This window comes from Pseudomonas sp. RIT623 (assembly GCF_004519305.1).
Lineage (GTDB): Bacteria > Pseudomonadota > Gammaproteobacteria > Pseudomonadales > Pseudomonadaceae > Aquipseudomonas.
In genome coordinates this window covers 1-114,508 of sequence record NZ_SOZA01000002.1, presented here as the reverse complement: position 1 = coordinate 114,508, position 114,508 = coordinate 1, and the positions used below count along the sequence as shown (strand labels likewise).

Below are 114,508 nucleotides of genomic sequence, written 5' to 3'. Positions count from 1 at the left end.
CGATCAATGTTCAAGAAAGCTGGCAAGACCTTGCTGGGTCTGGCTGTCGCGGCGAGCGTCATGCAAGCGCATGCTGCCGACACCAAGAAAGTCGACGTGCTGCTGGTTGGCGGCGGTATCATGAGTTCCACCCTGGCGGTCTGGCTCAACGAGCTGGAGCCGACCTGGTCGATGGAAATGGTCGAGCGCCTGGACGGCGTCGCCGAAGAAAGCTCCAACGGCTGGAACAACGCCGGTACCGGCCACTCCGCGCTGGCCGAGCTGAACTACACCCCGGAAGACAAAGACGGCAACGTCAACATCACCAAGGCCATCGAGATCAACGAGTCGTTCCAGATCTCCCGCCAGTTCTGGGCCTGGCAAGTACGCCAGGGCGTGCTGAAGAACCCGCACTCGTTCATCAACACCACCCCGCACATGAGCTTCGTCTGGGGCGATGACAACATCAAGTTCCTGAAGAAGCGCTACGACGCCCTGCAGGCCAGCCCGCTGTTCCGTCCGATGCAGTACTCCGAGGACCACGCGCAGATCGCCAAGTGGGTCCCGCTGATGATGGAAGGCCGTGACCCGAACCAGAAGCTGGCGGTCACCTGGACGCCGATCGGCACCGACGTCAACTTCGGCGAAATCACCCGCCAGTTCGTTGGCAGCCTGCAGACCAAAGAGAACTTCGACCTGAAGCTCTCCACCGAAGTGCAGGACATCACCCGCAACGAAGACGGCTCCTGGCACGTCGAGTACAAGAACCTGAAGGACGGTACCGAATCGGCCACCGACGCCAAGTTCCTGTTCATCGGTGCCGGCGGTGGCGCGCTGAAGCTGCTGCAGAAGTCGGGCATCCCGGAAGCCAAGGAATACGCCGGCTTCCCGGTTGGCGGCTCGTTCCTGGTAACCGAGAACCCGACCGTTGCCATGCAGCACATGGCCAAGGCCTACGGCATCGCCTCGACCGGCGCGCCACCCATGTCGGTTCCACACCTGGACACCCGCGTGCTGGACGGCAAGCGCGTGATCCTGTTCGGGCCATTCGCCACCTTCTCGACCAAGTTCCTGAAGAACGGCTCGTACCTGGACCTGCTGAGCAGCACCACCACCCACAACGTCTGGCCGATGGCGCGCGTGGGTATCGACCAGTACCCGCTGGTCGAGTACCTCGCCGGTCAGCTGATGCAGTCTGACGACGACCGTTTCGCCGCGCTGCAAACCTACTTCCCGAACGCCAAGAAGGAAGACTGGAAGCTGTGGCAGGCCGGTCAGCGCGTGCAGATCATCAAGCGTGACGAAGAGAAGGGCGGCGTGCTGAAGCTGGGCACCGAAGTGGTCGCGTCCCAGGACCGCACCATCGCCGGCCTGCTGGGCGCCTCGCCAGGTGCCTCGACCGCCGCGCCGATCATGCTCAACGTGCTGGAAACCGTGTTCAAGGAGAAGGTCGCCACCCCAGAGTGGCAGGCCAAGATCAAGGAGATCGTCCCAAGCTACGGTACCAAGCTGAACGCATCGGCCGCTGCCACCCAGAAAGAGTGGGACTACACCGCCGAAGTGCTGCAGCTGGAGAAGCCGCCAGTGCTCGACCAGAGCGTCAAGACTGGCGTTGCCCCGGCCGCACCGGTCGAGAGCAAGCCTGCCAACGACATGGCGCTGTAAGGCCTGAATGCTTGCCGGGCTTGCCCGGCAACATCGACCACGAGGATCGCCCCTGGCGGCCTCGTGGTTTTTTTGCGCCTGCGTATTGCATGAGCGTTGTCGGAGCCGGGTTGCTGGCGAACATCAGCATTGCCAGTGCCATCGACCGCCTTGCCTGTTCGCCAGCAAGGCTGGTTCCTACACGCCTAGCGCTGTTCGAGGATTTTTGCCAGCAGCCCAGGGAAGCGTCCGTCCAGGGCTTCTCTGCGCAGCGAGTTCATATGCGTGGTGCCGACATTGCGGGTGTGGACCAAGCCGGAATCGCGCAACACGCGAAAATGATGGGACATGCTCGACTTAGGGCGGCCGCCGTCCAGCTCGCCGCAACTGGCTTCGGCGACGCTGGCCAGGTAGCGCACGATTTGCAGGCGTAGTGGATCGCTCAGGGCGTACAGCAGGCGCTCCAGCGTCAGGTCTTCAGGGTTGGGGTGGGTATAGGCTCGCATGGCACACATGATAGCGGGGGTTTCACAAAATACCAAAGTTCGAATATGATCGAACAATCGTATCCCGTCCCCTGGAGTCTCGCCATGGCCGCATTGTTCGAACCCTACACCCTCAAAGACCTCAACCTGCGCAACCGCATCGCCATTCCACCGATGTGCCAATACATGGCCGAGGACGGCCTGATCAATGACTGGCACCAGGTGCATTACGCGGGCCTGGCCCGTGGTGGCGCCGGCCTGGTGGTGGTCGAGGCCACCGCGGTGTCGCCGGAAGGGCGCATCACCCCCGGTTGCGCCGGTATCTGGAACGATGCCCAGGCCCAGGCGTTCGTGCCGGTGGTCAAGGCAATCAAGGCCGCCGGCTCGGTGCCGGGCATCCAGATCGCCCACGCCGGGCGCAAGGCCAGCGCCAACCGCCCCTGGGAAGGTGACGACCACATCGCCGCCGACGATGCCCGCGGCTGGGACATCATTGCCCCCTCCGCCATCGCCTTCGGCGCCCACCTGCCGAAAGTGCCGAAGGCCATGACCCTGGACGATATCGCCCGGGTCAAGCAGGACTTCGTCGATGCCGCACGGCGTGCCCGCGATGCCGGTTTCCAATGGATCGAGCTGCACTTTGCCCACGGCTATCTGGGCCAGAGCTTCTTCTCCGAGCATTCCAACCAGCGCACCGATGCCTACGGCGGCAGCTTCGACAACCGCACGCGCTTCCTTTTGGAAACCCTGGCCGCCGTGCGCGAGGTATGGCCGGAGAACCTGCCGCTGACCGCTCGCTTCGGCGTGCTGGAGTATGACGGCCGTGACGAGCAGACCTTGCAGGAGTCCATCGAACTGGCCCGCCGATTCAAGGCCGGTGGCCTGGACCTGCTGAGCGTTAGCGTTGGCTTCACCATCGCCGAGACCAATATCCCGTGGGGCCCCGCGTTCATGGGGCCGATCGCCGAGCGGGTGCGCCGTGAAGCGAAGTTGCCGGTAACCTCGGCCTGGGGCTTCGGCACCCCGGAGCTGGCTGAAGGGGCGTTGCAGGCCAACCAGCTGGACCTGGTGTCGGTGGGGCGTGCGCACCTGGCTGACCCGCACTGGCCGTATGCCGCCGCCAAGGCCCTGGGCGTGGACAAGGCCTCGTGGACCTTGCCAGCACCTTATGCGCACTGGCTCGAGCGCTATCGCTGAGTAAGGCAGGGGCCGCCACGCGGCCCCCGTTTCAAAACCGGCTCAATCGATAGGCGCTGATTTGCGGGCAGTCTTCGCCATTTACCAAGCGCCCCATCCATTGCGCCGTCACTGCCGCCTGGGTCAACCCCAAATGCTGGTGCCCGAACGCCAGCAACACCTTGCCATCGGCCACCCGGTCGATCACCGGCAGCGAATCCGGCAACGAAGGCCGGAACCCCATCCACGGCGTCGCCCCCTCGGCATCCAGCTCACGCCGGAACAAACCCTTGCTCAACCTGTGCAGCTGCCACGCCCGTTGCATGCTCGGCGGCGCCGCGAGCCCGGCGAACTCCACCGTGCCGGCCAGGCGCAGGCCGTCGGCCATGGGCGTCATGATGAACTTGCGCTCCAGCGAGGTGACGGCAAACGGCAGGCGCCGCTGCTCCGCCGGTAGCATCAGGTGATAGCCGCGCTCGGTATCCAGGGGCACCCGCCGGCCGGTCAGGGTGGCGGTGAGCTTGGCCGAGTGGGCGCCAGCGCTGATCAACACCTGGCTGGCCTCGACGGGGCCCTGGTCGCTGGCAAGGCTGACGCCCTGGCCATGCACCCGGCCGCCACTGACCTCGGCGCGCAGAAAGCGTACGCCGCTGGCCCTGGCGGCGCTGAACAGTTCGCAGACCACTTGATAGGGGTCGAGGAAGTGACCGGTACGCGGGAAGAACAAGCCACCCAGGATCGACGGGCTCAACTGCGGCGCCGCTTCGCTCACTGCCTCTGCCGACCACAGGTCCACGGGTACGCCCTGTGCCTGCATGCGGGCGCGTAACGCCGCGAGGGCCTGGCGCGACTCATGGCGTTCGAACACCAGCAGCGACCCGTCTTCCTTGAGCAAGGGGCTACGGTCGATGGATGCGAGCAGCCGTTGCCAGGCGCCAAGGCTGTTTTCATTCAACGCCCGAATGCCCGCCACGCTGCGCTGGAACGGCGCCGGACGCAGGTTCAGCAGTAGCCGGGTGAACCAGGGCAGGGCGCGCGGCAGGTACTTCCAGTCCAGGCGCAGCGGGCCCATCGGGTCCAGCAGCATGGATGGCAGGCGCTTGAGGATCGACAGGTCGGCGATGGGAAACACCTGCTCGGTGGCCAGGTGCCCGGCGTTGCCATACGAAGCGCCGTGGCCCGGTGCCTGGCGATCGATCAGCAGCACCCGGCGGCCCTGGCGTGCCAGCTGCAGGGCGCAGGCGACGCCGACGATGCCGGCGCCGACCACGGCGATGTCCGTGTCAGTGGCGGTCATGGTTCAGGCTTCCCGCAGGCCATCGAGCAGCCGCCGCAGGTGCAGCGGATTGGCCTGCTGCAATGCGCCGGGCAGCAGGGTGTCGGGGAAGTCCTGGTAGCACACCGGGCGCAGGAAGCGCAGGATCGCCGCAGTGCCCACCGAGGTACCGCGGGCGTCCGAGGTGGCCGGGAACGGGCCGCCATGGACCATGGCGTCGCTGACCTCGACCCCGGTCGGCCAGCCATTGACCAGGATCCGCCCGGCCTTGCGTTCGAGGGTCGGCAGCAGGCGGCGGGCGCTGTGCAGATCGGCCTCGTCCAGGTGCAGGGTGGCGGTCAGTTGGCCTTCCAGATGTTCGGCCACCTGGCGGATTTGCTCATCGTTGTCGCATGCCAGCACCAGCGAGGCGGCGCCGAACACTTCGGCTTGCAGCGTCGGGTCGGCAAGAAACGCCTGCGCGTTGGTGACGAATAGCTGAGCCTGGCACTGGTTCGGCCCCTGCGCCGGCAGGCCGCTCGCCGCGCAGCGGGCGTTTTGGTTTTCGCTCAGTGCTGCCACGCCGTCAGCATAGGCATTGGCGATACCTGGGGTGAGCATGGTCTGCGCCGCCGCTTGGCCAACATGGGCGCTGGCGGCAACCAGGAAGCGCTCGAGGGCCGGGCCCTGTTGGGCGACCAGCAGCCCGGGATTGGTGCAGAACTGGCCGGCGCCTTGGGTCAGCGAAGTGACAAAGCCTTGCGCCAGGGCTTCACCGCGCGAGCGCAAGGCGCCATCGAACAGGAACACCGGGTTGATAGCGCTCATTTCGGCATAGACCGGAATCGGCTCTGGGCGCGCCTGGGCCGCCTGGCAAAGGGCGAGGCCACCGCTGCGTGAACCGGTGAAACCGACCGCCTTGATGCGTGGATCGGTGACCAGGCCGATGCCCACTTCATGGCCTGCGCCGTATAGCAGGGAAAACACGCCTTCGGGCAGTTCGCACTGCGCGACCGCCCGGGCCACGGCCTGGCCAACCAGCTCGCTGGTGCCGGGGTGGGCGCCGTGGGCCTTGACCACCACCGGGCAGCCGGCGGCCAGTGCCGAGGCGGTGTCGCCGCCGGCCACCGAGAAGGCCAGGGGGAAGTTGCTGGCACCGAACACCGCCACCGGGCCCAGGGCCACCTGGCGTTGGCGCAGGTCGGGGCGGGCCAGGGGCTGGCGCTCGGGCAGGGCATTGTCCACGCGCACATCCAGCCACTCACCGGCGCGTACCACCCGGGCGAAGGTGCGCAGCTGGGCGCAGGTGCGGCCACGCTCACCCAGCAGGCGGGCCTTGGGCAGGCCGGTCTCGGCGTGGGCGCGGTCGATCAGCGCATCGCCCAGGGCTTCGATCTGTTCGGCGATGGTTTCGAGAAAACCGGCGCGTTGTTCGAGGGGCGTTTCGCGGTAGGCATCGAATGCCGCCCAGGCCAGGGCGCAGGCTTGGGCCACCTGTTCGCCGCTGGCGCCGGTATAGGCGGGTTCCAGGGCCTGGTTGTTGCCCGGGTCGATGGCGCGGATCGCTTCGCGGTTGCCGGGCACGGCACGCTGGCCGATCAGCAGGTTGCCTGTCAGGGTCATGGGGCGTCCTTTGGGATTGAGTTCGGGAGAAAGCGGGCCGCTGTGCGGCCCATCGCTGGCAAGCCGGCTCCCACAGGTACTGCGCAAGGCTTGAGGCTTGTGGGCGCTGGCTTGCTGGCGATGGGGGCGAAGCAGCTCCTGGAGTCAGGCCTGGTTCTGCTCGGCCGACCAGCTGGCGTACCAGCTGCGGAACAGCGCGTACTGCTGCTCGGCATAGTTGCGCTGGGCGTCGCTGAGGGCATCGGTTTCGTTGAAGTGCAGGCGGTACTCGGTGTCGCCGTTGAGCACCATCAGGTGCTTGTAGTACAGCACCAGGTCGCAGCCTTCATCGAACGATGACAGTACCGCCAGCGCCGACTCCAGCTCACGTGCCTGACGCCGGGCCTTGGCATCGCCCTTGGCGGCGCGCTTGCTCAGGCTGACCAGTTGCAGCACCTCGCGCGGCAGGGCGTTGCCGATACCGGTGATGGCGCCGGTGGCGTTGCAGTTGACGAAACCGTGCACCACTTGCGTGTCGACGCCGACCATCAAGGTCACGGCATCATCCTGGGAGGTGATGTGTTCGGCGGCGTAGCGCAGGTCGGCGCCACCGCCGAACTCCTTGAAGCCGATCAGGTTCGGGTACTCGCGGCGCAGTTCGAAGAACAGGTCGGCGCGGGTGGCGAAGCCGTAGTAGGGGCTGTTGTAGATCACCGCCGGCAGCTTCGGCGCGGCGGCGAGGATTGCCGAGAAGTGGTGCTTCTGGGCGATCAGCGAGGCGCCGCGGGACAGCACGCGGGGGATGACCATCAGGCCGGCGGCACCAACCTTGGCGGCGTGGGCGGCATGGGATACGGCTTCGCGGGTGTTCACCGCGCCGGTGCCGACGATGGTCGGGATGCCGGCGGCCACCAGGCGCGCCACGCCTTCCTGGCGCTCGGCTTCGGTCAGCAGCGGCCAGTCGCCCATCGAGCCGCAGTACACCACCGCGCTCATGCCGGCGTCGATCAGTTCGCGGCCCTTGCGCACCAGGGCGTCGAAGTCCGGCTTGCGCTCGGCGGTGCAGGGGGTCATCAGGGCGGGCATGGTGCCGGTGAAGATGTTGTCGGTCATTGTTGTCACTCCTGGCGGTATTCAGTGGGAAATGAACGGGGTCAGATGCCCCAGGCGAAGGGATCCTGTTCGTCGATCAGCAGGCTGCTGTCGGCGGTCATGTGGGCGCGGCCGGTGATGAACGGGCGAATGCGTTCGCCGTCGCGTTCGTAGCGGCCCTGGAATTGGCTGCCGGTGATGCTGGCCTGGACCCAGGTCTGGCCTTCGGCGAGCTTGCCATCGGCGGCCAGGCACGCCAGCTTGGCGCTGGTGCCGGTGCCGCAGGGCGAGCGGTCGTAGGCCTTGCCGGGGCACATGACGAAGTTGCGGCTGTTGGCGTTGGCGTCGTCGGCGAACAGCTCGACATGGTCGATCGGGGCGCCGTCCTCGCCGCTGATGCCTTGTGCTTCGAGGGCCTTGAGCAGGGCCCAGGTGTAGTCGGTGAGGGCTTCGCGGTTGTCCAGCTCGATCCGCTGGCCGTGGTCGGAGACCAGGAAGAACCAGTTGCCGCCCCAGGCGATGTCGCCATGCACCTGGCCATGCCCAGGCACTTGCACCGCTACCTGCCGGCGGTAGCGATAGGACGGCACGTTGCCGACAGTGACGGAGCCGTCGCCATGCAAGGTGGCGCTGACCTGGCCGACCGGTGTATCGATCTTGTGCACGCCAGGCTCGATCAGGCCGAGGTGGCGCAGCGAAGCAACCAGGCCGATGGTGCCGTGACCGCACATGTTCAGGTAGCCGGCGTTGTTGAAGAAGATCACCCCGCAGGTGGCATCCGCAGACACCGCAGGGCAGTACAGCGCGCCCACCAGCACATCGTTGCCGCGCGGCTCCAGCAGGCAGGCGCGGCGCCAGTGGTCGTGCAGCTCGCGCAGTTCGTCGCGCTGCTCGGCCATGCTGTGGCCGTGCAGTGGCGGGAAGCCCTTCATCACCAGGCGGGTCGGTTCGCCGCCGGTGTGGGAGTCGATGACATGAACCTGTTTCATCAGCGTGTCCATTGTGTAGAGGGTCAGGAGGCGACAGCGGCGGGTTGCCCGTCGGCATGGGTTTCGCTGCTGGCTTCGCTTTCGTCGTCGCCATCGAGGCGCACCAGCCGCGCCGGCACGCCGGTGGCGGCGCCCCAGTAGTAGATGCCCAGGGCACTGGCAGCCACGACCACGGTATCCAGCGGGTGGCCGATCACGCCCAGGCCACCGAAGCTGCCCAGCCAGGAGAGGAAAATGGTCACGGCGTAGAAGCCGATCAGCCAGGCCGACGAGCGCACCTGCTGGCCCAGTGACAGGTGTTCGGTAGGCACGAAGCGGCGGCACAGCAGGTACAGCACGAACATCACGATCTGTAGCGCCAGCAGCCAGGACACGGTGTTCCAGCCCGACCAGTAGACGATCAGCGCGGCGATGATGAACGACAGCGGGCCGAGCACGCCCATGCCCTTGACCCGGAACGGCCGGGCCATGTCCGGGGCGCTGCGGCGCAGGGCGGCCACGGACACCGGGGCTACGGCGTAGCTCAGCACCAGCGCGGCGGAGACCACGTTGATCAGCGCCTCCCACGACGGGAACGGCAGGGTCCAGAACACCGCCAGGGCGAAGGTCAGCCACAGCGCCGGGCGCGGGATGCCGGATTGCTCGTCGATGCGGGTGAAGTACTTGAAGAAGGTGCCGGTCTGCGCCCAGCCGTAGATCACTCGCGGGGTGGCGTTCATGTAGATGTTGCCGCAGCCGCTGGGCGAGATCACCGCGTCGGCCACCACCAGGTAGGCCAGCCAGCCGACGCCCAGGGCCAGGGCGATGTCACGGTAGGGCAGGGCCAGTTCCTTGGTCACCCCGGCCCAGCCGTTGGCAATCATCTCGGTCGGCACGCTGCCGAGGAACGCCAGTTGCAGCAGGGCATAGATCGCGGTGGACAGCAGCACCGAGAGAATCAGCGCGATGGGGATGGTGCGCTGCGGGTTCTTCACCTCGCTGGCCACCGAGATGATCGGGGTCAGGCCCAGGTAGGCGAAGATGATGCCGCCGGCCGACACCGCCATCTCCACCCCGGACAGGCCGAACGGGGCGAAGCCCTGGACCTCGAAGTTCTCCGGTTTGAAGAAGGTGAACAGCACGCCGATCACCAGCAGCGGCACGATGAACTTGAACACGCTGACCAGGTTGTTGGCCTTGGCGAAGGTCTTCACGCTGCGGTAGTTGAGCACGAAGAACAGCCCGAGCAGGGCGAACTGCACCAGCCAGCCGAGCACCGTCGGGTCGCTGGAGCCGCTCTTGGTCAAGGCCGGGAACCAGGCCGCGGCGTACTGGCGCGAGGCGACCACCTCGATGGCGATCAGGCTGGAGAAGGCGATCAGGGTGATGAAGCCCATCAGGTAGCCAAGCAGCGGGCCGTGGGAGTACACCGGGTAGCGCACCACGCCGCCGGCCCGTGGCAGGGCGGCGCCGAGCTCACAGTAGACGATGCCCAGCAGCAGCACGGCGAAACCGCCGAGGAACCAGGAGAGGATGCCGGCCGGGCCGGCGATGGCCGAGACGTGGCTGGCGGCGAACAGCCAGCCCGAGCCGAAGATGGCGCCGAGGCCGATGAAGGTGAGGTCCAGCAATGACAGCTGTTTCTTGAATTTGCCTGACATGGGTGCGCCTTCTTGTAGGTTTTGGATAGGCAGGTCTGATGTCACGATGTGGCGGCATATGCCGCGTTCTTGTAGGTCATGGGGCGGCTTGCGTAGGGCATAGAGTGGACCGATCGGGGGCTCGGTTCTTGATGGTTTTCTGCAGAGTGAGTGACGAAATCAGCACAATTGGCAAAAAGCGGTGGCGGGGTGGAAGTGCCCAGAGATAGGCTGAAAGCCATAATGGACAGGGGTTTGGTGAAGTGGTGTCAGCTGCAATCACCGCCCCCTGTAGGAGCGGCCTTGTGTCGCGAAAGGGCCGCAGAGCGGCCCCGGCAATTTTGCATGAAGGCACAGATCCCGGGGCTGCTGCGCAGCCCTTTCGCGACACAAGGCCGCTCCTACAATGAGCCGACAGATGACCGACAACCCCCTGGCAACCCTCGACCAGCACCGCCCTGCCACCCTCGAGGCGCTGCTGGCCGGTGTGTCGCTGCTGCTGCCGATCCTTGACGCCATCCCCAACGCCGCAATCTTCATCAAGGACCCGGCCGCACGCTACGTGTTGGCTAACAACACTCTGGTCCAGCGCTGCGGCCTAAAACGCCTGCAACCGCTGCTGGGCAAGACCAGCGCCGAAGTGTTTCCGGCACAGCTGGGCCCCGGCTATACCGAGCAGGACCGTCGTGTGCTCAAGGAAGGGCTGGTACTTGAAGACCAGCTCGAGCTGCACCTGTACGGCAGCCGCGAGCCCGGTTGGTGCCTGACCCACAAGCGCCCGCTGTACAACCAGCTGGGCGAAATCATCGGCCTGGTCGGCATCTCGGTCGACCTGCAGTCAGCCGCCGACAGCCACCCCGCCTACCAGCGCCTGGCGGCGGTGGACGAACACATCCGTCAGCACTTCCACCAACCGATCAGCCTCGGTGAACTGACCCGCATCGCTGGCATCTCGGTGGCGCAACTGGAGCGCTATTGCAAGAAAGTGTTCCACCTCACGCCGCGGCAGATGATCCACAAGGCGCGCCTGGAGCACGCCCATCACCTGCTACACAGCGACCTGCCGATCATCGAGGTCGCCCTGCGCTGCGGCTACACCGACCACAGCGCTTTCAGCCGGCAGTTCAAGCAACTGACCGGCTTCAGCCCGCGGCAGTATCGGCAGGCGACGGCTCAGGAAGGTTGAAACAGGGCTTTTGCCTCGTCGAAACACTGCTCGGCGATTGCCGAACGGGGTTCGCTGCGGCGCAGCAGCAGGCCGATCGGGCTATGGATGCTGGCTTCCTGCACGGGGATGATGCGCATGTGCTGGCTCAATTCCTCCAGCCCGCAATCGAGCGGCATGATCGCGCAGCACACACCGGTATTGATCGCCTGGATCAGTTGGAAGGTCGAGTCGCTCTCGAGCACGGCGTTGGGTTCCAGGCCCCGGCTACGGAAGCTCAGGTCCAGCGACTGGCGGTAGTGCATGCCCTTGCTCAGCAGGCCCAGCGGCAGCTCGCCGAGGTCGTCCCAGCGTAGGGCATCGGCCTCGAACTGGAAATGCCGGGTGTCGTGCAACAGGCCCATGGTGGTGGTGCTTAGCTCGATCACCTCGAAGAAACTGGTGTTGACCTGGTCGAGGTAACAGATGCCCAGGTCGAGCTGGTTGCGGCTCAGGCCGTCGATGACCTGTTCGGAGCTCAGCGACGACAGTTGGAAGTGCAGCTCGGGGTATTTTTCACGCAGCGGCATCAGCAACGCCATCGGGTTGAAGCTGGCCAGCGGCACGGTACCCAGGCGCAGGCTGCCGACCACCTGGCCGCGGCAACTGGCGGCCTCGGCCTGCAGGCCGTCGTGGGCGGCGAGCAAGGTGCGGGCCCAGGCCAGGATGCGCTCGCCAGCTTCGGTGAAACCTTCGAAGCGCTGGCCACGCTTGACCAGCACCAGGTCGAGCTCATCCTCGAGGTTGCGCAGGCGCATGGACAGGGTCGGCTGGGTGATATGGCACAGCGCCGCGGCCTGGCCGAAGTGGCGGGTCTGGTCGAGGGCGATGAGGAACTTGAGCTGTTTGATGTCCATGGGGCGGCCTGGGTTGCGGGGTGTGATGACCTTAACCAACAGTGAAGCATCTGGCTAATCATTGATGACAAAATCGCCGGCCCGGCGCGGATTGCACCTGTCCTTGTCAGCAAGGCCAGCGTCTGCGCAGGTCATGGTGCAGGGGCGGGCTGCTCGACGACGACAGGCTCCTGTAAGCGCCGGAACCAGGTCGACAGCAGCGCCCCGGATAGGTTGTGCCACACGCTGAACAACGCACTGGGCACTGCCGCCAGTGGCGAGAAATGCGCCGCCGCCAGCGCCGCGCCCAGCCCCGAGTTCTGCATGCCCACCTCCAGCGCCAGCGACTTGCGCTGGGCCAGCGGCAAGTTGCACAACTTGCCGGTGAGGTAGCCCAACAGGAAGCCGAAGCTGTTGTGCAGGATCACCACGGCCATGATCAATAGCCCCGACTCGGCGATCTTCGCCTGGCTGGCCGCCACCACCGCGCAGACGATCATCACGATGCTCACCACCGACACCAGCGGCAGTACCTGCACCGCCAGATGCACCCGGGCGCCAAGCAGGCGCTGGGCGAGCACGCCGAGCACGATCGGCAGCATCACCAGCTGCAGGATCGACCAGAACATGTCCATGAACGAAACCGGCAGCCAGGCCGAGGCCAGCAACCAGATCAGCGCCGGGGTCAGCAGTGGCGCGAGCAGGGTGGTCACCGCGGCGATCGCCACCGCCAGCGCCAGGTCGCCGCGGGACAGCCAGACCATCACGTTGGACGCCGTGCCGCTTGGGCAGCAGCCGACCAGGATCACGCCGACGGCGATCCGCGCTGGCAGCTGGAACAACTGGCACAGCAACCAGGCCATGCCCGGCATGATCACGAAGTGCGCCACCACCCCTAGCGCCACCCGCCAGGGTTGGCGGGCGACGGCGGCGAAATCGTCGAGCTTGAGGGTCAGGCCCATGCCGAACATCACCAGGCCCAACAAGGGCACGATGGCCACCTTCAGCGCGATGAACCACTGCGGCATGACGAAGGCCAGGCAGGCGAACAGCAGCACCCACAAGGCGAAGGTATTGCCGACGAAGCGGCTGAGAGCGGCGAGGGCACGCATGGGCAGGTCCTTGTTCTATTTGTATGTAGGAGCCGGCCAGGCTCCTACGGGAAGCGCCCCAGTAATCAGACCCCCTGCGGGATCTCTTCGCCACCCAGGGCCTCGAACAGCAGCGGGAGGAACTCGGTGAAGGTCATCATCATCAGGGTGAAGCTGGCGTCGAACTGCTGTTGCGCTTCGTCGCCACCGTCCTGTTCGGCCTGCTCCTGCAGCAGCTCCTCGAACTTCAGGCGCTTGATCACCATCTTGTCGTCGAGTACGAACGACAGTTTGTCCTGCCAGGCCAGGGCCAACTGGGTGACCACCTTGCCGGTGCTCAGGTGCAGCTGGATTTCCTCGCCGGTCAGGTCCTGGCGCTTGCAGCGCACGATGCCGCCGTCTTCGGCGGTGTCACGCAGTTCGCATTCGTCGAGTACATAGAAGCCCTCGGCGGCCTGCTGCGACTTGACCCAGTCGGTCATGGTCGCGCTCGGCGCGATCTTCACCGTGGCCGGGCGCACTGGCAGCGAGCCGATCACTTCACGCAGGGTCGACAGCAGGTCTTCGGCGCGCTTGGCGCTGGCCGAGTTGACCAGGATCATGCCCAGGCGCGGGGCGATGGCGGCGAAGATCATCGAGCGGCGGATGAACGCACGCGGCAGGAATGCCTGGATGATCTCGTCCTTGATCTGGTCGCGCTCCTTCTTGTAGACCTTGCGCATCTGCTCGGTCTCGATTTCCTCGACCTTCTCCTTGACCGCATCGTTGACCACGCTGCTGGGCAGGATACGTTCTTCCTTACGGGCGGCGATCAGCATGAACTCGCCGCTGACGTGCACCAGCGGCGCGTCAGCGCCCTTGCCGAACGGTGCGACGAAACCGTAGGTGGTCAGTTCCTGGCTGGCGCAGGGGCGGGCCGGCTTGCTGGCCAGGGCGGTTTCCAGGGCTTGCGCCTCGAACGGTACTTCCTGGGTCAGGCGATAGGACAGCAGGTTCTTGAACCACATGAGGGGGGATCTCTCCTTAATACATAAGGCGGGCATTATTCTCCGAGCGGCGGTTGAAGGCCAACCCTGTCATACGGCCAGCACCTTATAGAGAGGAAGAAACACCCGGCATTGCTAGGTCTTTGAAAGGCCTGAGAATTTTTTTTAAAAAAGTTTAAAAAAGTGCTTGCCAGGGTGGCAGGCCCTCCGTAGAATGCGCGCCACACCGAGACGAAGGGTGATTAGCTCAGCCGGGAGAGCATCTGCCTTACAAGCAGAGGGTCGGCGGTTCGATCCCGTCATCACCCACCACTCGATGTATAGCGCGGCGGTAGTTCAGTCGGTTAGAATACCGGCCTGTCACGCCGGGGGTCGCGGGTTCGAGTCCCGTCCGCCGCGCCATATTTAGCTTCCAGGGCCCACTGAACACCCGGAAGCAACAGAGAAAGCGACCTTAGGGTCGCTTTTTTTGTGTCTGCTGTTTCTGCAGGCTGTCTTGGGGGCTGATGCCAAGACATCCAAGCCGGCAGCCCCCCAGACACTCTCTCTCAGGGCTTCGCGCCCAGCCGCTCTTCCTCGCGCAACGTCAGCACCTCATAGCCGGTTTCGGTCACCGCCACGGTGTGCTCCCACTGTGCCGACAAGCTGTGGTCGCGGGTGATCACCGTCCAGCCATCGCGCAGGCCACGGGTACCGCGCCCACCTTGGTTGATCATCGGCTCGATGGTGAACACCATGCCCGCTTGCAATGCCAGGCCCATGCCCCGTTGCCCGTAGTGCAGCACCTCGGGCGCTTCGTGCATCTGGGTGCCGATGCCATGCCCGCAGTATTCGCGCACCACGCTGTAGCCCGCCGCCTCGGCATGGGTCTGGATGGCATGGCCGATATCGCCCAGGGTGGCGCCAGGGCGAACCTGTTCGATGCCTTTCCATAAGGCCGCGTAGGTGGTGTCGACCAGCCGCCGGGCCTGGTCGTCGATCTGGCCGATGGCGTACATTTTCGACGAGTCGGCGATATAGCCACCCTGTTCAAGGGTGATGTCGACATTGACGATGGAGCCTTCACCCAGCACCTCGTCGGCCTTGGGCATGCCGTGGCAGACCACATGGTCCACCGAGGTGTTCAGCGCGTAGGGAAAGCCGTACTGGCCCTTGCTCGCAGGGCGTGCCTTGAGGCGCTCGATGATGAAGGCTTCGGCGCGATCGTTGATCTGCATCGTGGTCACGCCGGGGCGGATGAAACCGTCGAGGTCGGCGAACACCTGTGCCAGCAACTGGCCGGCGCGGCGCATCAGCGCCAGTTGCGCGGCGTCCTTGAGGATGACCTGGCTCATCGCAGCAATTCCTTGAGGTTGGCTTGCTCCTGGCGCAGCAGCTGGCGCAGCAGTTCCTGGTAGGTGGCTTGCGGGTGCAGCTCGGCGAGCATGCCGAGGCGGATCCAGTGTTCGGCCTGGGCGTTGATCGAGCGCGACAAGGCGGCGCTGGCCACGCGCAGGTCTTCGTGGAGGTCGTCGGCGATCTTGACGATGCCCATGGTGCTTTACCTGTTTATATGAAACGTATGCGAATCATATAGTCGTGGCGCTGTTCATGCCACCCGCTGGTGCAGCGCTCCCTGCCGTGGTGCACGCGCAGTCGCCGGGGCAGCGCGCTGCTGGCGTGGTTGCGGCGTGATCAAGAGATGGCCCGGCTTTTGCTGAATGTCCTGGATACGGGCCATCAACGTCGATGGCCCATTTCATCACGACGAAGGCGCCGTGTTGCCCTGCTTGCGATCAGCCAAGCGGGAGCAGCCGGCGCCTTTGTCGTTCGTGCAGGAGAACACCCATGAGCAGCAGCGAGGTGCGCAGTGTCTGCCCGTATTGCGGGGTCGGGTGCGGTATCGTCATGAGCGTCAGCGCCGGCAAGGTGACCAAGGTCAGCGGCGACAAACAGCACCCGAGCAATTTTGGCCGGTTGTGCACCAAGGGCCTGACTGCCCACATCCCGCTGGCCAGCGGACGCATGGCCCAGGCCTTCGTGCGCCGCGAGCGCAGCCAGGAGCCGGTGCGCAGCAGCCTCGACCAGGCCATCGCCGAGGCGGCGCGGCGGCTGCGCGAGATCATCGACAACCATGGCGCCGATGCGCTGGCGCTGTATGTCTCCGGGCAGATGTCGCTGGAAGCCCAGTACCTGGCCAACAAGCTGGCCAAGGGCTTTATCCGCACCCGCCACATCGAGTCCAACTCGCGGCTGTGCATGGCCAGCGCCGGCAGTGGCTACAAGCAATCGCTGGGTGCCGATGGGCCGCCCGGCAGCTACCAGGATTTCGAGCGGGCCGAGGTGTTCCTGGTGATCGGCGCGAACATGGCCGACTGTCATCCGATCCTGTTCCTGCGCCTGCTCGACCGGCTCAAGGCTGGGGCCAAGCTGATCGTCGTCGACCCACGGCGCACCGCCACCGCCGACAAGGCCGATCTGTTCCTGGCGCTGCGCCCGGGCACCGACCTGGCGCTGCTCAACGGCCTGTTGCACCTGCTGCATGCCAACGGCCACACCGATGCCGGGTTTATCGCCCGGCACACCGAAGGCTGGGAGGCCATGCCGGCCTTTCTCGAGGACTATACCCCCGAGCGGGTCGCCGCCATCACCGGCCTGGACCCCGCCGCGATTCGTGAGGCCGCGCGGCTGATCGGCGAGGCCGGGGCGTGGATGAGCTGCTGGACCATGGGCCTGAACCAAAGCATCCACGGCACCTGGCACAGCAACGCGCTGTGCAACCTGCACCTGGCCACTGGCGCCATCTGCCGGCCTGGCAGTGGCCCGTTCTCGCTGACCGGCCAGCCCAATGCCATGGGCGGGCGCGAGATGGGCTACATGGGCCCGGGGTTGCCCGGGCAACGCTCGGCGCTGGAGGCCGGCGACCGCGCCTTCGTCGAGCGGCAATGGCAGCTGCCGGCTGGCACCCTGCGCAGCGAGGGCGGGGAGGGCACGGTGGCGTTGTTCGAGCAGATGCAGCGTGGCGAGGTGAAGGCCTGCTGGATCATCTGCAGCAACCCGGTGGCCAGCGTCGCCAATCGCCAACAGGTGATCGACGGCCTGCGCCAGGCGCAGTTGGTGATCAGCCAGGATGCTTTCCTCGACACCGAGACCCAGCGTTACGCCGATATCCTCCTGCCGGCGGCTCTATGGGCCGAGGGCGATGGGGTGATGATCAACAGCGAGCGCAACCTGACCCTGGCGCCGCGGGCGGTCGAGCCGCCCGGCGAGAGCCTGGAGGATTGGCGGCTGATCGCCCGGGTGGCCTGTGCCATGGGCTATGCCCAGGCGTTCGACTACCCCGACGCCGAGGCGGTGTACGACGAAATCCGCCGCTTCCACAACCCGGCCAGCGGCTACGACCTGCGCGGTATCGGTTATGCCGACCTGCGCCAGGGGCCGCGGCAATGGCCGAGCGCGCCGGGGCGCGAGGACCACCGCAGCCCGTTGCGCTATGTCAGCGAGGGAACGCTGGTGTTTCCCACGCCCAGCGGCAAGGCGCAATTCTTCGCCCGGCCCTGGTTGCCACCGGCGGAGCTGCCCGACGATGCCTTCCCTTTCGTGCTCAATACCGGCCGGGTGCAGCACCAATGGCATACCCTGACCAAGACCGGCAAGGTGGCGAGCCTGAACAGGCTCGAACCTGGCCCTTTCGTCGAGATCCACCCCAGCGATGCGCTGCGCCTGGGCATTCACGACAAGGACCAGGTGGCGTTGCGTTCGCGCCGTGGCCAGGCACGGCTGCCGGCACGCCTCAGCGATCGGGTGCAGCCCGGCAACTGTTTTGCGCCGTTTCACTGGAACGACCTGTACGGCGAGGGCCTGGCGATCAATGCGCTGACCTGCGACGCGGTCGACCCGACGTCCTTGCAACCGGCCTTCAAGCACTGCGCCGTGGCCCTTGAACGGTTGTCCGGCGAACGTATCGACGCTCTCGACCTTAGCCACCCGGAGCCTGCGACCATGCCCACTGCCACCCTGTCCCGCCTGCTTGGCCTGGAGGCGTTGCCGGCACCGGTGTTGGCCGAAGACGAGCGCCACTACCTGCAAGGCTTCCTGCTTGGCCTTGACCAGGCGCAGCGCCTCGGCGTGCCCAGCCTGCCGCCCGGCGCGCCCTTGGCGCCGGCCCGGCGGCTGTTCGTCGACGGCCTGCTGGCGGGCCTGTTCTACCCGGCGCAGGCTGTGCCGGGGAGCACCGCCGAGGCCCCTCGGCATCATGTGCTGTGGGCGTCGCAGACCGGCAACGGCGAGGGCCTGGCCGAGCGCTGCGCGCAGCGTTTGCGCGAGGCGGGGTTGGCCGTGGCGCTCAGTTGCATGCAGAACATTCACCCGGCACAGCTGCAGGGCGCCGCCAGCCTGGTGCTGATTGCCAGCACCTTCGGCGATGGCGAGGCTCCGGACAGCGGCGCGGCATTCTGGCAGGCGCTGCAGCAAGAGCAGGGCGCTAGCTGCGCCGCCCTGCCGTATGCAGTGCTGGCCCTGGGCGATTCGAGCTATGAGCAGTTCTGCGGTTTCGGCCGCAAGCTCGACCAACGCCTGGCCGACCTCGGTGCCCGGCGCCTGTTGGCGCGGGTCGATTGCGAGCCTGATTGCGAAGCGGCTTTCGCCGCCTGGCTGGATGCCTTGCTGCCGGAACTGGGCGGTAGCGCGCCGGCGCCCGCCGTGGCGCCGCCGCCAACCCGCGTCGGCAAACCCCAGCCCTGGTTGGCGCCGCTGCTGGAGAACCGACTGCTCAATGGCCCGGGCTCGCGCAAGGAGACGCGGCAACTGGTGTTCGACCTGCGCGGCAGCGGCCTGAGCTACCAGCCCGGCGATGCCCTGGGGGTATGGCCGCGCAATTGCCCGGCACTGGTCGATGAACTGTTGGCGTTGATGGCGCTCGATGGCCAGGTCCAGGTTGAGCTCCAGGGCCAGGCGCCGATGGCGCTGCGCACCGCGCTGGAGCGCCACCTGGACATCACCCGGGTCAGCCGGCCGCTGCTCGAGGTGTTCGCCGAGCAGGCCGAGGGCCTGCGCCGTCTGTTGCTGCCTGAGTACAGTGCCGAGCTCAAGGACTGGCTGTGGGGCCGGCAGCTGGCCGATGTCCTGCAAGCGTTCCCCCAGCGTTTGCCCCTGGCCCGCTGGCTGGCGTTGCTCAAACCCTTGCAGCCGCGCCTGTACTCGATCAGCTCCAGCCCCTTGGCCCATCCCGACCAGGTGCACCTGACCGTCGCCACCGTGCGCTACGGGGCGCGCAAGGGCGTGTGCTCGACTTTTCTCGCCGACCGGGCGACGGCCCTGGAGGTGGCGATTTTTCCGCAACCGTCGAAGCACTTTCAGCTACCGCAGGACGATGCCACGCCGATCATCATGATTGGCCCCGGCACCGGTATCGCGCCGTTTCGTGGTTTTCTCGAGGAGCGCGAACAGCGCCGGGCGAGCGGCGGCAATTGGCTGTTCTTCGGCGAGCAGCATGGCGCCTGCGATTTCTATTACCGCGAGCAGTTGCAGGCCTGGGCAGCGAGCGGGCACCTGCGCCTGAGCACGGCGTTCTCCCGCGACCAGGCTGAGAAGGTCTACGTGCAGCAGCGCCTGCTGGCGCACGGCGCCGAGCTGTGGCAGTGGCTCGAGGCGGGGGCGGTGGTCTATGTCTGTGGCGATGCCCAGCGCATGGCCAAGGATGTGGACGCCGCCTTGCGTAAGGTAGTGGCCGAGCACGGTGGCATGGCTGCCGAGGCGGCGCAGGTTTATGTCGAGGGGCTGACGCGGGACAAGCGCTATCGGCGGGATGTGTACTGAGCGCACCAGTGTGGTGAGCGCCGCACCGGGATGGTTCGTTTTGCCGCTGCTGGACGTTACGTGGGCGCGGGCTTGCCCCGCGAAGGAAGGCCGCGGATACGCCGGCCCTGGGGTTCGCCGCTGGCACTGGCTCATTCAGTTCCAGGCAATTGGCACAGTCCCTGCTTTGATCCAGCGACAACAGCCCCCCGATCAACGGCGATCGTCCAGGGCCCCCAACTGATGAGTACAGGCAAAGGCGCCTGGAGCTTCGGCTCCAGGCGCCTTTTTGCGTTTTCCGTGAGCGAGGAACGGCTATGCAGGCAACAGCGAACGAGGCACAACGACCACGATTGGTCATCGTCGGCAATGGCATGGTCGGCCATCACTGCGTCGAGCAACTGATCGAGCGCGGCGCCCTGGCCCGCTTCGAGTTGCATGTGTTTGGCGAGGAACGCCAGCGCGCCTACGACCGGGTCCACCTGTCGGAGTACTTCACTGGCAGTTGCGCCGAGACCCTGGCCCTGTGCGCGCCAGGCTATTACCCGGACAACGGCGTGCACCTGCACCTGGGCGAAGCGGTAGTGGCGATAGACCGCCAGCGTCAGGAGCTGGTCACCGACGCAGGTCGCTACGGCTATGACCAACTGATCCTGGCCACCGGCTCCTACCCGTTCGTGCCACCTATCGAGGGCTCCAGCGGCGATGCACGGCTGGTCTACCGCACCCTCGACGACCTCGACGCGATCCGCGCCGCCGCCAGCGATGCCCGCCGTGGCGTGGTGGTCGGTGGTGGCCTGCTCGGCCTGGAGGCGGCCAACGCTCTCAAGTCTTTGGGCCTGGAAGCCCATGTGGTGGAGTTCGCCCCACGGTTGATGCCGGTGCAGCTCGACGGCGAAGGCGGCGCTGCATTGCGCGCGCGCATCGAGGCGCTGGGCGTCGGCGTGCACCTGGCCCGCGCCACCCAGTCGATCAGCGCGGGCGAGCAGTACCGCTACCGGATGAACTTCGACGGCGGCGAGCACCTGGAAACCGACCTGGTGGTGTTCTCCGCCGGTATCCGCCCGCAGGACGCCCTCGGTCGCGCCTGCGGCCTGGAGGTCGCCGCCCGCGGCGGCGTGGTGATCGACAACCACTGCCGCTCCAGCGACCCGCGGATCTTCGCCATCGGCGAATGTGCCTCGTGGAACGGCAGCGTGTTCGGCCTGGTCGCGCCGGGCTACGCCATGGCGCGCAACCTGGCGGCACTGCTGATGGGCGAGGCGGTGAACGGGTTCAGCGGCGCCGACCTGTCGACCAAGCTCAAGCTGCTGGGCGTCGATGTCGGCTCGATCGGCGACGCCCAGGGCGTCACGCCGGGCGCGCGCAGCTACCGCTTCATCGACGAGGCCAGTGCCTCGTACCGGCGGCTGGTGGTGGATGCCAGCGGCAAGCAAGTGCTCGGCGCCGTGCTGGTGGGTGACAACAGCTACTACGACACCTTGCTGCAATACGCCCAGAACGGCATCAGGCTGCCGGTCGATCCGGCTACCTTGATCCTGCCCCAAGGCGGCGGCGCGCCCGCCCTGGGTGCCGACGCCTTGCCTGCCGCCGCGACCCTCTGCTCATGCCACAACGTCAGCAAGGGCGCGGTGTGCGCCGCCATCGACGGCGGCTGCGCCGACCTCGCCGCGGTCAAGGCCAGCACCAAGGCCGCCAGCGGTTGCGGTGGTTGCGCGGCACTGCTCAAGCAGGTGGTCGAGCACGAGCTGAGCGCCCGCGGCGTGAGCGTGGACAAAAGCCTGTGCGAGCACTTCGCCTACACCCGCCAGGAGCTCTACGCCCTGGTGCGGGTCGAAGGCATCCGCACCTTCGGCGACCTGCTCGCCCGCCACGGCCAGGGCCATGTCGGCTGCGACATCTGCAAGCCGGCAGTGGGCAATATCCTCGCCTCGTGCTGGAACCAGCCGATCATGGACCCGGCGCTGGTGCCGTTGCAGGACACCAACGACACCTTCATGGCCAACATGCAGAAGAACGGCACCTACTCGGTGGTGCCGCGCATTCCCGGTGGCGAGATCACACCGGACAAGCTGATCGTGATCGGCCAGGTGGCGAAAAAATACGACCTCTACACCAAGATCACCGGCGGCCAGCGTATCGACCTGTTCGGCGCGCAGTTGCACGAGCTGCCGCTGATCTGGGGCGAACTGATCGCCGCAGGCTTTGAAACCGGGCACGCCTACGGCAAGTCGACGCGCACGGTGAAGTCCTGCGTCGGCAGCACCTGGTGCCGCTACGGCGTGCAAGACAGCGTGGCCATGGCCCTGCGCCTGGAGGACCGCTACAAGGGCTTGCGCTCGCCGCACAAGCTCAAGTTCGCGGTGTCCGGCTGCACCCGCGAATGCGCCGAGGCGCAGAGCAAGGACATCGGCGTGATCGCCACCGACAAGGGCTGGAACCTCTACGTGTGCGGCAATGGCGGCATGCGCCCGCGCCACGCCGAGCTGTTCGCCACCGACCTGGACGACGAGACCCTGGTACGGCTGATCGACCGCGTGCTGATGTTCTACATCCGCACCGCCGACAAGCTGCAGCGCACCTCGGTGTGGCGGGAAAACCTCGAGGGTGGCCTGGACTACCTCAAGCAGGTGGTGATCGATGACAGCCTGGGCCTGGCGAGCGAGCTCGAGGCGCAGATGCAGCATGTGGTCGAGCAGTACCAGTGTGAATGGGCCAATGCCTTGAGCGACCCGGAAAAACTCAAGCGCTTCCGTACCTTCGTCAATGACCAGCGCGCCGACCCCGACGTGCACTTCGTCCGCGAGCGCGGCCAGCGCCGCCCGGTGGCGCCGCTGCACCTGATTCCGACCCATGAGGAGGCTGTGTGATGAACCAGAGCAACAGGGCTGTGCAATCCGAGACCACCTGGCACAGTGTGTGCGCTGCCCATGACCTGGTGGCCGATTCCGGGGTGGTGGTGTGGCATGCCGGCGAGCAGGTGGCGTTGTTCTACCTGCCGGGGCAGGGACGGGAATTGTACGCAGTCGAAAACCGTGACCCGCGATCCGGGGCGAACATTATCGGCCGCGGACTGGTGGGTAATCTGCAGGGGCATGTGGTGGTCGCGGCACCGCTATACAAGCAGCACTTTTGCCTGGCCAGCGGTCGTTGCCTGGAGCAGTCCGGGCAGGCGCTGCGGGTATGGCCAGTGCGCCTGAACGGGGGGCGCGTGGAGCTGCTGCTCGGTTGAGCGGCGGTTCATTCCTGCGCGGCGGACCTGATCTTGGCCAGGCCATTGACCAGGGCCTTGATGTCATCCGGGCTGCCACCGCGGTCAATGCGGTTCGACCACTTGGGGAAGTACAGCTTGAACAACTGGTTGCCGTCCTCGGTCAGGTTGGCCTTGGTCACTTCGAATTGTTCGTCGAGCGAGCCGTCGGCGCGGTATGGGCTCTCGGTCAACAGCGCGTTGTCCACCAGAAAACGCATCAGCACCTGGGTCATGTGCGTGGCCTGGGTGCGGTAGCTGGTGTTCTTGCTGCTGGCCAGCATGGCCGGGTAGCTGTAGCGTATGATCTTCATTTCGGCTCCTGTCAATCGATGCGGATGATACGTGACATGTCGTCAACCTCGACCACTTTCTTGCTCCCCGGGATACGCACATAGGTACCGCCGTTGGCGCGAATGGTGGCTTCCTTCGCCCGTTGCACGCCCTTGGGCGCGGTCCCGCTGGTGACCTCGATCGCACGCCACCTGCCATCCTTGGTCTTGACCACGAAATCGAGAATGCGTGATCCCTTGACCTTGCCGATCTCGATGGCGTCGTCCACCAGGCTGACGATCTTGCCGTCGGCATTGCGCAGATGGCGCTGCTTGAGCACATTCTTCTTGCCGAACATGGCCTTGAGGATCTTGTGGATCTTGGCCTCGCGCAGGTCGCCGGAAATCTTGTTGGCGATCTTGCACCAGCCCAGTGGGTCTATCCATGCCAGCGGATTCGGCGCGTACAAGTAGACGTTCAGCCCGCCCTGGAGATTGATCGGGTCAGGCTGGGTGTAACGGCCGATGTCCGGGTCATAAAAACGGAAGGTGTTGTAATGCAGACCGGTCTCGCGGTCGACGTACTGCCCGGCGAAGTGCAGGTTCTGCTGCCTGGACTGCCCAGGGTGGCGCCACTCGTCGATGAACCTGCCCCAGACCTCATGTGCGGCGCGCCAGACCGTTGTGCCTTCAGCGTCCGTGAGCTGCTCCGCCAGCCCGGCCAGATTGGTGTGGAAGTAGAACACCTCTTCGCTGCCGGGCACCCCATCGATACGGGCAACCGGCACATGACTGTCGGCATCGGCGTAAAGGTAGAGGCTTGGCTTGCCGTCCTGGACCTCCTGGAGCAGACGCACCCCTTGCCAGTGGAAGCGGGTCTGGCTGATGGCCTCTGCGTTACCCTCGCGATAGAGGGCCTTGCCGGTACGACGGCCAAGCGGGTCGTAGGCGAATTCGACCCGCTCGCGCACCGGGCCACGCTGCTGGTGGACACGGATCAAGCGCTGCTCGGCGTCGTACTCGAACCGTTGGGTCAGGTGACGGCCACTGCGTTTTTCGCTGAGGCGGCCGAACCGGTCGTAGCGGTAACGGCAGTCCTGGTGCGCATGGACGCGGTCGTGCCTGGCTGAAGTGCCAGTATCGCGGGTGTCCTGCAGGTTGCCAGCGTGATCGTAGGCGTAGGCCTCGACCAGGCCATTGGTCTGGCCAAGCTCGCGATGCCAGGCAGCGTGGATGCGTTGGGTCGGGCCGTAGGCGTAATGGGTGCTGCGCTGCCGACCAGTGCCATGGCTTGCGCCCGGATAGTCGGTGACCACCTGGGCGACCAGGTTGTCGCTGGCATCGTAGTGGTAGTCCCTGGCTAACAGGGGAAGTTCGGCGGCCGTCGCCGTGCCCAGGTACTGCGCACGCTGGATGATGCGCCCGGCATTGTCGCGGCGGGTGCGGGTCTGCAGGCGTCCCTGGGTCCGCAACACTTCTTCATGCAAGCTGTCGCGCTCGAAGTCACAGATCAGCTTGCCATCGAGGTTGAGCTGATGCAGGTGGCCACTGCCGTAGTAGAGGTGGTTGATGCGCCGGTTGTCCGGGAGGGTCAGGGTCTGCAGGTTGCCCAGTTCGTCATGGCTGTACCGCAATTCGCCTTCGGGGTGGCTTTCAGCCAACAGTTGGCCCAGGGCGTCATGGCGAAAGTTCAGTTGCTGGCGTTCACCGGCGGTGTTGCTGAAGGTGATCGACACCAGGTTGTCGGCGGCATCGTAGGCGTAGTCTGTAACACCATCGGCACTGCGCTTGCGCAGCAGGCGGCCGGCTGCATCGTGTTCGTAGTCCAGGCGCTGGGCCATGCTGTTGGCCGTCGGCGCGGTAGTGGTCAGCGGTGGCTCGACTTCGGCAGAGGGGTGGTGCCAGACCGTGCGAACCGCGTCCGTCACGCCATACTCGAAGCTGAGCCCGCTGCCGTCCAGGTTCTGTTGGGAGACCTGGCGATCGAGGGCGTCCCATTCGAAACGGTAGTGCTCATCATTCGGGTTGGTCAGTTGCTGCAATCGACCATAGGCGTCATAACTCAGCCGCACTGTCATGCCCAAGGCATCGGTACGCTGGAGCAGACGCCCGCTACCGTCGTAGTGCCAGCGTGTGACGTTGTTGCCAGGGTCGGTGTGGCTCACCACCTGCCCGGCGGCATCCCGTTGGTAGCGGTCAACGCGGCCGTCGGCGGCTTCATACTCGACCAGGTAGCCACGCCGATCATGGCGAAACTGTTCACGCTCGTCCCTGGCATTCAAGGTTTCGCACAGGTTGCCGCGGGCATCGTAGCGGTAGCGGGTCTGCTGGCCGGAGCAGTCGCGGTGGTCGAGCAACTGGCCTTGGTCGTTCCAGTGCAGATGCCGTTGCTTGCCCAAGGCATCGGTCACTTGTACCAGCCGCCCCTGGCGGTCATAGCGGTAGTGGGTTTGGTGTCCCAGCGGATCGCGTTCGCCGAGCAGGTTGCCATGGCGGTCATAGGACCTGCGCGTCGTGTGTCCGCCGCGGTCGGTGATGGCTAGCGGCAAGGCCCAGTGGTCGGTGTAGGTGATGCTTTCGATGCGCCCCAGCGGATCGCGACTGGCAATCAGCCGTCCCAATCCATCGTAGCTGTAATGCCACTCGCCGCCCTGGGGGTCGATCAGGCGCAACGGCATGCCACCTGGCAGGTCCTCCTGCCATATCCGGCCCAGCGGGTCGATGTGCCGGTAGATCTCGTGGTGAGGTCCCCAGTAGTAGTGGTTTTCGCGGCCCAGGCCATCGATCACCTGGGTCAGGCCGCGCGCCAGGTCGTACTCGAAGCGGTACTCCTGGCCGTCGCTGCCCCAGTGCCGGACCACCCGCCACTCATGCTCGGCCTGCGGCTCCAGCAGAGATGGCATGCGATAGCGGCCATCCTCAGGGTAACTGACCTGCGGTTTCTGGATGGGCACCTCGAAACGTGCCCATTGATAGTGACGCACAGCACCACTGGGCAGCGTATGACTGGCCATCAGCCCATTGTCGTCATAGCTGAACTGGCGCACCACCTGGGCTTGCGCGTCGAGCACCGCGGTCAACTGCTGGCCTGCGCTGTAGCGATAGCTGACCAGTGTTTCCCGACGCTCGACCTCGAAGCGCTCGCCAGGTTGCAGGTAAAGACGCTGGATATCGACGACGCGGCGGCTGCGGCTATCGGCGTAGCGCAACTCGATGAAGGTGCGGCCGAACGTGTCACCGAGAAACTGAAGCCGCCCCTCATCGTCGTAGAACAGCAGCAACTCGTTCAGGTTGCGGTCACCCAGCTTGACCAGCCGCGAGCGTCGCGGCTGGACGGGGTCGGTCTGGAACACCTGATAACGGCCGGCATGAATGTCCTCGACGACGGTGATGCCGGCGTCCTGATGGAAGAAGGCCAGGCCGTCGAGCATGCTGACGAAAGCACTGCCGGGCTGTAACTGCCCCAGCTCCAGGCGGTTGCCCACTTCGTCCACATAGATCCACAATTCGCCGCCTTCGGGATGGGCGACACGTTCTATGCGCACTTCATAGGGCACGCTCCAGCCCCGGCCGAACAGGCCGTCATCACGCAAGTCGGCGCTGTGATAAGTGCGTGCCCACTCGATCGGTACCAGCGCCGGCAGGTCGAAATCGACATCCTGCGCGCCCTCCTGCAGCTTGGCACCGGTGGAGGGCAGCACCGGGTTGCCGATGGTACAGGCCCTGCCAGATTTAGGCGTGCCTTTGCGGGCGATGAGCATGCCGGCCACCAGGCCGAAGACTTTCGCCAGTGCGCTCTTGCCGTCGCGGATGTCGCGCACGGTCATGGTCTTGCCGCCGATGCGCACGTTGGGCGAGAACGTCATGCCGATCGGGCCGTCGCAGGTGGTCTTGTCACCGACGCGGGCAGCGGGTTGGCCATTGATGAAGACCTTGCCCGAGCCCTGCGCGACGAACTGTTCGGGCATGGGCGGATGCTTGCTGCAGACCGCCTTGTCGTGAGGTCTGGGGTCGGTGTTCGGGTCCGCAGGCGTGGTCACCGGAGGGTTGAAGATGTCATGGATGGCCGACGCCATGCCGAGTACCGGCAATAGCAGGGTGCCGGCAGCCATGGCGTAGGCGCCGACGGTCTCCAGCACCGACGGCTCGGCCGCGGGCTCGCCAGAGCCAGCCGTGGCTGGCCCGGTACTGACACCAGCCGCCCGCGCCGCGCGCATCCCGTTGACCCGAGTATTGGGCGAACCCGTTTCGATCGTACCGTACGGTTCCGGCGCGAACATCGAGTTGCCGATCCAGTCGCTGAAGTCGGTGATGCGCTCGCCAATGCTCTTCTCGTTGCCCGTGGGCAACATGCTGGCGGCGCTAACCAAGGCGCCAGCGATCAGCGGCGTCAGCGTGGCGGCAGCGCCACCGGTACCGACCACCGCCACCACCGTGCCCGCGATGGCGGCGGCCACGGCGGCGGTGGCCGCTGCATAGATGACCGCTTCGCTCAGAGCGCTCACCAGCTCGGCCATCAACGGCGGGTGCAGGATCAGATCGCCCTGGCGGGCGGCGTGCAGGCTGTCATCCATGAGCCATCTCTGAAAGGGTGGTCAGTTCAGTCGCAAACCGGCCTTGATCGTCTCCCAATGGGCAAGGTCAGCGGGCTCCAGTGGTGTTTGCTTGCTGTAGCTCACCGCGACGAAACGGGCTTGGCCGGCAGGAGCGTAGGCCAACTGGCGCTGGTAGGAGACCACATCTGCACGCTTGAACTGCAGGCTGGTTTCCAGGCCGTGGATGTCGCGGGCCACACCGGCGCTGACCGGCTGTGGTTCGCTGATGACCGCCGCAAGGCGTTCGCGCAGTTGCGCCAGTTGCTGCTGGTAGAGGCTTTCCAGGGTCTGCCCCTCGGGTAGTGGGCTGCGCGCGATCACCAGGCTGGTGCCGCGTTCGCGAAAAGCGAGCATGTTCATGCTGGTGTCTTCGGGCGTTTCATCGCCCAGGTCCAGGATCAGGTCCTGGGTCAGGTAGGCGGCCATAGCGCTGCTCCATGCGTTGAAGCGGCACACGCTAAAGCTTCGGCACCGAGCCTGCAAGCGCGTGGCTGGCGCCGAGTGACGCAAGTCACCGAATCACCATGGCTTGCAGGCCCGGCGCGCGGATACACTGCCAGGCATGAACCTCGATACCCGCATCAAGTTCCGTCATCTGTTGTGCTTCCTGGAGATTGCCCGGCAGGGCAGCCTGGCCAGGGCCGCCGACGTGCTCGCGATCAGCCAGCCGGCAATCTCCAAGACGCTCAAGGAGCTCGAGGACCTGCTCGAGACCCGGCTGTTCGAGCGCGGCCGCCAGGGCGTATCGCTGACCGCGGCGGGGGCGCGCTTCTTGCGTTATGCCGGGCCCAGCGTGCACGCCCTGCGCGAAGGCGTTGGCAGTGTGCGCGGCGAGGCCTTGCAGCCATCTCAGGTGCGTATCGGTGTGTTGTCCACGGTCGAAGGCCTGCTGATGCCCGAGGTGCTGTGCCGCCTGCACCAGCGCCATGAAGCCTTGGTGATCGGCGTGGTCACCGGGGTCAGTGCGCAGTTGCTTGGGCAGTTGCATGTGGGCGAGCTGGAGCTGGTGGTCGGGCGCATGACTGACAGCCCGCGTATTCAGGGGTTGTCGTTCGAACACCTGTACAGCGAGTCGATGGCCCTGGTGGTGCGCCCCGGGCACCCGTTGCTGGCGCGCCAGCCAGTCGACCGGGGACTGCTGGGGCAGTACGCGCAAGTGTTGCCGCCGTCGGGGACGACCATTCGCCAGCATGCCGACAGCCTGTTCGTGCAAGGCGCGATCGGCGTGGCGGCACAACGCCTGGAGACGCTGTCGTTGGCGCTGAGCCGGCGCTATGTGCTGGGCAGCGACGCGGTGTGGGTGGCGCCGCGCGATGCGGTGCTGATCGACCTGGCGCGCGGCGAGCTGGCCGAACTTGACCTAGGGGTGTGCGAGCCGGGGGGCTCGGTGGGTATCTGTCGCAACGCTGCGGTGCCCCAGGGCCTGGCGGCGCAGTGGGTGTGCGAGGTATTGCGCGAGGTGGCGGGGGAGTATCGGCAGGGTGGATACCCTTGAAGCTGGGCGGCCTCCATGGGCTTGAACATCTCCGGGCAAACCCTGGCGAAGCCATCAATACTGGCCATTGGCTGCAAGCGCGATCATGAACAACCTTTAACCCAGGAACTTCCAGCCCACAACCCGCTCTTATGCCGGTAGCCATTGGTCGCGGCCGCCTGCTAAGCTCGCGGCTTTACCCTGATTGCCCTCATGGCGCATGAACAAGGAAATAGCATGAAACAGCATCGTTTGGCGGCTGCGGTTGCCCTGGTAGGCCTGGTCCTGGCGGGCTGCGACGCCCAGACCAGCAGCGTCGAGCTGAAGACTCCGGCACAGAAAGCCTCCTACGGTATCGGCCTGAACATGGGCAAGAGCCTGGCCCAGGAAGGCATGGACGACCTGGATTCCAAAGCCGTCGCCCAAGGCATCGAAGACGCTGTTGGCAAGAAAGAACAGCGCATCAAGGACGAGGAACTGGTCGAGGCCTTCACCGCCCTGCAGAAGCGCGCCGAAGAGCGCCTGGCCAAGGCCAGCGAAGAAGCCTCCGCGGCCGGCAAGAAATTCCTCGAGGAAAACGCCAAGAAGCCTGGCGTGGTCACCACCGCCTCGGGCCTGCAGTATGAAGTGGTCAAGAAGGCCGACGGCCCGCAGCCCAAGCCGACCGATGTGGTCACCGTCCACTACGAAGGCAAGCTCACCGACGGCAAGGTGTTCGACAGCTCCGTCGAGCGCGGCAGCCCGATCGACCTGCCGGTCAGCGGCGTGATCCCAGGTTGGGTCGAAGGCCTGCAACTGATGCATGTCGGCGAAAAATACAAGCTGTACATCCCGGCCGAGCTGGCCTACGGCGCCCAGAGCCCAAGCCCGCTGATCCCGGCCAACTCGGTGCTGGTGTTCGACCTGGAGCTGCTGGGCATCAAGGACCCGGCCAAGGCCGACGCCGAAGCCGCCCCGGCCAAGTAAGCGCCAGTCTGCTGCTGCAACGACGCCCCGTTTTGACGGGGCGTCTTCGTTTCGGCTGCTTGACGCGAACCGCCGGCGTCATTCACTGTCGCAAGCAATGCCACGGCGTAATCGCGGGTGCGCCTGTCGCAAAACGTTTGCGCCGTTGCAACGGTTGTGTAAAAAACGCCCGATCCGTCCCCGGCCCTTGCCTGGCGGGCACGACGCGGCGCCAACGCCGCCCTGTTCACAAGGTTATCCACAATAAATGTGGATAACCTGCCTGCTCCTCTGGAGGTCTCATGAGCGCACCCTGGAATTTCGCCCGCTTCCTGCCCCTGGCCGAGCGCCTGCTTAGCCGCGGGCGGTTGCCGGCCCTGTTGTTCGCCGTGGCCCGCAAAGGCCCCAAGCTCGGCCAGTTGCGTGAGGACCTGGGCCTGATGCAGGCGCTGTGCCTGGCCTGGTGGCGCGGCGAGTACCGTGCCGTCAGCCCCAAGGCACTGGTGACCATCGTCGCTGGCTTGCTGTACTTCGTCAGCCCGCTGGACGCCATTCCCGACTGGTTGCTGGGGGTCGGCCTGCTCGACGACATCGCCGTGCTGGGTTGGGTGCTCAAGACCGTGGCCGACGAGCTGGCCCGCTTCAAGGCCTGGCGCGCCAGCCAGGCGCCGGAGCGGCTGCGGGTGGTCGAGCGCCTGCCCAATAGCCCCGAAGCGTTGCGCCTGGAGCGCCCCGGCAACTGATTCACGGCATGCCCCCGAGGTTGGTAATATAATTGGCATAAGGGTTATGCCTATGGATTACATGCCGTAGTCCAACGTCAAGGGGGTTGTATGGGTATTCAGGTCATCAGCCGGGACGGTCAGCCCGAGTACGCAGTCGTTCCCTGGGAGCAGTACCAGGCGTTGCTGGCCGCCGCCGGCCAGGCACCTGGCGCAGCGCCCGCCGCACACAAGGTCGCCGCCGAACCCGCAGACGCCAGCTTGTCCGCCCTGGACCAGCTGGCGTCGTTGCGTGAGGCCAAGGGCCTGGCGCCCGAGCAACTGGCGCGCAGCGTCGGGATCAGCCCGGCCTACCTGGCGCTGATCGAGGCCGGCGAGCGCCGCCCCGATGCCGCGATCCTGCGCAGCCTGGCCTGGCACCTGGGGGTGGCGGGCTGGAGCGAGCCGTCATGAGCCAGGTCAGGATCAGCCGTCAGCAATGGCAGAGCCTGCTGACCGAGCTCGACCTGGCCCGCCGGCAACGCCACCTGCTCACCTACCGGGCGCTGCTGGAGCGCCTGCAACTGCCCAGCCCGGCCATGCAGACCCTTACCGCGGCCCTGGAATACCTGGCGCTGCTCGATGCCCGCGCCGAGCAACCGCTGCGCAGTTCGCTGGTGATCAGCCAGGGAGCCAGCCGCCTGCCACGCACGGGCTTTTTCGAGTGTGTCGAGCGCCTGGGGCGTTTCTCCGGGCCGGTGGATGGCATGGAGGCGGCGTCGTGGCATGCCTCGGAGGTGGTGCGAGTGTTCGAGTACCGTTATCCGGAAGAGGCCTGAGCGGCTCTGCCACCCACCGCGCCGCCTGGTTCGCCAGCAACGCTGGCTCCTACGGGCCCGAGGCGGGAGCAATGGCTGGGGTTCAGGCTTCGATCAGGCTCAGGCTCGAACCGCTGCTTTCCTTGGCCTGGCGCTTGGCCTGGGAGGCCAGCTCGGCCAGTTGCCCGGCATCCAGCTGGCCGCCGCTGCGCGGCGTCAGCCACACCACGCCGATCGACAATGACAGCAGGGCGAACGTCTCGCGCTGCCCCTGGCGGTTGTGGGCGATGAAGCAGCCGGCCTCCAGGTGCTCGGCGCGGTAAAAGCGCCGGCACTGGCGTGTGAACGCCTCCACCAGCATCTGCAAGCGCTCGCGCCAGTCCGCCGAGCCCAATACCAGCATGAAATCGTCCCCGCCGATATGCCCGACGAAGTCTCGCTGCGGGTCGACGCTGTCGTTCAGGCATTGCGCCAGGCTCAACAGCACCTCGTCGCCGCGGGCGTAGCCATAGATGTCGTTGAAGGGTTTGAAACTGTCGATGTCGACATAGCACACCGCCGCCTCGCGCCGTTGTTGCAGCAGGCGCGCGAGGCATTGCTGGATTGGCACGTTGCCCGGCAGCAAGGTCAACGGGTTGGCATGCCGGGCCTGCTGGATCTTCTGTTCGGTGATCAGCTTGAGCACATCGATCACACGACCCAGACCCAGGTAGCGACCGCTCTGGGTGATGATGAAGTCTTCCTCGATCCGCTGGCGGGCGCGGCTGGTGAGCAGGCGGCTGACCTGTTGCAGCGACTGCCCGCGCTCCACGGCAAGAAAGTCCTGGCTCATCAGCCGGCTGATCGGCTTGCGTGCGAACAGGTCGGTGCCGAACGGCTGTAGCAGCGCATCGGCCAGGGAATGCCGGTGAACGATGCCATACGGCTTGCCACGCTCATCCAGCACCGCCAGGGAATTGAGGTTGGCCTGCCGGCGAAAGGCTTCGAGCACCTGCTGAGTAGGTGTTTCCAGCGGCACCGCCGGCTGCTGGATAAGCAGCGCGTCGAGGTCGCCGTTGTCCTCGCCCAGGGCCACGACGCCGGCGCTTGCCTGCGGCAGCAAGGGTAGCGGGTCGCAGGGCGGGAATTCTTGCGGGCGGCCGAGCAGATAGCCCTGCGCCAGGTCCACGCCCATCTCGCCGAGCACCGCCAGCTCCTCGCCCAGCTCGATCCCTTCGGCGATCACCTGGGCCCGGGAGGCGCGGGCGATTTGCAGGATCGAACCGACGAACTCGCGCTTGAGCGGATCTTGATGGATGCCGTCGATGAAGTGGCGGTCGATCTTCACATAGTCGGGGCGTAGTTCCGACCACAGGCGCAGGCTCGAATAGCCGGCCCCCAGGTCGTCCAGGGCGATGGAAAAACCCATGTCGCGGTAGTGGTGCAGGGCGTTGAACAGCAGTTGGAAGTCTTCGGTGGGGGTCTGTTCGGTCAGCTCTATGACCACCCGGCTCGGCGGCAGGCCGACGGCCTCGAGCATTTTCAGGGTTTGCCCGGACGGGTAGTGGGGTTCGAGCAGCGACTCGGGCGAGACGTTGAGGAACAGTTTGCCGCCCAGGTTCAGTTCGCTGAAGCGCCGGCAGGCGGTTTCCCGACACAGCACCTCGAGCTCGCTCAGGCGCCCGGCCTGGCGGGCAATGGCGAACAGGTTGAGCGGCGAGTGCAGGGGGCTGTTGGACGGGCCGCGGCTCAAGGCTTCATAGCCAAGCACGCGGCGTTCGGAAAGGCAGACGATGGGCTGGAACAAGCTGTGGACGCTACGTTGAGCCAGGATGGCGCTCAATGCGCTGAGCTGTTCGTTGATGGTCATGGCCTGCTTCCTGAATGAAAAAAGGCCGGACGCTTGCACGCCCGGCCCTTCTATTTCACGACAGTCCGATGACTGTTTGATGACAGATCACATTATTTCGCCATCACTCAGTGCTTGGCCACCGAGGTGCTCAGGCTGAGGTAGTCGAGCAGGATGCGACCGGTCTCCGACAGGTAGGCGTCGTCTTCCGGCTTGGTGTCGTCCGGCTCGGCCGGCAGCGCGTCCTCGTCTTCCTTTTTCAGTTCCTTGAGCGGCTCTTCGCCCTTGGCCTTGCGGCGGATATTCTCCAGGGCCAGTTGCTTGGCCTCGATCTGGTCGTGGCGGGCACGACGCTCCTGTTCGTTGAGGCTGACGGTCTTCTCGTTCATCAGCTTCTGGGTCAGGGCCAGGCGGTCGCGGATGTAGACGAACTCGGCATCCTTGTCGCTGCGCGCGTCATGCTGCGCCTTGAGCTGAGCCAGGAACGGCTTGAACGGGTCGGAGGCCGGCTTGACCACCGGGCGAATGGTGTCCCATGGCATGGCCTCGGGCAGCGCGCTTTCGCCGATTTCCTTGGTGTCGATGATCGATGGGTAGGCGATGTCCGGCAGCACGCCCTGGTGCTGGGTGCTCTGCCCGGAAACCCGGTAGAACTTGGCCAGGGTCAGTTTCAGCTCGCCATGGTTGAGCGGCTGGATGGTCTGCACGGTGCCCTTGCCGAAGGTCTGGCCACCGATGATCAGCGCGCGGTGGTAGTCCTGCATGGCGCCGGCGAAGATCTCCGAGGCCGAGGCCGAGAGACGGTTGACCAGCAGCGCCAGCGGGCCCTTGTAGAAGGCACCGGGGTTCTCGTCCTCGAGCACGTCGACGCGGCCGTCGGCGTTGCGCACCAGCACGGTCGGGCCTTTCTCGATGAACAGACTGGTCAGTTCGGTGGCTTCCTGCAGTGAGCCACCGCCGTTGTTGCGCAGGTCGATCACCACGCCGTCGACTTTTTCCTTCTGCAGCTCGGTCAGCAGCTTCTTCACATCGCGGGTGGTGCTCTTGTAGTCCGGGTCGCCTGCGCGGTAGGCCTTGAAGTCGAGGTAGAAGGCTGGAATCTCGATGATGCCCAGCTTGTAGTCGCGACCATCCTGCTTGAGCTTGAGCACCGACTTCTTCGCCGCCTGCTCCTCGAGTTTCACCGCTTCGCGGGTGATCGAGACGATCTTGCTGGTCTGGTCGTTCGGCGCGTTGCTCGCCGGGATCACTTCAAGGCGCACCACCGAGCCTTTCGGGCCGCGAATCAGCTTGACCACTTCGTCCAGGCGCCAGCCGACCACGTCGACCATTTCCTTGTTGCCCTGGGCCACGCCGATGATCTTGTCGGCGGGGGCGACCTGCTTGGTCTTGGCGGCAGGGCCGGCCGGCACCAGACGCACGATCTTGACCTGGTCGTTGTCGCTTTGCAGCACCGCACCGATGCCTTCGAGCGACAGGCTCATGTTGATGTCGAAGTTTTCCGCGTTGTCCGGCGACAGGTAGTTGGTGTGCGGGTCGTAGGACTGGGCGAAGGTGTTGATGTAGGCTTGGAAGATGTCCTCGGCACGGGTCTGGTTCAGGCGCGCCAGCTGGTTCTTGTAGCGCTTGGTCAGGGTGTCCTGGATCTGCTTGAGGTCCTTGCCGGAGATCTTCTGGCGCAGCACCTCATCCTTGACGCGCTTGCGCCACAGTTCGTCGAGGGCGGCCTGGTCCTTCATCCACGGCGCATCCTTGCGCTCGACCAGCAGGTCTTCCTTCACCGTGAAGTCGATCTTGTCGACGCCCTTGTTCAACTCGCCGAGGGCGTAGTCCAGGCGCTGCTTCACGCGGTCCAGGTAGCGCTTGTAGATGGTGAAGCCAGGGTCGAGGTTACCGCTTTTGAGGAAATCGTCGAACTGGGTCTTCCACTTGTCGAACTCGGCGATGTCGGCGGCGGTGAAATAACTGCGCGACGGGTCGAGCAGCTTGATGTAGCTGTCGTAGATGATGGCCGAACGGGCGTCGTCCAGTGGCGGCTTGCTGTAGTGGTGACGCTTGAGCAGCTCGACGATATTGAGGCTGGCCACCACTTCGTCGCGGTCTGGCTGCAGGCTGTCCCATTTGTTGGCGGCGGCCGCATTGCCACCGAGCGTGAGGCTGCCCAGGCCGATCATCAGGGCCAGGGCGGTGCTGGGGAGGAAATGCTTCATGCTCATTCGACGTGGAGGCAATTGATCACGCATAGTAGGCCGTCTTTTCCGTTCGCCGGCTCCAGGGGAGCCGGACGCATACTGCAAAAAGCCTGGGACATGCTCGCCCAGGCTCAGTCATATGATTCAACTATGGAGGCACTGTGAAGGCATTGCAAGGCGTTGACGGACATGTGGCCTGGGTCGAGGCCGAACGCCCGGCCTGTGATGCCGGGCAGGTACGCATCCGCGTGGCCGCGGCGGGGCTGAACCGCGCCGACCTGTTGCAAATGAAGGGGCTGTACCCTCCACCGCCAGGTGCCAGCCCCTACATGGGCCTGGAATGCGCCGGGGTAATCGAGGAAGTGGGCGCCGGCGCCGACTGGCGCGTGGGCGACCGGGTGTGCGCGCTGCTGGCCAGCGGGGCCATGGCCGAGGAGGTGGTAGTCGATGCCCGTCACGTGCTGCCGGTGCCCGAAGGCCTGAGCCTGCACGAGGCGGCTGCGCTGCCTGAGGTATATGCCACGGCCTGGTTGAACATCTTCCAGCTCGGTGGCCTGAAGCCTGGCGAGAAGGTGCTGGTGCATGCTGGCGCCAGTGGCGTGGGTTCGGCGGCCATCCAGCTATGCAAGGCCTTCGCCAGCCCGGTGTGGGTCAGCGTCGGTTCGCCGGAGCGCCTGGCCTACTGCCAGGGCTTGGGCGCGGCGGGTGGCGTGGTGCGCAACGCCAACCTCGACGAGCTGGAGCAGCTTGGGCCGTTCGATGTGATCCTCGACCCGGTGGGCGCCGGTTACGGGCCGTTGAACCTCAAGGCGCTGGCCCGCGATGGGCGCTGGGTGATCATTGGCTTGATGAGCGGTCGCAAGTTCGAGCTGGACCTGGCGCTGGTGCTGGGCAAGCGCCTGCAAATCACCGGGTCGACCCTGCGCAACCGTGACGATGGCTTCAAGGCTGAGTTGCTGCGCGAGCTGCAACAGCAGGTGTGGCCGTTGTTCAGCGAAGGGCGGTTGTCGCCGCAGTTGGTCGATAGCTACCCGGTTGAATTCGCCCAGGCGGCGTATGCCGAGCTTGAGAGCAACCAGGTGTCGGGCAAGTTGGTGATGGTGATCGATTCGAGCCTGAGCTAGGCCTGTTCGCCGGCAAGCCGGCTCCTACAGGTTCGGTGTAGGAGCCGGCTTGCCGGCGAACAGCGGCATCACGACCAACTTAAAATCGGCCAGCCATTGATCTGGGCATGCTCGCGCAATACCGGATCCGGATTCACCACACGCGGATGATCCACCTTCAGCAACAACGGCAAGTCGTTGCGTGAATCGGAATAGAAACTTGCCCCCTCCAGGTTCTCCTGCTCCTGGTCCAGCCATTCCAGCAAGCGGGTGATCTTGCCCTCATGGTAAGTCAGCACGCCATGGGTCTTGCCGGTGTACACGCCGTTCACCGCCTCCAGCTCGATGGCCAGGTATTCATCCACCCCCAGCCGCGCCGCGATCGGCCCGACCAGATGGACGCCGCTCGCCGAGATGATCAGGACCCGGTCACCGCGCTGGCGGTGTTCGGCGATGCAGCGGCAGGCATCGCCATGGATGATCGGCTCGATCACATCCTCCACCCAAGGCTCGACCAGGTGTTCGACCTCTTCCAGCGTGCGCCCGGCGATGGGCTCCAGGCTGAAGGCCATGTAGTCCTCCATTCGCAGGTGGCCCTTGCCGTAGGCTTCCATCAACTCATGATCGCGCTTGAGGAAGCTCTTGCCGTCGACCCAGCCCAGTCGGGCCATCTGCTCGCTCCACAACGACGCGCAGTCGCCGTGGATGAGGGTTTCGTCCAGATCGAAAATTGCCAATGCCATGGGTTGAATCTCCTTAGGCCACTTCCCGTAGCGCCGTGGGGTCGATCGACAAGGATACCCGTTTACCGTCCGCGTGCAGATCGCTGGCGCAGCGGTTGAGCACATCCACCACCAATTCGACGTCGCGCACCCAGACACGGTAACGGATGACGTTGCCGAGCAGGCTGTGGCTGCGGATCTCGCCGTCCAGATCGCCGTTCAGGCCCAGGCTGATGGACTCCGGGCGGATCGCCAGGCGCGCGGTCACCGGGCGTTGCAGCAGGCGGCTGGCGCTGTCGGCGTCGAGCAGGTTGTAGTTGCCGATGAAACCGGCGGCGAACAGGTCCACGGGCGCGGTGTAGAGGGTTTCGGCGTCGCCGCTCTGGACGATGCGCCCCTGGTTCATCAGGACGATGCGGTCGGACATGGTCAGCGCCTCTTCCTGATCGTGGGTGACGAAGATGGTGGTCAGCCCCAGCTCGCGCTGGATCGCGCGGATCTGCTCGCGCAGGTGCTTGCGAATGCGTGCATCCAGCGCCGACAGCGGCTCGTCGAGCAGCAGCAGGCGTGGGCGGGTGACCAGCGAACGGGCCAGGGCCACGCGCTGGCACTGGCCGCCGGACAGCTGGTGCGGGTAGCGCCCGGCGAAGCTGCCCAGCTCGACCAGGTCGAGTACCTCGCGCACCCGGGCCTGGCTTTCCTCGGCCTTGACCTTCTGCATGCGCAGGCCAAAGGCGACGTTCTGCTCCACGGTCATGTTGGGGAACAACGCGTAGCTCTGGAATACCATGCCGATGCCGCGCTTTTGCGGGCTCACAGGTACCAGGTCCTGGCCGTCGAGCAGGATCCTCCCGCTGTCCACCGGGGTCAGCCCGGCGATGCAGCGCAGCAGGGTGGACTTGCCACAGCCCGAGGGGCCGAGCAGGGTGACGAACTCGCCGCGCTGGATCTGGCAGTCGATGTTCTCGAACACCGGGCTGCCGGCGTAGCTTTTTTGCAGTTGCTGCACGCTGACGAAGCTCATGTCAGGTCTTGTCCTTGTTCAAGCGGTTGGCAACCCAGGTGAGTGCCAGCACGAAGGCGAAGTAGGAGATCACCAGGGCGCTGTTGAAGTGGCCGCTGCTGTTGCGCATGTTGTTCAGGTATACCTGCAGGGTCTCGTAGCGGGTGCCCACCAGCAGGTTGGCGAACACGAACTCGCCGAACAGGAACGAGAACGACAGCAGCAGCGCTACCATCAGGCCCTTGCGCAGGTTCGGCAGCACTACCAGCAACGCTGCCTGCAGGGGGCTGGCGCCGAGCAGTTGGGCGGCGTCCATCAGGTCGCGCAGGTTGATGGCCTGCAGGTTGTTGGTGATCGCCCGGTACATGAATGGCAGGGCGATGGTGAAGTAGCAGCCGATCAGGATCCACGGCGTGCCGACCATGGCCAGCGGCCCGCTGCCGTACAGTTGCAGCAGGCCCACCGCCGATACCACCGGCGGTACCGCGAACGGCAGCAGGATCAGCACGTTCATCAGCGCGTCGAGTTTCGGGAAGTGGTAGTGCACCACGAACAACAGCGGCAGGATCAGCACCACCGACAGCACCAGCGCGCCCACGCACACCAGCAGCGACTGGCCGAAGGCGGCGAGAAAGCGCGGTTCGCTCCACAGCGCCACATACCACTTGAAGGTCAGGCCGCTGGGCAGCAGGGTCGCCGACCAGCTGGTGGCCAGCGAATAGAGCAGGGTGCCGGCCAGTGGCAGCAGCAGGATGAGGAACAGCAGGTAGACCACCGCGCGGTGGTAGAGCCCGCCGGGTTTGTTTTCAGCGCGCATGGTAGCTCCTCTTGAGCAGCCATTGATGGGCCACCGTGACCACGGTCATCAGGCCCACCAGCACCATGGCCAGGGCGCTGGCCAGGTTCGGGTCGAGGCTGATGTCACCGGCCACAAGGCCCGCGATGCGGATCGGTAGCACGTTGAAGTTACCGGTGGTCAGGGCGTAGACGGTGGCATAGGCGCCCAGGGCGTTGGCCAGCAGGATGACGAAGGTGCCGAGCAGCGCCGGGGTAAGCACGGGCAGGCCGATGTGCCGCCAGAACTGCCAATGGCTGGCGCCCAGCAGCGCGGCGGACTCACGCCAGTCTTCGCGCAGGGCGTCGAAGGCGGGGTAGAGCAGCAATACGCCCAAGGGGATCTGGAAGTAGGTGTAGACCAGGATCAGGCCGGTCTTGGAGTAGATACTGAAGTCGCCGAGCAGCCCCATTTGCTTGAGCAGCAGGGTCAGCGCGCCGTTGAAACCGAGCAGGATGATGAAGGCGAACGCCAGCGGTACCCCGGAGAAGTTGCTGGTCATGTTGGCGAAGGCACTGACGAAATCGCGCAGCTTCGAATCGACCTGGCGCAGCGAATAGGCGCCGAGGGTGGCGATGACGATGCCGAACAGGCTCGACCAGAAGCTGATCTCCAGGCTGCGTTGCAACGCCTGCAGGTAGAACTTCGAGGCGAAGATCTTGCTGAAGTTGGCCAGACCCCAGCCACTCTCGCTTTGCAGGCTGTTTATCGCAACCCAGGCCAGCGGCGCGATCTGGAAAATGATGAAGAACACGGCGAACGGCAGCAGGCAGAGCAGGGCCAGGTAGCGACCGCGATGGCTTGCATTCACTTGAGCAACTCCCGGCAGACCGGTTTGTCGTGGGCGGCGCCGAGCAGTTCGCAGATCGTGCCGCACAGCTCGGTCTGCAGCGGCTTGGCCGCAGGGTCGAGGCTGAAGGCTTCACCGAACACGAACAGCGGCACTTCACGTTCCTCGGCGAGCAGGCCGTTGTGCGAGCGGTCGTTGTTCATGCCGTGGTCGGCGGTGACCAGCACCTGGTAGCCCTCCTCGAGCCAGCGCGGCAGGTAGTCGGCCAGCAGGATGTCGGCACTGCGCGCGGCATTGCGATACTGGCTGCTGTCCAGGCCATGGCGGTGGCCGGCGTCGTCGATGTTCATCGGGTGCACCAGCAGGAAGTTCGGCGCATGGCGGCGGCGCAGGTATTCGGCGTCGGCCAGCAGGTGCGAATCGGGGTAGTGGTCGGCGTAGTAGAACAGGCCGTGCTGGATCGGCAGCTTCGGTGCGTGGGTGTGGCGGTCGCGCAGCGGGTCGAACGGCGAGCGGTTGTACAGCTCGCTGATCCAGTGGTAGGCCGCGGCGGCGGTGCCCAGGCCGGCCTCGCGGGCGTAGTGGAACACGCTGCGCTGGTTGGACAGGCGGTTGACGTTGTTGTGCACGATGCCGCTGTCGATGGGCGGCACGCCGGTGAGGATGCACTCGTACAGAGGCCGCGACAGCGACGGCAGTTCGCACTCCAGGCGATACAGCGCGGCGCGGTCGGCCTCGACATAGGCGTGCAGGTGGCCCATGGCGTGGTGCGCGACCTGGTGGTTGAGGCCGTCGAGCAGGACCAGGATGACGTTGTGTTGCATGTTCGCTCCAGTCAGATACCGCGTTGCCTGCATCGCCGGCAAGCCGGCTCCTACAGAGGGACGCATTCCTTGTAGGAGCCGGCTTGCCGGCGATGAGGCCAGTCCAGGTTGCCAGAGAACCCGGCCCCCTTACTCCATCTCGATGATCACCTGCTCCTGCCACTTCTGCGGCAGGGCCTTGGAGGTCGCTTCCCAGGCAGCGGCATCCTTGATCGGCTGCGCCGCCTTGTACTGCTCGTTGGGCAGCAGCTTGGCCTGTACATCCGCCGGCAGCTTCAGATGCTCGGCGCGGATCGGCCGGGCGTGGCCGATGGCCAGGTTGGTTTGCCCGGCGTCGCTGAAGATGTATTCGCGGGCCAGCTTGGCGGCGTTGGGGTGTTTGGCGTACTTGTTGATGATGGTGGTGTAGCCGGAGGTAACCGAGCCATCCGAGGGGATCAGCACTTCAAAGCGCTTCGGGTCGATCTGGTCGCGGTAGCTCAGGCCATTGAAGTCCCACACCACGCCGACTTCCACCTCGCCCTTCTCCAGGGTCTGGATGGTCGGGTTGGCCAGCGACAGGCGCTTCTGCTGGGCCAGCTTGGTGAACAGCTGCAAGCCTGGCTCGATGTTGCGCTCGTCGCCCTTGTAGGCGATGGCGGCGGCGAGCACGCCGTTGGCGGCCTGGGCGGCGGTGCCGACGTCACCGATGGCGACCTTGTACTTGCCCTTTTCCAGGTCGTGCCAGGTGGTCGGGCGTTCGCCTTCCTTGACCAGGTCCTTGTTGATGATGAAGGCGATGGTGCCGGTATAGGCCAGCGCCCAGTGACCGTCCTGGTCCTTGGCCCACGCCGGGACCTGGTCCCAGGTGCTCGGCTTGTACGGCTGGGTGACCCCCTTGCTGGCGGCGATCGGGCCGAAGGCCGCGCCGACGTCGCCGATATCGGCGCTGGCGTTATCCTTTTCGGCATCGAACTTGGCGATTTCCTGGGCCGAGCTCATGTCGGTGTCGCTGTGCTTGAGGCCGTATTTTTTCGCCAGGTCTTCCCAGGTGCCTTTCCAGTTGGCCCAGGCATCGGGCATGCCCACGCTGTTTACCGTGCCTTCCTTGCGGGCGGCGTCTTCGAGGGCCTTGAGGTCCTGGGCCATGGCCGAGGTGCAAAAAGCGATGGCTGAACCGAGCAGTGAGGCCATGAACAACTTTTTCATCCGAAGCTCCTTGGGTGGGGTGCCGTGCAATCGTTGTTATGAAGGAATCCTGTGCTTGCGACCTGTGGTCTAGGTCAGCAAGCCTCGAGCCAAGGTAGGCCTGTTGCGTGACAGTTTGATGTAAGGAGTAGGCGTGAAGGGCAGGCCGCTGGCCCTGGAAATACAGCGTAGACCAGATCGAAAACCCTGATTTCCGTGGGCTGGCGCGGATCTGGAAAGTGCTGTCGAGGGTCTTTGTCACAGGATGTTCATCAGCCGTGCCTAGGCTTGCATTACGCCCCACCTGCCCGGTTTCAGGGCTGGACTAGTCCAGATAGGTAACCTTTCGATGCAAGCGACGCCACCGCGCGCGGTAACAGCCATCTGCCATGCCTTGCAGGAGCAGATCGAACACGGCCTGCTGACCCCAGGCGGCAAGCTGCCGGCCGAACGGCGGCTCAGCGAGGTATTCGACACCACGCGCATCACCCTGCGCGAGGCGCTGGTGCAACTGGAGGCCAAGGGGCTGATCTACCGCGAGGAACGGCGTGGTTGGTTCGTCGCCCCGCAGCGCCTGACCTACGACCTGATCGAGCGCAGCCACTTCCATGCCATGGTCCGTGACCAGGGGCGGCTACCCAGTACCGAGCTGTTGTCAGCGCGCCTGCAACCGGCGCCGGCGGCGATCTGTGCGCGCTTGCGCCTGCCAGCGCTGTCCAGCGTGGTGCGAATCTGCCGGCTACGGCGCATCGACGGGCGGGCGGTGTTGTACGCCGAGCACTACCTCAACCCGTGCTATTTCCCCGGGATCCTCGCCCTGGACCTGGCCCAGTCGCTGACCGAGATCTATGCGCGGGAGTACGCCATTCATTACGGGCAGGTGCGCTTCGAGATCTTGCCGACGGCCTTGCCGGTCGAGGCGGCGGCGGCGCTGAGGGTGTCGACGGGCAGCCCGGGGCTGCATATCACCCGGGTCAACAGCGACCAGCATGGGCATCTGATCGACTGCGACCTGGAGTATTGGCGGCACGATGCGATCCGCATTCGCGCCGAGGCGGGGTAGACAATCTCAAGCCTGCGCCGCTCCGACACTGCAGGTTAATCGGCCGCCGCGCCGCCACCGGCCGTCACCACCTGCACCGACAACCGCGGCGTCGCCAGGTCCAGGCCGGCTTCATCGAGCTGGCGTTTCAACGCCAGGTTGAACGCCCGCGACACTTCCCACTGCTTGATTGGCGCGGTCTTGAACCGCGCGCGCAGGATCGCCGAGCCCGACTCGAAACTCTCCACCCCCTGCAACTCCAGCGGCGACCAGATATTGCGACGCATCAGCGGGTCGTTGCGCAGCTTCTGGCCGACCTCGCGGATCAGCGTGATGGCCTGATCGATATTCATGCTGTGCGGGATCGCCACGCGGAAGATCGCGTAGCCGAACTCGCGGGAGTAGTTCTTGATGCTCTTGATCTCGCTGAACGGGATGGTGTGCACGATGCCGTCGATGTCGCGCAGGCGCACGGTGCGGATGGTCAGGCCCTCGACCGTGCCCAGGTGGCCGCCGACATCGACGTAGTCGTCGATGGCCAGCGAGTCCTCGATGATGATGAACAGCCCGGTGATCAGGTCGGCCACCAGCGACTGCGCGCCGAAGCCGATGGCCAGGCCGATGACACCGGCACCGGCCAGCAGCGGGGTGACGTTCATGCCCATGTTGGCCAGGGCGACGATCACCGCGATGATGAAGATCACCACGAACATCACGTTGCGGATCAGCGGCATCATGGTTTGCGCGCGGGCGTTGGCCATGCCCCGGCGCGAGCGCACCAGGGCGTGGTGCACGGCGGTATCGGCAAGGATCCACACCAGCCAGGCGACGATCAGCGTGCCGGCCAGGCCCAGCAGGCGCAGGCTCACCTCATGGCCATCACCTTCGGCGAAGCCGATCATCGACTGGCCCCACACGCGCAGGCCGAGTTCGATGAACAGCAGCCAGATGAACAGGTGCACCAGCAGGTAGGCGAAGTTGCGCAGGCGCTCGGCGTACACCGCCTGGCGCTTGTTGGCACGCTTGGGGTTGGCGGCGTGGCGGCGCACCAGGCCGTTGAGCACCATGCACACCACCACCAGCACAGTGCACATCAGCGATTGGCGCAGGGCGGTGCTGGTGTCGCCGGCGGAGACGAAGGTGGCGAACAGCGAGATCGCCACCAGGATCAGCGCCGGGATGTACCAGAAGCTGCCGAGGATCTCGATGGTGTCGCTCAGGGTGCGCCGGGTCAGGCGCCGGGACAGCGGCTGGTTGCGGATCAGGTGGGCGATCGGCCTACGGAAGCGCAGGATGAACAAGCCGGTGCACAGCGCGGCGACGACATTGGCCAGGGTCGCCAGGGCGTGGGCCAGGTGGCTGCCCAGGGCCGTGGTCAGGCGCGGATCGCTCATCGCCTCACCGAACGCGGCGAAGCTGCCGATCAGCCACAGCGGGCGAAACGCCTGGTGGCGCAGGATGTACAGGGCGCGGTGGCGGTGCGGGCCGTCGAGCAGCGAGAAGGCTATCACGCAGATCGCCGAGAACAGGGTGCCGACCACCAGCGCGTAGGCCAGCACCATGGCCATCGACTTGCCCAGCGAGGCGGGCAGCACGATGCTCAGGTAGACGGTGAACACCAGCGCCACCAGCCAGGGCCCGAGCTTGCGCAGGGCGAAGCGCACCAGGTCCCAGGTGCGCGGATGCTGGGGCAGTTCCTCGGTGAGGCCAAAGCGCAGGCGCACGCGGTGGCCGATCCAGTTGAAGGCGTAGGCCAGCAGGGCCCAGACCGCGATCACCCCGGCGAAGCCGAACAGGATCGCCGGCCATTGGTGCACCGGCACCACTAGAGCGGCCAGTTCCTCCTGGGCCTGGTCGATCTCCTGCGACCAGCGGTTGAACGGGCTGGCATCGCCGCTGAACTGCTTTTCGAAGTCGTGCAGGGCGCCGCCGATCAAGCCGAGCACGCCCTGTTCGACACTGGGTTGCGATTGCTTGGTGGCGTCGCGCAGCTTCTTCAGGTCAGCCAGCAGCTTGGCCCGTTGCTGGTCGTTTTCCAGGTTCTTGATCACCTCGTCCAGTGACTTGCCCAAGGGCTCGCTGGCCTCGGGCTGGGCGGGGGCGCTCGAACCGAGCAGACCCGGCAGGCCGGCGGCGTGCACCGGGGTGACGAACAACAGGAACAGCAACGTGATGCAACGCAGGAAGGCTGGCACCGGGAAATCTACCTCAGGTCAAACGATTGCCCGAGTGTAGAGGTTTACGACGGCAGTTTCTCGAGGATCTTCCAACAGGTGAGGCCAAAGATGCCGAGGGTGCCGATCCACATCATCAGCACCCCGACGTTGCGCTCGCGCAGGCTGAAACCGATGGTCAGCAGCATCAGGAACAGGAACACCGGCACGAACAAGGACAGGAACGGCGATGACATGGACAGAATCCTTCTGTTTTTTGGGGCCATGCTTCAAGCATAGCGGCTTACCGGCGAAGCGGGTTGACCGGGGACAGGTGAGGGGGCACCGGCCAGTCGGCCTGCGGGTGGGCAGGTCGCAGACGGCGTAGGAGCCGGCTCGCCGGCGAACACCGGCATAGCCGGTGCCATTCACCGCGTCGCCTGGTTCGCCAGCAAGCTGGCTCCTACAGGCGTTGCGCAGGAGCCGGCTTGCCGGCGAACGGCATTTCAAGGCAAATCGCGGCTGCGGTAGAACGCCATGAGCACCTTCACCAGGTGAGCCAGGTCCTGGCTGCCGCACAGTTCGCGGATCGAGTGCATGGCGAAGGTCGGCAGGCCAATGTCGACGGTGCGCACCCCCAGATGGCTGGCGGTGATCGGGCCGATGGTCGAGCCGCAGCCCATGTCGCTGCGCACCACGAAGCTTTGCACCGGTACTTCCTCGGCCATGCACAGGTGGCGGAAGAAACCGGCGGTTTCGCTGTTGGTGGCGTAGCGCTGGTTGTTGTTGACCTTGATCACCGGCCCGGCGTTGAGCTTGGGCCCATGGTTGCCGTCGTGCTTGTCGGCATAGTTGGGGTGCACGCCGTGGGCGTTGTCGGCCGAGACCATCAGCGAGCGCTGGACCGTGCGCACGTAGTCGTCGTTGTCCGGCAGCAGGCGTTGCAAGGTCTGCTCGAGCATCGGGCCGTCGGCGCCACAGGCCGAGCAGGAGCCGACTTCCTCGTGGTCGTTGCACACCAGCACGCAGGTTTCGTCGCTGTCGGCGCCGAGCAACGCCTGCAGGCCGGCATAGCACGACAGCAGGTTGTCCAGGCGCGCGCCGGCGATGAAGTCACCGTTCAGGCCGATCAGGGCGGCGTCCTGGGTGTCGTAGAAGCTCAGCTCGTAGTCGAGCACCACATCGGCGTTGAGGTCGTGCTCGCGGGCCAGTTGCTCGGTGAGCAGGGCGCGGAAATCGATACGCTCGTCACCCGCCACCTGCGCCAGTATCGGCGGCAACTCATTCTGCGGGTTGATCGGCCAGCCTTCGTTGGCGGTGCGGTTGAGGTGGATCGCCAGGTTGGGGATCACCGCGATTGGTAGCTTGAAGTCGATCAGTTGGCTCTCGACCTTGCCGTCACGGCGGAAGGTCACCCGACCGGCCAGCGACAGGTCGCGGTCGAACCATGGCGCCAGCAGGGCGCCGCCATACACTTCGACGCCCAGTTGCAAGAAGCCCTGGCGCTGCAGTTCAGGCTGCGGCTTGACCCGCAGGCACGGGCTGTCGGTGTGGGCGCCGACCATGCGGATGCCGGCCAGCAGCGGCGACAGCTTGCCGAGCTTGATGGCGATGATCGAGGAGTCGTTGCGGGTCACGTAGTAGCGACCACCAGGCACCGTGGCCCAGCTGTCGCGCTCGTCCAGGCGCTGGTAACCAGCAGCCTCGAGGCGCTGCACGAGGCTGGCGGTGGCGTGGAAGGGCGTCGGGGAGGCCTTGAGGAATTCGATCAGGCCGGCGTTCAGGGCATCGCGCATAAGTCACTCCAGACAGCAGTGGCGCGAGTTTAGCGTAATTGCTCGACAAATTGTGTCGGCCTGTTCGCCGGCAAGCCGGCTCCTACAACGGGCACTCTGTAGGAGCCGGCTTGCCGGCGAACAACTTCAAAACGGTGCCGGGCACTCGAATTTCAGGCGTTCGCCAGAAACTGGATGGGTAAAGCTCAGCATCGACGCATGCAGGCACAGCCGCTCATGGGCCGCCAGCGCTTCAGGGTTGGCGTACAGCCGGTCGCCCAGCAGCGGATGGCCGATCGACAACATGTGCACGCGCAGCTGGTGCGAGCGCCCGGTGATGGGCGTCAGCTCGACCCGGCAATGATCGGCACGGCGCTCGACGATGCGCCAGAAGGTCAGGGCGTGCTTGCCTTGTTCGTGGTCCACCACGTGACGTGGCTTGGTCGGCGGGTCGTAGCGCAGCGGCAGGTCGATGCTGCCGCTGTCCAGGGCCGGCTGGCCCCAGCACAGTGCGGTGTAGGCCTTTTCGGTTTCACGGTCGTGGAATTGGCGCGACAGTTCGCGGTGGCTGTCGGCGTCGCGGGCGAGCAGGATGATCCCTGAGGTTTCCCAGTCCAGGCGGTGGACGATCAGGGCGTCGGGGTAGCCGTTTTCCTGCAGGCGAGTGATCAGGCAGTCCTTGTTGTCCTCGGCGCGGCCCGGCACCGACAGCAGCAGGGTCGGTTTGTTGATCACCAGGATGGCGGCGTCTTCGTGAAGGATCTGGATGTTCGACAGCGGCATTGCAGGTTCTCTATGCGTATGGAAACCACTGGGGCCGCCTTGCGGCCCTTTCGCGACACAAGGCCGCTCCTACAGAGGTTGCGTAACCCTGTAGGAGCGGCCTTGTGTCGCGAAAGGGCTGCGAAGCAGCCCCAGGATCGGCTCGAAGCTGCTGGATCAGCGCTCGGGCAAGGTGATGTTCAGCTCCAGGATCGAGCAGCTGCCCTGGTTTTCCAGTTCGATCTGCACGTCGTCGTTGCCGATGTTGACGTATTTGCGGATCACCTCGACCAGCTCTTTCTGCAGGGCAGGCAGGTAGTCCGGGGTGCTGCGCTGGCCACGCTCGTGCGCCACGATGATCTGTAGACGCTCTTTCGCTACCGACGCGCTGCTTTGTTTCTGTCTGCCACGAAAGAAGTCAAAAAGGTTCATGGTTTACTTGCCTCCAAACAGGCGCGCGAAGAATCCTTGCTTCGGCACTTCGATGAACCGCAGCGGCTTTGGCTTGCCCAGCAGGCGGTCGACGGTATCGCTATAGGCCTGGCCGGCATCGCTCTGGTCGTCAAGGATGACCGGGATGCCCTGGTTGGAAGCCTTGAGCACGGCTTGCGATTCGGGGATCACGCCCAGCAGTTCGACCGAAAGGATTTCCTTGACGTCTTCGACGCCAAGCATTTCACCTTTCTCGACGCGCTCGGGGTGGTAGCGGGTGATCAGCAGGTGTTCCTTGATCGGGTCTTCGCCTTGCTCGGCACGACGCGACTTGCTCGACAGCAGGCCGATCATGCGGTCGGAGTCACGCACCGAGGACACCTCGGGGTTGGTCACGACAATGGCTTCGTCGGCGAAGTACATCGCCAGGTGGGCGCCTTTCTCGATACCGGCGGGCGAGTCGCAGACGACGAAGTCGAACTGCTCCTTGAGCTCCATCAGCACCTTCTCGACGCCTTCCTTGGTCAGTGCGTCCTTGTCGCGGGTCTGGCTGGCGGCCAGCACGAACAGGTTCTCGAGGCGCTTGTCCTTGATCAGGGCCTGTTGCAGGTTGGCTTCGCCATTGACCACGTTGACGAAGTCGTACACCACGCGGCGTTCGCAGCCCATGATCAGGTCGAGGTTACGCAGGCCGACGTCGAAGTCGACGATGACAGTCTTGTGCCCGCGCAGTGCGAGGCCGGTACCGATAGCGGCGCTGGTGGTGGTCTTGCCCACACCCCCCTTGCCGGAAGTAACCACGAGAATCTTGGCCAAGGTGTTTCACCCCTAAATAAACGGGACAGGCGTCCCTGCAAATACATAAAAACGGCAACAGGAAAAAGTTGCGCTAAAAATGCCGGCAAGTATCCGTTAAAGACGGGTGATGTTCAACACGTCGCCGGACAGGCTGACCTGTACGCCCAAGCCCCACAGCGGGTCGCGACGCAAGTCTTCGCAGACTTTGTACTGGCCGGCGATCGAGACCATTTCCGCGGTCATCTGCAGGCAGAAGATGCGTGCCTTGGTATTACCCTTGATACCTGCCAGGGCACGACCACGCATGGCGCCGTACACATGGATGTTGCCATCGGCGAGAAGTTCCGCGCCGGGGCTGACGGAACCGGTGACCACCAGGTCGCCGCCCTGGGCGTAGATCTGCTGGCCGCCGCGCACGGTCGAGGTGATGATCCGCGTCGGGCGCACTTCGGGCTCGGCCGGCGCCGGTGGTGGCGCGGGGGCAGGCTCGGGCGCCTTCACCTCGGGCTCAGGCTCGACCGGGCGCTCGCGGGCACCGGACGGCGGCAGCACCGGCAGGTCGATGGCGATCGCCGCGGCGATGTCCTCGATGCGGCTGGCGCGGATCGCCAGGGTGCGCAGGCCATGGTGACGGCACACGCGCATCAGCCCGGGCAGGTCGATGGCGCCCTCGTCGGCGGGCAGTTTGTCCAGGGCCAGCACCAGCGGGGTGTTGCTGAAGAAGTTCGGCGCCTGCGCCACCTTCGCCGCCAGCTGGCGGTCGAGGGATTCTAGGTCGTTGCGCGCCAGTTCCAGCACGGTGATGGCAAGCATGCTGCCCTTGAGCTGGAACACGGGGGCGTTGTCGGGTGTCTGGTTGAGGCTCATGGTCTGCATAGACGGCTTGTTGCGAGAAAAGTGCCCTGACTTATAGCGATAAGACCGATTGCCCGCAACCGATGTAGAATGCCCAGCCCTTGTCTTGCCGGAAGCTTCAATGGAACGCCCGCGTTTTCGCCCCCTTTTCCTTCACCCCCGATTCTGGGCCCTGTGGCTGGGCCTGGGCCTGCTGTGGCTGGTCGCGCAGCTGCCCTACCGCGCCCTGCTCGGGCTGGGGCGCGGCCTGGGCGCGGTGATGTACCGGGTGGCCGGCGAGCGCCGACGCATCGCCGCGCGCAATCTTGAGCTGTGCTTCCCGGCGCTGTCCGGCGACGAACGGCAGCGCCTGCTCAAGGAAAACTTCGCCTCTACCGGCATCGCCTTTTTCGAGATGGCGATGAGCTGGTGGTGGCCCAAGGCCCGCCTGGCGCGCCTGGCGCATATCGAAGGCCTCGAGCACCTGCAGGCCGCCCAGCGCGACGGCGAGGGCGCGATCCTGATGGCCGTGCACTTCACCACCCTGGAGATCGGCGCCGCGCTGCTGGGCCAGGTTCACACCATCGACGGCATGTACCGCGAGCATGGCAACCCGGTGTTCGATTTCATCCAGCGTCGGGGCCGCGAGCGGCACAACCTCGACTCGCTGGCGGTGGAGCGCGACGACGTGCGCGGCATGCTCAAGCTGCTGCGCAAGGGCCGGGCGATCTGGTATGCGCCGGACCAGGACTATGGCATGAAGCAAAGTATCTTCGTACCGCTGTTCGGTATTCCTGCCGCAACCGTCACCGCCACCAGCAAGTTCGCCCGTTTGGGTAAGGCGCGGGTGATTCCGTTCACCCAGAAGCGCCTGGAGGACGGCAGCGGCTATCGTCTGGTGGTGCACCCGCCGCTGGCGGACTTCCCTGGCGAAACCGAAGAGGCCGACTGCCTGCGTATCAACCAGTGGGTCGAAGGCGTATTGCGCGAATGCCCGGAGCAGTATTTGTGGGCGCACCGACGCTTCAAGTCGCGGCCTGAGGGCGAACCGCGGTTGTACGACAAGAAACAGCGCTAGGCTGCGTGGGAGCGGGCTTGCCCCGCGCTAGGGCCGGTACTGGCAACTACTGACTCCAGGAAGGATGCATGACCTCAACCACCGGCCTTATCCTCTCCGGCGGCGGTGCCCGCGCCGCCTACCAGGTCGGCGTGCTGGCCGGCATCGCCGAACTACTGCCCGCCGGCGCCGCCAATCCGTTCCCGGTGATCGTCGGCACCTCCGCTGGCGCCATCAATGCCGTCAAGCTGGCCAGTGGCGCCACGCGTTTCGGCGAGTCGGTGCAGCACCTGACGGCCTTCTGGCAGAATTTTCGCAGCCACCTGGTGCTGCGCAGCGACTGGCCCGGGGTGATCCGCCAGGCCAGCCGCTTCGTTGGCCACAGCCTGCTGGGCATAGGCGGCCAGGCACCGGTGGCATTGCTCGACAGCAGCCCGTTACGTGGCCTGTTGCGCGAGCACCTGGACCTGGACGGCATCGCCCATTCCCTGGCCAGCAACCAGCTGCGTGCCATTGCCGTCACCGCTTTTGGCTACGAGTCCGGCCAGGCGGTGACCTTCTACCAGGGCCGCGACACCATCGAACCCTGGCTGCGCCATCGGCGCATCGGCATGCCCACGCCCTTGACCATCGACCACCTGCTGGCCAGTTCGGCGATCCCGCTGCTGTTCGCCCCGGTGCGCCTGGGCGAGGAGTTCTACGGCGATGGCGCAGTACGCCAATCGGCGCCGATCAGCCCGGCGCTGCACCTGGGCGCCAGCCGCGTGCTGGTGGTGGGCGTCAGTGGCAACCCACAGCGGCCAGCGCCACCCTTGCCAAGCCAACGGCTGTTCAGTGGCCAGCAGCCGAGCCTGGCGCAGATCGGCGGGCACATGCTCAACAGCACCTTCATCGACAGCCTCGAGGACGATATCGAGTTGTTGCAGCGGCTCAACCACCTCAGCCACCTGTTGCCCGCGCACCTGGACGCCCGCCGCCTGGGCCTGGCGCCGATCGAGGTGCTGGTGGTGGCGCCCAGCCAGCCGCTGGATGAGATCGCCGCCCGTCACAGGCGTGAATTGCCCGCGGCGCTCAGGCTGTTCCTGCGCGGGCCGGGGGCCACCAAAACCAGCGGGGCGGGGGTGCTCAGCTACCTGTTGTTCGAGGCCAGCTATTGCAGCGAGTTGATCGAGTTGGGACGCAAGGATGCTTTGGCCAAGAAGCGCGAGCTGTGTCAGTTCCTGGGGATCTGATGATCCAGGTCGCACACCTGCCTCTGTAGGAGCGGCCTTGTGCCGCGAAAGGGCCGCTTTGCGGCCCCGGCAATCTTGAGGTGGGCAGACATCCCGGGGCTGCTCTGCAGCCCTTTCGCGGCACAAGGCCGCTCCTACAGGGGGCGTGGAGGGCCTTATTCGGCGATCTGCAACTTGCGCGCCTGGGTATACACGTAGCGCAGCTTCTCGTACTCGAACGGCGAGTTGGTCTGGCCATAGCTGAAGTTGGTGTTGTAGCGCTTGTCCACCGCCCGCAGCAGGGTAATTTCCGGATGGTCGCTGGCGCTGTCGGGCACGCCCAGGTAGTTGATTTCCTTCTCCCCCACGTAGTCCACCACCAGCCCGGTGGTGTCGCGCAGGTTCGACGGGCCGAGGATTGGCAGCATCAGGTACGGCCCTTCGGGCACGCCATAGAAACCCAGGGTCTGGCCGAAGTCCTCGCTCTGGCGCGGCAAGCCCATCTTGGTCGCCGGGTCCCACAGGCCGCCCACGCCAATCAGGGTGTTGAACATCAGCCGCGCGGTGATCTCGGCCGAGCGCTTGGGCTTGAGCTGCAGCACGCTGTTGAACAGGTTCGGCACATCACCGAGGTTGTTGAAGAAGTTGCTTACCCCGGTGCGCACGAAGCCGGGGGTGATGTAGCGGTAGCCATCCACCACCGGCAGGAATACCCACTGATCGAAGCGGTAGTTGAAGTGGTAGACGCGCCGGTTCATCGATTCCAGCGGGTCGTAGACGTTCAGCGCGGCCAGGGTCGAGCGTTCGAACTCGCGCTGGTCGAGCCCAGGGTTGAATTTCAGTTCGCGCAGCGGGTCGAGAAACCCATCGGCCTCGGCCGACAAGGTACCGATGTTGTCGGCCTCGACCACGCTGGCCCGTGGCGCGACTTCGTCGGCCAGGGCCTGGGCGCTGGCGAGCAGGGCGGTGACGAGCAGCAGTCTGTTAACCACGGAAGAACTCCAGCATGGCGTCGCTGTTGACGCGGTAGTTGAGGTTGCCGCAATGGCCGCCATGGGGGTAGAGCGTCAGGCGTTCGCCGAACACCCGGCGCAGGAAACCGATGTCGCCGGGGCCGAGGATCACGTCGTCGGCGTTGTGCATCACGGCAATCTTTGGGCTGCTGCGCAGGTAGTCTTCCAGGGCGTACAGGCTGACCTGGTCGATCAGTTGCAGCAGGCTGTTGCCGTCGGTGCGCGCGCGCCACATGGGGATCACCTGCTCGGTCAGGTAGCAGTCGAAGTCGCATTGCAGGGCCCGCTTGAAGAACGGCGTGAGGCTGCTGCCCTCGGTGATCGGGAACTTCGGCGGGATGATCAGGCCGCGGCGGTTGATCAGGTCGGAGGTGAAGGCGATATCGGCCGCCGAGAAGCGGAACGAGGTGCCAATGAGCATGGCCATTTGCTCGTTGGACAAGTGCTCGCGGGACTGCTGGAAGTCGTACAGCAGTGCCTCGTTGAGGTCGATGTAGCCCTTTTCCTGGAAGTAACGCGTGAGTTTTTCCAGCATCAGCTCATAGAAGGTGGTGCTCTTGTCGATGCCCTTGACTCGGGTTTGCACCAGCTTGTCCAGCTTGCTGATCGAGGTGTACAGGTTGACCGGCGGATTGAGCAGCAGCACGCGCTTGAAGTTGAAGCTGCGCCGGGTTTCGTCCAGGTGGCTGACGAACGCCGCATCCAGCGCGCCGAGGCTGTAGCCGCTTAGGTAGAACTCGCTGATCGGCAGGCTCGCGTGCTGGGCGCGCACGGCCTGCATCACCCGGTACAGGTCCTCGGCGTCGTCGCGCGACACGCCGGGGGTGGCGAAGCGCGAGGCGGCGCTCATGAAGTCCCAGCTGGTCGGCGAGGACAATTGAACCACGTGGTAGCCGGCTTGGTAGAACAGCTTCTTCAGGTATTCGTTGATGCTGCTGGAATAGGGCGCCCCGGTGCCGGCGATGAGGAAGATCAGTGGCGCCTGGTGGTCTTGTCGAGCCAGTCGATAGCGCAGCTTCTTCACCGGCCAGAAGTTGTCCGGCAGGGTGAACTCGCGCTCTGGGCGCAGGTTGAGGCTGTAATCGGCCTGGTCGATGTCATCGTCGCTGGGCAGCGTCGGGCGCTGGTCCGGCGGGGTGGTGGCGATGGTCGCCTCGAACGGGTTTTTCAGCGGATAGCCGTAGCTTTGCGGGTCGATGTCCCGCGCCGAAGCGATCGCCGTCACGAGCAGGCCGCCGAGCAGGGCGGCCAGGCGCAAAGATCGAAGCATGTAGTCCCCCAGGAAAACGCAAGGTCGTGCAGTACGCAGGCTAGGACCATGGCAACGGGTGCAAAGTTGCCCGCCGCTCATGCCTTTGTCGCGCCAGATGTTGCCGCAGCCGGCAATCCGTGTCTTGTGCAACATAGCTGCAGGGCCATGATTTTGCCTTACAACGCCCCCTGGGGGATCATGCAGCATTTCGATTACCGCAATGGGAGAGCTGGATGACGCGTTCGTGGCCGGTCTGGGCGGTGTTGTGTCTGGCGTCGTGGCTGGCAGCCAGTTATGGCGTGCGTTACGGGTTGATGGAGGACGCCCGCTGGGTGGGCTTGTGCGCGGTGCCTGGCGAACTCTGGCAGTGCCGGGTACGGTCGCTGATGGGGCTGGCGATTCACTTTCAGGTGATGGCCTGGGCGGCGCTGGGGCTGGCACTGTTGGCCCAGGTAACGCCCCGTCGGGGCGGCAGATGGCTGGCAGGGCTGGCGCTGCTGTGCGGGGTACCGGCGTTGGTGCTGTATACCGCGAGCATCGCGGTATTTGCGCTGGTCTTGGCCGGCTTGCGGTTGGTCAGGAGGTGAGCGCGGGGCGCAACCTGAGGCTGCGCCACAGTGCCCCGACCATCAGCACGCTAACCAGCGCCCAGCCCCAGGCCTGCTGGTTGGCCAGCCCCTCGCGCCACAACTGGGGTGCTATGCCGGCGCCGACGATGAACGCCAGCAACGCCACCTCCGCCCGCCGCGCCGGCACCGGCCGGAGCAGATAAACTACCGCCGGCAGTAGCAGCGCGGCACTGGGGAAGCTGCGATAGCGCGGGTCGAACACCAGCGCCAGCATGCTGACCGCCGCGGCGAAGCCTGCGGCCAGCAGCCAGATGCCGGCGCGCGCCTGCAGCCAGGCAAACAGCCGTTGCCGCCAGCCCTCGCGCCGGGCCAGGACCAGGGCCGCGTGGGCCAGCACCAGCAGGTTCAACCCGGTCAATGCCAGCGCCCATAGCCATTCCCCGGCGAACCTCGCATGGGTACGCATCAGCTCGCCCCACAGTCCCAGGCTGGCGGCGCCCAGCGCCGCCAGCAGCGGCAGCAGCAGGGCGGCGCGGCGATCCGCCGGGCGCCCGGCCAACGCCAGGGTGGCCAGCAACACCAGTGCGCTGGCCAGCCACCATTGCCGCCACAGCGCCAGGTTGCTCACCGGCCCTTCGAGCACGCCCTTGTCCTGGCGGTTGGCATCGTACAGGCCCCAATAACCACCTACCGCACCTTCGCTGGCACGTTTCCACGGCTGGTCGAAGGCCTCGATCAGGTTGTAGCGCCAGCCATTGGCTTCGGCCAGGGCGACGAAGCCACGGATGAAACGCGCCTCGTTGACCCGGCTCGGCACCGCGGTCTCGCGCTGGCGGCCTTCGCTGGGCCAGCCGGTTTCGCCAATCAGCACATCCTTGGGCGCGAAACGCTTGCCGAACACCTGGCGCACCTCGGCGACATGGGCCAGCGCCGCGTCGATGCCGTGCGGATCGTCCTCCCAGTACGGCAGCAGGTGGATGGTCAGGAAGTCCACCGCCGGCGCCACCTCGGGGTGTTGCAGCCAGAACTCCCAGACATCGGCGTAGGTCACCGGCACCTGCACCTGGCTTTTGACCTTGGCGACCAGCGCGGCCAGGCGCTGGCCGGTGACCTCCTTGCGTAGCAACGCCTCGTTGCCGACGATCACCGCGCTGACCACGTCCGGGTTGGCCTTGGCGGCGGCGATCAGCAGGTCGATTTCCTTGTCGGTGTCGACCGGGTTGGCGTTGACCCAGGCGCCGAGCATCACTTTCAGGCCGTGCTTGCGGGCCAGCGCCGGGATCGCCTCGAGGCCGGTCTGCGAATAGGTGCGAATGCACTGGAAACGCTCGGCGAGCAGTGCCAGGTCGGCGTCCATGCGTGCTGGGCGCAAGCGAAACGGCTGGTCGAACGGCGACTGGTCCTTGTCGAATGGGGTGTAGGAGGCGCATTGCAGCTTGTGCGTCGGGCTGGCGGCGTCGGGCAGGTGCACGGGCTTGCCCAGGCCATGCCAGAGGGCGCCCAGGCCAAGCATGGCCAGCAGGCAGGCGAACAGGTAGAGAAGGCGCGACATCGGGCGGTCCATCGTCGAATTCGGATACGGGGCTGCTGTGCCGCCCCAAGGGCCTGTGATAGTAGCCCGCCGCCAAGCCTTTGGCATGCAAGGATCGCGCAGGGCCACGGCGCGCGATGGCGTTAATGGCACAGTGCTGTCGCTGATCGTTCGCTGGAGGTCGCTGACAGAGCAGGTCGCGCGCGGGGGCAGGTCGATGATGCACTCTCCAAGACCTGACGAGGGGATGCCTTGATGACGATTACAAGAATGCGACGTTTCCTGGGCGTGGGCACCGCCCTGGTATTGGCCATGAGCACCGCGCAGGCAATGGCCAAGGAAGTAAGCATCGGTTACGTGGACGGCTGGTCGGACAGCGTGGCGACCACCAACGTGGCCGCCGAAGTGATCAGGCAGAAACTCGGCTATGACGTGAAGCTGCAGGCGGTGGCCACCGGCATCATGTGGCAGGGCGTGGCCACCGGCAAGCTGGATGCCATGCTGTCGGCGTGGCTGCCGGTGACCCACGGCGAGTATTGGGCCAAGAACAAGGACAACGTGGTCGACTACGGCCCCAACTTCAAGGACGCCAAGATCGGCCTGATCGTCCCCGAGTACGTCAAGGCCAGCAGCATTGCCGACCTCAAGACCGACACCAGCTTCAAGCAGAAGATCGTCGGCATCGACGCCGGTTCCGGGGTGATGCTCAAGACCGAGCAGGCGATCAAGGACTACGAGCTGACGGGCTACAAGCTCACCGCCAGTTCTGGCGCGGCGATGACCGCCGAGCTGGGGCGTTCCTACGCCAAGCAGCAGTCCATCGCGGTGACTGGCTGGGTGCCGCACTGGATGTTCGCCAAGTGGAAGCTGAAGTTCCTCGAGGACCCCAAGGGCGTCTATGGCGCGGCCGAGACGGTCAACAGCATCGGCAGCAAGGGGCTGGCGAGCAAGGCACCGGAAGTGGCCGAGTTCCTGAAGAAATTCCAGTGGCAGTCCAAGGATGAGATCGGCGAGGTGATGCTGGCGATCCAGGAGGGTGCCAAGCCTGAAGCCGCGGCCAAGGACTGGGTGGCCAAGCACCCGGAACGGGTCAAGGAGTGGACGGGTAAATAATCGGAAGTTGGCGTATGCCTATCGCGGGCCAAGCCCGCTCCCGCGGATTTCGAAGTACTGCGTGGGAGTGGGCTTGGCCCGCGATCTACGACGGGTTGTTACCAAATCTGTAAAACACCGTTGCATCTAAGACTAAGGTCGTCTGGTTGGCGTCCAACGGCAGCATAAAGTGGAGTCGGGTTCTCCCTAATCTGTGCTGCTAGGACAAAAACAATGAACGACAGCATTTACCTCTCGATACAGAACAGCCCGCGCTTCAAGGAGCTGGTCACCAAGCGCGAGCGTTTCGCCTGGATTCTCTCGGCGATCATGCTCGGCCTCTACTGCGCCTTCATCCTCCTCATCGCCTATGGCCCGCATCTGCTGGGTGCCAAGTTGAGCCCCGATTCGTCGATCACCTGGGGTATTCCCCTGGGTGTCGGCCTGATCGTCTCGGCGTTCGTGCTCACCGCCATCTACGTGCGCCGCGCCAACGGCGAGTTCGATGAATTGAACAAGGCGATCCTCGAGGAGGCCAAGCAATGATCCGTCACGCCAAGACCCTGGCCGTTCTGGCCTGCGGCGCTTTCGCACCCGCCGTGTGGGCCGCCGACGCCCTGACCGGCGAGGTGCACAAGCAGCCGCTGAACGTTTCGGCGATCGCCATGTTCGTGGCCTTCGTTTGTTTCACCCTGGGGATTACCTACTGGGCCTCCAAGCGCAACAAGTCGGCGTCTGACTATTATGCTGCCGGTGGCCGCATCACCGGCTTCCAGAACGGCCTGGCGATTGCCGGCGACTACATGTCGGCGGCCTCGTTCCTGGGCATTTCCGCGCTGGTGTTCACCTCCGGCTACGATGGCCTGATCTACTCCATCGGTTTCCTGGTCGGCTGGCCGATCATCCTGTTCCTGATTGCCGAACGCCTGCGCAACCTTGGCAAGTACACCTTCGCCGACGTCGCCTCATACCGCCTCGGGCAAAAAGAGATCCGCACCCTGTCGGCCTCCGGTTCGCTGGTGGTGGTGGCCTTCTACCTGATCGCGCAGATGGTCGGTGCCGGCAAGCTGATCCAACTGCTGTTCGGCCTCGACTACCATGTCGCGGTGATCCTGGTCGGCATCCTGATGTGCCTGTACGTGTTGTTCGGCGGCATGCTCGCCACCACCTGGGTGCAGATCATCAAGGCGGTGCTGCTGCTGTCCGGTGCCAGCTTCATGGCACTGATGGTGATGAAACACGTGGGCTTCGACTTCAACACGCTGTTCTCCGAGGCGATCAAGGTGCATGCCAAGGGCGAGGCGATCATGAGCCCGGGCGGCCTGGTCAAGGACCCGATCTCGGCATTCTCCTTGGGCCTGGCGCTGATGTTCGGCACCGCTGGCCTGCCGCACATCCTGATGCGCTTCTTCACCGTCAGCGATGCCAAGGAAGCGCGCAAGAGCGTGCTCTACGCCACCGGCTTCATCGGCTACTTCTACATTCTGACCTTCATCATCGGCTTCGGCGCGATCCTGCTGGTCAGCACCAACCCGGACTTCAAGGATGCCGCCGGCGCCCTGCTGGGTGGCAACAACATGGCCGCGGTGCACCTTGCCGATGCGGTGGGCGGTAGCATCTTCCTCGGCTTCATCTCGGCGGTGGCCTTCGCCACCATCCTGGCGGTGGTCGCCGGCTTGACCCTGGCCGGCGCCTCGGCGGTGTCCCACGACCTTTACGCCAGTGTCTGGCGCAAAGGCAAGGCCAACGACAAGGACGAGATTCGCGTGTCGAAGATCACCACCGTTGCCCTGGGCGTGCTGGCGATTGGCCTGGGCATCCTGTTCGAGAACCAGAACATCGCCTTCATGGTCGGCCTGGCGTTCTCCATCGCCGCCAGCTGCAACTTCCCGGTCCTGCTGCTCTCGATGTACTGGAAGAAGCTGACCACCCGCGGCGCCATGATCGGTGGCTGGATGGGCTTGATCAGCGCGGTGGGCCTGATGGTCCTCGGCCCGACCATCTGGGTGCAGATCCTCGGCCATGAGAAAGCCATTTACCCGTATGAGTACCCGGCACTGTTCTCGATGATCATCGCCTTCGCCGGCATCTGGTTCTTCTCGGTCACCGACAAGTCCAAGGCCGCTGAAGACGAGCGCGCGCTGTTCTTCCCGCAGTTCGTCCGTTCGCAGACTGGCCTGGGGGCCAGCGGCGCGGTCTCGCACTGACCTGTTGAGCTGAACGCGCAACGCCCCGGCCCAAGCCGGGGCGTTGTCGTTTCAGGGCGTCATATGTGGCCCAGCAACACCAGGATCAGCAGGATCACCAGCACCACGCCGACAATACCGGACGGGCCATAGCCCCAGGCGCGGGAATGGGGGAAGACCGGTAAGCCACCGATCAGCAGCAGGATCAGGATGATGATGAGGATCGTGGTCATGGTGGAGTCCTTGCGTGATGGAAGGGCTGGCGCAGGCGAGGCCGGGCGCTTACAGATTCCGACCGGTACCGTCAGGCAAAAATTCAATCCGTTTTGGGCGCCCGCAGCTTGGATACCGCTGTATTCAGCACCCTGATGCCGCACCGCCAGGGGGGGGTTCTGGCTAGACTCCAGCCCACTCTCACTGTTCAAGGCGCTTGACCATGCACAACCGAATGATGATCACCGGGGCCGGCTCCGGCCTGGGCCGCGAGATCGCCCTGCGCTGGGCGCGAGACGGCTGGCGCCTGGCCTTGGCCGATGTCAACGAGGCCGGGCTGCAGGAAACCCTGGCGCTGGTGCGCCAGGCCGGCGGCGACGGCTTCATCCAGCGTTGCGACGTGCGCGACTACAGCCAGCTCACCGCCTTGGCCCAGGCCTGCGAGGAGAAGTTCGGCGGCATCGACGCGATCGTCAACAATGCCGGGGTGGCCGCGGGTGGTTTTTTCGCCGAGTTGTCCCTGGAGGATTGGGACTGGCAGATCGCGGTCAACCTGATGGGCGTGGTCAAGGGCTGCAAGGCATTCCTGGCGCAGCTCGAGCGCAGCCGTGGGCGGATCATCAATATCGCCTCGATGGCGGCCCTGATGCAGGGCCCGGGCATGAGCAACTACAACGTCGCCAAGGCCGGCGTGCTGGCGTTGTCCGAGAGCCTGCTGGTGGAACTGCGCCAGGTCGAGGTGGCGGTGCATGTGGTCTGCCCATCGTTCTTCCAGACCAACCTGCTCGACTCGTTCCGCGGCCCGGACCCGGCGATGAAGGCCCAGGTGGGCAAGCTGCTCGAGGGCTCGCCGATCAGTGCCGCCGATATCGCCGAGCATATCCATGCCCAGGTCGCGGCGGGGGAGTTCCTCATCCTGCCGCACGAAGCCGGACGCCAGGCCTGGCAGCTCAAGTGCCAGGCGCCGCAGCGGCTGTATGACGAGATGGCCGAGATGGCGCTGAAAATGCGCGCGAAACAGCGCAGAAACAGCCATTAACAGGAATGATCTGTAGGGATATTTACCGCTTTATGTGGGATCGGTCTATTTGTCTGGTGAACGATTGAGTAGGTGAAGGCGGCCGGTGCAGTCTCCGATTTTCCCGTGAGCAGGAGGATCGGTACATGCTGGTAATCGGACGTGAAAAAGGCGAGGTGATCGTCATTGCAGATGACATCCGCATCCAGGTGATGGGGATCGAGAAGGGCGGGCAGGTGCGTTTCGGCATCATTGCACCGCGCGAGGTGGAGGTACACCGGGTCGAGGTGTACAAGCGGATCAAGGCGCAGGCGCGGGAGGAGGCGCAAGCCTGATAGCCAGCGCCCGGGGCGTCACTCGAGCAACTCGCGGGGCACTTCGTGCCTGGCCAGCAACTGGCACTGCTGGCTGTCCATGTCGAACAAAATGAACGCCTGGCCCCTGGCCAGCGCCTGGCGCACGCGCAGGACTCGGGTTTCCAGCGGCGTGTCATCGCCGTTGTCGGTGCCGTCGCGGGTGACGAAGTCTTCGATCAGGCGGGTCAGGGTTTCGGCTTCGAGTTGCTCGTGGGGGATCAGCATGGTCTGGGGCGATGGTGGTGGGGGTGTGTGCATGCTACGTGAAATTGCGTGAGCATGCTGTGTCAGAGAGCATGCTCACGCCTGTAGGAGCCAGCTTGCTGGCGAACCAGGCACCGCGGTGGCAGGCACCGGCATTTGTGGCCACCCCAGGGGCCCAGGGCGTCAGCCTTTGTTTCCCACCAGGCTGTCCACCGCCGGCACCCGGGTCTCGCTCTCCATTTGCGCGTCATGTTCCAGCTGATGGCTGAAGCGCTCCAGCGAGGCGCTGGCCGGTTGCGAGTCGCTGGCGAACACCGGTGGGCTGAGCAGGTAGCCGGCCAATAGTTTGCTCAGGGCGGCGAGGCTGTCGATATGGGTGCGTTCATAACCATGGGTGGCATCGCAGCCGAACGCCACCAGCGCGGTGCGGATATCGTGGCCGGCGGTCACTGCCGAGTGGGCGTCGCTGAAATAGTAGCGGAACAGGTCGCGGCGCACCGGCAGGTCCTGGTCGCCGGCCAGTTTCAGCAGGTGCCGCGACAAGTGGTAGTCGTAGGGGCCGGACGAATCCTGCATGGCCACGCTCACCGCATGCTCGCTGGAGGCCTGCCCCGGCGCCACCGGCGCGATGTCGATGCCGACGAACTCGCTGACATCCCAAGGCAGGGCGCCTGCGGCGCCCGAGCCGGTTTCCTCGGTGATGGTGAATAGCGGGTGGCAGTCGATCAGTGGTTGACGGCCGCTCTCCACCACGGCCTTGAGCGCCGCCAGCAAGGCGGCCACGCCGGCCTTGTCGTCGAGGTGCCGGGCACTGATATGGCCGCTTTCGGTGAATTCGGGCAGCGGGTCGAAGGCGACGAAGTCGCCGATGGCGATCCCCAGCGCTTCACAATCGGCGCGGGTGGCGCAGTAGGCGTCCAGGCGCACTTCCACGTGCTCCCAGCTGACCGGCATCTGGTCGATGGCGGTGTTGAAGGCGTGCCCACTGGCCATCAGCGGCAGCACGCTGCCACGGTATACGCCGGTGTCGGTGAACACGCTGACACGGCTGCCCTCGGCGAAGCGGCTCGACCAGCAGCCCACCGCCGCCAGTGCCAGGCGGCCGTTGTCCTGCAACTGGCGCACGCTGGCGCCGATGGTGTCCAGGTGAGCGGACACGGCGCGGTCGGGCGAATTCTGCCGACCCTTGAGGGTGGCGCGGATGGTGCCGCGGCGAGTCAGCTCGAAGGGAATGCCCAGTTCGTCCAGGCGTTCGGCGACGTAGCGCACGATGGTGTCGGTGAAACCGGTGGGGCTGGGGATGGCGAGCATCTCCAGCAGTACCCGCTTGAGGTAGTCGAGGTCGGGTTCGAGGTGTCGTTCGGACATGTCCAGGTCTCCGGTCGAGTTGAATTGTCAAATTGCGGCAGGTTTTTGTAGCAGCGGCCTTGTGTCGCGAAAGGCCCGCAAAGCGGGCCCGGCAATGGCTGTGGCGAAGCTGAAACCGGGGGGCGCTGCGCACCCCTTTCGCGACACAAGGCCGCTCCTACCCAAAACCGAAGGGCTGTCAGGCCAAGGGGCGGCTATGCGGAAACAGCAAGTCGACAAACCGCTCGGCGGTGGGCTGCGGTTCATGGTTGGCCAGCCCGGCCCGTTCGTTGGCCTCGATGATCACGTAGTCCGGGTGCTCGGCATCGCGGACCATGAAGTCCAGGCCCACCATGGGAATTTCCAGGGCGCGGGCGGCGCGCACGGCGGCATCGGCCAGCACCGGGTGCAGGCGCGCGGTGACGTCCTCCAGGGTGCCGCCGGTATGCAGGTTGGCGGTGCGGCGCACAGCCAGCCGCTGCCCGGCCGGGAGGATGTCGTCGTAGCCCAGGCCGGCGGCCTTGAGCGTGCGTGCCGTTTCCTCATCGAGCGGTATGCGGCTCTCGCCGCCGGTGGCCGCCTGGCGACGGCGGCTTTGCGCCTGGATCAACGCGCGAATGCTATGGCTGCCGTCGCCAATCACCTGCGCCGGATGACGGATCGCCGCCGCCACCACTTCGTAGCCGATCACCACGATGCGCAGATCGCTGCCGGCATGGAAACTCTCCAGCAGCACGCGGCTGTCGAAACGCCGGGCCTGTTCCACGGCGTGGGTGACGTCCTCGTGGCAGGTGAGGTTTACGGCCACGCCCTGGCCTTGCTCGCCATCCACGGGCTTGACCACCAGCGCGCCGTGTTCGTCGAGAAACGCCAGGTTGTCGTCGGCGTTGCCCGCCAACTGCTGCGCCGGCACTTGCAGCCCGGCCTGGTGCAAGGCTTGCCGGGTCAGGCGCTTGTCCTGGCACAGGGTCATGGTCACGGCGCTGGTCAGGTCGCTCAGCGACTCGCGGCACCGTACCCGCCTGCCACCCAGGCTGAGGGTGAACAAGCCTGCGCCAGCATCGTCCACCTGCACCTCGATGCCCCGGCGCAGCGCCTCGTCGACGATGATTCGCGCGTAGGGGTTGAGAGTCGCCTCCGGGCCGGGGCCGAGGAACAGTGGCTGGTTGATGCCGTTCTTGCGCTTGACCGCGAAGGTCGGCAGGTTGCGAAAGCCCAGCTTCTTGTACAGGCGCTTGGCCTGGCGGTTGTCGTGCAGGACAGACAGGTCCAGGCAGGCCAGGCCACGGCTCATGAAGTGCTCGATCAGGTGGCGCACCAGCACCTCGCCGACCCCCGGGCGGGTGCAGTGCGGGTCCACCGCCAGGCACCACAGGCTGCAGCCGTGCTCGGGGTCGTCGAAGGCCTTGCTGTGGTCCAGGCCCATGACGCTGCCGATCACTGCGTTGCTGTCCTCGTCTTCGGCCAGCCAGTACACCGGGCCGCCCTGATGGCGCGGGGTGAGGCGCTCGACATCGACCGGCAGCATGCCGCGGGCCAGGTACAGGGTGTTGATGGCTTGCCAGTCCGCCGCGCTCTGCGCCCGGCGGATGCGAAAACCGCGAAACACCCGTTGCGCCGGGCGGTAGTCGGTGAACCACAGGCGCAAGGTGTCCGACGGGTCGAGGAACAACTGCTGCGGTGCCTGGGCCAGTACCTGCTGAGGCGCGGCGACGTACAGGGCGATGTCGCGCTCGCCGCCACGCTCCTCGAGCAGGTCTTCGGCCAGGGTCAGCGGGTCGGCATAGGTATGCCCGATCAGCAATCGGCCCCAGCCGCAATGCACCGCCCGTGGTCGGTCGTGGGGTTCGCTGCCGTCGCCGGCCAGGCGCGCCTGCAGGCGCTCGTAGGACGGCGCCTGGCCGCGCAGCAGGCGCTGACCGTAAGCGATCTCGTGAGCTTTCATCGGTCAGATTCCTTGTTCGCTGAACCACAGGTTCAGGGCCGCCAGTTGCCATAGCTTGGAGCCGCGCAATGGGGTGAGCTGGCCATGGGGATTGCTCAGCAGGCGGTCGAGCATCGCCGGCTTGAACAGGCCACGGTCCTGGCTCGGGTCGGTCAGCAGCTCGCGTACCCACTCCAGGGTGGCGCCTTGCAAGTGCTTGAGGCCGGGCACCGGGAAGTAGCCTTTCTTGCGGTCGATCACCTCGTGGGGGATGACCCGCCGCGCGGCCTGCTTGAGCACCTGCTTGCCGCCGTCGGGCAACTTGAAGCGCGCCGGGATGCGCGCCGACAGCTCCACCAGGCGGTAGTCCAGGAATGGCGTGCGCGCCTCCAGGCCCCAGGCCATGGTCATGTTGTCCACCCGTTTGACCGGGTCGTCCACCAGCATCACCGTGCTGTCCAGGCGCAGGGCCTTGTCCACCGCGTCCGGCGCGCCGGGGCGGGCGAAGTGCTCGCGGACGAAGTCGCCGGCCACGTCGGTCTCCAGCAGCCAGGGGGCCTGCACGGTGTCGCGGTACTCGGCGTGGCTACGGTCGAAGAAGGCGTCGCGGTAGGCCGCGAAGGCATCCTCGGCGCCGTCAACCTGGGGGTACCAGTGGTAGCCGGCGAACAGCTCGTCGGCGCCCTGGCCACTCTGCACGCCCTTGCAGTGCTTGGCCACTTCCCGCGACAGCAGGTAGAAGGCGATGCAGTCGTGGCTGACCATCGGCTCGCTCATGGCGCGGAAGGCGGCGGGCAACTGCTCGATGATCTCGTGTTCGGCAATGCGCAACTGATGGTGACGGGTGCCATAGTGCCGGGCGATCAGGTCGGAGTACTGGAATTCGTCGCCGCGCTCGCCGCCGGCATCCTCGAAGCCGATGGAGAAAGTCGACAGGTCGTCCACCCCGGCCTCGCGCAGCAAGCCGACCAGCAGGCTCGAGTCGACGCCGCCGGACAGCAGCACGCCAACGTCCACCGCCGCGCGCTGACGAATCGCCACGGCGTCGCGGGTGGCGTCGAGCACGCGGCTGGTCCAGCCTTCCAGGTCGAGCTCGCGCTCGTCGGGGTTGGCGCCGTAGTGCAGTTGCCACCAGGTTTGGCGTTCGACTTCGCCGTGGCAGTCGATGCGCATCCAGCTGCCGGGCTCGAGTTTCTGCACGTTGGCCAGCAGGGTGCGCGGCGCGGGCACCACGGCATGGAAGTTGAGGTAGTGGTTGAGCGCCACTGGGTCGATCATCGGGTCGATGTCGCCGCCTTTGAGCAACGCCGGCAGGGTCGAGGCGAAGCGCAGGCGTTCGCCGTTGCGCGACAGGTACAGTGGCTTGACGCCGAGCCGGTCGCGGGCCAGGAACAGGCGCTGGGCATCGCGCTCCCAGATGGCCAGGGCGAACATGCCGTTGAGCTTGGGCAGCAGCGCCGCGCCCCAGGCATGGTAGCCCTTGAGCAGCACCTCGGTGTCACCGTCGGACCAGAAGCTGTAGCCCAGGGCTTGCAGCTCTTCGCGCAGCTCGGGGAAGTTGTAGATGGCGCCGTTGAAGGCCAGCGACAGGCCCAGGGTGCTGTCGACCATCGGCTGCGCCGAGCCGTCGGACAGGTCCATGATCTTCAGCCGGCGGTGGCCGAGGGCGATCGGGCCCTGGCTATGGAAGCCCCAGGCGTCGGGGCCGCGGGGCGCCAGGTGGTGGGTGATGCGCTCCACCGCGGCGAGGTCCGCCGGGCGGGGGGCTTGGTCGATGGGGGTGAAACGTAACTCTCCTGCTAATCCGCACATAAGTCCTTACCGGTTTTGCCGTTGGGGAGGTGTGCACCCAAAAATGGGCCACTTAGGTAGGGACCTGAGTGGTTTGCAAGAGTTTTAGATCAATCAGTTATATAGGGTGAGCGGCCATCGCGGGGGCTTGGCAGCGGGCTCGTCCCGCGATGGTTGCTACCGCTTACTGCCCGCGAATCAACCGGCGCAAGGCAAAGCGGTTGGGGTGGCATGCCTCGGCCACCGCCCTGGGCACCGGCAGCGGTTCGCCACTGGCCCACGCGGCAATCAGCTCGCCGCACAGCGGCGCGGTAATCAGCCCTCGCGAGCCATGCCCGCTGTTCACATACAACCCTTCCAGCCATGGACACGCCACGGCGGGCACCTGCCTCGCGTCCTTGCCCAGCACGGCATAATGCTCGGCGAACCGTTCGGGGTCTGCCAGCGGCCCGACGATGGGCAGGTAGTCCGGGCTGGTGCAACGAAACGCCGCGCGGCCTTCGAGCAGCGCCGGGTCGAGTTCGGCGGCGCCCAGGCGTTGCGCCAGGTCGCTGGAGATTTCCTCCAGCAGTGCCAGGTTGCCCTGGTGCTCGGCGACGCTGGGCGTGGTGTCCTGGTTATGGAAGTCGAAGCTGGCGCCCAGGGTGTGTTCAGCGCCGCGCGGGGGCGCCACATAGCCTTCGGCGCACACCACCGTGTTCAGCGCCTGGCTGGCCAGGGTGGCGGGCAGGCGGGTGATCTGCCCGCGGATACGCTTGAGCGGCAACCCGGCGCAAGCCGGGAAATGGCGAACGTCGGCTGCCCCGGCCAGCACCACCAGCGCCGCGCTGGCCAGCAGGCGCTCGCCGTCCCAGGCCTGCCACAGGCCGTCGGCCTTGCGCAGTTCGATGACGTTGGCATGGCTGAGCAGGCGAATACGCGGGTGCGCCAGCTGGGCCTGGCACAGGGCCGGCGGATGCACCCAGCCCCCTTCGGGGTAGAACAGGCCGCCGCTGGCCAGCGCCACCCCGGCCAAGGCCTGGGCCTGCTCACGCTCTAGCGGTTGCAGCAGGCTGCGGTCGAAGGCGGCGGCAAGCTTGGCCTGGCGTTGGCTTTCTGCTTCATCGAACGCCAATTGCAGCACGCCGCAGGCATCCCAGTCCTGGCCGCGCTGCAGGCGTTCGAGCCAGCGGCGGGTGTAGCCGAAGCCGGCGAGGATCATCTGCGACAGGGCGGTACCGTGGGCCGACAGCTTGAGGTACAGCACGCCCTGGGGGTTGCCTGAGGCTTCCCGGGCAGGGCCGGCGTGACGCTCCAGCACGCTGACCTGCCAGCCACGGCTGGCCAGGCTGCGGGCCGTGGCGCTGCCGGCCAGGCCCGCGCCGATCACCAGTGCCTCGCGCGGCCCCGGCAAGGGCGTCGGGCGTGCGTACCAGGGCGCCACGGGGCTTGCTGGCGTGCCGCTGTAGACACCGTGCATCACCTCCCACTTCTTGCCGATACCCGGCACCTTCTTCATGCTGAAACCGGCGTCGATCAAGCCGCGACGCACCCAGCCGGTGGTGGTGAAGGTGCCAAGCGTGGTGCCGGGATGAGACAGGCGCGCCAGTTGGGCAAACAGCTCCGGTGTCCACATGTCGGGGTTTTTCGCCGGGGCGAAGCCGTCGAGGAACCAGGCGTCGATGTGCGCGTCCAGTTGCGGCAGTTGCTCCAGCGCATCGCCGATCATCAAGGTGAGGGTGACCCGGCCGCCGTCGAGGCTGAACTGCTGGAAACCTGGGTGAATCGCCACGTACTGCGCCAGTAGCGGCTGGGTGAAGGCCGCCAGCTGCGGCCACAGTTGCATGGCCCGGGCCAGATCGTCGCGGCTCAGCGGGTACTTCTCGACGCTGACGAAATGCAGGCGTGCCTCGGCGGGGGCCAGCTCGGCGAACAGTTGCCAGGCGCAAAAGAAGTTCATGCCGGTGCCAAAGCCCGTCTCGCCAATCACCAGGCAGCCGTGCGCTGTCATTTCTGCGAAGCGCTGGCGCAGGTGATTCTGCTCGATGAACACGTGCAGGGTCTCGTCGATGCCCTCGTTGATGGCGAAATAGACATCGTCGTATTGCCGGGAATGAGGGCGGCCCTGGTCGTCCCAGTCGATCTGGGCATGCTGAAGGAGGGTGGACATGGTTGGCTCGGTTGCAGCGAATGGGCGGATTTTATGTCATCCGTGGAATTTACGCAGTTCGTACCTGCGGCGCGATCACCGTAGGAGCCGGCTCGCCGGCGAATAGGCCGGTACAGGCGAAGCACAATTCCGCTAGTCTTGCTTATCCATTGAAGGAGCCATCCATGTTCGAATCCGCCGAAATCGGTCACAGCATCGACAAGGACACCTACGAGGCCGAGGTTCCCGCCCTGCGCGAGGCGCTGCTCGAGGCCCAGTACGAACTCAAGCAGCAGGCGCGGTTCCCGGTGATAGTGCTGATCAACGGCATCGAGGGCGCGGGCAAGGGCGAAACGGTCAAGCTGCTCAACGAATGGATGGACCCGCGGCTGATCGAGGTGCGCACCTTCGACCAGCAGACCGACGAAGAACTGGCCCGCCCGCCGGCCTGGCGCTACTGGCGGGCACTACCGCCGAAAGGGCGGATGGGGGTGTTCTTCGGCAACTGGTACAGCCAGATGCTCGAAGGCCGGGTGCATGGCCAGTTCAAGGATGCCGTGCTCGACCAGGCCATCGCCGGGGCCGAGCGCCTGGAGCAGATGCTCTGCGAGGAAGGCGCGTTGATCATCAAGTTCTGGTTCCACCTGTCCAAGAAACAGATGAAGGCCCGGCTCAAGGCGCTGCGCGACGATCCGCTGCACAACTGGCGCATCAGCCCGCTGGACTGGCAGCAGTCGCAAACCTACGACCGCTTCGTGCGTTTCGGCGAGCGCGTGCTGCGCCGCACCAGCCGCGACTATGCGCCCTGGCATGTGGTCGAGGGCGTCGACCCGTATTACCGCAGCCTGGCGGTTGGGCGGATCCTGCTGGAGAGCTTGCAGGCGGCCTTGGCCAATACCCCGCCCAAGCACCAGGGCAATGTCGCGCCGCTGGGGCGCAGCATCGACCAGAAAAGCCTGCTCGGTGCCCTGGACATGACCCTGAGCCTGGACAAGAAGGATTACGCCGAGCAGTTGGTCACCGAACAGGCCCGGCTCGCCGGCTTGCTGCGCGACAAGCGCATGCGCCGCCACGCCCTGGTGGCGGTGTTCGAGGGCAATGACGCGGCGGGCAAGGGCGGGGCGATCCGCCGCGTGGCGGCGGCGCTGGACCCACGCCAGTACCGCATCGTGCCGATTGCCGCGCCCACCGAGGAAGAACGCGCCCAGCCGTACCTGTGGCGGTTCTGGCGGCATATCCCGGCCCGCGGCAAGTTCACCATCTTCGACCGCTCCTGGTATGGCCGGGTGCTGGTGGAGCGGGTCGAGGGCTTTTGCAGCCCGGCCGACTGGATGCGTGCCTACGGCGAGATCAACGACTTCGAGGAACAGTTGAGCAACGCCGGGGTGGTGGTGGTCAAGTTCTGGCTGGCCATCGACCAGCAGACCCAGCTGGAGCGCTTCGAGGAGCGCGAGCAGATTCCGTTCAAGCGCTACAAGATCACCGAGGAAGACTGGCGCAACCGCGACAAGTGGGATGTCTATGCCGAGGCGGTGGGCGACATGGTCGACCGCACCAGCACCGAGATTGCGCCCTGGACCCTGGTAGAAGCCAACGACAAGCGTTGGGCGCGGGTGAAGGTGCTGCGCACCATCAACCAGGCACTGGAGGCGGCGTTGGCCAAGCACAAGAAATAACAACCCCGTGACCAGCCTGACTTGCAAACCCCATGCGCGTCACCTGCTGGCGAACCGGGCGGTACAGCATGCGCACAGGGAATGACTTGATGAAATCTTTTCCCGTCACATCCTCCCCGGCCAACCTTTAGACTGCACGCTCCCCACCAAGGCCCGACTCGAGGACAGCATGCACATTTCTTCCGGACGCTGGGTCCATGGCCTGCTGTTGGCGCTGTTGACCGCGTTGCTCTGGGGCATCCTGCCGATCAAGCTCAAGCAGGTGTTGCAGGTGATGGACCCGGTGACGGTCACCTGGTACCGCCTGTCCGTCTCGGGCGGCCTGCTGTTCGCCTGGCTGGCCGCCCACCGCCGCTTGCCGTCGCTGCGCCGCTTGGGCGCCAAGGGCAGGGGCTTGGTGGCCATCGCGGTAGCTGGGCTAGTGGGCAACTACGTGCTGTACCTGGTCGGCCTCAAGCTGCTCAGCCCCGGTACCGCGCAACTGGTGGTGCAACTGGGCCCGGTGTTGCTGCTGGTGGCCAGCGTGCTGGTATTCAAGGAGCGTTTCAGCCTGGGGCAGGGCTTGGGCCTGTTGGTGCTGCTGGCTGGGTTTGCATTGTTCTTCAACCAGCGCCTGGAGGAATTGCTCGGCTCGCTGGGTACCTACACCACCGGGGTGCTGACCATCCTCCTGGCGACCAGCATCTGGGTGTTCTATGCCCTGAGTCAGAAGCAGCTGCTGACGGTGTGGAATTCGCAGCAGGTGATGATGGTGATCTACCTGTGCTGCGCGCTGCTGCTCACGCCCTGGGTGCATCCGCTGGAGGCGCTGCAGCTCAGCCCGTTGCAGGGCTGGCTGCTGCTGGCCTGCTGCCTGAACACGCTGGTGGCCTATGGCGCGTTCGCCGAGGCCTTGGCGCATTGGGAGGCCTCGCGGGTCAGCGCGACCCTGGCGCTGACGCCGTTGGTGACGTTCGTTGCGGTGGCGCTGGGCGCCTGGTTGTGGCCGGCTTATGTTCACGCCGAACAGATCAACGCCCTGGGGTATGTCGGAGCGGTGACGGTGGTGCTGGGCTCGGCGCTGGTGGCGCTGGGGCCGTCGCTGATCGCGGGATGGAGGGCGAAGAGGGCGCAGGCCCAATAACCCGACGCGATACCTGTAGGAGCGGCCTTGAGTCGCGAAAGGCCGCTGCTACAGGTGATGAGTCAACCTTTGCCGCCGGGCGCCAGCATGTTCTCTGGCCGCACCCACTGGTCGAACTGCTCGTTGGTCAGGTACTTCAACTGCAACGCCGCCTCGCGCAGGGTCTTGCCCTCGCTATAGGCCTTCTTGGCGATTTCCGCCGCCTTGTCATAACCGATGTGCGGGTTCAACGCGGTCACCAGCATCAGCCCCCGCTCCAGGTGCGCGGCCATCTGCTCGGCGTCCGGCTCGATGCCGGCCACGCAGTGTTGCTGGAAGTTGCGACAGCCATCGGCCAGCAGCTCGATCGACTGCAGCAGGTTGTGGATGATCACCGGTTTGAACACGTTCAACTGCAGATGCCCCTGGCTGGCGGCGAAACCGATCGCGGCGTCGTTGCCCAGCACCTGACAGGCCAGCATCGACAAGGCCTCGCACTGGGTCGGGTTGACCTTGCCGGGCATGATCGAGCTGCCCGGCTCGTTGGCTGGCAGGCGGACCTCGGCAATCCCCGCACGCGGGCCGGAGCCCAGCAGGCGCAGGTCGTTGGCGATCTTCATCAGCGCCACGGCCAGGGTCTTCAGCGCCCCGGCCAGGCTGGTCAGCGGCTCGTGGCCGGCGAGGGCGGCGAACTTGTTCGGCGCGGTAACGAACGGCAGGCCGGAGAGCGCGGCCAGTTCCGCGGCAATCGCTTCGGCGAAGCCGTGCGGGGCGTTCAGCCCGGTGCCCACCGCCGTGCCACCCTGGGCCAGTTCGCACACCGCCGGCAAGGTCGCGCGGATGGCGCGCTGGGCGTAGTCGAGCTGGGCGACGAAGGCCGAGACCTCCTGGCCGAAGGTGATGGGCGTTGCGTCCATCATGTGCGTGCGCCCGGTCTTGACCAGGTGAATGTGGCGCGCCGACAGCTCGGCCAGCCCCGCGGACAGCTCGGCGATCGCCGGCAGCAGCTGGCTGTGCACGGCCTGGGCGGCGGCGATGTGCATGGCGGTGGGGAAGCAGTCGTTGGAACTTTGCGAACGGTTGACGTGATCGTTGGGGTGCACCGGCGCCTTGCCGCCACGGCCCTTGCCAGCCAGCTCGTTGGCGCGCCCGGCGATCACCTCGTTGACGTTCATGTTGCTCTGGGTGCCGCTGCCGGTCTGCCAGACCACCAGCGGGAACTGGGTGTCGTGCTCGCCGTCGAGCACTTCGTCGGCGGCCTGCTCGATCAGCCGGGCGATATCGGCGGGCAAATCGCCGTTGCGGTCGTTGACCCGGGCAGCGGCTTTCTTGATCAGCGCCAGGGCGTGCAGCACCGCCAGCGGCATGCGCTCCTTGCCGATGGCGAAGTTGATCAGCGAACGCTGGGTCTGCGCCCCCCAGTAGGCGTCCTCTGGAACTTCGACCGGGCCCAGGCTGTCTGTCTCGATACGGCTCATGCTGCGCTCACTCCTTTGGTAGTTCGAAACCGCAGTTTAGGCCCTGATTCGACACAGCGGTTCCATCGCTCGTCGTGCCACTTGAGCACTTCGCCATCACGGCGCAGAATGCTCTACCCTGAGGTATCCGCCTCCCTCTCTTGAAGGAAATGCAATGACCCGTCTCCGTGCCCTCTGTGCCGCCGTTGCCCTGGTTTGCGCCAGCGGCCAGGTACTCGCAGCCACTCCAGCCCACAATGCTGCCGCCGAGAAATTCCTGACCCTGGCCAATGCCGACAAGCTGGGCACCCCGGTGTACATGCAGGTCCAGCAGATGTTCGCCCAGCGTTTCGAGCAGACCAAGGCCCCGGCCTCCAAGAAAACCGTGCTCGACAGCTACCAGGCCAAGGCTAACGCAGCCCTGGACAACGCCATCGGCTGGAAGAAACTCAAGCCGCAGATGGTCAACCTGTACACCGCGACCTTCACCGAGGCCGAGCTGAACGACCTGGTCAAGTTCTACGAGTCGCCGCTGGGCAAGAAAGTCCTGCGCGAAATGCCCAAGGTCACCCAGCAGTCGGCCCAACTGACCCAGCAGAGCCTGGAACCGGCGGTGCCGGTGGTCAACAAGCTGCTCGAGGACATGACCAAGGAACTCGACCCGAGCGCCGGCAAGGCCGCCGCCCCGGCGAAGAAGTGAGCCTGACGCGATGAGCATGCAGCAACGCATCGAACAGCAGCTGGCGCCCTTGGGCGACCAGCACCTTGAAGTGCACAACGAAAGCCATATGCACAGCCGTGGCCAGGAAACGCACTACAAGGCGGTGCTGGTCAGCGAGCAGTTCGCCGGGCTGAACAGCGTCAAGCGCCACCAGAAGGTCTACGCCACCATGGGTGAGCTGATGGGCGAGATTCATGCCCTGGCGATTCACACCTACACGCCCGAAGAGTGGGCGGCAGTCGGCGCCGCGCCAGCCTCGCCGGTGTGCGCCGGCGGCGGGCACTGAATCCTTTCCGTCGTTCTGGTACAATTGCGCAAAATCCGGGGGCCGCGTTGCGGCCCTTTCGCGGCACAAGGCCGCTCCTGCAGGAATACGTATTCCCCCTGTAGGAGCGGCCTTGTGCCGCGAAAGGGGCGCAACGCGCCCCCATGCTTTTTATGTCAAACCCGGTCCGCCCCTTACGAGGGCAACCACCTGGAGATTCGGCTTCATGACTCAACCGATCGTCGTGGCGGCGCTGTACAAGTTCGTCACCCTCGAAGACTACGTCGAACTACGCGAGCCGCTGCTCAAGGCCATGCTCGACAACGGCGTCAAAGGCACCCTGCTGCTGGCCAACGAAGGTATCAACGGCACCGTCTCGGCCACCCGCGAAGGCATCGACGCGCTGTTGGCCTGGCTGCGCAACGACCCACGTTTGGTGGACGTCGACCATAAAGAGTCGTACTGCGACGAACAGCCGTTCTACCGCACCAAGGTCAAGCTCAAGAAAGAGATCGTCACCCTGGGCGTGCCCGGCGTCGACCCGAACAAGGCCGTCGGCACCTATGTCGAGCCCAAGGACTGGAACGCCCTGATCAGCGACCCGGAAGTGTTGCTGATCGACACCCGCAACGACTACGAAGTGGCCATCGGCACCTTCAAGGGCGCCGTCGATCCGAAGACCGAGACCTTCCGCGAGTTCCCCGACTACATCAAGGCCAACTTCGACCCGAGCAAGCACAAGAAGGTCGCGATGTTCTGCACCGGCGGCATCCGTTGCGAAAAAGCCTCCAGCTACATGCTCGGTGAAGGCTTCGAAGCCGTCTATCATCTCAAGGGTGGGGTGCTGAAATATTTTGAGGAAGTCCCCCAGGAAGAAAGCCTCTGGGACGGCGACTGCTTCGTGTTCGACAATCGGGTCACCGTGCGTCACGACCTCAGCGAGGGCGAGTACGACCAGTGCCACGCCTGCCGCCACCCGGTCGATGCCAAGGACCGCGAGTCCGAGCACTATTCGCCAGGCGTGAGTTGCCCACACTGCTGGGACAGCCTCAGCGAGAAGACCCGCCGCAGCGCCATGGATCGGCAGAAGCAGATCGAGTTGGCCAAGGCGCGCAACCTGCCACACCCGATCGGTTACAACTACAAAGCCGAGGCCTGATGCATGTCCGCACGCCTGCTCTATGTGATGGACCCGATGTGCTCCTGGTGCTGGGGTTTCGCCCCGGTAGCCGAGGCGCTGATCGCCCAGGCCCGTGCGGCCGGGGTCGAGACCCGTCTGGTGCCGGGTGGCCTGCGCAGCGGTGGCAGCGCCTTGGACGCCTCGACGCGCAAGTACATCCTCGAGCACTGGCAGGCCGTGCATGACGCCACCGGGCAGGGGTTCCGCTTCGACGGGGCGATGCCCGCCGGCTTCGTCTATGACACCGAGCCGGCCTGCCGCGCGCTGGTGACCGCGCGCGAGATGGACGCGCAGGGTATGTGGCGTTTGCTCAAGCTGATCCAGGCGTCGTTCTACGCGCAGGGCGTGGATGTCACCCGCGCCCCGCAGTTGGTGGACCTGGCCGCCCAGGCCGCCTTCGACCGCGATTCGTTCGCCGCGCATTTCGCCAGCCACGACAGTCGCGCCGCCACCAGTGCCGATTTCGCCTGGGTGCAGGACCTGGGCATCGCCGGCTTCCCCACCTTGCTGGCCGAGCGCAATGGCCAACTGGCCCTGCTGACCAATGGCTACCAGCCGCTGGACAGCCTGCAACCCTTGCTCGGCCGCTGGCTGCAGCAGGCCGCCTGTGCTTGATCTGCCCGGGTCGCCAGACCCTGCGCCAGGGAAGTCCCCCGCTGTGCCCGATCGCCTGAGCTGGGTGGAGATCCGCCGCCTGGCCCTGCACCACAAAAAAGCCCTGTGGACCGCCAACCTGGTGGCCGTGCTCGCCGCCCTGTGCAGCGTACCGATCCCGTTGCTGCTGCCGCTGCTGGTCGACGAAGTGCTGCTCGGCCATGGCGACACCGCGCTGCAGTGGATGAACAATTTCCTGCCCGCGGGCTGGCAGGTGGCGGCGGGCTATATCGGCCTGATGCTGTGCGCCACCCTGGGTCTGCGCCTGGCCGCGCTGGCGTTCAACGTGGTGCAGGCCAAGCTGTTCGCCGGTTTGGCCAAGGATATCGTCTACCGCTTGCGCATCCGCCTGATCGAGCGACTCAAGCGCATTTCCCTCAAGGAATACGAAAGCCTGGGCAGTGGCACGGTGACCACTCACCTGGTCACCGACCTGGACACGCTCGACAAGTTCGTCGGTGAGACCCTCAGCCGCTTCCTGGTGGCGGTGCTCACCCTTACCGGCACCGCTGCGATTCTGATCTGGATGCATTGGCAGCTGGCGCTGCTGATCCTGCTGTTCAACCCGCTGGTGATCTACTTCACCGTGCAGTTGGGCAAGCGCGTCAAGCACCTGAAAAAGCTCGAGAACGACAGCACCGCGCGGTTCACCCAGGCATTGTCGGAAACCCTGGATGCAATCCAGGAAATCCGCGCCAGCAACCGCCAGGGTTATTTCCTCGGGCGCCTGGGGCTGCGGGCCCGGGAAGTGCGCGATTTCGCGGTGGCTTCGCAGTGGAAGAGCGACGCCAGTGGTCGTGCCAGCGGGCTGTTGTTCCAGTTCGGTATCGATATCTTCCGCGCCGCGGCCATGCTCACCGTGCTGTTCTCCGACCTGTCCATCGGCCAGATGCTCGCGGTGTTCAGCTACTTGTGGTTCATGATCGGCCCGGTGGAGCAGTTGCTCAACCTGCAATATGCCTACTACGCCGCCGGCGGCGCGCTGAGCCGCTTGAACGAGCTGCTGGCGCGGGCCGACGAACCGCAGTATCCGGCGGCCGCCGACCCGTTCGCCGGGCGCGCCACGGTCGGTATCGAGGTGCGCGACCTGCGTTTCGCCTATGCCGACGAGCCGGTGCTCGACCAACTCAACCTGACTATCGCGCCGGGCGAGAAGGTCGCCATCGTCGGTGCCAGTGGCGGTGGCAAGAGCACCCTGGTGCAGTTGCTGCTGGGTCTGTATGGCGCCCAGGCCGGGACCATCCGCTTCGGTGGCGCCAGCCTGCAGGAGATCGGCCTGGAGACCCTGCGCGAAAATGTCGCGGTGGTGCTGCAGCAGCCGTCGCTGTTCAACGACAGCGTGCGCGCCAACCTGGCCATGGGTCGTGACTGCAGCGACGACGCCTGCTGGCAGGCGCTACGCATCGCCCAGCTGGACGCCACCATCGCCGCGCTGCCCCAGGGCCTGGACAGCGTGGTCGGGCGCTCCGGCGTGCGCCTGTCCGGTGGCCAGCGCCAGCGCCTGGCGATCGCCAGGATGGTGCTGGCCGAGCCAAAGGTGGTGATCCTCGACGAGGCGACCTCGGCGCTGGATGCCGCCACCGAGTACAACCTGCACCAGGCCCTGGCGCGCTTCCTCAGTGGCCGTACCACGCTGATCATCGCCCACCGGCTGTCGGCGGTGAAGCAGGCAGACCGCGTGCTGGTGTTCGATGGCGGCCATGTGGCCGAGGACGGCGACCATCAGCAACTGATCGCCGAGGGCGGGCTTTACGCCAAGCTTTACGGTCACCTGCAGCAAACCTGAAAAGCTGCCTCAAGCTTCGAGCTGCAAGCGGCAAGTTGAAGTCAGCGCACTTTTCTTGCCGCTTGGGGCTTGTCGCTTGTCGCTCCTTCATGGCAAATGGCCTACGCTGTGCTTTGTCTAGGTCGATTCGTGCCTTATCTGCCGCCGTGACAGGGATTACATGAAGGGAAATCGGACTCTCGAAGCGCCAAGGCTGCTGGGTATCATCTGGCCCTTCGTCGCCGTTGTGCTGTTCCAGGTACTGCTGGGCAGCCTGAGTCTCTACGCGTTGTCCGCCGTGCGCGCCTATGTGGCGGGCGAAAGCCTGTGGTCCAAGGCGCAGAAAGACGCCATCTATTACCTCAACCTCTATGCCGATGACCGCGACCCGCTGACCTACGCCCGCTACCGCCGCGCCATCCTCGTGCCCCAGGGCGATTTCGACCTGCGCCTGGCCCTGGACCGCCCCGAGCCGGACCTGGCGGCCGCCCGTCGCGGCATCCTGCAGGGCGGCAACCATCCCGACGATGTCGCCCGGATCATCTGGTTCTACCGCAACTTCCGCCATATCAGCTACATGGAAACCGCCATTCATTACTGGGATATCGGCGACGACTACCTGCGCCAGCTCGATAGGCTGGCCGACGAGATGCGCGCAGGCTTCGCCACCGGCGCGGTCGACGCGCGCCAGGTGGCCAACTGGCGGGCGCGCATCGTGGTCATCAACGATGGGGTGACGCCCGCGGCCAAGGCGTTCAGCGATGCCCTGGGCGAAGGCTCGCGGATGCTGCTCAAGGTGCTGATGATCACCAACCTGGCTACCGCACTGTTCCTCATTGCCATGGCCTGGTTGCGTTCGAGCAAGCTGCTGGCCCAGCGCCAGGCATTCGCCAGCGCGCTGCAGGCGGAAAAGGAGCGCGCCCAGGTGACCCTCGAATCGATCGGCGATGCGGTGATCACCACCGATGTCGATGGCTGTATCGCCTACATGAACCCTGCCGCCGAGCAATTGACCCACTGGCAGGCGGCTCAGGCCCAGGGCTTGCCGTTGGCGGCGTTGTTCAGCCTGCTCGATGAAAACGCCGAGAAGGACGGCCACACCCTGGTCGAGCAGGTGCGCAGTGGCAGCCTCAAGGGCGGCGCCGAGCATGCCCGGCTGATCCAGCGCCTGGACGGCAGCACGGTATCGGTGAACCTGGTCGGCTCGCCGATCCTCACCGAAGGGCAGCTCAGTGGTATCGTCGTGGTGCTGCACGACATGACCCAGGAGCGCCAGTACATCGCCAACCTGTCCTGGCAGGCCACCCATGACGCGCTCACCGGCCTGGCCAACCGTCGCGAGTTCGAATACCGCCTGGAGCTGGCGCTCAACGGCCTGGCGCGCCAGGCCGGGCGCCATTCGCTGATGTTTCTCGACCTCGATCAGTTCAAGCTGGTCAACGACACCAGCGGCCATGCTGCTGGCGACGAGCTGCTGCGACACATCTGCGCGGTATTGCAGTCGGGCTTGCGCGAAGGCGACACCTTGGCCCGGCTGGGCGGCGACGAGTTTGGCGTGCTGCTGGAAAACTGCCCGTCGGAGCAAGCCGAGCGCATCGCCGAGCAGTTGCGTCAGGCGGTGCAGAGCCTGCATTTCGTCTGGAAGGGGCGGCCTTTCGTCACCACCGTCAGTATCGGCCTGGTGCACATCGCCCAGGTGCCGACCACCCTGGAGGCGTCGCTGCGGGCCGCCGACATGGCCTGCTACATGGCCAAGGAGAAGGGGCGTAACCGCGTGCAGGTGTACCACGCCGACGACAGCGAGCTGTCCATGCGCTTCGGTGAAATGGCCTGGATCCAGCGCCTGCATGTGGCGCTCGAGGAGAACCGTTTCTGCCTCTACGCCCAGGAGATCGCGCCGTTGCAGTTGCACGAAGGGCCCGGCCATATCGAGATCCTGCTGCGCCTGCACGACGAAAGCGGGCGCACCATCCTCCCCGACAGCTTCATTCCGGCGGCCGAGCGCTACGGCCTGATGACTGCCCTCGACCGCTGGGTGGTGCGCAACGTGTTCCAGACCATCCGTCAGTGCCTGGATGAAGGCCGCGCAGGGCCGCTGGCAATGTGCGCGATCAATTTGTCGGGTTCGAGCATCGGCGACGACAAGTTCCTCGAGTACCTGCAGCGGCTGTTTGGCGAGTTCGATATCCCGCCGCGGTTGATCTGCTTCGAAATTACCGAAACCAGCGCTATCGCCAATCTTGGCAGCGCGATTCGCTTCATCAATGAATTGAAGGGATTGGGCTGTCGTTTCTCGCTCGACGACTTCTGCGCCGGGATGTCGTCATTCGCCTATTTGAAGCATTTGCCTGTAGACTTCCTGAAGATCGACGGAAGTTTCGTCAAGGACATGCTCGACGACCCGATCAACCGGGCGATGGTCGAAGTGATCAACCACATCGGCCACGTCATGGGTAAGCGGACCATCGCCGAGTTCGTTGAAACGCCGTTGATCGAGCAGGCTTTGCAAGAGATCGGCGTGGACTACGCCCAGGGATACCTCATCGAACGCCCGCAGGTCTTCACCTGCGACAGCCTGCAGCGCCAACGGATTGCCGCGAGGCCCCTTTTGCACCGGGCACCGGGGACCTTTCGCTGAACAACGCCCGGAAATCACAGGGAATCAAGGAGCTGACAGTGATTGACGCGTTCGTACGGATCGGACCATTGATGGATCCGGCCAGTTATCCAGATTGGGCCCAGCAACTTATCGAGGATTGTCGCCAGAGCAAGCGCCGCGTGGTGGAGCATGAGTTCTACCAGCGTCTGCGTGATGGCCAGCTCAAGCAGTCGACCATACGCCAGTACCTGATCGGGGGCTGGCCGGTGGTCGAGCAATTCTCCTTGTACATGGCCCATAACCTCACCAAGACCCGCTATGCCCGCCACCCGGGCGAGGACATGGCACGACGCTGGCTGATGCGCAACATCCGCGTCGAGCTCAACCACGCCGACTACTGGGTGCACTGGTGCCAGGCCCATGGCATCCACCTGCACGAGTTGCAGGCCCAGGAGGTGCCGCCGGAGCTCAACGGCCTTAACGACTGGTGCTGGCGCGTATGCGCCACCGAGTCGCTGGCCATCGCCATGGCGGCCACCAACTATGCCATCGAAGGGGCGACCGGCGAATGGTCGGCGGTGGTCTGCGCCGATGACACCTACGCCCAGGGCTTCCCCGAGGATACCCGCAAGCGCGCGATGAAGTGGCTGAAGATGCACGCCCAGTACGACGATGCTCATCCGTGGGAGGCGCTGGAGATCATCTGTACCCTGGCGGGCGAGAACCCCACGCTGGGGCTGCGGACCGAGCTGCGTCGGGCGATCTGCAAGAGCTACGACTGCATGTTCCTGTTCCTGGAACGCTGCATGCAGCTTGAAGGGCGTCAGCCAGGGCGGCTGCGCCCGGCACTGGCGGCGGGCTGAGGCGGTTCGCCGGCGAGCCGGCGCCTACAGGGTTGCGTAGGCGCCGGCTTGTCGGCGAATGGGGCGTTACTGTGCGTTCAGCGCCTGCCCGTTCACACCCTTGCTGTCCGGCCCCATCAGGTACAGGTACACCGGCATGATCTCTTCGGGCAGCGGGTTGTTCTGCGGGTTCTCGCTCGGGTACGCCTGGGCGCGCATCGCGGTGCGCGTGGCGCCCGGGTTGATGCTGTTGGAGCGCACCGGCGCCACGCCTTCGAGTTCGTCGGCGAGAGTCTGCATCAGGCCCTCGGTGGCGAACTTCGACACGCCATAGGCGCCCCAGTAGGCCCGGCCCTTGCGGCCGACGCTGCTGGAGGTGAACACCACCGAGGCGTCTTCCGACAGCTTGAGCAGCGGTAGCAAGGTGCTGGTGAGCATGAAGGTGGCATCGACGTTGATGTGCATCACGCGCATGAAGTTGTCGCCCGACAGCTGCTCCAGCGGCGTGCGCGGGCCAATGATCGAGGCGTTGTTGAGCAGCCCGTCTAGGCGCCCGAACTGCTCCTCGATCATCACCGCCAGCTCGTCGTACTGGTGGGGCAGGGCGGTTTCCAGGTTGAACGGGATCACCACCGGCTGCGGGTGGCCGGCGGCCTCGATCTGGTCGTAGACCTCATTGAGGTTGGCCTCGGTCTTGCCCAGCAGCAGCACGGTGGCGCCGAGGGCGGCGTAGGCCTTGGCGGCGGCGGCGCCGATGCCGCGGCCGGCGCCGGTGACCAGGATGACCCGACCCTTGAGCAGGTCGGGGCGGGCGGTGTAGTCGAACATAGGTCTGTCCTTGGATATGAGCTGCAAGCTACAAGCGGCAAGCTACAAGAGAAAGCGTATCAGTGTTGGAGCTGCTCTTTCTTGAGGCTTGCAGCTTGACGCTTGCGACTTGAAATCAGCAGCCGCACAGTGCGCTGTCGATCACCTTGCGCAGTTCCAGCGGGTGGTCCACCACCACGTCGGCGCCCCAGTGGTTGGGGTTGTCCTCGGGATGAATGTAGCCATAGCGCACCGCGGCGGTGCGGGTGCCGGCATCGCGGCCGGACTCGATATCGCGCAGGTCGTCACCGACGAACAAGACGCTGGCCGGGTCCAGGTCGAGGGTCTTGCACGCCAGGATCAGCGGCTCGGGGTCGGGCTTGCTGTTCTTCACGTGGTCCGGGCAGATCAGCAGCGCCGAGCGCTCGGCCAGGCCCAGGCGTTGCATGATCGGCTCGGCGAAGCGCACAGGCTTGTTGGTGACCACGCCCCATAGCAGGTTGCCTTTCTCGATGTCGGCGAGCAGCTCCGGCATGCCGTCGAACAGCTTGCTGTGCACCGCGCAGTCGCGCTGGTAGCGCTCGAGGAATTCCAGGCGCAGGGCCTCGAAACCTTCGGCCTCGGGGTCCATGGCGAAGGTCGCGGCGACCATCGCCCGGGCACCGCCGGAAATCACCTCGCGGATGCGCGCGTCGTCGATGGCTGGCAGGCCGCGATCGGCGAGCATCGCCTGGCAGATGGCGATGAAGTCCGGCGCCGTGTCCAGCAGGGTGCCGTCCATGTCGAAGAGTACTGCTCGCAGGCGCATGCTCATTCCTCGCGCAGGGTCTGGATCATGTAGTTGACGTCGACGTCGTTGCACAGCTTGTAGTGCTTGGTCAGCGGGTTGTAGGTCAGGCCGATGATGTCCTTGACCTCGAGGCCTGCGGCACGGCTCCAGGCGCCCAGCTCGGAGGGGCGGATGAACTTCTTGAAGTCGTGGGTGCCGCGCGGCAGCATCTTCAGCACGTATTCGGCGCCGATGATCGCCAGCAGGTAGGCCTTGGGGTTGCGGTTGATGGTCGAGAAGAACACCTGGCCGCCGGGCTTGACCATGCGATAGCAGGCGCGAATCACCGAGGAAGGGTCGGGTACGTGCTCGAGCATTTCCAGGCAGGTGACCACGTCGAACTGGCCGGGCATCTCTTCGGCCAGGGCTTCGGCGGTGATCTGCCGGTATTCCACCGCAACGCCGGACTCCAGCTGGTGCAACTGGGCCACCGCCAGCGGTGCCTCGCCCATGTCGATGCCGGTGACGGTGGCGCCACGCTGGGCCATCGCCTCGCTGAGGATGCCGCCGCCGCAGCCGACGTCCAGCACCTTCTTGCCGGCCAGGCCGACGCGCTCGTCAATCCAGTTGACCCGCAGCGGGTTGATGTCGTGCAGCGGCTTGAACTCGCTCTCGCGGTCCCACCAGCGGTGGGCCAGGGCTTCGAACTTGGCGATTTCGGCGTGGTCGACGTTGCTCATGGGAACAGTCCTCTGAATCTTCGATAAATAGTGTCGCGGGCCAGCAGCCGTGGCGGCCGGTCGTTCATTCGTTGCGCCCGCCGATGCGGGCTCCCCAGGCGCGGGCGTTGGCGGCCAGCGCGGCTTCGTCCATCTGTGTCAGGCGGCGGTCCTCGACCAGTTGCTGCCCGGCGACCCAGACATCCTTCACGCAGTCGCGACCGGTGGCGTAGATCAGTTGCGAGACCGGGTCGTGCACCGGTTGCTGCGCCAGCCCCGACAGGTCGAAGACGGCCAGGTCGGCGGCCTTGCCTACTTCGAGCGAGCCGGTGATCGCCTCCAGCCCCAGCGCCCGGGCGCCATTGAGCGTGGCCATGCGCAGCGCGCGGTGGGCGTCTAGGGCGGTGGCCGAGCCTGCCACCGCCTTGGCCAGCAGGGCGGCGGTGCGGGTTTCGCCGAGCAGGTCGAGGTCGTTGTTGCTGGCTGCGCCGTCGGTGCCGACGGCAACGTTGACCCCGGCCTGCCACAGGCGCTCCACCGGGCAGAAACCGCTGGCCAGCTTGAGGTTGGATTCGGGGCAGTGGATCACGCTGGTGTTGCTTTCTACCAGCAGCGCCAGGTCGTCGTCGCTGACCTGGGTCATGTGCACCGCCTGCAGGTTCGGCCCCAGCAAACCCAGGCGGGCCAGGCGCGCCAGCGGGCGCTCGGCGTTGTCCTTGAGGGCCTGCTCGACTTCGCCGGCCGTTTCGTGGATATGCATGTGCAGCGGGGCGTCGAGCTGGTCGGCGATGATGCGGATCTTTTCCAGGTTGGCGTCACTGACCGTGTACGGCGCATGCGGGCCAAGAGCGACGCTGATGCGCGGCTGGTGGCGCAGTTCGTCGAACAGCTCGATGGCCTGGTGCAGGGCTTCGTCCGGAGTGCGGGCGCCGGGGATCGGGAAATCCAGCAGTGGCACGGCGACCTGGGCGCGTATGCCGCTGCGTTGTATCCGCTCGCAAGCCGCGCGGGGGAAGAAGTACATGTCGGCGAAGCAGGTGATGCCGCCCTTGAGCTGTTCGGCGATGGCCAGGTCGGTGCCGTCGCGCACAAAGGCCTCGTCGACCCAGCGACCTTCGGCCGGCCAGATGTGCTCCTTGAGCCAGGTCATCAGCGGCAGATCGTCGGCCAGGCCACGGAACAGGGCCATGGCCGCGTGCCCGTGGGCGTTGATCAGCCCGGGCGTCAGCAGGCAGTCCGGCAGGTCGCGCACGGCCTTGGCCTGCGGGGCGCGCTCGCGCGGGCCAAGCCAGGCGATCTGGCCGTCGCGGATGCCCAGCGCATGGCCTTGCAAGACCACGCCCGCCGGCTCCACGGGGACCAGCCAGGCCGGTACGAGCAGCAGGTCGAGGAGGGGAGGGGCGCTGGGCATGCGAGGCATCTACCTGGTTCGGTTCGGCTAAACGCGCAGTATACCCGAGCGTCCGTGGCTGAGGGTCGCTATAATCGCCGGCTTTTGATGCCAGGGCGACGGGGAGAGGCGATGCGCGAGCAACTGATGGCGGCGGAGACGGTGACGGGCATCGAGTGGCGCGACGGCGTGCTGCACCTGCTCGACCAGCGCCTGCTGCCGCTTGAGCAATGCTGGCTGGCCTGCACCGAGGCGGCCGAGGTGGCTGAGGCGATCGGCGACATGGCCGTGCGTGGCGCTCCGGCGATCGGCATCTGCGCCGCCTATGGCCTGGTGCTGGCGCTGCGCCGTCGCCTGGCTGAAGGCGACGGCTGGGAAGAGAGCCTCGAAGAAGACTACATGATGCTTGGCGAGGCTCGACCCACCCCGGCCAACCTGTTCTGGGCGCTCAACCGCATGCGTGAGCGCCTGCAGCGCCTGCGCCCGGATGAAGACGTGCTGAAGGTGATGGAGGCCGAGGCTGTAGCGATTCACCAAAGTGATCGCGAGGCCAACCTGACCATGGCCCAGTTCGGTGTCGAGCAGATCCGCAGGCACCAGGGCAGCGAGCAGGCCCTGCTCACCCACGGCAACGCCGGGGCCCTGGCCACCGGCGGCTTCGGTACCGCCCTGGGGGTGATCCGCGCCGCCACCTTGGAGGGCATGGTCGAGCAGGTCTATGCCTGTGAGTCGCGGCCGTGGCTGCAGGGTTCGCGCCTGACCGCCTGGGAGCTGGCCGCCGACGGTGTGCCGGTGACCGTGGTCGCCGACGCGGCGGCCGGGCACCTGATGAAGACCAAGGGCATCACCTGGGTGGTGGTCGGCGCCGACTGCATTGCCGCCAATGGCGATGTGGCGGCGAAGATCGGCACCTACCAGATGGCGGTGGCGGCCATGCACCACGGGCTGCGTTTCATGGTGGTGGCGCCGAGCAGCAGTATCGATCTGAATCTGCCCGCCGGCGAGGATATCCCGCTGGAGACCCGCGGCGAGGAAGAGCTGCTGGAGGTGTCCGGGATCCAGGTGACTGCTGATGTCGAGGCCTACAACCCGGTGGTCGATGTCACGCCAGCCGACCTGATCGACGTGATCGTCACCGAAAAGGGCGTGGTCGAGCGCCCGGACACAGCAAAAATCGCCCAGTTGATGTGCCGCAAACGCCTCCACTGAGGCGTTTTGCCATCCAAGCGGATGGTGCGGTACGGCAACCTGCCATATCTCCCATGCGCGCAGCGTTTGTGATACCATCCGGCAGTTTCCAAGGCCGCTCTTTAGCGCGGCCTTCATTGCGCAGATCCATGGCACAACTCATTGATTTGTCGTAAGTCGTCGCACCCCAATTGCGCTGCGGCGGCGAGCTTCGTTCGTCCTACGAGGGACCAAGCGAAGTTTCACCAGAAAAAGGAATCAGGCTTCTCATGGGCGAACTGGCCAAAGAAATCCTCCCGGTCAATATCGAAGACGAACTGAGACAGTCTTACCTCGACTACGCGATGAGCGTTATTGTCGGGCGAGCGCTGCCCGATGCGCGTGATGGCTTGAAGCCCGTGCATCGTCGCGTTCTGTATGCGATGAGCGAACTGGGCAACGACTGGAACAAGCCGTACAAGAAATCCGCCCGTGTGGTCGGTGACGTGATCGGTAAGTACCACCCGCACGGCGACACCGCCGTGTACGACACCATCGTGCGCATGGCCCAGCCATTCTCGCTGCGCTACCTGCTGGTCGATGGCCAGGGCAACTTCGGTTCGGTGGACGGCGACAACGCCGCGGCCATGCGATACACCGAGGTGCGCATGGCCAAGCTGGCCCATGAACTGCTGGCCGACCTGCACAAAGAAACCGTCGACTGGGTGCCCAACTACGACGGCACCGAGCAGATCCCGGCGGTCATGCCGACCAAGATCCCCAACCTGCTGGTTAACGGCTCCAGCGGTATCGCCGTGGGCATGGCCACCAACATCCCGCCGCACAACCTCGGCGAGGTGATCGACGGCTGCCTGGCGCTGATCGACAATTCCGACATCACGGTCGATGAACTGATGCAGTTCATCCCGGGGCCGGACTTCCCGACCGCCGGCCTGATCAACGGTCGCCAAGGCATCATCGAGGCTTATCGCACCGGCCGTGGCCGCATCTATATGCGTGCCCGCTCGGAAATCGAAGACATCGACAAGGTCGGTGGTCGCCAGCAGATCGTCGTCACCGAACTGCCGTACCAGTTGAACAAGGCGCGGTTGATCGAGAAGATCGCCGAGTTGGTCAAAGAGAAGAAGATCGAAGGCATCACCGAGCTGCGCGACGAGTCCGACAAGGACGGCATGCGCATCGTCATCGAGCTGCGTCGCGGCGAGGTGCCGGAGGTGGTGCTCAACAACCTCTACCAGCAGACCCAACTGCAGAGCGTGTTCGGTATCAACATCGTCGCCCTGATCGACGGCCGTCCGCGCCTGCTGAACCTCAAGGACCTGCTCGAGGCGTTCGTTCGTCACCGCCGCGAAGTGGTGACCCGCCGCACCGTGTTCGAGCTGCGCAAGGCCCGCGAGCGTGGGCATATCCTCGAAGGCCAGGCGGTCGCGCTGTCCAACATCGACCCGGTCATCGCCCTGATCAAGGCTTCGCCGACGCCGTCCGAGGCCAAGGAAGCGCTGATCAGCACTGCCTGGGAATCCAGCGCCGTGCAGGTGATGGTCGAGCGTGCCGGTGCTGAATCCTGCCGCCCGGAAGACCTGCCGGAGCAGTATGGCCTGCGCGAAGGCAAGTATTACCTGTCGCCGGAACAGGCCCAGGCAATCCTCGACCTGCGCCTGCACCGCCTGACCGGCCTGGAGCACGAGAAGCTGCTGGCCGAGTACCAGGAAATCCTCGCCCAGATCGGCGAGTTGATCCGCATCCTCAGCAGCGCCGAGCGCCTGATGGAAGTGATCCGCGAGGAGCTGGAGGCGATCCGCGCCGAATATGGCGATGCCCGTCGTACCGAAATCCTCAATGCCAGCCACGACCTCAACTACGGCGACATGATCCCGGAAGAAGAGCGCGTGGTGACCATTTCCCACGGCGGCTACGCGAAAACCCAGCCGCTGTCCGCCTACCAGGCCCAGCGCCGCGGTGGCAAGGGCAAGTCGGCTACCGGCGTGAAGGACGAGGACTACATCGAGCACCTGCTGGTCGCCAACAGCCACGCCACCCTGTTGCTGTTCTCCAGCAAGGGCAAGGTGTACTGGAAGAAGACCTACGAAATTCCAGAGGCTTCCCGCGCCGCCCGTGGTCGCCCGCTGGTCAACCTGCTGCCGCTGGAAGAGGGCGAGCGCATCACCGCCATGCTGCAGATCGACCTGGAGGCCCTGCAGCAGAGCGCTGGCGCCGACGAAGAGCTGGAGGACGCGGAAGACACCGTGCTCGAAGGTGAAGTGGTCGAGGTCGAGGAAATCGACGAGGAAGACGGCGACACTCCTGAGTGGCTGGCCGAGCCGACCGGCGCCTACATCTTCATGGCCACCGCCTCCGGTACCGTGAAGAAGACCCCGCTGGTGCAGTTCGCCCGTCCACGCTCCAACGGCCTGATCGCCCTGAAGCTCAAGGAAGGTGACACCCTGATCGCCGCGGCCATTACCGATGGTGCCAAGGAAGTCATGATGTTCTCCGACGCCGGCAAGGTGATTCGCTTCGCCGAGAGCGTGGTGCGTGAAATGGGCCGTAACGCCCGTGGCGTGCGTGGCATGAAGCTGGGCAAGGGTCAGCAGATCATCTCCATGCTGATCCCGGAATCCGGCGCGCAGATCCTCACCGCCTCCGAGCGTGGCTTCGGCAAGCGTACCCCGCTGTCCAAGTTCCCGCGTCGCGGCCGTGGCGGCCAGGGCGTGATCGCCATGGGCACCAAGGGGCGCAATGGGCTGCTGATCGGTGCGATCCAGGTGCAGGAAGGTGAAGAGATCATGCTGATCTCCGACCAGGGCACGCTGGTGCGCACGCGGGTCGGTGAAGTCTCCAGCCTGAGCCGCAACACCCAGGGCGTGACCCTGATCAAGCTGGCCAGCGACGAAACCCTGGTCGGCCTGGAGCGTGTCCAGGAGCCATCCGAGGAAGAGCTCGACGAACTGCTCGAGACGGACGAGGAGGGCACCCCGCTCGATGCGGTGGACGAAGACAGCGCTGGCGCCGAAGAGGCACCGCAGGAATAAGCGCAGCAACAACCCAAACGGGGCGACCAAGGTCGCCCCGTTTGACTGATTGGAATAGGCAACGCCCGCTTCATGTAGGAGCGGCCTTGTGTCGCGAAAGGGCTGCACAGCAGCCCCGGCGATTTCTGCTTTCACGCTGAAACCCTGGGGCCGCGCTGCGGCCTTTCGCGACACAAGGCCGCTCCTACAGGGGGCGGGCGGGGTCTGCAAGTTACGATTTGTTCAATTTGGCAGAGCGAGAGTGGATGTGAGCAAACGAGCCTTTAACTTCTGCGCAGGCCCTGCCGCGCTTCCCGATGCTGTCCTGCAGCGTGCCCAGGCCGAAATGCTGGATTGGCGTGGCAAGGGGCTGTCGGTGATGGAGATGAGCCACCGCAGCGACGACTACGTGGCCATCGCCGAGAAGGCCGAGCAGGACCTGCGCGACCTGCTGTCCGTTCCCGCGAACTACAAGGTGCTGTTCCTGCAGGGCGGCGCCAGCCAGCAGTTCGCTGAAATCCCGCTGAACCTGCTGCCGGAAAACGGCACCGCCGACTACGTCGAGACCGGCATCTGGTCGAAGAAAGCCATCGAAGAGGCGCGCCGCTTCGGCAACGTCAACGTCGCCGCCAGCGCCAAGCCCTACGACTACCTGGCCATTCCGGGCCAGAACGAATGGCAGTTGAGCGGCAATGCCGCCTACCTGCACTATGCGTCCAACGAAACCATCGGCGGCCTGCAGTTCGACTGGGTGCCCGAGACCGGTGACGTGCCGCTGGTGGTCGATATGTCTTCGGACATCCTCTCGCGACCGATCGATGTCTCGCGGTTCGGCATGATCTACGCCGGCGCGCAGAAGAACATCGGCCCTAGCGGCCTGGTGGTGGTGATTATCCGTGAAGACCTGCTCGGCCGTGCCCGCAGCAGCTGCCCGACCATGCTCGACTACAAGATCTCGGCCGACAACGGTTCGATGTACAACACCCCGGCCACCTACTCCTGGTATCTCTCGGGTCTGGTGTTCGAGTGGCTCAAGGAGCAGGGCGGCGTCGAGGCCATGGAGCGGCGCAACCGCGCCAAGAAGGACCGCCTGTACGGCTTCATCGACAGCAGCGAGTTCTACACCAACCCGATCAGCCACAACGCCCGTTCGTGGATGAACGTGCCGTTCCGCCTGGCCGACGAGCGCCTGGACAAGGCCTTCCTGGCCGGCGCCGAGGCCCGTGGCCTGCTCAACCTCAAGGGGCACCGCTCGGTTGGCGGCATGCGTGCCTCGATTTATAACGCCTTGGGCCTGGAGGCCGTCGAGGCGCTGGTTAACTACATGGAAGTATTCGAAAAGGAGCATGGATGATGTCCGATCAGGAACTCAAGGCACTGCGTGTGCGTATCGACAGCCTCGACGAGAAGATCCTCGAGCTGATCAGCGAGCGCGCCCGTTGCGCCCAGGAAGTGGCCAAGGTCAAGACGGCATCGCTGGCCGAGGGCGAAGCCCCGGTGTTCTACCGCCCTGAGCGCGAAGCTGCGGTGCTCAAGCGGGTGATGGAGCGCAACAATGGCCCGCTGGACAACGAAGAGATGGCGCGGCTGTTCCGCGAAATCATGTCGTCGTGCCTGGCCCTCGAGGAGCCCCTGAAAGTGGCCTACCTTGGCCCTGAGGGGACCTTCACCCAGGCCGCGGCGATGAAGCACTTCGGCCATGCCGTGGTCAGCCGCCCGATGGCGGCCATCGACGAGGTGTTCCGCGAAGTGGCGGCCGGTGCCGTGAACTTCGGCGTGGTGCCGGTGGAAAACTCCACCGAGGGCGCGGTCAGTCACACCCTGGACAGCTTCCTCGAGCACGACATGGTGATCTGTGGCGAGGTCGAGCTGCGTATCCACCATCACCTGCTGGTGGGCGAGAACACCAAGACCGACAGCATCACCCGTATCTACTCCCACGCCCAGTCGCTGGCCCAGTGCCGCAAGTGGCTGGATGCCCACTACCCGAATGTCGAGCGCGTGGCGGTGTCGAGCAACGCCGAGGCGGCCAAGCGGGTCAAGGGCGAGTGGAACTCGGCGGCGATCGCCGGCGACATGGCGGCCAACCTGTATGGCCTGACCCGTCTGGCCGAGAAGATCGAGGACCGTCCGGACAACTCCACGCGCTTCTTGATGATTGGCAGCCAGGAAGTGCCGCCGACCGGCGACGACAAGACCTCGATCATCGTCTCCATGAGCAACAAGCCAGGCGCGCTGCATGAACTGCTGGTGCCGTTCCACGAGAACGGTATCGACCTGACCCGCATCGAGACGCGTCCGTCGCGCAGCGGCAAGTGGACCTACGTGTTCTTCATCGACTTCGTCGGCCACCACCACGACCCGCTGATCAAGGCGGTGCTGGAGCGGATCAGCCAGGAGGCCGTGGCGCTGAAGGTGCTGGGTTCCTATCCAAAGGCGGTGCTTTGATTTGAGATTGCCGGGGCTGCAACGCAGCCCCAATGGGTCTCGCAGATTGCCTAGATTTCTGAACAGGGTTTGCACTCGTGGTTGATGCTGTAACAAACAAATCCGCACCGATTGTCGGTCGCCTGGTCGTGGTCGGCCTCGGTCTGATCGGCGGCTCCTTCGCCAAGGGCTTGCGTGAAAGCGGCCTGTGCCGCGAAGTGGTGGGGGTCGATCTGGATGCCGAGTCGCGCAAGCAGGCGGTGGTGCTGGGCGTGGTCGATCGCTGCGAGGCCGACCTGGCCGCCGCCTGTGTTGGCGCCGATGTCATCCAGTTGGCGGTGCCGATCCTGGCCATGGAGAAAGTCCTGGCACGCCTGGCCCAGCTCGACCTGGGCGATGCGGTGATCACCGATGTGGGTAGCGCCAAGGGCAACGTCGTGCGCGCGGCGCGCGAAACGTTCGCCGCGCGCCTGCCGCGCTTTGTGCCGGGGCACCCGATCGCCGGTTCCGAGCAGAGTGGCGTGGAGGCTTCCAACGCCGCGCTGTTCCGTCGGCACAAGGTGATCCTCACGCCGCTGCCGGAAACCGACCCGCAAGCGCTGCTGCTGGTCGACCGCCTCTGGCGCGCGCTGGGCGCCGATGTCGAGCACATGCCGGTGGAGCGCCATGACGAAGTCCTGGCCGCCACCAGCCACCTGCCGCACTTGCTGGCCTTTGGCCTGGTCGACTCGCTGGCCAAGCGCAATGAAAACCTGGAGATCTTCCGGTACGCTGCGGGGGGCTTTCGCGATTTCACAAGAATCGCCGGCAGCGACCCGATCATGTGGCACGACATCTTCCTCGCCAACCGGGAAGCGGTCCTGCGCACACTCGATACATTTCGCAGCGACCTCGACGCCTTGCGCGACGCGGTCGATGCTGGGGACGGGCACCAACTGCTGGGCGTGTTCACCCGCGCCCGGGTTGCCCGCGAGCATTTCAGTAAAATCCTGGCCCGCCGGGCCTATGTGGACGCTATGAACGCCAACGATCTGATTTTCCTGGCCCAACCGGGTGGCCGCGTGTCCGGACGGATCCGCGTACCGGGCGACAAATCCATTTCCCACCGCTCGATCATGCTCGGCTCGCTGGCCGAGGGTACCACCGAGGTCGAAGGCTTCCTCGAGGGCGAAGATGCCCTGGCCACCCTGCAGGCGTTCCGTGACATGGGCGTGGTCATCGAAGGCCCGCACCATGGTCGGGTGACCATCCATGGCGTTGGCCTGCACGGCCTGAAGCCACCGCCCGGGCCGCTGTACGTCGGCAATTCCGGCACTTCGATGCGTCTGCTGTCCGGCCTGCTGGCGGCGCAGTCGTTCGACACCACCATGACCGGCGATGCCTCGCTGTCCAAGCGCCCGATGAACCGCGTTGCAAATCCGCTGCGCGAAATGGGAGCGGTGGTCGAGACCGGTCCTGAGGGTCGTCCGCCGCTGACCATTCGTGGCGGCCACAAGCTCAAGGCGCTGAACTACACGCTGCCGATGGCCAGTGCCCAGGTCAAATCCTGCCTGCTGCTGGCTGGCTTGTATGCCGAAGGCACCACCACCGTCACCGAGCCAGCACCGACCCGTGATCATACCGAGCGCATGCTGCGTGGTTTTGGCTACTCGGTCGCCTCCAATGGTCCGGTCGCCTCGCTGCAGTCGGGTGGCAAGCTCACCGCGACCCGCATCGAGGTGCCGGCGGATATTTCCTCCGCGGCGTTCTTCCTGGTGGCGGCTTCGATCGCCGAGGGTTCCGAACTGGTGCTCGAGCACGTCGGCATCAACCCGACCCGCACCGGGGTCATCGACATCCTGCGCCTGATGGGCGGCGACATTACCCTGGAAAACCAGCGTGAAGTCGGTGGCGAGCCAGTGGCCGACCTGCGTGTGCGCGGCGCCAAGCTCAAGGGTATCGATATCCCCGAGCACCTGGTGCCGCTGGCCATCGACGAGTTCCCGGTGCTGTTCGTCGCCGCGGCCTGCGCCGAAGGTCGCACCGTGCTGCGTGGCGCCGAAGAGCTGCGAGTCAAGGAGTCCGACCGTATCCAGGTGATGGCCGACGGCCTGATTGCCCTGGGCGTAAAGTGCGAGCCGACCCCGGACGGCATCATCATCGATGGCGGCCAGATCGGTGGCGGCGAAGTGCACGGTCACGGCGACCATCGCATCGCCATGGCCTTCAGCATCGCCTCGCTGCGCGCCAGCGCGCCGATCGTGATTCATGACTGCGCCAACGTTGCGACCTCCTTCCCCAACTTCCTGGCCCTGTGCAAGGAAGTCGGCATCCGCGTCGCCGAAGAGGGTAAGTCGTGAATTCGCAAGCACCGGTCATCACCATCGACGGGCCAAGCGGCTCGGGCAAGGGTACGGTCGCAGGGCTGCTGGCCCGGGAGCTGGGCTGGCGTCTGCTCGACTCCGGCGCGTTGTATCGCCTGCTGGCATTCAATGCCAGCAACCACGGTGTCGACCTGACCAACGAAGAGCTGCTCAAGGCGCTGGCGGCCCACCTGGACGTGCAGTTCATCGCCGCCGAGCCGGGCAAGCTGCAACAGATCATTCTCGAGGGTGAGGATGTCAGCAACGTCATCCGCACCGAGACCGTTGGTGCCGGCGCCTCGATGGTCGCCTCGCTGCCGGCGGTGCGCGAGGCGCTGCTGCAGCGCCAGCGGGCTTTCCGCGAGGCGCCCGGGCTGATCGCCGATGGCCGTGACATGGGTACGGTGGTGTTTCCGGATGCGCCGCTCAAGGTGTTCCTCACCGCCAGTGCCGAGGAGCGTGCTCGTCGCCGTTACCTGCAGTTGAAGGGCAAGGGCGAAGATGTTAGTCTGTCGAGTCTGCTAGATGAGATCCGTGCGCGTGATGAGCGCGACACCCAGCGTGCAGTGGCCCCGCTCAAGCCGGCGGCCGATGCAATTCAGCTGGATTCCACGGAGTTGTCCATCGAGCAGGTGCTGCAACGCATCAGAAGCGAGCTCGCCCTGCGCGACTTGGTCTGATGGAGAGGAGGGTCGGCAGGGGCACCAGTCAACGTCCTGCCAGCGCTTCTTAACTTAACGAAACCCACATTGTCTGGAATGTGGCTATGGGCGTTTTTTTCGCCCGAATCTACAGGAATTAAAATGAGCGAAAGCTTTGCAGAACTCTTTGAAGAAAGCCTGAAAACCCTCAATCTTCAGCCGGGTGCAATCATCACCGGTATCGTTGTCGACATCGACGGCGACTGGGTTACCGTACACGCTGGCCTGAAGTCCGAGGGTGTCATCCCGCTCGAGCAGTTCTACAACGAAACTGGCGAACTGACCATCAAGGTCGGTGACGAAGTTCACGTTGCGCTGGACGCGGTCGAAGACGGCTTCGGCGAAACCAAGCTGTCCCGTGAAAAAGCCAAGCGCGCCGAGTGCTGGATTGTTCTGGAAGCTGCTTTCGCTGCTGAAGAAGTGGTCAAGGGCGTTATCAACGGTAAGGTTAAAGGCGGCTTCACTGTCGACGTTAACGGCATCCGTGCGTTCCTGCCGGGCTCCCTGGTTGATGTCCGCCCAGTGCGCGACACCACCCACCTCGAAGGCAAAGAGCTGGAATTCAAGGTCATCAAGCTGGACCAGAAGCGCAACAACGTTGTCGTTTCCCGTCGCAGCGTCCTGGAAGCCGAAAACAGCGCCGAGCGCGAAGCTCTGCTGGAATCGCTGCAGGAAGGCCAGCAGGTCAAAGGTATCGTCAAGAACCTCACCGACTACGGTGCGTTCGTTGACCTGGGCGGCGTCGATGGTCTGCTGCACATCACCGACATGGCCTGGAAGCGTATCAAGCACCCGTCCGAAATCGTCAACGTTGGCGACGAGATCGACGTCAAGGTCCTGAAGTACGATCGCGAGCGCAACCGCGTTTCGCTGGGTCTGAAGCAACTGGGCGAAGACCCATGGGTTGCTATCAAAGCCCGTTACCCAGAAAGCACCCGCGTCATGGCTCGTGTCACCAACCTGACCGACTATGGCTGCTTCGCTGAGCTGGAAGAAGGCGTTGAAGGCCTGGTACACGTCTCCGAAATGGACTGGACCAACAAGAACATCCACCCGTCGAAAGTCGTTCAGGTTGGCGACGAAGTGGAAGTCATGGTTCTGGACATCGACGAAGAGCGTCGTCGTATCTCCCTGGGCATCAAGCAGTGCAAGTCCAACCCATGGGAAGACTTCTCCGGCCAGTTCAACAAGGGTGACAAGATCACCGGTACCATCAAGTCGATCACCGACTTCGGTATCTTCATCGGCCTGGACGGCGGCATCGACGGTCTGGTTCACCTGTCCGACATTTCCTGGAACGAAGCTGGCGAAGAAGCCGTGCGTCGCTTCAAGAAGGGCGACGAGCTGGAAACCGTCATCCTGTCGGTTGACCCAGAGCGCGAGCGCATCTCCCTGGGCATCAAACAGCTGGAAGACGATCCGTTCTCCAACTTCGTTTCGATCAACGACAAGGGCGCTATCGTCAAAGGTATCGTCAAGGAAGTTGACGCCAAGGGCGCTATCGTGACCTTGGCCGACGACATCGAGGCTACTCTGAAGGCTTCCGAAATCAGCCGTGACCGCGTTGAAGACGCCCGTAACGTGCTGAAGGAAGGCGAAGAGATCGAAGCCAAGATCATCAGCGTCGACCGCAAGTCCCGCGTCATCAGCCTGTCCATCAAGTCGAAGGACGATGCTGAAGAGCGCGAAGCCATCCAGAGCCTGAAAAACGCTCCGGAAGCGGCTGCCGATACCACCATGGCTGCGCTGCTGCGCGAAGCAATGGCCAAGCAGAACTGAGTTCTGTTTGATCGGTAAAAAGGGCGACCCTCGGGTCGCCCTTTTTTTTGGCCTGCGTTTTTGTCCGGCGTTCTGTGGTGTGGGCGTGGGGGCTCGGTGATTGCTGGGTATGACTTGGGCTCGATGCTAGGGGCGCCTGTCACAGTGCGTTCTTGAATTTTTTTATTAAGTCAAGAACCACCCTGTTCAAACGCCTCGGGGCGTGCTACAAACTGATTAAGCAATGATCTAGCTGCTTGATAACGAAGGGAAAAATATGACGAAGTCGGAGCTGATCGAACGTATTGTCACCCATCAGGGGCTGCTCTCGTCCAAGGACGTGGAGTTGGCCATCAAGACCATGCTTGAGCAGATGTCGCAATGCCTGGCGACCGGGGATCGTATCGAGATCCGCGGCTTTGGCAGTTTTTCGCTGCACTACCGTGCTCCACGCGTAGGGCGCAACCCTAAGACGGGTCAGTCTGTCAGCCTCGAAGGCAAGTATGTCCCTCACTTCAAGCCCGGCAAGGAATTGCGCGACCGGGTCAATGAAGAAGAAGAGCATGAGCCTGGCTGAGTCATTCAAGGAGCGATCCGATGCGTAACCTCAAGCGCGCCTTGCTGGCGCTGTTCGTGCTGCTGTTGGCGGCAGTAGTGCTGTTCTTCGTCCTGGAAAATCAACAGGCCGTTTCCCTGGTGTTGTTTGGCTGGTCGGCCCCGGCGGTACCGCTGGCGGTGCTGGTGCTCGCGGCGCTGGTACTGGGCTTGGCGGTAGGCCCACTGTTGGGGGCGTATGGCCTGATGCGCGGCAAGCGCAAGATTCGCGCCAGTGCCCGCAAGGATGCCTTGGCCGGACATTAAGGACGTTTCTCACTCCAGGTGTGGGCTTTGCGCGCTGTGTTGGTGGTTGAGGGGGTGACTTAATAAGGCGCTCTTTCCCCTGACTCAAGGCTTTGGCGCAATGACCTACCCCTTCCTTTCTCATCATGGCGGCAGCCGTGGTGTCACCGGCTCGTGTCACCAGCTGCATCTTGATCCCGCGACCAGTCTATTGATCGACTGTGGCCTGGAACAGGGCATGGCTGACGGGGCGGGCTCGGTGTCCGCGGCGATTGATTTCGACGTCGCGGGCGTTCAAGCGCTCATCGTTACCCATGTACATCTGGACCATGTCGGGCGCATTCCTGCGCTGTTCGCGGCGGGCTTTCGTGGCCCGATCTACTGCAGCGAGCCTTCGGCGCAATTGTTGCCGCTGGTGCTTGAAGATGCCTATCGGCTCGCGATCAGTAGCGAGCCTGCCGAGGTTGCCCGCTATGTGGCATTTGTGCGGCAGCGTATCGTCCCATTGCCATTCGATCACTGGCAGGTGCTGATCGACGAGCCTTCGCTACGCTGTGCAATACGGCTGCAGCGTGCGGGGCACCTGCTCGGTTCCGCCTATGTCGAATGTGATGTGAAGGGCGCCGAGAGTGCTCTGCGCATCGTGTTCTCCGGTGATCTTGGGGCGGCGCAGAATCCCCTGTTGCGCCCAGTGGTGCCGCCGGAGCGCGCCGACCTGCTGGTGCTGGAGAGCACCTATGGCGATCGTCTGCATGCCGACCGCAGTCAGCGTCGTCAGCGGCTCGAGCAGGTCATTGAGCGCGCCCTTGCCGACGAGGGGACGATTTTGATTCCTGCATTCAGCCTGGGGCGTACCCAGGAGCTGTTGTGCGAGATCGAAGATATTCTTTATCACAAAGCCTTGCTGAACCAGCCGGCCGACAAGGCGCGAGGTGACTTCCCTGACTGGTCGCGGTTGCCGATCATCCTTGATTCGCCATTGGCCAGGCGTATCACCGACGTGTACCGGGATTTACATCAGTACTGGCGCCAGGAGGCCAGGGATCGAGTGGCTCGAGGGCGCGATCCGCTGGGCTTTCGCCAACTGGTCAGCATCGATAGCCATGCGCGCCACCAGCAGGTGGTGAACTACCTGAAAAGCACCGGGCGCCCGGCTATCGTGATTGCCGGCAATGGCATGTGCTCCGGTGGACGAATCGTCAATTATCTCAAGGCGATGCTCGGCGATCCTCGGCATGAGGTGCTGTTCGTGGGCTATCAGGCCAAGGGCACGCCTGGTGCGGTGATTCAGGCCAGTGAAGGGGCTGAAGGCTTTGTCCAGATCGACCTGGATGGGCGGATGTATGACATTCGGGCGAAGGTGGTGACGCTCGAGGGGTATTCGGGGTATGCGGACCAAGAGGGGCTGGTCAGGTTCGCGCTATGTCGCGAGCAGCCGGCGAGGCGGGTGGTGCTGGTGCATGGCGAGCAGGGGGCCAAGCTGGCCTTGGCCGGGGTGCTGGAGCGACGGGCGCAAGACGCGGGGATGCTGGTGTCGATTGGTTAGTGGGGCTGCGCACAGCATTCGGGGCTGCCGTTTCGCGCGTGTCGGCAAGCACAGTTCGGCCTAACTGTGCTTAAATAGCGCCCTTTCGAATGGCGCATTTCACGCTCCGGGCTGAATGTTCCAGCTAGGTGTGGTGGATGGCCAGTTCCGCATGGCTGAATCGCTGCAGTACAGGTCAAGCCCGGTGATCGGCGGCTCGGATGAGCGCTGAATGTTGGATTGAATGTGCTGTAGCCACTCCACAGTAATAGGCTGCTCATGAAGTTAACTCAGTTGTCCATTCCCGATGTCGTATTGATCGAGCCCGTGGTGTACGCCGATGATCGGGGGTGGTTCATGGAGTCTTTCAATGAACCGCGCTTCCATGCGGAGCTTGGCAAGTTAGGTTTGCCTGTTCCGCGGCCCTTTGTTCAGGGTAACCATTCTGTCTCGAAAAAAGGTGTCCTTCGAGGCTTGCATTTTCAGCATGGGCCCCATGCCCAGGGCAAGCTGGTGAGGGTGACCCAAGGTGCGGCGTTCGACGTTGCCGTCGACATTCGCCCGGGATCGCCAACGGCAGGGCAGTGGGTGGGTGTAGAGCTCAATGCCCGAAACAACCACATGTTGTGGATTCCCGAAGGGTTTGCTCATGGCTTTGTGGCGCTGGAGGACAATACGCATTTCCTTTATCAGACCACCGATATCTATCACAAGGAAAGCGAAGGTAGCATCCGTTGGGATGATCCGGACCTGGCGATTGTCTGGCCTGTCCAGGAAGGTCTGACGGTCAGTGAAAAGGATCGGCAGGCGCCGAGCTATACACAGCTCATGAGCGTATTTGGCACACCGTCGCTTCCGCCACATTCCGAGCTGTTCCAGTTTGTTAGGAAAGGCGATGAGCGTGGTTCATTGGTTGCGTTGCAGGGGCACGACAACGTGCCCTTTGGCATCCAGCGTGCCTATTATCTAACCGATACCAAGCCAGGAGTATCGCGAGGGTTCCATGCCCATCATCAGTTAAAGCAATTGGCGGTATGCGTGTCAGGCCGTTGTCGTATGCTGATGGATGATGGGGTCACTCGGACGGAACACTGGCTGGATGCCGCCGACAAGGGTATCTATATCCCACCCATGGTCTGGCATGAAATGCATGATTTCAGCGTCGACTGCGTGCTGCTTGTGCTTGCGGATTCCTATTACGATGAAAATGATTACATTCGCGATTATGCGCACTTCAAGGCGTTAGTTCAGAAGTTCTGATTTTTTAAGGCGTGGCGCGGCTCATGAAACAATCGTTTATTACTTTCTGTTTGCGGAGTGCTCCAACTGCGTTGTGCAGACGCTGAGATTTTTGCACTCAGCCACTTCCTGAGTAAACAGTAGCTCAAATAAGGTTTTAATGCGTGTCATGCAAATGCTCGCCACGAAGGTAAGTTTAATATGATTAAGTTTCTTGATCTCCATGCGATCAACGCTCAGTACCGAGAGGCCCTGATCAAGGCGTGCACCGATGTCATCGATTCCGGTTGGTACATCATGGGTGAGCAACTGGCCCAATTCGAGTCGGCATTCGCCCAGCACTGTGGCACGACGCACTGCATAGGCGTGGCCAACGGCCTGGATGCCCTGAGTCTGACCCTGCGTGCCTGGAAGGTGATGGGCAAGCTGTCGGCGGGGGATGAAGTGCTGGTGCCGGCCAACACCTATATCGCCAGTATCCTGGCAATTACCGAGAATGATCTGGTTCCGGTTTTGGTCGAACCTGATGAGCGCAGCCTCAATATCGATGTCGATGGCCTGCGCAAGTCTTTGACGCCACGAACCCGTGTGATTTTGCCGGTTCACCTCTATGGTCGCCTGGTTGATATGGCGCCGATCATGCGGTTCGCGCAGGAGCACAGCCTGCTGGTACTGGAGGACTCCGCTCAATCCCATGGTGCCCAGTTGCAGGGCCGACGTTCGGGGGCCTGGGGTGATGCTTCCGGGTTCAGCTTCTATCCAGGCAAGAACTTTGGCGCCTTGGGTGATGCTGGCGCGGTGACCACCAATGACGAAGCGCTTGCCACGACCTTGAAGGCGTTGCGCAACTATGGTTCGCACGCCAAGTATCAGAATATCCATCAAGGCGTGAACAGTCGTCTGGATGAGATGCAGGCCGCGATGCTGCGAGTCAAGCTGCCTTACCTGGACAAAGAGACCGAGCAGCGGCAAGCGGTTGCCCAGCGCTATCTTTCAGGTATTGATAACGCCCATATCCTTCTGCCGGACGCAGGTCAGCCCGGACAGCATGTCTGGCATCTTTTCGTGGTACGCACAGCCCAGCGCGCGGCGCTGCAAGAGCACCTGGCCAAGCAGGGCGTGCAGACCTTGATCCACTACCCGATTCCGCCGCATCGGCAAGCGGCCTATCCGGAACTCAACGCTTTGTCGTTTGAGCTCACCGAGCGTTTGCATGAAGAGGTGTTGAGCCTGCCGATGGGGCCGACGCTTACCGAGCGGGAGGTTGACAGCGTCATTGCGGCCTGCAATGCGTTTCGGCCGGTGGTAAGTGGCTGATGTCATTGGTCCGGACCAGTCTGCTGAACGGCATTGCCGTGTTGGTGAAGACGCTCAGCATGTTCGTCCTGAACAAAGTACTGGCTGTGTATGTTGGGCCGTCCGGCTACGCTGCCATTGGCCAGTTGCAGAATGCGCTGACGATGATCACCACGCTGTCGAGCGGGGCGGTAAATACCGGCGTTACCAAGTACACGGCAGAGTACGCCGACGACCCGCAAAGGCAGTCAAAGGTCTGGCAGTCGGCCACGGCATTGGCTGCGTCGGGCTCTTTGCTTACCGCGTTGTTGGTGGGTGTGTTCAGCCGGCAATTGGCGGCGTATTTTCTGCACGATGAGGGCTTCTACGGTGTGTTCATCGCCGTGGCCTGTTCGCTGCTGTTCTTCACCCTCAATGCGCTTTTGCTGGCCATTCTCAATGGCCGCAAGGAGGTGGGGCGTTATGTCATTGCCAACATCGCCGGTAGTTTGATTTCGCTGCTACTGACCAGTTGGCTGGCCTTTCAGTTCGGCTTGTATGGAGCGTTGTTGTCTATCGGTATTGGTCAGGCGGTGATTTTCTTCGCTACTGTCGTTGTCTGTCGGAGAGCCTCCTGGTTTACGATGCACCTGCTGTTCGGTCGCTGGCAGCCGGCAATCCTGCTCGACCTGTCCAAGTTCGCAGCCATGGCCGTGACCACGGCAATCTGCCTTCCGGTTGCCCAGGTGTTGATTCGAAACCACCTGACCCACCGTTTTGGCATCGATGCGGCCGGTTACTGGGAGGCCATGTGGCGCTTGAGCAGTGCCTACCTGATGATCGTCACCATGACCTTGAGCGTCTATTATTTGCCACGCTTGTCGGAGTTGAAGGGCGCGCGGGCGATCTTCGGTGAGATCCGCAGCGGTTATGCGCTGATCCTTCCTGTGGCGGCAGTGGGTTCACTGATTGTCTATGTGCTGCGCGATTTCATCATCCATGTGCTGTTCACGCCGGACTTCCTGCCGATGCGTGATTTGTTCGCCTGGCAGTTGCTGGGCGATGTATTGAAAATTGGCAGTTGGCTTTTCGCTTTCGTCATGCTGGGCAAGGCGATGTTCAAGCTTTATATCGTCAGCGAGATTATTTTCGCTGCACTTTTTTACGGGCTGACCGTCTGGTTTACGGGTAGTGATGGCTTGCAGGGGGTAGTCAAGGCCTATGCATTGAACTACCTGATCTACTGGGTCTTCATGGTGGTGAGCGTCGCATTCGTGCTCAGGGCGTCGCACCGAACGAAACCTGTTGACGGTCAGGCCTGAGTATTGGAACGCATCATGAAAGTAGCGATACCTGTATTGGGCTTTTCGGCCGCCGGTGGTATGCGGGTGTTGTCCCGCTTGGCCGATGATTTTCTTGCGCAAGGGCACGAGGTGGTGTTTTTCGCCTCGCAGGCCATCAACGAGCCTTATTACCCGACCCGGGCGAAGATCGAGACGTACCGCAGCCCATGCCCCAACGTGCCGGTGTTACGTGGGTTGTTCAATCTGCTGGGCATGCTGTACTTCGTGCTGCGCAATCGTCGGCGTTTCGACGTGTTCCTTGCCAATTTCTGCCTGACAGCCTTTCCCATCTGGTTGGGAGCCCTGGGCACCGGCAAAGCCTGGTACTACATCCAGGCCTACGAGCCGGAGTTTTTCCCAGGGCGCACGCCTGGGGCTTTGATTTCGCGGGCACTTGCCGGCTTCAGTTATTTCCTGCCTGTGCACAAGGTGGTCAACGGCGCGATATACCGCAACTACAAGTTGCTCAAGGCCGATCGCGTCGTTGAGCCTGGTATTGATCTTGGGGTGTATGTGCATCAGCCACGTCAAGCTGCCAAGGATGAGATTGTGGTCGGTTGCATTGGGCGCAAGCTCGCCTGGAAGGGCACCCGGGAAATCATCGATGCGGTGCAGCGCGTGCGGCAGGCGACGGGTCGCAATCTGGTGCTGAATATCGCGTTCGAACTGCCTGACGGGATCGATCTGGCGTCGCATGGGTTCGTGCGGCTTTCCCAGCCCCATGGCGACCAGGCATTGGCGTCGTTCTATCGGCAGGCCGATGTCTTTGTTGCCACAGGGCTTTTGCAGGATGGTGGCTTTCACTACCCATGCCTTGAGGCCATGGCCAGCGGTTGTGTGGTGATTTCCAATTACGGCCCGGCGCGTGAAGGCGCTGCGATCTGCGTGCAGCAGGTGAATACCGATGTCATCGTCGCGGGCCTCGAGTGTTACCTCGATATGCAGCCAGCCCAGCGACAGACGATGAGGGCGCGCGCCGCAGAAGTGGTCGTCGAGTATGACTGGGCCCGGATCTCGCGAAAAATGCTCTCTTATTTTGCTGAGGCGGCCTGACATGAGTATGGTGCAACTAGTCAGCGAACCGCGTGACCAAGCCGCCGTCCGGGGTGTTGGCGCTGTCGTGGTGCTGTATCGACCTGATCTTGGTCTGTTGAAACGGCTTATCACGAGTGTCGTTGGGCAGGTCGAAGTGGTGTATGTCATCGACAACACCCCGGGCGGGCGACGCGACGATTACGGAGTGCTCCTGGACGCTTCCGGCGTTAGCTACCACCCCTTGAACGACAACCTCGGGATCGCGACTGCCCATAATCGTGGCATCGACTTGGCCAGGCATGACGGTTTGAGCCATGTGTTGCTGATGGATCAGGACAGCGAACTCGAGCCTGAAACCGTGTCGCGGCTTTTGCAGCATGAAGCGCGTCTGATTGAGGCCGGTAACGAGGTTGCAGCAGTCGGGCCGGTTTTCGTCGATGACAAGACAGGTGACCCGGCTCCAGCCATCGTGTCTGGCCTGTTTGGCCCGCGCAAGACAGCAATCGACCTTGCCGCGATGGAGCCAGTACGTTCCACCTATATCATCGCCTCGGGTTCGCTGATCCGCCTGTCGGTGCTCGAACGCATTGGCGGCATGCAGGACAATCTGTTCATCGACTTCGTCGATATCGAGTGGGGCGAACGGGCCGCGCTGGCAGGCTATGGGTGTTACCTTGTCCCGTCGGTGACGATGAAACACAGTATCGGTGATGAGTTCGTCACCCTGCTGGGGCGGCGCGTGTTGCTGCACTCGGACTTCAGGAACTACTTCATCGTGCGCAACGCCGTGTTTCTGGCTTTATGGAGCTCGCTCTCGGTTTCGACAAGGCTGCAACTGGTATTCAAGGTCCCTTATTACCTGGGTTGCTATTCGTGGTATTCAGCCAAGCGTGCTTCTGCCCTGCGCCTGTTGCTCGGTGCGGTGGCGGATGGGGTGCGAAAGCGCATGGGTAAAGGGCGCTTCCAGTGATGCCGAAAATGGCGGCTGTCATGATCCTGCGGCTGTGCTCTGCAGATAAGTCATTTCCAAGTGTTGTGGATAGGTAATGTTGAACCGACTGCTAGAAGGGGCTCCTGAACGGGGGCGTGAATCGCAATGACACCGAGATGTCTAGTCCTGCTCGCCGCCTATAATGGCCGCGCATTCATCGAGGAACAGGTGCGCTCCATCCTCGAGCAGCGCGGCGTGTCAGTGACCTTGCTGGTCAGTGTCGATTGCTCCAGCGATGGCACCGAAGCCTGGGTCGACGAGCTCGCGCGGACCGAGCCGCGCGTCAAGGTGCTGCCTCACGGTTTGCGTTTTGGTGGCGCGGCCCCGAATTTCTTCAGGTTGATCGAGGCCGCGGCAGCAGACGATCATGATTTCTTCGCCTTGGCCGACCAGGATGATATCTGGCTTGATGGCAAGCTGGCGCGCGGCTGTGAGGTTTTACAGCAACAGCCCGTTCACGGTTTTTCATCGGACGTTCTGGCATTCTGGCCTGATGGCCGCGAGCGGATTGTCAGGAAGTCGCAGCCTCAAGTCGCCCACGACCATTTATTCGAGGCAGCCGGGCCTGGCTGCACTTACCTGCTTGATCGCGACCTGATGAAAGCGTTGCAGGCGAACCTGCGCAGCCAAGGCGAAGACTTGCATCGGGTCAGCCTGCATGACTGGTACATCTATGCCTTCGCCAGGGCAAATGGCTTTCGCTGGCATATAGACGACCAGCCGCTCATGCGCTACCGACAACATGCCAGCAACCAGGTTGGTGTAAACAGCGGAATCAGTGCTTACAAGACGCGCCTGGCCAAGGTGCTCAATGGCTGGTGGTTGGGGCAGTCACGTCTGATCGCCCGGCTGGTCGGGTTGGCTGACGATCCTTTTGTCAAACAATGGCGGCGCTTGGATCGCGGCGCGCTGTTGAGGCTGGCGTGCAAGGGCAGGCAGTGCCGACGCAGGCCCAGGGACCAGCTGTCTTTCGCTGTGTTTTACCTGGCACTGGCGATGGTTGGGGCGGGCAAATGAGCGCAGGGCTTCTGATCACTGGTGCTACTGGTTTCGTTGGTAGTGCACTCATGCGTCGACTGCAGCTCGAAGGCAAAGCACCGCTGCGGGCGCTGGTACGGCGCATTCCCGATGGCGAACATCCGGATATCGAGTACCGTCTGATCGATGACCTGTGCGCGATTGCCTCGGAACCGGCAGTGTTCGCTGGCATCGATAGCGTCATCCATCTTGCCTCGCGGGTACATGTGATGAACGAGACTGCCCAGGATCCTCTGGCTGAGTTTCGCAAAGTCAATGTCGAGGGCACTCTCAATCTCGCCCGCGCGGCAGCACGGGCCGGGGTGAAGCGGTTTATCTTCGTCAGTTCCGTCAAGGTCAATGGTGAAACCACCGATGGCCGCCGGCCGTTCACCGCCGATGAACAACCCGCCGCGCAGGACCCTTATGGCATCTCCAAGCACGAGGCTGAAGCGGCGCTGCGCCAACTGGCCCGCGACTGCTCGCTGGAAGTGGTCATCGTGCGCCCGCCGTTGGTGTATGGCCCTGGGGTCAAAGCCAATTTCCGCAGCATGCTCGGCTGGCTTGGCAAGGGTGTGCCGCTGCCCTTTGGCGCTATCCACAATGCGCGTAGCCTGGTGGCGCTGGACAACCTGGTCGACCTGTTGGTGACCTGTGTCGATCACCCAGCCGCCGCCAACCAGACCTTCCTGGTCAGCGACGGGCAAGACCTCTCCACGACCCAGTTGCTGGCTGGTCTTGGCGTGGCACTGGGCAAGCCCGCGCGGTTGCTGCCGGTGCCGGCGGCCTGGCTGCGTGGCACTGCCATCTTGCTCGGCAAGGGCGCCCTGGCCCAGCGTCTATGCGGCTCGCTGCAGGTGGATATCGACAAGACCCGCGAGCTGTTGGGCTGGACGCCACCGGTCAGCGTCGCACAGGCATTCAAGGCGACAGCCGAACATTTTTTGAAAGAGCGTGAACAATGACAGGATGGTGGTTGCTTCCTTTGGCTCTCGGGGCCTCTCTGCTACTGACAGCAGTTCTGCGTCGTTACGCCTTGGGCCGGCAGATCATCGATGTACCCAATGCGCGCAGTTCGCATACCGTCCCCACGCCCCGCGGCGGCGGCGTAGCGATCGTGGTGACCTTCCTTGCATCCTTGCCGGTGTTGGCTGTGCTCGGTTGGGCGCCGCCTGCTGTGCTGATGGGTATCGGCGGCGCTGGCGCGTTGGTGGCGGTAATCGGTTTTATGGACGACCATGGCCATATTGCTGCGCGTTGGCGCCTGCTTGGCCATTTCGCCGCCGCGGCCTGGATGCTGTTCTGGCTCGATGGGCTGGCCCCCCTGGAGTTCGCGGGCATGCACCTGGACTTGCAGTGGTTCGGTTACCTCCTGGCAGCGTTGTACAGCGTGTGGATGCTTAACCTCTACAATTTCATGGACGGTATCGATGGCATCGCCAGCCTGGAGGCCATCAGCGTCGGCGTCGGCATGGCCGTGATCGCGATGCTGACCGGCACGCCCGAGCTGATGACCTTGCCCCTGTTGCTGGCTGCGGCCACGGCGGGTTTCCTGTTCTGGAACTTCCCGCCGGCGAAGATCTTCATGGGCGATGCCGGCAGCGGTTTTCTCGGTATCGTCCTGGCGGGCCTGTCGCTGCAGGCGGCCTGGCATTCGCCACAGCTATTCTGGTGCTGGCTGATCTTGCTGGGCGTGTTCGTGGTAGACGCCACGTTCACCCTGTTGCGTCGCTTGTTGCGCGGCGACAAGGTATACGAAGCGCACCGTAGTCACGGCTACCAGTTCGCTTCGCGCCACTATGGGCGGCACTTGCCCGTGACGCTGGCGGTGATGGCGATCAATGTGGCTTGGCTGCTGCCAGTGGCATTGTGCGTGGCACTGCTGGGCCTCGATGGTGTGTTGGGCGTGGTGATTGCCTACCTGCCGCTGGTGTTGTTGGCGGCGCGTTGGCGCGCCGGTGCGCTCGAGCATCCGGCAAAGTGAGATGAATAGGGAATGGTTTAGTGTCGGATAACGCTTGCAGGGGTTTTATGGATAAGCTGCGCGCTCGATTGCTGGGATTGTCACGGCGGCACAAGCGTCTGCTGCAGGTCGCGGCGGATGTGGTGCTGGTGTGGGTCGCGCTGTGGCTGGCATTCCTGGTGCGGCTGGGTATCGATGATGTGATCGACCCGCTGCGTGATCACTCATGGCTGTTCATCTGCGCGCCGCTGGTGGCCATTCCGTTGTTCATCCGGGTAGGCATGTACCGGGCGGTACTGCGTTATTTCGGTAATGACGCGTTGATCACCATCATCAAGGCGGTCACGCTGTCGGCGCTGGTATTGGGGCTACTCATCTATTGGGTGGGCAACAAAGACAATGTGGTGCCCCGCTCGATCACCTTCAACTATTGGTGGCTGAGCATGATCATGCTCGGCGGGTTGCGCTTGCTGATGCGCCAATATTTCCTGGGCGACTGGTTCAACAGCGCAGCTACCCAGGGAGGGCGCTTCAACCAGGGCGAGGCATCCACGCGGGTCGCTATCTATGGCGCTGGCGCGGCAGGTAACCAGCTGATGGCCGCCCTGCGCATGGGCAAGGCCATGCGCCCGGTAGCGTTCATCGATGACGATGCCAGCCTGACCAACCGGATGATCGCGGGGTTGCAGGTCTATGCTCCCAAGAATCTGCAGCGCATGATCGACGCCACCGGGGCCGAGGAAATCCTCCTGGCGCTGCCCTCGGCCAGCCGCAGCCGACGCCGCGAAATTCTCAACCTGCTTGAAGGCTACCCGCTGCATGTGCGCAGCGTGCCAGGCTTCATGGACCTCGCGAGCGGCAGAGTCAAGGTGGATGATATCCAGGAAGTGGATATCGCCGATTTGTTAGGGCGCGATGCCGTGCCCGCCCAGCAGGACCTGCTGGCGCGCTGCATTGCCGGGAACACGGTGATGGTGACCGGCGCCGGTGGCTCGATCGGCTCGGAGCTGTGCCGGCAGATCGTCGGTCAGCGGCCACGCACGTTGTTGTTGTACGAACACAGCGAGTTCAACCTGTACAGCATCGCCAAGGAGCTGGAAGAACGCATCGCCCAGGACCAGCTTGGCGTGCAGTTGCTGCCTATCCTGGGTTCGGTGCGTGACCAGCGCAAGCTGCTGGACATCATGCAGGCCTGGAAGGTGGATACCGTCTATCACGCCGCGGCCTACAAGCATGTGCCCATGGTCGAGCACAACATTGCCGAAGGGGTGCAGAACAACGTCATCGGCACGCTCTATACGGCCCAGGCTGCGTTGCAGGCCCAGGTGGCCAATTTCGTATTGATTTCCACCGACAAGGCCGTGCGTCCGACCAACGTCATGGGCAGCACCAAGCGCCTGGCCGAGATGGTACTGCAGGCCTTGAGCAACGAGCGTGCGCCGACGCTCATGGGCGATGTCGGCAATGTTGCCCAAGTTAACAAGACCCGCTTCACCATGGTGCGGTTCGGCAATGTGCTGGGTTCTTCCGGTTCGGTGATCCCATTGTTCCATGCGCAGATCAAGGCGGGTGGGCCCCTGACCGTCACCCACCCGAAGATCACCCGTTACTTCATGACCATCCCCGAGGCGGCGCAGTTGGTGATCCAGGCGGGCTCCATGGGGCAGGGCGGTGATGTGTTCGTGCTGGACATGGGCGAGCCGGTGAAGATCGTCGAGTTGGCGGAAAAGATGATTCATCTCTCCGGCTTGAGCGTGCGCTCAGAGCGTAACCCGCATGGGGATATCGCCATCGAGTTCAGCGGTTTACGGCCTGGCGAGAAGCTCTATGAAGAGCTGCTGATCGGGGACAATGTGCTGGGCACCCGGCATCCGATGATCATGAGCGCCAATGAGGATTGCCTGCCTTGGGAGGTGCTCAAGCGTCGCCTTGAGGCATTGCTGGCTGCTATCGCCACTGATGAGTATCCCACGGTCCGGCAGCTGCTCAGGGATACCGTCAGCGGGTACACCCCTACTGAAGAGATTGTCGACTGGTTGTACCAGCGCCGGCGCCATGAATTGTAGTGCCTGGCAGCAGAGTGTGATTAAAAACGCGACATTCTTGAAAGAATGACGCTGGTTTACGAAGCTCGAACCTTGTCAGGTTCGAGTTCAAATATCGGAAAAACAGACATATGACTATATTGGTTACAGGTGGCGCTGGTTTCATCGGTGCGAACTTCGTATTGGATTGGCTTGCCGCTGGAGACGAGACTGTCATCAATCTCGACAAGCTAACCTACGCGGGTAACCTGCAGACGTTGGCCAGCCTGAAAGATGATAAACGTCATGTGTTCGTGCACGGTGATATCGGAGATGCGGAGCTGGTGGGGCGCTTGCTGGAAGAGCACAAGCCTCGGGCTGTCATCAATTTCGCAGCCGAATCCCACGTCGACCGATCGATTCACGGTCCTGAGGCTTTCGTCGAAACCAATGTCATGGGGACCTTCCGCCTGCTCGAAGCCGTACGGGCTTACTGGGGGACGCTGGGTGAAGAGGCGCGCCAGGGTTTCCGCTTCCTGCATGTTTCCACCGATGAGGTGTATGGCTCTCTGGCCGCTGACGAGCCCGCGTTCACTGAAACCCACCAGTACCAGCCAAACAGCCCATACTCGGCCAGCAAGGCGGCCAGCGACCATCTGGTGCGCTCGTACCACCATACTTACGGCCTGCCGGTGTTGACCACCAACTGCTCCAACAACTATGGACCGTATCACTTCCCGGAAAAACTGATCCCGCTGATGATCGTCAATGCCCTAGCGGGGAAAGCCCTGCCTGTCTACGGAGACGGCCAACAGATTCGCGACTGGCTGTACGTCAAGGATCACTGCAGTGCCATCCGCCGTGTGCTCGAGGCTGGGCGGGTTGGCGAGGTGTACAACGTCGGCGGCTGGAACGAGAAGCCAAACCTGGACATCGTCCAGCGTATCTGCACGTTGCTGGATGAAATGCGCCCGCGTGTCGATGGCAAATCCTACAGTGAGCAGGTGGCTTATGTCACGGACCGTCCAGGTCATGACCGCCGCTACGCCATTGATGCCCGCAAGCTCGAGCGCGAGCTGGGATGGAAGCCTGCCGAGACGTTCGAAACGGGTATTCGTAAAACGGTCGAGTGGTATCTGGATAACCAAGAGTGGGTGCAAAACGTCCAGTCTGGTGCTTATAGAGACTGGGTCGAGCAGAACTACGCGGATCGTACGGCATGAAAATCCTCCTTTTAGGGAAGGATGGCCAGGTGGGCTGGGAGCTGCAACGCAGTCTCGCGCCACTAGGGCAGGTGGTGGCACTCAATGCGCGTAGCGAGGCGTTTTGTGGCGATCTCGCAAACCTCGAGGGCTTGGCCAAGACTGTTGCGAGCATCGCTCCCGACGTTATTGTCAACGCGGCGGCCTACACTGCCGTGGATAAAGCTGAGTCCGAACCTGAGCGAGCGCACTTGATCAACGCACAGGCAGTGGAAGTGCTGGCGAGGGCCGCGAAGGCCTGCGGGGCGCTTTTGGTGCACTATTCCACCGACTATGTATTTCCCGGCAGCGGCGTCACGGCGTGGCGGGAAGACCTGGCGGTTGCGCCATTGAATGTCTATGGGCAAAGCAAGCTGGCGGGTGAGCAGGCAATCCAGGCCAGCGGCTGTGCATATCTGATCTTGCGCACCAGCTGGGTCTATGCCGCTCGCGGCAGTAACTTTGCCCGGACCATGCTGCGTCTGGCTGCCGAGCGCGACAGCCTCGCGGTGATTGACGATCAGGTTGGCGCTCCAACGGGTGCTGATTTGATTGCCGACGTCACTGCCCATGCAGTTCGTGCCGTGCGCAGCAATTCTGAACTGTGCGGTTTATATCATCTGGCGGCAGCAGGGGAGACTACCTGGTGTGGCTATGCGCGTTATGTCCTTGAGCAAGCGGCGGAGCTTGGGGTGGAGCTGAAGGTCCGCGCAGAACAGGTCAAGGCGTTGACCACTGATGCCTACCCTACGCCAGCAAAGCGCCCGGCCAATTCACGGCTCGATATCCAGAAACTACAGCGGGCCTTTGAGCTGAGCTTGCCAGATTGGCATCAGGGCGTCGCCCGGATGCTGGTTGAAATTCAAGGAAAGTAATTAAATGAAACGTAAAGGTATTATCCTGGCTGGTGGTTCCGGTACTCGTCTGCACCCAGCGACGCTGGCGATTTCCAAGCAGTTGCTACCGGTCTACGATAAACCGATGATCTACTATCCCTTGACCACGCTGATGCTGGCGGGGATTCGCGATATCTTGATCATCTCCACGCCTCAGGATACCCCGCGCTTCGAACAGCTTCTTGGTGACGGTAGTCAGTGGGGCTTGAATATCCAATATGCGGTACAGGCCTCTCCAGATGGTCTTGCCCAGGCGTTCCTCATTGGCGAGCAGTTCATTGGGAGCGATCCTTCTGCCTTGGTGCTGGGTGACAATATCTATCACGGCCATAACTTCCAAAAGCTTTTGGATAGTGCGATGGCGCGACCACAGGGGGCCAGCGTGTTCGCCTACCACGTTCATGATCCTGAGCGCTATGGTGTGGTCGAGTTCGATAAGGCCGGCAAGGCGGTTAGCCTGGAAGAGAAACCCAAGCAGCCGAAGTCCAAGTATGCCGTGACCGGTCTGTACTTCTACGATAACCAGATCGTCGATATCGCCAAGCAAATCAAGCCTTCACCTCGCGGCGAGCTTGAAATTACCGATGTCAATCGCACCTATCTGGAACAAGGTACCCTGTCGGTCGAAATCATGGGGCGAGGGTATGCATGGTTGGATACCGGTACCCATGAGTCCTTGCTGGAGGCCAGTCAGTTCATTGCAACCCTCGAGCATCGTCAAGGGCTCAAGGTGGCCTGTCCTGAAGAACTGGCCTACAGAATGCAGTGGATCGGCGCGGAGCAGTTGGAGAAACTGGCAGTGCCCTTGGCCAAGAATGGCTATGGCCAATATTTGCTGAGAGTCTTGAAAGACGAGGAATAATATACGCACGGACGCCTTGGCGCTCCCTGCCATTGAGCAGTCAGGTTGCGGTGTCCAAGGCGTATAATGCGATGGCGGTCAATTAGCGTTGAGGGAGTTTGCGCGGGTGGAAGTAACAGCTAAAACGGTACGGTTACGACTCATAGACGAGAGCGATGCTGTGTTTGTCGTTGGGTTGCGCACGGATGAAAAGTACAATAAGTATTTGTCGGCAGTGGGCAGTGATGTGGAAGCTCAGCGCCAATGGATAAGAAACTACAAGGCAGAAGAGCAAGCGGGAAGGCAGTACTATTTTATTATTGAGCGATTGGATGGGGTCCGGTGCGGGACTGTACGACTATATGACTTTAAGGCGCATTCTTTTTCATGGGGTAGCTGGATTCTTGATGAAAATAAAACCAAGTATGCAGCAATTGAGAGCGCGTTTTTAGTCTATGATTTTGGCTTTCAGAATCTGAAGTGCTCTGCCTCTCACTTCGAAGTGATGAAGGGGAATGAAAAAGTTGCTTCGTTTCACGAAAAAATGGGTGCAGTCCAAGTTGGTGAAGATCAGCGTTTTCTTTACTTTGAGATCCGAAAGGAAGCTGTTGAAGTTTCGAAGGATCGATTTTCGAGATTTCTACGGGGTTGAGCTTGTTCAGCAGGCACTGAGTTGGTGACAGGGCGCTCCGTGTTCATTATGTTTTTGTGGTTGTTCTAGTGGGGCGTAATGTAGCGCCCGAGCCCTGAAATGTGTCGGCGCGGACTGAAAGTTGACTCACCCTACCGATTGAATAATGACCCAGGGCTGCTTGCCGATTTTGATCCCGGCAATTGTGGATAAGCCTAGCAGTCGACAGCATCGTAAAAGTGCTGACCACTGCACTCAGTGGGGCCAGTCCGGCGAGGTCAAAACGGGTCGTCCTCCGCTTCCTCTATATCCCGCGGCCTACGCTCCCTTGTCTGGATCGTGGTCTTGGCCATCAGGGTGCTGTTTTGCAGGCGGTACGATTCATTCGTAAGCGCTCCATAAACCCCACCTAACCAATGATGGGCAGCGCGCTTAGCTATGTAGTTGAGATGTGCATTTCCACGGCAGTAGCGCTTCGTAGTCTTCCACTGAGGACGCCTGCGGCAGGCGTTCCAGTGCGTGGCGCAGCCACGCATAGGGTTCTTGGCCGTTGGCTTTGGCCGTTTCTACCAAGCTGTAAAGTTGTGCGCTGGCAGTGGCACCTTTGGACGTGTCATTGAACAACCAGCTCTTTCTCCCGATGACGAATGGGCGGATCGCACGCTCGGCCGCGTTGTTGTCGATCGGCACGTAGCCGTGTTCGATGTAGCGTTCCAATTTGCTCCAGTTGCTGGCCAAGTAGCCGATGGCCTTGCCCAAGGCATTCTGCGTCGTGACCTGAGGTTGCGTTTTCTCTACCCTGTTTTTCAACTGAGTCAGCAATGGCAGGCATGCGCTCCATGCGGGCGGCCTTACGACCTTCGTCGTCACTGTCCTTCAAGTCGCGCTCGACGCTATAGAGCTTATTCATCAGGTTCAACGCGATGTCAGTGCGTCCTGTTTGTAAGCGATCCATGAACCCCACCTTCCGCAAGATGGGGGCACAGTTTACCGTGGCATTTCCGGTGAGCAGTTCCACGGCAACAGTGCTTCATAGTCTGCCGCAGACTGCGCATGCGGCAGCCGCTCCAGTACGTGGTGCAGCCACGTATAGGGCTCTTGGCCGTTGATCTTGGCAGTCTCGACCAAGCTGTAGAGCTCGGCACTGGCGGCAACACCCTTGGGCGTGTCGCTGAACAGCCAAGCTTTGCGGCCGATCACGAATGGCTTTATTGCACGCTCTGCCGGGTTGTTGTCGATCGGTAAATACCCAGCCTCGACATAACGCTACCCAGACATAGGTGATGTCGCCACACCAGACCTGACCAGACCTGATTTGGCACTTCGACATCAAC

The 114,508-nt window shown here is 64.1% G+C and carries 96 protein-coding genes, 2 tRNA genes and 3 pseudogenes; 56 read left to right on the top strand and 45 right to left on the bottom strand.

The annotated features are described in order from the left end of the window. Positions 1 to 6: 6 nt before the first annotated feature. Positions 7 to 1,644, top strand: coding sequence for a malate dehydrogenase (quinone) (mqo, locus tag E3U47_RS02390; protein WP_134689367.1), 1,638 nt, complete (start codon positions 7 to 9; stop codon positions 1,642 to 1,644). Between the two features lie 185 nt (positions 1,645 to 1,829). Here the strand turns inward: mqo and E3U47_RS02385 are convergent, their stop codons facing one another. Continuing rightward, the gene (locus tag E3U47_RS02385) at positions 1,830 to 2,165 is read right to left on the bottom strand and encodes a helix-turn-helix transcriptional regulator (RefSeq protein WP_134689586.1); all 336 of its coding nucleotides are present in this window, start codon (positions 2,163 to 2,165) and stop codon (positions 1,830 to 1,832) included. Positions 2,166 to 2,213: 48 nt separating this feature from the next. Between E3U47_RS02385 and E3U47_RS02380 the strand changes: the two genes are divergently transcribed. Then, the gene (locus E3U47_RS02380) at positions 2,214 to 3,305 is read left to right on the top strand and encodes an NADH:flavin oxidoreductase/NADH oxidase (RefSeq protein WP_134689365.1); all 1,092 of its coding nucleotides are present in this window, start codon (positions 2,214 to 2,216) and stop codon (positions 3,303 to 3,305) included. A 31-nt stretch (positions 3,306 to 3,336) separates the two neighbouring features. Here E3U47_RS02380 and E3U47_RS02375 read toward each other — a convergent pair whose 3' ends face one another. The 5 genes from E3U47_RS02375 to E3U47_RS02355 all read right to left on the bottom strand — a co-directional run bounded on the left by E3U47_RS02375 (position 3,337) and on the right by E3U47_RS02355 (position 9,862). Continuing rightward, complete coding sequence (locus E3U47_RS02375; protein ID WP_134689363.1) at positions 3,337 to 4,581, bottom strand: FAD-binding oxidoreductase; 1,245 nt, start codon at positions 4,579 to 4,581, stop codon at positions 3,337 to 3,339. A 3-nt stretch (positions 4,582 to 4,584) separates the two neighbouring features. Beyond that, positions 4,585 to 6,162 carry an aldehyde dehydrogenase (NADP(+)) gene (locus E3U47_RS02370; protein ID WP_134689361.1) on the bottom strand — a complete coding sequence of 526 codons (1,578 nt, stop codon included), beginning with the start codon at positions 6,160 to 6,162 and terminating at the stop codon, positions 4,585 to 4,587. A gap of 144 nt (positions 6,163 to 6,306) precedes the next feature. After that, complete coding sequence (locus E3U47_RS02365; RefSeq protein ID WP_134689359.1) at positions 6,307 to 7,254, bottom strand: dihydrodipicolinate synthase family protein; 948 nt, start codon at positions 7,252 to 7,254, stop codon at positions 6,307 to 6,309. Positions 7,255 to 7,295: 41 nt separating this feature from the next. After that, positions 7,296 to 8,222 carry a 4-hydroxyproline epimerase gene (locus tag E3U47_RS02360; protein ID WP_134689357.1) on the bottom strand — a complete coding sequence of 309 codons (927 nt, stop codon included), beginning with the start codon at positions 8,220 to 8,222 and terminating at the stop codon, positions 7,296 to 7,298. 23 nt (positions 8,223 to 8,245) lie between these two features. Next, on the bottom strand, positions 8,246 to 9,862 hold the full coding sequence (locus tag E3U47_RS02355; RefSeq protein ID WP_134689355.1) for an APC family permease: 1,617 nt from the start codon (positions 9,860 to 9,862) through the stop codon (positions 8,246 to 8,248). A gap of 397 nt (positions 9,863 to 10,259) precedes the next feature. Between E3U47_RS02355 and E3U47_RS02345 the strand changes: the two genes are divergently transcribed. Then, positions 10,260 to 11,027, top strand: a complete 768-nt coding sequence (locus E3U47_RS02345) for an AraC family transcriptional regulator (RefSeq protein WP_134689351.1) — start codon at positions 10,260 to 10,262, stop codon at positions 11,025 to 11,027. Here the strand turns inward: E3U47_RS02345 and E3U47_RS02340 are convergent. The 3 genes from E3U47_RS02340 to rdgC all read right to left on the bottom strand — a co-directional run bounded on the left by E3U47_RS02340 (position 11,015) and on the right by rdgC (position 13,979). Then, complete coding sequence (locus tag E3U47_RS02340; protein ID WP_134689349.1) at positions 11,015 to 11,902, bottom strand: LysR family transcriptional regulator; 888 nt, start codon at positions 11,900 to 11,902, stop codon at positions 11,015 to 11,017. The two genes, E3U47_RS02345 and E3U47_RS02340, sit on opposite strands and share 13 nt — an antisense overlap. Positions 11,903 to 12,033: 131 nt before the next feature. Then, complete coding sequence (locus E3U47_RS02335; protein WP_134689347.1) at positions 12,034 to 12,993, bottom strand: bile acid:sodium symporter family protein; 960 nt, start codon at positions 12,991 to 12,993, stop codon at positions 12,034 to 12,036. A gap of 65 nt (positions 12,994 to 13,058) precedes the next feature. Continuing rightward, positions 13,059 to 13,979: a recombination-associated protein RdgC gene (gene rdgC / locus E3U47_RS02330; protein WP_134689345.1), complete on the bottom strand. Its 921-nt coding sequence runs from the start codon at positions 13,977 to 13,979 to the stop codon at positions 13,059 to 13,061. A 215-nt stretch (positions 13,980 to 14,194) separates the two neighbouring features. On the opposite strand from rdgC, the gene E3U47_RS02325 reads away from it, so the two are divergent. Then, a tRNA-Val gene (locus tag E3U47_RS02325) sits at positions 14,195 to 14,270 on the top strand. A 13-nt stretch (positions 14,271 to 14,283) separates the two neighbouring features. Then, positions 14,284 to 14,360, top strand: a tRNA-Asp gene (locus tag E3U47_RS02320). Between the two features lie 146 nt (positions 14,361 to 14,506). Here E3U47_RS02320 and map read toward each other — a convergent pair. Next, positions 14,507 to 15,292: a type I methionyl aminopeptidase gene (map, locus tag E3U47_RS02315; protein WP_134689343.1), complete on the bottom strand. Its 786-nt coding sequence runs from the start codon at positions 15,290 to 15,292 to the stop codon at positions 14,507 to 14,509. Next, positions 15,289 to 15,492: a ParD-like family protein gene (locus E3U47_RS02310; RefSeq protein ID WP_134689341.1), complete on the bottom strand. Its 204-nt coding sequence runs from the start codon at positions 15,490 to 15,492 to the stop codon at positions 15,289 to 15,291. Before E3U47_RS02310 ends, map begins: the two co-directional genes overlap by 4 nt. 293 nt (positions 15,493 to 15,785) lie before the next feature. Here E3U47_RS02310 and E3U47_RS02305 point away from each other — a divergent pair, with 293 nt between their 5' ends. The 3 genes from E3U47_RS02305 to nirD all read left to right on the top strand — a co-directional run bounded on the left by E3U47_RS02305 (position 15,786) and on the right by nirD (position 22,965). Further along, positions 15,786 to 19,754 carry a bifunctional nitrate reductase/sulfite reductase flavoprotein subunit alpha gene (locus E3U47_RS02305; protein ID WP_134689339.1) on the top strand — a complete coding sequence of 1,323 codons (3,969 nt, stop codon included), beginning with the start codon at positions 15,786 to 15,788 and terminating at the stop codon, positions 19,752 to 19,754. Positions 19,755 to 20,050: 296 nt separating this feature from the next. Then, positions 20,051 to 22,603 carry a nitrite reductase large subunit NirB gene (gene nirB / locus E3U47_RS02300; protein WP_134689337.1) on the top strand — a complete coding sequence of 851 codons (2,553 nt, stop codon included), beginning with the start codon at positions 20,051 to 20,053 and terminating at the stop codon, positions 22,601 to 22,603. Further along, positions 22,603 to 22,965: a nitrite reductase small subunit NirD gene (nirD, locus tag E3U47_RS02295; RefSeq protein ID WP_134689335.1), complete on the top strand. Its 363-nt coding sequence runs from the start codon at positions 22,603 to 22,605 to the stop codon at positions 22,963 to 22,965. The genes nirB and nirD overlap by 1 nt, the downstream gene beginning before the upstream one ends. An 8-nt stretch (positions 22,966 to 22,973) precedes the next feature. Here nirD and E3U47_RS02290 read toward each other — a convergent pair whose 3' ends face one another. The 3 genes from E3U47_RS02290 to E3U47_RS02280 are packed head-to-tail and all read right to left on the bottom strand — an operon-like array spanning position 22,974 to position 28,276. Next, complete coding sequence (locus E3U47_RS02290; RefSeq protein WP_218568142.1) at positions 22,974 to 23,297, bottom strand: hypothetical protein; 324 nt, start codon at positions 23,295 to 23,297, stop codon at positions 22,974 to 22,976. An 11-nt stretch (positions 23,298 to 23,308) separates the two neighbouring features. Continuing rightward, positions 23,309 to 27,829 (bottom strand): RHS repeat-associated core domain-containing protein, encoded by a 4,521-nt coding sequence (locus E3U47_RS02285; RefSeq protein WP_134689333.1) that lies wholly within the window; start codon positions 27,827 to 27,829, stop codon positions 23,309 to 23,311. 21 nt (positions 27,830 to 27,850) lie between these two features. Further along, complete coding sequence (locus E3U47_RS02280) at positions 27,851 to 28,276, bottom strand: DcrB-related protein (RefSeq protein ID WP_134689331.1); 426 nt, start codon at positions 28,274 to 28,276, stop codon at positions 27,851 to 27,853. A gap of 136 nt (positions 28,277 to 28,412) precedes the next feature. Here E3U47_RS02280 and pcaQ point away from each other — a divergent pair, with 136 nt between their 5' ends. From pcaQ to E3U47_RS02255, 5 genes are all read left to right on the top strand, one after another. After that, entirely contained in the window at positions 28,413 to 29,345 is a 933-nt protein-coding gene (pcaQ, locus tag E3U47_RS02275; protein ID WP_134689329.1) for a pca operon transcription factor PcaQ, read from the top strand. A gap of 216 nt (positions 29,346 to 29,561) precedes the next feature. Then, positions 29,562 to 30,290 carry an FKBP-type peptidyl-prolyl cis-trans isomerase gene (locus E3U47_RS02270; RefSeq protein WP_134689328.1) on the top strand — a complete coding sequence of 243 codons (729 nt, stop codon included), beginning with the start codon at positions 29,562 to 29,564 and terminating at the stop codon, positions 30,288 to 30,290. A gap of 281 nt (positions 30,291 to 30,571) precedes the next feature. Beyond that, positions 30,572 to 31,012, top strand: a complete 441-nt coding sequence (locus E3U47_RS02265) for a YkvA family protein (RefSeq protein WP_134689326.1) — start codon at positions 30,572 to 30,574, stop codon at positions 31,010 to 31,012. 90 nt (positions 31,013 to 31,102) lie between these two features. Next, on the top strand, positions 31,103 to 31,444 hold the full coding sequence (locus E3U47_RS02260; protein ID WP_134689324.1) for a helix-turn-helix transcriptional regulator: 342 nt from the start codon (positions 31,103 to 31,105) through the stop codon (positions 31,442 to 31,444). Further along, positions 31,441 to 31,809, top strand: coding sequence for a hypothetical protein (locus E3U47_RS02255; RefSeq protein ID WP_134689322.1), 369 nt, complete (start codon positions 31,441 to 31,443; stop codon positions 31,807 to 31,809). Before E3U47_RS02260 ends, E3U47_RS02255 begins: the two co-directional genes overlap by 4 nt. 82 nt (positions 31,810 to 31,891) lie before the next feature. Here the strand turns inward: E3U47_RS02255 and E3U47_RS02250 are convergent, their stop codons facing one another. Together E3U47_RS02250 and E3U47_RS02245 are read right to left on the bottom strand one after the other, a co-directional pair. Further along, positions 31,892 to 33,637 carry a bifunctional diguanylate cyclase/phosphodiesterase gene (locus E3U47_RS02250; RefSeq protein WP_134689320.1) on the bottom strand — a complete coding sequence of 582 codons (1,746 nt, stop codon included), beginning with the start codon at positions 33,635 to 33,637 and terminating at the stop codon, positions 31,892 to 31,894. Between the two features lie 107 nt (positions 33,638 to 33,744). Next, positions 33,745 to 35,826: a carboxy terminal-processing peptidase gene (locus E3U47_RS02245; protein WP_167659422.1), complete on the bottom strand. Its 2,082-nt coding sequence runs from the start codon at positions 35,824 to 35,826 to the stop codon at positions 33,745 to 33,747. 143 nt (positions 35,827 to 35,969) lie between these two features. Here E3U47_RS02245 and E3U47_RS02240 point away from each other — a divergent pair, with 143 nt between their 5' ends. Next, positions 35,970 to 36,932, top strand: coding sequence for an NAD(P)H-quinone oxidoreductase (locus E3U47_RS02240; protein ID WP_134689316.1), 963 nt, complete (start codon positions 35,970 to 35,972; stop codon positions 36,930 to 36,932). A gap of 68 nt (positions 36,933 to 37,000) precedes the next feature. Here the strand turns inward: E3U47_RS02240 and E3U47_RS02235 are convergent, their stop codons facing one another. The 6 genes from E3U47_RS02235 to E3U47_RS02210 form a co-directional block, all read right to left on the bottom strand. Then, positions 37,001 to 37,654, bottom strand: a complete 654-nt coding sequence (locus E3U47_RS02235; RefSeq protein ID WP_134689314.1) for an HAD family phosphatase — start codon at positions 37,652 to 37,654, stop codon at positions 37,001 to 37,003. A gap of 13 nt (positions 37,655 to 37,667) precedes the next feature. Then, positions 37,668 to 38,657 (bottom strand): ABC transporter ATP-binding protein, encoded by a 990-nt coding sequence (locus tag E3U47_RS02230; RefSeq protein ID WP_134689313.1) that lies wholly within the window; start codon positions 38,655 to 38,657, stop codon positions 37,668 to 37,670. A 1-nt stretch (position 38,658) separates the two neighbouring features. Next, positions 38,659 to 39,453, bottom strand: coding sequence for an ABC transporter permease (locus tag E3U47_RS02225; protein WP_134689311.1), 795 nt, complete (start codon positions 39,451 to 39,453; stop codon positions 38,659 to 38,661). Continuing rightward, the gene (locus E3U47_RS02220) at positions 39,443 to 40,282 is read right to left on the bottom strand and encodes an ABC transporter permease subunit (protein WP_023631600.1); all 840 of its coding nucleotides are present in this window, start codon (positions 40,280 to 40,282) and stop codon (positions 39,443 to 39,445) included. Before E3U47_RS02220 ends, E3U47_RS02225 begins: the two co-directional genes overlap by 11 nt. Beyond that, positions 40,279 to 41,085 carry an alkaline phosphatase family protein gene (locus E3U47_RS02215; RefSeq protein ID WP_134689310.1) on the bottom strand — a complete coding sequence of 269 codons (807 nt, stop codon included), beginning with the start codon at positions 41,083 to 41,085 and terminating at the stop codon, positions 40,279 to 40,281. The genes E3U47_RS02220 and E3U47_RS02215 overlap by 4 nt, the downstream gene beginning before the upstream one ends. A 129-nt stretch (positions 41,086 to 41,214) precedes the next feature. Continuing rightward, entirely contained in the window at positions 41,215 to 42,273 is a 1,059-nt protein-coding gene (locus E3U47_RS02210) for an ABC transporter substrate-binding protein (protein ID WP_134689308.1), read from the bottom strand. Between the two features lie 328 nt (positions 42,274 to 42,601). Here E3U47_RS02210 and E3U47_RS02205 point away from each other — a divergent pair, with 328 nt between their 5' ends. After that, positions 42,602 to 43,315 (top strand): UTRA domain-containing protein, encoded by a 714-nt coding sequence (locus E3U47_RS02205; protein WP_134689306.1) that lies wholly within the window; start codon positions 42,602 to 42,604, stop codon positions 43,313 to 43,315. A gap of 35 nt (positions 43,316 to 43,350) precedes the next feature. Here E3U47_RS02205 and E3U47_RS02200 read toward each other — a convergent pair whose 3' ends face one another. From E3U47_RS02200 to minC, 7 genes are all read right to left on the bottom strand, one after another. Beyond that, positions 43,351 to 45,489, bottom strand: coding sequence for a mechanosensitive ion channel family protein (locus E3U47_RS02200; protein WP_134689304.1), 2,139 nt, complete (start codon positions 45,487 to 45,489; stop codon positions 43,351 to 43,353). A gap of 44 nt (positions 45,490 to 45,533) precedes the next feature. Next, the gene (locus E3U47_RS24855) at positions 45,534 to 45,704 is read right to left on the bottom strand and encodes a hypothetical protein (RefSeq protein ID WP_167388396.1); all 171 of its coding nucleotides are present in this window, start codon (positions 45,702 to 45,704) and stop codon (positions 45,534 to 45,536) included. 249 nt (positions 45,705 to 45,953) lie between these two features. Next, positions 45,954 to 47,243 (bottom strand): M18 family aminopeptidase, encoded by a 1,290-nt coding sequence (locus E3U47_RS02195; RefSeq protein WP_134689303.1) that lies wholly within the window; start codon positions 47,241 to 47,243, stop codon positions 45,954 to 45,956. A 126-nt stretch (positions 47,244 to 47,369) separates the two neighbouring features. Next, complete coding sequence (locus E3U47_RS02190; protein ID WP_134689301.1) at positions 47,370 to 48,005, bottom strand: RluA family pseudouridine synthase; 636 nt, start codon at positions 48,003 to 48,005, stop codon at positions 47,370 to 47,372. A 156-nt stretch (positions 48,006 to 48,161) separates the two neighbouring features. Next, entirely contained in the window at positions 48,162 to 48,416 is a 255-nt protein-coding gene (gene minE / locus E3U47_RS02185; protein ID WP_134689299.1) for a cell division topological specificity factor MinE, read from the bottom strand. Positions 48,417 to 48,419: 3 nt separating this feature from the next. Further along, positions 48,420 to 49,232: a septum site-determining protein MinD gene (gene minD / locus E3U47_RS02180; RefSeq protein ID WP_110736460.1), complete on the bottom strand. Its 813-nt coding sequence runs from the start codon at positions 49,230 to 49,232 to the stop codon at positions 48,420 to 48,422. Between the two features lie 96 nt (positions 49,233 to 49,328). After that, positions 49,329 to 50,090, bottom strand: a complete 762-nt coding sequence (gene minC / locus E3U47_RS02175) for a septum site-determining protein MinC (RefSeq protein ID WP_134689297.1) — start codon at positions 50,088 to 50,090, stop codon at positions 49,329 to 49,331. A gap of 100 nt (positions 50,091 to 50,190) precedes the next feature. On the opposite strand from minC, the gene E3U47_RS02170 reads away from it, so the two are divergent. Both E3U47_RS02170 and E3U47_RS02165 read left to right on the top strand, forming a co-directional pair. After that, a complete protein-coding gene (locus E3U47_RS02170; protein ID WP_134689296.1) occupies positions 50,191 to 51,126 on the top strand; it encodes a lipid A biosynthesis lauroyl acyltransferase in 936 nt (311 codons plus the stop codon). Positions 51,127 to 51,194: 68 nt separating this feature from the next. Next, positions 51,195 to 52,337 (top strand): patatin-like phospholipase family protein, encoded by a 1,143-nt coding sequence (locus E3U47_RS02165; protein WP_134689294.1) that lies wholly within the window; start codon positions 51,195 to 51,197, stop codon positions 52,335 to 52,337. A gap of 155 nt (positions 52,338 to 52,492) precedes the next feature. Here the strand turns inward: E3U47_RS02165 and E3U47_RS02160 are convergent, their stop codons facing one another. Both E3U47_RS02160 and E3U47_RS02155 read right to left on the bottom strand, forming a co-directional pair. Then, the gene (locus E3U47_RS02160; RefSeq protein ID WP_134689292.1) at positions 52,493 to 53,308 is read right to left on the bottom strand and encodes a VacJ family lipoprotein; all 816 of its coding nucleotides are present in this window, start codon (positions 53,306 to 53,308) and stop codon (positions 52,493 to 52,495) included. Further along, entirely contained in the window at positions 53,301 to 54,599 is a 1,299-nt protein-coding gene (locus E3U47_RS02155; RefSeq protein WP_134689290.1) for a serine/threonine protein kinase, read from the bottom strand. The genes E3U47_RS02160 and E3U47_RS02155 overlap by 8 nt, the downstream gene beginning before the upstream one ends. 215 nt (positions 54,600 to 54,814) lie before the next feature. On the opposite strand from E3U47_RS02155, the gene E3U47_RS02150 reads away from it, so the two are divergent. Next, positions 54,815 to 55,168: a hypothetical protein gene (locus E3U47_RS02150; protein WP_134689288.1), complete on the top strand. Its 354-nt coding sequence runs from the start codon at positions 54,815 to 54,817 to the stop codon at positions 55,166 to 55,168. Here E3U47_RS02150 and E3U47_RS02145 read toward each other — a convergent pair. Then, positions 55,158 to 56,714 carry a beta (1-6) glucans synthase gene (locus E3U47_RS02145; RefSeq protein ID WP_134689287.1) on the bottom strand — a complete coding sequence of 519 codons (1,557 nt, stop codon included), beginning with the start codon at positions 56,712 to 56,714 and terminating at the stop codon, positions 55,158 to 55,160. The two genes, E3U47_RS02150 and E3U47_RS02145, sit on opposite strands and share 11 nt — an antisense overlap. Positions 56,715 to 56,936: 222 nt before the next feature. Between E3U47_RS02145 and E3U47_RS02140 the strand changes: the two genes are divergently transcribed. The 3 genes from E3U47_RS02140 (at position 56,937) to E3U47_RS02130 (ending at position 59,980) form a co-directional block, all read left to right on the top strand. Next, positions 56,937 to 57,794 carry a glycine betaine ABC transporter substrate-binding protein gene (locus E3U47_RS02140; RefSeq protein WP_134689285.1) on the top strand — a complete coding sequence of 286 codons (858 nt, stop codon included), beginning with the start codon at positions 56,937 to 56,939 and terminating at the stop codon, positions 57,792 to 57,794. Between the two features lie 213 nt (positions 57,795 to 58,007). Continuing rightward, positions 58,008 to 58,319, top strand: coding sequence for a DUF485 domain-containing protein (locus E3U47_RS02135; RefSeq protein WP_134689284.1), 312 nt, complete (start codon positions 58,008 to 58,010; stop codon positions 58,317 to 58,319). Further along, a complete protein-coding gene (locus E3U47_RS02130) occupies positions 58,316 to 59,980 on the top strand; it encodes a cation acetate symporter (RefSeq protein ID WP_134689282.1) in 1,665 nt (554 codons plus the stop codon). Before E3U47_RS02135 ends, E3U47_RS02130 begins: the two co-directional genes overlap by 4 nt. Before the next feature lie 59 nt (positions 59,981 to 60,039). On the opposite strand, the gene E3U47_RS02125 is transcribed toward E3U47_RS02130, so the two are convergent. Further along, positions 60,040 to 60,192, bottom strand: a complete 153-nt coding sequence (locus E3U47_RS02125; RefSeq protein WP_134689280.1) for a DUF3309 family protein — start codon at positions 60,190 to 60,192, stop codon at positions 60,040 to 60,042. Positions 60,193 to 60,395: 203 nt separating this feature from the next. Between E3U47_RS02125 and E3U47_RS02120 the strand changes: the two genes are divergently transcribed. Next, on the top strand, positions 60,396 to 61,211 hold the full coding sequence (locus E3U47_RS02120; RefSeq protein WP_134689278.1) for an SDR family oxidoreductase: 816 nt from the start codon (positions 60,396 to 60,398) through the stop codon (positions 61,209 to 61,211). A 125-nt stretch (positions 61,212 to 61,336) separates the two neighbouring features. Further along, complete coding sequence (gene csrA / locus E3U47_RS02115) at positions 61,337 to 61,525, top strand: carbon storage regulator CsrA (RefSeq protein ID WP_134689276.1); 189 nt, start codon at positions 61,337 to 61,339, stop codon at positions 61,523 to 61,525. An 18-nt stretch (positions 61,526 to 61,543) separates the two neighbouring features. Here csrA and E3U47_RS02110 read toward each other — a convergent pair whose 3' ends face one another. The 5 genes from E3U47_RS02110 to mnmC all read right to left on the bottom strand — a co-directional run bounded on the left by E3U47_RS02110 (position 61,544) and on the right by mnmC (position 68,961). Beyond that, positions 61,544 to 61,771 carry a YheU family protein gene (locus E3U47_RS02110; protein ID WP_134689275.1) on the bottom strand — a complete coding sequence of 76 codons (228 nt, stop codon included), beginning with the start codon at positions 61,769 to 61,771 and terminating at the stop codon, positions 61,544 to 61,546. 162 nt (positions 61,772 to 61,933) lie between these two features. Then, complete coding sequence (locus tag E3U47_RS02105) at positions 61,934 to 63,118, bottom strand: osmoprotectant NAGGN system M42 family peptidase (RefSeq protein WP_134689273.1); 1,185 nt, start codon at positions 63,116 to 63,118, stop codon at positions 61,934 to 61,936. A 178-nt stretch (positions 63,119 to 63,296) separates the two neighbouring features. Beyond that, a complete protein-coding gene (ngg, locus tag E3U47_RS02100; RefSeq protein ID WP_134689271.1) occupies positions 63,297 to 65,042 on the bottom strand; it encodes an N-acetylglutaminylglutamine synthetase in 1,746 nt (581 codons plus the stop codon). A gap of 3 nt (positions 65,043 to 65,045) precedes the next feature. Beyond that, positions 65,046 to 66,833, bottom strand: coding sequence for an N-acetylglutaminylglutamine amidotransferase (locus E3U47_RS02095; RefSeq protein ID WP_134689269.1), 1,788 nt, complete (start codon positions 66,831 to 66,833; stop codon positions 65,046 to 65,048). 163 nt (positions 66,834 to 66,996) lie between these two features. Further along, positions 66,997 to 68,961, bottom strand: coding sequence for a bifunctional tRNA (5-methylaminomethyl-2-thiouridine)(34)-methyltransferase MnmD/FAD-dependent 5-carboxymethylaminomethyl-2-thiouridine(34) oxidoreductase MnmC (mnmC, locus tag E3U47_RS02090; protein ID WP_134689268.1), 1,965 nt, complete (start codon positions 68,959 to 68,961; stop codon positions 66,997 to 66,999). 164 nt (positions 68,962 to 69,125) lie between these two features. On the opposite strand from mnmC, the gene pap reads away from it, so the two are divergent. Then, positions 69,126 to 70,616: a polyphosphate:AMP phosphotransferase gene (gene pap, locus E3U47_RS02085; RefSeq protein WP_134689266.1), complete on the top strand. Its 1,491-nt coding sequence runs from the start codon at positions 69,126 to 69,128 to the stop codon at positions 70,614 to 70,616. A gap of 169 nt (positions 70,617 to 70,785) precedes the next feature. After that, positions 70,786 to 71,739 carry a DMT family transporter gene (locus tag E3U47_RS02080; RefSeq protein ID WP_134689264.1) on the top strand — a complete coding sequence of 318 codons (954 nt, stop codon included), beginning with the start codon at positions 70,786 to 70,788 and terminating at the stop codon, positions 71,737 to 71,739. Positions 71,740 to 71,801: 62 nt separating this feature from the next. On the opposite strand, the gene E3U47_RS02075 is transcribed toward E3U47_RS02080, so the two are convergent. Beyond that, positions 71,802 to 73,196: a class II fumarate hydratase gene (locus E3U47_RS02075; protein ID WP_134689262.1), complete on the bottom strand. Its 1,395-nt coding sequence runs from the start codon at positions 73,194 to 73,196 to the stop codon at positions 71,802 to 71,804. A 154-nt stretch (positions 73,197 to 73,350) separates the two neighbouring features. Here E3U47_RS02075 and E3U47_RS02070 point away from each other — a divergent pair, with 154 nt between their 5' ends. From E3U47_RS02070 to E3U47_RS02040, 7 genes are all read left to right on the top strand, one after another. Then, complete coding sequence (locus E3U47_RS02070) at positions 73,351 to 73,875, top strand: DUF2059 domain-containing protein (RefSeq protein ID WP_134689260.1); 525 nt, start codon at positions 73,351 to 73,353, stop codon at positions 73,873 to 73,875. Between the two features lie 10 nt (positions 73,876 to 73,885). Further along, complete coding sequence (locus E3U47_RS02065) at positions 73,886 to 74,182, top strand: BolA family transcriptional regulator (RefSeq protein WP_134689258.1); 297 nt, start codon at positions 73,886 to 73,888, stop codon at positions 74,180 to 74,182. Positions 74,183 to 74,387: 205 nt separating this feature from the next. Next, entirely contained in the window at positions 74,388 to 75,320 is a 933-nt protein-coding gene (locus tag E3U47_RS02060) for a rhodanese-related sulfurtransferase (RefSeq protein WP_134689257.1), read from the top strand. A 3-nt stretch (positions 75,321 to 75,323) separates the two neighbouring features. Next, entirely contained in the window at positions 75,324 to 75,956 is a 633-nt protein-coding gene (locus E3U47_RS02055) for a DsbA family protein (RefSeq protein WP_134689256.1), read from the top strand. Next, on the top strand, positions 75,949 to 77,781 hold the full coding sequence (locus E3U47_RS02050; RefSeq protein WP_134689255.1) for an ABC transporter ATP-binding protein: 1,833 nt from the start codon (positions 75,949 to 75,951) through the stop codon (positions 77,779 to 77,781). The genes E3U47_RS02055 and E3U47_RS02050 overlap by 8 nt, the downstream gene beginning before the upstream one ends. Positions 77,782 to 77,941: 160 nt before the next feature. Next, entirely contained in the window at positions 77,942 to 80,398 is a 2,457-nt protein-coding gene (locus tag E3U47_RS02045) for an EAL domain-containing protein (protein WP_134689254.1), read from the top strand. Between the two features lie 38 nt (positions 80,399 to 80,436). Next, complete coding sequence (locus tag E3U47_RS02040; RefSeq protein WP_134689253.1) at positions 80,437 to 81,222, top strand: TenA family transcriptional regulator; 786 nt, start codon at positions 80,437 to 80,439, stop codon at positions 81,220 to 81,222. Between the two features lie 66 nt (positions 81,223 to 81,288). On the opposite strand, the gene E3U47_RS02035 is transcribed toward E3U47_RS02040, so the two are convergent. The 4 genes from E3U47_RS02035 to E3U47_RS02020 form a co-directional block, all read right to left on the bottom strand. Then, positions 81,289 to 82,029, bottom strand: coding sequence for a YciK family oxidoreductase (locus tag E3U47_RS02035; protein ID WP_134689252.1), 741 nt, complete (start codon positions 82,027 to 82,029; stop codon positions 81,289 to 81,291). A 115-nt stretch (positions 82,030 to 82,144) separates the two neighbouring features. Beyond that, complete coding sequence (gene mupP / locus E3U47_RS02030; RefSeq protein WP_134689251.1) at positions 82,145 to 82,816, bottom strand: N-acetylmuramic acid 6-phosphate phosphatase MupP; 672 nt, start codon at positions 82,814 to 82,816, stop codon at positions 82,145 to 82,147. 2 nt (positions 82,817 to 82,818) lie between these two features. Then, positions 82,819 to 83,517: a bifunctional 2-polyprenyl-6-hydroxyphenol methylase/3-demethylubiquinol 3-O-methyltransferase UbiG gene (ubiG, locus tag E3U47_RS02025; RefSeq protein ID WP_023630595.1), complete on the bottom strand. Its 699-nt coding sequence runs from the start codon at positions 83,515 to 83,517 to the stop codon at positions 82,819 to 82,821. 64 nt (positions 83,518 to 83,581) lie between these two features. Then, positions 83,582 to 84,907: a TRZ/ATZ family hydrolase gene (locus E3U47_RS02020; RefSeq protein ID WP_134689250.1), complete on the bottom strand. Its 1,326-nt coding sequence runs from the start codon at positions 84,905 to 84,907 to the stop codon at positions 83,582 to 83,584. A 111-nt stretch (positions 84,908 to 85,018) separates the two neighbouring features. Between E3U47_RS02020 and mtnA the strand changes: the two genes are divergently transcribed. From mtnA to E3U47_RS01905, 24 genes and pseudogenes are all read left to right on the top strand, one after another. Further along, positions 85,019 to 86,095: an S-methyl-5-thioribose-1-phosphate isomerase gene (gene mtnA, locus E3U47_RS02015; RefSeq protein WP_134689249.1), complete on the top strand. Its 1,077-nt coding sequence runs from the start codon at positions 85,019 to 85,021 to the stop codon at positions 86,093 to 86,095. Positions 86,096 to 86,343: 248 nt separating this feature from the next. Next, complete coding sequence (gene gyrA, locus E3U47_RS02010) at positions 86,344 to 89,106, top strand: DNA gyrase subunit A (protein WP_134689248.1); 2,763 nt, start codon at positions 86,344 to 86,346, stop codon at positions 89,104 to 89,106. 247 nt (positions 89,107 to 89,353) lie between these two features. Next, positions 89,354 to 90,439, top strand: a complete 1,086-nt coding sequence (gene serC, locus E3U47_RS02005; RefSeq protein ID WP_134689247.1) for a 3-phosphoserine/phosphohydroxythreonine transaminase — start codon at positions 89,354 to 89,356, stop codon at positions 90,437 to 90,439. Then, a complete protein-coding gene (gene pheA, locus E3U47_RS02000; RefSeq protein WP_134689246.1) occupies positions 90,439 to 91,533 on the top strand; it encodes a prephenate dehydratase in 1,095 nt (364 codons plus the stop codon). The genes serC and pheA overlap by 1 nt, the downstream gene beginning before the upstream one ends. Before the next feature lie 110 nt (positions 91,534 to 91,643). Further along, positions 91,644 to 93,851 (top strand): bifunctional prephenate dehydrogenase/3-phosphoshikimate 1-carboxyvinyltransferase, encoded by a 2,208-nt coding sequence (locus tag E3U47_RS01995; protein WP_256660217.1) that lies wholly within the window; start codon positions 91,644 to 91,646, stop codon positions 93,849 to 93,851. Continuing rightward, positions 93,848 to 94,534, top strand: a complete 687-nt coding sequence (gene cmk / locus E3U47_RS01990) for a (d)CMP kinase (RefSeq protein ID WP_110992523.1) — start codon at positions 93,848 to 93,850, stop codon at positions 94,532 to 94,534. The genes E3U47_RS01995 and cmk overlap by 4 nt, the downstream gene beginning before the upstream one ends. A gap of 123 nt (positions 94,535 to 94,657) precedes the next feature. Next, positions 94,658 to 96,334 carry a 30S ribosomal protein S1 gene (gene rpsA, locus E3U47_RS01985; protein ID WP_134689584.1) on the top strand — a complete coding sequence of 559 codons (1,677 nt, stop codon included), beginning with the start codon at positions 94,658 to 94,660 and terminating at the stop codon, positions 96,332 to 96,334. 256 nt (positions 96,335 to 96,590) lie between these two features. Continuing rightward, positions 96,591 to 96,890 (top strand): integration host factor subunit beta, encoded by a 300-nt coding sequence (gene ihfB / locus E3U47_RS01980; protein WP_134689244.1) that lies wholly within the window; start codon positions 96,591 to 96,593, stop codon positions 96,888 to 96,890. A 20-nt stretch (positions 96,891 to 96,910) separates the two neighbouring features. Beyond that, positions 96,911 to 97,174 (top strand): lipopolysaccharide assembly protein LapA domain-containing protein, encoded by a 264-nt coding sequence (locus E3U47_RS01975; RefSeq protein WP_134689243.1) that lies wholly within the window; start codon positions 96,911 to 96,913, stop codon positions 97,172 to 97,174. A 100-nt stretch (positions 97,175 to 97,274) separates the two neighbouring features. Further along, positions 97,275 to 98,699, top strand: coding sequence for an MBL fold metallo-hydrolase (locus E3U47_RS01970; RefSeq protein WP_134689242.1), 1,425 nt, complete (start codon positions 97,275 to 97,277; stop codon positions 98,697 to 98,699). Between the two features lie 258 nt (positions 98,700 to 98,957). Continuing rightward, a pseudogene (rfbC, locus tag E3U47_RS25175) lies at positions 98,958 to 99,497 on the top strand (dTDP-4-dehydrorhamnose 3,5-epimerase); the annotation flags it as partial. A 9-nt stretch (positions 99,498 to 99,506) separates the two neighbouring features. Next, positions 99,507 to 99,938: an FdtA/QdtA family cupin domain-containing protein gene (locus E3U47_RS25170; RefSeq protein WP_256660216.1), complete on the top strand. Its 432-nt coding sequence runs from the start codon at positions 99,507 to 99,509 to the stop codon at positions 99,936 to 99,938. A 180-nt stretch (positions 99,939 to 100,118) separates the two neighbouring features. Next, positions 100,119 to 101,234, top strand: a complete 1,116-nt coding sequence (locus E3U47_RS01960; protein WP_134689240.1) for a DegT/DnrJ/EryC1/StrS aminotransferase family protein — start codon at positions 100,119 to 100,121, stop codon at positions 101,232 to 101,234. Beyond that, positions 101,234 to 102,514, top strand: a complete 1,281-nt coding sequence (locus E3U47_RS01955; protein WP_134689239.1) for an O-antigen translocase — start codon at positions 101,234 to 101,236, stop codon at positions 102,512 to 102,514. The genes E3U47_RS01960 and E3U47_RS01955 overlap by 1 nt, the downstream gene beginning before the upstream one ends. 15 nt (positions 102,515 to 102,529) lie before the next feature. Further along, positions 102,530 to 103,588, top strand: a complete 1,059-nt coding sequence (locus E3U47_RS01950; protein ID WP_134689238.1) for a glycosyltransferase family 4 protein — start codon at positions 102,530 to 102,532, stop codon at positions 103,586 to 103,588. A gap of 1 nt (position 103,589) precedes the next feature. Then, positions 103,590 to 104,540, top strand: coding sequence for a glycosyltransferase family 2 protein (locus E3U47_RS01945; RefSeq protein WP_167659421.1), 951 nt, complete (start codon positions 103,590 to 103,592; stop codon positions 104,538 to 104,540). A 126-nt stretch (positions 104,541 to 104,666) separates the two neighbouring features. Next, positions 104,667 to 105,578, top strand: a complete 912-nt coding sequence (locus E3U47_RS01940) for a glycosyltransferase (RefSeq protein WP_134689236.1) — start codon at positions 104,667 to 104,669, stop codon at positions 105,576 to 105,578. After that, positions 105,575 to 106,543: an SDR family oxidoreductase gene (locus E3U47_RS01935; RefSeq protein WP_134689235.1), complete on the top strand. Its 969-nt coding sequence runs from the start codon at positions 105,575 to 105,577 to the stop codon at positions 106,541 to 106,543. The genes E3U47_RS01940 and E3U47_RS01935 overlap by 4 nt, the downstream gene beginning before the upstream one ends. Then, a complete protein-coding gene (locus tag E3U47_RS01930; RefSeq protein ID WP_134689234.1) occupies positions 106,540 to 107,562 on the top strand; it encodes a glycosyltransferase family 4 protein in 1,023 nt (340 codons plus the stop codon). The genes E3U47_RS01935 and E3U47_RS01930 overlap by 4 nt, the downstream gene beginning before the upstream one ends. Before the next feature lie 47 nt (positions 107,563 to 107,609). After that, complete coding sequence (locus E3U47_RS01925; RefSeq protein WP_134689233.1) at positions 107,610 to 109,607, top strand: nucleoside-diphosphate sugar epimerase/dehydratase; 1,998 nt, start codon at positions 107,610 to 107,612, stop codon at positions 109,605 to 109,607. Positions 109,608 to 109,717: 110 nt separating this feature from the next. After that, positions 109,718 to 110,788, top strand: a complete 1,071-nt coding sequence (rfbB, locus tag E3U47_RS01920; protein ID WP_134689232.1) for a dTDP-glucose 4,6-dehydratase — start codon at positions 109,718 to 109,720, stop codon at positions 110,786 to 110,788. Continuing rightward, positions 110,785 to 111,681, top strand: a complete 897-nt coding sequence (gene rfbD / locus E3U47_RS01915; RefSeq protein WP_134689231.1) for a dTDP-4-dehydrorhamnose reductase — start codon at positions 110,785 to 110,787, stop codon at positions 111,679 to 111,681. Before rfbB ends, rfbD begins: the two co-directional genes overlap by 4 nt. A 4-nt stretch (positions 111,682 to 111,685) precedes the next feature. Then, positions 111,686 to 112,564, top strand: a complete 879-nt coding sequence (gene rfbA / locus E3U47_RS01910; RefSeq protein ID WP_134689230.1) for a glucose-1-phosphate thymidylyltransferase RfbA — start codon at positions 111,686 to 111,688, stop codon at positions 112,562 to 112,564. Positions 112,565 to 112,670: 106 nt separating this feature from the next. Then, positions 112,671 to 113,195 (top strand): GNAT family N-acetyltransferase, encoded by a 525-nt coding sequence (locus E3U47_RS01905; protein WP_134689229.1) that lies wholly within the window; start codon positions 112,671 to 112,673, stop codon positions 113,193 to 113,195. A gap of 411 nt (positions 113,196 to 113,606) precedes the next feature. Here the strand turns inward: E3U47_RS01905 and E3U47_RS01895 are convergent. After that, positions 113,607 to 114,117, bottom strand: a pseudogene (locus E3U47_RS01895) (transposase); the annotation flags it as partial. Between the two features lie 44 nt (positions 114,118 to 114,161). Beyond that, a pseudogene (locus E3U47_RS01890) lies at positions 114,162 to 114,440 on the bottom strand (transposase domain-containing protein); the annotation flags it as partial. Positions 114,441 to 114,508 lie beyond the last annotated feature (68 nt).

Coding starts and splice junctions, on each gene's coding strand:
- minE (WP_134689299.1), bottom strand. CDS start 48,416: ATGAACCTTTTTGACTTCTTTCGTGGCAGACAGAAACAAAGCAGCGCG.
- E3U47_RS02065 (WP_134689258.1), top strand. CDS start 73,886: ATGAGCATGCAGCAACGCATCGAACAGCAGCTGGCGCCCTTGGGCGAC.
- E3U47_RS02360 (WP_134689357.1), bottom strand. CDS start 8,222: ATGAAACAGGTTCATGTCATCGACTCCCACACCGGCGGCGAACCGACC.
- E3U47_RS01935 (WP_134689235.1), top strand. CDS start 105,575: ATGAGCGCAGGGCTTCTGATCACTGGTGCTACTGGTTTCGTTGGTAGT.
- E3U47_RS02345 (WP_134689351.1), top strand. CDS start 10,260: ATGACCGACAACCCCCTGGCAACCCTCGACCAGCACCGCCCTGCCACC.
- rpsA (WP_134689584.1), top strand. CDS start 94,658: ATGAGCGAAAGCTTTGCAGAACTCTTTGAAGAAAGCCTGAAAACCCTC.
- rfbB (WP_134689232.1), top strand. CDS start 109,718: ATGACTATATTGGTTACAGGTGGCGCTGGTTTCATCGGTGCGAACTTC.
- E3U47_RS02260 (WP_134689324.1), top strand. CDS start 31,103: ATGGGTATTCAGGTCATCAGCCGGGACGGTCAGCCCGAGTACGCAGTC.
- E3U47_RS02235 (WP_134689314.1), bottom strand. CDS start 37,654: ATGGCATTGGCAATTTTCGATCTGGACGAAACCCTCATCCACGGCGAC.
- E3U47_RS02215 (WP_134689310.1), bottom strand. CDS start 41,085: ATGCAACACAACGTCATCCTGGTCCTGCTCGACGGCCTCAACCACCAG.
- mnmC (WP_134689268.1), bottom strand. CDS start 68,961: ATGTCCACCCTCCTTCAGCATGCCCAGATCGACTGGGACGACCAGGGC.
- E3U47_RS02355 (WP_134689355.1), bottom strand. CDS start 9,862: ATGTCAGGCAAATTCAAGAAACAGCTGTCATTGCTGGACCTCACCTTC.
- rfbD (WP_134689231.1), top strand. CDS start 110,785: ATGAAAATCCTCCTTTTAGGGAAGGATGGCCAGGTGGGCTGGGAGCTG.
- E3U47_RS02270 (WP_134689328.1), top strand. CDS start 29,562: ATGAAACAGCATCGTTTGGCGGCTGCGGTTGCCCTGGTAGGCCTGGTC.
- E3U47_RS02190 (WP_134689301.1), bottom strand. CDS start 48,005: ATGCCGCTGTCGAACATCCAGATCCTTCACGAAGACGCCGCCATCCTG.
- mqo (WP_134689367.1), top strand. CDS start 7: ATGTTCAAGAAAGCTGGCAAGACCTTGCTGGGTCTGGCTGTCGCGGCG.
- E3U47_RS02155 (WP_134689290.1), bottom strand. CDS start 54,599: ATGCTTCGATCTTTGCGCCTGGCCGCCCTGCTCGGCGGCCTGCTCGTG.
- nirD (WP_134689335.1), top strand. CDS start 22,603: ATGAACCAGAGCAACAGGGCTGTGCAATCCGAGACCACCTGGCACAGT.
- nirB (WP_134689337.1), top strand. CDS start 20,051: ATGCAGGCAACAGCGAACGAGGCACAACGACCACGATTGGTCATCGTC.
- E3U47_RS02080 (WP_134689264.1), top strand. CDS start 70,786: ATGCACATTTCTTCCGGACGCTGGGTCCATGGCCTGCTGTTGGCGCTG.
- E3U47_RS02375 (WP_134689363.1), bottom strand. CDS start 4,581: ATGACCGCCACTGACACGGACATCGCCGTGGTCGGCGCCGGCATCGTC.
- map (WP_134689343.1), bottom strand. CDS start 15,292: ATGAGCCAGGTCATCCTCAAGGACGCCGCGCAACTGGCGCTGATGCGC.
- ihfB (WP_134689244.1), top strand. CDS start 96,591: ATGACGAAGTCGGAGCTGATCGAACGTATTGTCACCCATCAGGGGCTG.
- mtnA (WP_134689249.1), top strand. CDS start 85,019: ATGCGCGAGCAACTGATGGCGGCGGAGACGGTGACGGGCATCGAGTGG.
- E3U47_RS01975 (WP_134689243.1), top strand. CDS start 96,911: ATGCGTAACCTCAAGCGCGCCTTGCTGGCGCTGTTCGTGCTGCTGTTG.
- pap (WP_134689266.1), top strand. CDS start 69,126: ATGTTCGAATCCGCCGAAATCGGTCACAGCATCGACAAGGACACCTAC.
- E3U47_RS02035 (WP_134689252.1), bottom strand. CDS start 82,029: ATGTTCGACTACACCGCCCGCCCCGACCTGCTCAAGGGTCGGGTCATC.
- E3U47_RS02075 (WP_134689262.1), bottom strand. CDS start 73,196: ATGAGCCGTATCGAGACAGACAGCCTGGGCCCGGTCGAAGTTCCAGAG.
- E3U47_RS02230 (WP_134689313.1), bottom strand. CDS start 38,657: ATGAGCTTCGTCAGCGTGCAGCAACTGCAAAAAAGCTACGCCGGCAGC.
- E3U47_RS02150 (WP_134689288.1), top strand. CDS start 54,815: ATGACGCGTTCGTGGCCGGTCTGGGCGGTGTTGTGTCTGGCGTCGTGG.
- rdgC (WP_134689345.1), bottom strand. CDS start 13,979: ATGTGGTTCAAGAACCTGCTGTCCTATCGCCTGACCCAGGAAGTACCG.
- E3U47_RS02255 (WP_134689322.1), top strand. CDS start 31,441: ATGAGCCAGGTCAGGATCAGCCGTCAGCAATGGCAGAGCCTGCTGACC.
- E3U47_RS02310 (WP_134689341.1), bottom strand. CDS start 15,492: ATGGGCATCGTCAAGATCGCCGACGACCTCCACGAAGACCTGCGCGTG.
- E3U47_RS02340 (WP_134689349.1), bottom strand. CDS start 11,902: ATGGACATCAAACAGCTCAAGTTCCTCATCGCCCTCGACCAGACCCGC.
- E3U47_RS02140 (WP_134689285.1), top strand. CDS start 56,937: ATGACGATTACAAGAATGCGACGTTTCCTGGGCGTGGGCACCGCCCTG.
- E3U47_RS01940 (WP_134689236.1), top strand. CDS start 104,667: ATGACACCGAGATGTCTAGTCCTGCTCGCCGCCTATAATGGCCGCGCA.
- E3U47_RS02245 (WP_167659422.1), bottom strand. CDS start 35,826: ATGAAGCATTTCCTCCCCAGCACCGCCCTGGCCCTGATGATCGGCCTG.
- E3U47_RS02290 (WP_218568142.1), bottom strand. CDS start 23,297: ATGAAGATCATACGCTACAGCTACCCGGCCATGCTGGCCAGCAGCAAG.
- E3U47_RS02265 (WP_134689326.1), top strand. CDS start 30,572: ATGAGCGCACCCTGGAATTTCGCCCGCTTCCTGCCCCTGGCCGAGCGC.
- E3U47_RS02195 (WP_134689303.1), bottom strand. CDS start 47,243: ATGCGCGATGCCCTGAACGCCGGCCTGATCGAATTCCTCAAGGCCTCC.
- ubiG (WP_023630595.1), bottom strand. CDS start 83,517: ATGAGCAACGTCGACCACGCCGAAATCGCCAAGTTCGAAGCCCTGGCC.
- E3U47_RS01955 (WP_134689239.1), top strand. CDS start 101,234: ATGTCATTGGTCCGGACCAGTCTGCTGAACGGCATTGCCGTGTTGGTG.
- E3U47_RS02135 (WP_134689284.1), top strand. CDS start 58,008: ATGAACGACAGCATTTACCTCTCGATACAGAACAGCCCGCGCTTCAAG.
- E3U47_RS02170 (WP_134689296.1), top strand. CDS start 50,191: ATGGAACGCCCGCGTTTTCGCCCCCTTTTCCTTCACCCCCGATTCTGG.
- E3U47_RS02020 (WP_134689250.1), bottom strand. CDS start 84,907: ATGCCCAGCGCCCCTCCCCTCCTCGACCTGCTGCTCGTACCGGCCTGG.
- E3U47_RS02305 (WP_134689339.1), top strand. CDS start 15,786: ATGAGCAGCAGCGAGGTGCGCAGTGTCTGCCCGTATTGCGGGGTCGGG.
- E3U47_RS02365 (WP_134689359.1), bottom strand. CDS start 7,254: ATGACCGACAACATCTTCACCGGCACCATGCCCGCCCTGATGACCCCC.
- E3U47_RS01930 (WP_134689234.1), top strand. CDS start 106,540: ATGACAGGATGGTGGTTGCTTCCTTTGGCTCTCGGGGCCTCTCTGCTA.
- E3U47_RS01960 (WP_134689240.1), top strand. CDS start 100,119: ATGATTAAGTTTCTTGATCTCCATGCGATCAACGCTCAGTACCGAGAG.
- E3U47_RS02165 (WP_134689294.1), top strand. CDS start 51,195: ATGACCTCAACCACCGGCCTTATCCTCTCCGGCGGCGGTGCCCGCGCC.
- E3U47_RS02280 (WP_134689331.1), bottom strand. CDS start 28,276: ATGGCCGCCTACCTGACCCAGGACCTGATCCTGGACCTGGGCGATGAA.
- E3U47_RS01950 (WP_134689238.1), top strand. CDS start 102,530: ATGAAAGTAGCGATACCTGTATTGGGCTTTTCGGCCGCCGGTGGTATG.
- E3U47_RS02380 (WP_134689365.1), top strand. CDS start 2,214: ATGGCCGCATTGTTCGAACCCTACACCCTCAAAGACCTCAACCTGCGC.
- E3U47_RS01925 (WP_134689233.1), top strand. CDS start 107,610: ATGGATAAGCTGCGCGCTCGATTGCTGGGATTGTCACGGCGGCACAAG.
- E3U47_RS01945 (WP_167659421.1), top strand. CDS start 103,590: ATGAGTATGGTGCAACTAGTCAGCGAACCGCGTGACCAAGCCGCCGTC.
- csrA (WP_134689276.1), top strand. CDS start 61,337: ATGCTGGTAATCGGACGTGAAAAAGGCGAGGTGATCGTCATTGCAGAT.
- E3U47_RS02250 (WP_134689320.1), bottom strand. CDS start 33,637: ATGACCATCAACGAACAGCTCAGCGCATTGAGCGCCATCCTGGCTCAA.
- E3U47_RS24855 (WP_167388396.1), bottom strand. CDS start 45,704: ATGTCATCGCCGTTCCTGTCCTTGTTCGTGCCGGTGTTCCTGTTCCTG.
- E3U47_RS01970 (WP_134689242.1), top strand. CDS start 97,275: ATGACCTACCCCTTCCTTTCTCATCATGGCGGCAGCCGTGGTGTCACC.
- E3U47_RS25170 (WP_256660216.1), top strand. CDS start 99,507: ATGAGCGTATTTGGCACACCGTCGCTTCCGCCACATTCCGAGCTGTTC.
- E3U47_RS02225 (WP_134689311.1), bottom strand. CDS start 39,453: ATGCGCGCTGAAAACAAACCCGGCGGGCTCTACCACCGCGCGGTGGTC.
- pcaQ (WP_134689329.1), top strand. CDS start 28,413: ATGAACCTCGATACCCGCATCAAGTTCCGTCATCTGTTGTGCTTCCTG.
- E3U47_RS02130 (WP_134689282.1), top strand. CDS start 58,316: ATGATCCGTCACGCCAAGACCCTGGCCGTTCTGGCCTGCGGCGCTTTC.
- E3U47_RS02120 (WP_134689278.1), top strand. CDS start 60,396: ATGCACAACCGAATGATGATCACCGGGGCCGGCTCCGGCCTGGGCCGC.
- pheA (WP_134689246.1), top strand. CDS start 90,439: ATGTCCGATCAGGAACTCAAGGCACTGCGTGTGCGTATCGACAGCCTC.
- rfbA (WP_134689230.1), top strand. CDS start 111,686: ATGAAACGTAAAGGTATTATCCTGGCTGGTGGTTCCGGTACTCGTCTG.
- ngg (WP_134689271.1), bottom strand. CDS start 65,042: ATGAAAGCTCACGAGATCGCTTACGGTCAGCGCCTGCTGCGCGGCCAG.
- E3U47_RS02125 (WP_134689280.1), bottom strand. CDS start 60,192: ATGACCACGATCCTCATCATCATCCTGATCCTGCTGCTGATCGGTGGC.
- E3U47_RS02335 (WP_134689347.1), bottom strand. CDS start 12,993: ATGCGTGCCCTCGCCGCTCTCAGCCGCTTCGTCGGCAATACCTTCGCC.
- E3U47_RS02285 (WP_134689333.1), bottom strand. CDS start 27,829: ATGGATGACAGCCTGCACGCCGCCCGCCAGGGCGATCTGATCCTGCAC.
- E3U47_RS02070 (WP_134689260.1), top strand. CDS start 73,351: ATGACCCGTCTCCGTGCCCTCTGTGCCGCCGTTGCCCTGGTTTGCGCC.
- E3U47_RS02145 (WP_134689287.1), bottom strand. CDS start 56,714: ATGGACCGCCCGATGTCGCGCCTTCTCTACCTGTTCGCCTGCCTGCTG.
- E3U47_RS02370 (WP_134689361.1), bottom strand. CDS start 6,162: ATGACCCTGACAGGCAACCTGCTGATCGGCCAGCGTGCCGTGCCCGGC.
- E3U47_RS02060 (WP_134689257.1), top strand. CDS start 74,388: ATGACTCAACCGATCGTCGTGGCGGCGCTGTACAAGTTCGTCACCCTC.
- E3U47_RS02110 (WP_134689275.1), bottom strand. CDS start 61,771: ATGCTGATCCCCCACGAGCAACTCGAAGCCGAAACCCTGACCCGCCTG.
- mupP (WP_134689251.1), bottom strand. CDS start 82,816: ATGCGCCTGCGAGCAGTACTCTTCGACATGGACGGCACCCTGCTGGAC.
- E3U47_RS02105 (WP_134689273.1), bottom strand. CDS start 63,118: ATGTCCGAACGACACCTCGAACCCGACCTCGACTACCTCAAGCGGGTA.
- E3U47_RS02055 (WP_134689256.1), top strand. CDS start 75,324: ATGTCCGCACGCCTGCTCTATGTGATGGACCCGATGTGCTCCTGGTGC.
- E3U47_RS02095 (WP_134689269.1), bottom strand. CDS start 66,833: ATGTGCGGATTAGCAGGAGAGTTACGTTTCACCCCCATCGACCAAGCC.
- gyrA (WP_134689248.1), top strand. CDS start 86,344: ATGGGCGAACTGGCCAAAGAAATCCTCCCGGTCAATATCGAAGACGAA.
- minC (WP_134689297.1), bottom strand. CDS start 50,090: ATGCAGACCATGAGCCTCAACCAGACACCCGACAACGCCCCCGTGTTC.
- E3U47_RS02045 (WP_134689254.1), top strand. CDS start 77,942: ATGAAGGGAAATCGGACTCTCGAAGCGCCAAGGCTGCTGGGTATCATC.
- E3U47_RS02205 (WP_134689306.1), top strand. CDS start 42,602: ATGCAAGCGACGCCACCGCGCGCGGTAACAGCCATCTGCCATGCCTTG.
- E3U47_RS02210 (WP_134689308.1), bottom strand. CDS start 42,273: ATGAAAAAGTTGTTCATGGCCTCACTGCTCGGTTCAGCCATCGCTTTT.